The organism is Kitasatospora sp. NPDC041917, assembly GCF_055589745.1.
On sequence record NZ_JBVJBI010000005.1, the window covers coordinates 1 to 112,591 of the forward strand.

Genomic DNA, 112,591 nt, shown 5'->3' on the forward strand with positions numbered 1-112,591 from the left:
AAGGGGGGGGAGCGGCCCGCGCCCCCCCTTCACCCTTGGGGGGGGGGGGGGGGGTGTGGGACGTTTAGGGTGGGGCTAAAGGGCTGCAAAACACCCCCCAGGACCCGGTGGTCAGCCGCTGGCCGCGAGCCCCGCCAGGTCGGCGGCGAGCTCGGCCGGGGTCGGGGCCGCCGCCACCTCCTCGCGCAGCCGCCCGGCCGCGGCCCGGTACGAGGGGTCGTCGAGCAGTCGCTCGATGCCCGACCTGATCGTCGCCTCGTCGGCGAGTTCCCCGGAGACGTGCAGCGCGGCCCCGGTGCCGGCCACCCGCTCGCCGGAGATCCGCTGCTCGGCGGCGAAGCTCGCGATGAACTGCGGCACCCCCGCCCACATGGCCGTCAGCGAGCTGCCGCCGCCCCCGTGGTGCACGACCGCCGAGGCGCCCGGCAGCAGGGTGGCCAGCGGTAGGCGCTCGGCCACCCGGACCGGGGGCGGCACCGGCCCGAGTTCGGCCAGGTCCCGGGCGGTGGCGGTGACCAGCACCTCCGCGTCCAGGCCGTCGAGGGCGGCGACGATCCGGGGGAGCAGGCAGGAGTCCGGCCCCGAGACGGTGGACAGCGCGGTGGACCAGGTGACGACGACCCGGGGCCGCTCCGGGCGCCGCGCGGTCCACGCGGGCGCGGCCGCGGCGCCGTTGTACGGGACGAAGCGGACCGGCAGCCGTTCGGCCTCGACCGGCACCTTCAGCGACGCCGGGTTCGGGTCCACCACCCGCTCGATCATCGACACGTCGAACGCGCCCAGACCGTACCGGGGGAACGAACCGCTGTGGTCGGTGGGGACGATCCGCATGTGCTCGGGGTCGTGCGGGCTCGCGGGCCCCCACAGGCACAGCGCCGACGGCACCCCGAGCAGCTTCGCCACCAGCAGCCCCTCCAGGCTCCCGGGGTCGTGCAGGACCAGCTGCGGCCGCCAGTCCCGGGCGTGGGCCACAGCCGCGTCGAAGCCGCGGGCGGCCTCGTCGGCGAGCCCCGGAGCGGTCCGGCTCTCGAAGTGCGCGACGTCGAACGCGCCGAGCCGGTTCAGCCGGTCACCCGTCACCGGGTGCGGCGGAAGCCACGGGTACGGCCAGTTCCCGGCCACCGCCTCCGCGTGGTACTGCAGCCGCAGCCGCAACACCTCCGGCATCCCCGACAGGACCGGCACGGGCAGCAGCCCGCACCGGGCGACCGGATCGGTCTGGGACGGGTCGCACAGCACCCGCACCTCGTGGCCGGCCGCCTGGAACGCCCACCCGAGCGGCACCAGCGCCGCGTACTGGGTGGGCCAGGACGACACGGTGAACAGCACCCGCACGGTCGGTTCCCCCGTCTCACTTCGCGCCGAGCGCGGTCCACACGTCGGCGTCCATCCACCGGGGCAGGGTGTCCTCCCCGTTGGTGCCCTTCTCGACGAAGACCATGTTGTGGTACGCGTGCACCCCGACCACGCTGCTCTGGGTGGGGGTGGGGCGGGTGACGGTGGGGTCCCGGTGCTCACGGTGGTGCAGGTCGTCGATCAGTTCCTTGACCAGCCCGAGCGAGGTGTCCGGGCCGGCGACGCCGCCCGGGCTGCCGCCGAAGTCGGAGTAGTAGGCGGTCTGCAGGTCCTCGATGACGTACAGGCCGCCGGGCCGCACGTGCGGGAAGAGGGTTCGGAACGAGGTGCGCACGTGCTCGTTCAGGTGGCTGCCGTCGTCGATGACGATGTCGAACGGGCCGTGCTCCCGGGCGAGTTCGGTCAGGAAGTCGGGGTCGTTCTGGTCGCCGACCAGCGCCGTGAGCCGGGGCTCGGAGAGCGAGGTCTTGTCGTACAGGTCGAGCCCGAAGACGGTGCCGCGGGGGAAGTAGCGCTTCCACATCTTCAGCGAGCCGCCGCCGAGGTCGTCCTCGAACCCGCCGATCCCGATCTCCAACACCCGTACGGGCCAGTCCCGGTAGCGGGCGAAGTGGTGCTCGTAGTGCGCGGTGTACCAGTGGAAGCTGGCCCACTTGTCGGAGCCGTACCGGATGGACAGCTCCCCGAGCTCCGGGGCGCGCCCGGTGCAGCCGGCCATCAGGGTGGCGGTGGCCTGGGCCGCCGCGCGCAGCACGATGTCCATCTCGCCGAGGAGTTCGCGCAGTTGACCGGGGTCCTCGGGGGTGGGCATGAAGGTGTTGTGGAAGTCCCCGGTACGCGGGGAGTCCACCGGCCCGAAGAGCCGGCGGAGCATCCCCGCGGCGGTGAAGGTGATCCGCGAGCGGACCTTGGCGGACTCCTCGGCGACCAGGCGGACCGGCTCGTCGCGCACCACGCGCAACGCGGCCGAGTGCCGTTCCCCGCCGTGGGTGAGGTCGAGCGCCACGTCGACGGGGGCGGTGTTGGCCGGCTCCGGGCAGCGGAACCGCACCTCGTCGACGAGCACCCGGGCCACATCGGACAGGCCGACGTCCTTCAGCAGGGCGTCGATCTCGTCGTCGGAGCCGGCTCCGGCTCGGATCAGGCGTCGGATCAGGGCGTTCTCTGCGGCATCCACCATGGCGGCGTCCCATCGGTCCACGAAGCGGTCCCGACCACCGTCGACGGAACGCCTGGAGAGCGGCTCGACCGCCGCTGAACGCCGCTGGGCCCCGGCCTCAGAAGTCCGCGCGGTGGTCGGCCACCCACTGCGCGAACGTGCGGGCGGGCCGACCGGTGACCCGCTCGCAGGTCGGCCCCACCGGGACGTCCACCGGGTCCTGGAGCAGCCAGTCCACGGCCTCGGCCGGCATGCCCTGGCCGAGCCACAGTTCACGGGCCGCGGGCACGGTCAGCTCCTCGAAGCCGATGTGCCGGCCGAGGACCTCGCCGAGCACCCGCACCTGCTCGTGCTTGGACAGCGACTCCGGGCCCGCGAAGGCGTACGCCCGTCCGGCGTGCCCCTCCTCCAGCAGGGCGGCCAGCGCCACGTCGGCGATGTCGGCCTCGTGCACCGGGGCGCTGCGGGCCGCCCCGAACGGGGCGCGGACGGTGTTCTCGGCCCGGATGGTGGGGGCCCACCAGGACAGCAGGTTGGTCATGAACTCGCCCGGCCGGACGTGCGTCCACTCCATGCCGGAGGCCTCCACGGCCCGCTCCACCACGCTGTGGTGGTCGCCGCTGTAGTCCCCGGCGGCGTACTCGGCCGCGATCGAGGAGAGCACGACGATCCGCCGCACCCCGGCCTTGGCGGCCCGGGCGGTGAACTCCTCGGCGGTACCGGGGAGCGGGAACAGGAAGGCCCGGTCCACCCCGGCGAGGGCCGCGTCCAGGCTCGACGGATCCGCGAGGTCGCCGCGGACCACCTCCACTCCCTCGGGCAGCGTGGCGCGCTCCGGCGTGCGGGTCATCGCGCGCACCGGCACGTCCGCCGCCAGCAGGCCCGCCACCACGTGCCGGCCCACGTTGCCGGTGGCTCCGGTCACCAGAACGGTCATGGTCTCGTCTCCTTCTGCTTCTTCTCGGGTACTGCGCTTCGTCGTGTTCAGGGGGCTTCGGGCGCGGCTTCCGCCGCGACTTGAGCGCCCGTCGAGCGGCCGTTGCCATCGTCGGGGCGCCTACGTACGTTCCACGTCACGATCCGGGAGGAACCATGAGCGGCACGGATGGACGGGTGGCCGTCGTCACCGGGGCGACCAGCGGGATCGGCCTCGCCGTGGCCCGAGCGCTGGGCGCCGGGGGACTGCGGGTCTTCCTCTGCGCCCGGGACGGTGCGGCGGTCGCCGACACCGTGACACTCCTGCGGGAGGAAGGGGTCGACGCCGACGGGCGGAGCTGCGACGTGCGTTCCACCGAGGAGGTGGACGCCTTCGTGCGCGCCGCCGTCGACCGGTTCGGCCCGATCGACGTTCTGGTCAACAACGCGGGCCGCAACGGCGGTGGGGCCACCGCCCAGTTGACGGACGAGCTGTGGCTGGACGTCGTCGACACCAACCTCACCAGCGTGTTTCGGGTGACGAGGGCCACCCTGACCAGCGGCGGCATGCTGGACCGCGGTCGGGGCCGGATCGTCAACATCGCCTCCACCGGCGGCAAGCAGGGCGTGGTGCTGGGCGCGCCGTACTCGGCCTCGAAGCACGCCGTGGTCGGTTTCACCAAGGCGCTGGGCCTGGAGCTGGCGAAGACCGGCATCACCGTCAACGCGGTCTGCCCCGGCTACGTGGAGACGCCGATGGCCGAGCGGGTCCGGGCGGGCTACGCCGAGGTGTGGGGCACCACGCCCGAGGCGGTGCTCGAACGGTTCGAGGCGAAGATCCCGCTGGGCCGGTACACCACGCCCGAGGAGGTCGCGGGGCTGGTCGGCTACCTGATCACGGACACGGCGGCGCCGATCACCGCCCAGGCCCTCAACGTGTGCGGCGGGCTCGGCAACTACTGAGCGTGGCCCGGTCACGGCAGCTCGTCCCCGCCCCCGTCCCCGGTGCCGACGTCCGGGTCCGGGGGCGCGGGCGTTCCCTTGAGCTCGTGGAAGCCGGGGGTGCCGGCCAGCAGCAGGGTGGCGTCCCACAGTCGGCCCGCCTCCTCTCCGCGGGGCACGCGGGAGAGGACCGGCCCGAAGAAGGCCACCGGAGGACGGCCGGGCCGTGCCGGGTCGGTGACGGCCACCACCGGGGTGCCGGTGCGCGGGCCCAGCAGGCCGAGGGCTTCGGCGTGTGAGGCGCGCAGCGCCGCGTCGTGCGCGGTGGAGGTGCCGGCCGCCGCCAGGGCGGCCGGCAGACCGGCGGCGGCCAGCGCCGTGGCCGGGTCGGTGATCCAGCGCCGGCCGCTGCCGGCCCACAGGGCGCGGTGGAAGCGGACCAGGGCGTCCTGGCCGTGGGCCTGCCGGACGGCGGTGGCGATCCGCACCGGCACCAGGAGGTAGCCGTCAAGATCCCCTTCCGGGTCGTCGTCGCGGCCCTCGTTGAGGAGCGCCAGGCTCATCAGGTGCCAGCGCGGCGCCAGCGGGCGGACCCGGGTCGCCTCCCGCAGCCAGCGGGAGGTCAGCCAGGTGTAGGGGCAGGCGGGGTCGAACCAGACGTCCACGGTGCGGGCGCCGGGGCCCGGCGCGCTGCGGTCGGTCACGGTGACTCCTTCAGAAGACGCGATGCTTCGTCAGAACTGGCACTATGCTGAGGCGTTGCGCATGCCGCGGATCCCGGCCGCGACGCCCAGCATCGCGATGGCGCCGGCCGCGAGGAATCCGTACAGCACCACCGATTCTGTCAACTGCCCGTCGAACAGGGCGCGTTCGGCCTCGACCACGTGGGTCACCGGGTTGATCCGGCTCAGCACGTAGAGCCAGGTCGGCGCGGCCGCCTCGGTGATCGGCAGCAGCACCCCGGAGAGCAGCAGCAGCGGAAAGAAGACCACCTGCTGTACCCCGTAGAACAGGGTCTGCTGGCGGCGGGAGCGGAGCGCCAGGGTGAAGGACAGCGCGCCGATGCCGACGCCGAAGACGCTCAGCAGCACGAGCCCGGCCAGGGCGCCCGGCAGGTGCAGCCGGAAGTCGGTCGGCAGCAGCAGGAGGAGGATCAGCAGGGCTTGGGTGAGCAGGACCACGACCTCCTTCAGTGTCCGGCCGACCAGCATGGCGGCCCGGTTGAGCGGGGTGACGAGCAGCCGCTCGAAGGCGCCCGAGGAGATCTCGTTGAGCAGCGAGGCGCCCGCCCCCGCGGTGGCGGACAGGCCGAGCAGGACGAGCATGCCGGGGACGAACCACTGCCAGGGCGAGCCCGCGCCGGCCGGCCCGCCGCCCGCGCCCGGGCCCGCGCCCGAGCTGGAGAGCAGCGGCGCGAAGAGGGCGAGCAGCAGGAACGGCAGCATCATCGTGAAGAGCAGGCCGACGGGCTGGCGCAGTTCGGGCTTGAGTTCGCGGGCGAACGCGGTGCGGGTGTCGGTGAGCACCTTCATGGTCAGGCTCCCTGGTGAGGGGTGGTCGGGATGCCGGCGTCGGCGCTCTCCCGGAGGGTGCGGCCGGTCAGGGTGAGGAAGACGTCGTCGAGCGTGGGACGAGCCAGCCGGGTGCTGTGCACCTGGATCCCGGCCGCGTCGAGGTCGCGCAGCAGCTCCGGCAGCCGGACGTCGCCGTCGGAGGTCCGGACCCGCACCTCCCGGTCCTCGACGGTCACCTCCCGAACGGCCCGCAGGGTGCGGGCCCGGGTGGCGGCCGGGCCGGTGTCGGCGGGGTCGGCGGTCGTGAAGGTGATGAGGTCACCGGCGAGTTCGGCCTTGAGGCGCTCCGGGGAGTCGTCGGCGATCACTCGGCCGTGGTCGACGACCAGCACCCGCCCGGCCCACAGGTCGGCCTCCTCCAGGTAGTGGGTGGTGAAGACGATGGTGGTGCCGAGGTCCTTGTGCAGGCGCAGTACGTGCTCCCAGATGTTGGCGCGGCTGTGCGGGTCGAGCCCGGTGGAGGGCTCGTCGAGGAAGAGCAGGTCCGGTTCGTGGACCAGGGCCATGGCGATGTCGAGCCGGCGGCGCTGGCCCCCGGAGAGGGTGCCGACCGTCCGCCGGGCCAGCCCTTCCAGTTCGAGGGCGTCCAGCAGGCGTTCGGCCCGGGCGTGCGACTCGGCGCGGCTCAGGCCGTAGGCGCGGCCCTGGGTGACGAGTTCGTCCATGACCCGGAAGCCGGTGCCGGCGCTGTTGCCCTGGCCGAGGTAGCCGATCCGGCGGCGCACCCCGGCCGGGTCGGCCACCACGTCGTGCCCGGCGACGGTGGCGGTGCCCGCGGTCGGCGGGAGCAGGGTGGTCAGCATCCGCAGACTGGTGGTCTTCCCGGCGCCGTTCGGGCCGAGGAAGGCCACCACGGAGCCGGCCTCGATGTCGAGGTCGAGACCGCGGACGGCTTCGACGGTCTCGCCCTTGGCGCGGAAACTTCGGGTGAGTCCGCGGGTGTGGATCATGAGGTCTCCCGTACGGGGGGCGTGGAGGGCGGAGCGGAGAGTGGAGCGGAGGTCCCGGCTGCCGGGGGCCGATCGGAGCGGCCCCCGGCCGGGCGGAGGAGAAGCCAGCTGCTCCGGGCTCTTGACTTCTGAGAGCTTAGAAGCGTCAATAACGTCACTGTCAGGGCTGCTGACAGTCTTCTTCCCGCCCTCGGAACCCCGTTCGAGCGCGCCGCGTACCAGTGACCCTCCACCGGCCCGCCAGCGACGGACCCCAGGCTGATCGCCGACGGACGATCGGCCGCAGGCCGCACGGGAAGGTCGGTGAACCCCATGGCAGGACTCACGCGCAGACGGTTGATGGAGCTCTCGACGATGGCCGGGGGAGCCGCGCTGCTCGGTGTCCCGGCCGCCGCCGCTCCGGCGGCCGGAGCGCCTGCCCCCCTGGGGCCGGTGGTCCTCGGCCCGGACGACCCCCGCTACACCGAACTCACCACCCGCGGGCACAACGGCCGCTTCACCGGCTCCCCGGACGTGGTGCACCTGGTCGGCTCGCCCGGCCAGGTGGTCGCCGCGGTCGAGCAGGCCGCCCGGGACCGCAAGCGGATCGCGGTCCGCAGCGGCGGCCACTGCTTCGAGGGCTTCGTCGACGACCCCGCCGTCCGGGTCCTGATCGACGTCTCCGAGATGACGGACGTCTCCCACGACCCGGAGCGGCAGCTCTTCGCCGTCGCGGCCGGCGCCACCCTCGGGCGGGTCTACCGCACGCTCTACCTGGGCTGGGGCGTGACCCTGCCGGGCGGCAGCTGCCCCGGCGTCGGGGTGGGCGGCCACGTCGCGGGCGGCGGCTACGGGGCACTGTCCCGCCGGTACGGGCTGGTCGTCGACCACCTGTACGGTGTCGAGGTCGTCGTCGTGGACCGGTCCGGCCGGGCCCGCCTGGTCACCGCCACCCGGGACTCCACCGGGCCCGGGCGCGAGCTGTGGTGGGCCCACACCGGCGGCGGAGGAGGCAACTTCGGGGCCGTCACCCGCTACCTGTTCCGGTCGCCGGGCGCCGCCGGCGCGCCGGGCGACCTGCTGCCGAAGCCGCCGACCGCCGTACGCTCGGTGTCCCTCGGCTGGCAGTGGCAGGACCTGAGCCAGGAGGCGTTCGCCCGGCTGCTGCGCGCCCACGGGGACTGGCACCAACGGCACGCCGGTACGGACACGCCCTACGCCGACCTGTCGAGCGGCCTCACCCTCGGCCACCGCGCCGCCGGGCGGGTCTCGGTGGACGCCGCCCTCGACTCCTCCCGCCCCCGCGCCCGGGAACTCCTGGACGCCTTCGCCGCCGAACTGACCGCTGCGGCCGGCGTCCCGCACACGGCGACCACCGCCGAGACGCCGTGGCTGAAGTCGGTGCTGGGCGTGGTGCAGTGGCCGGGCGGCGCCCGGTTCAAGTCCAAGTCCACCCTGCTGCGCAAACCCTGGTCCGACCGGCAGATCGCGGTCCTGCACGACCACCTGAACCGTGGCGGCGAGGAGTTCGCCACCGCCGGCGTCTACCTCACCTTCCTCGGCGGACGGATCAACACCGTGCCCCAGGACGCCACCGCCCTGCCCCACCGGGACAGCCTGTTCAGCGTCGTCCACGAGACCCTGTGGGGCGAGCCGGAGCAGACCGAACGCCACCTGGCCTGGGTGCGCGGCCTCTACCGGGAGCTGCACGCCGACACCGGCGGCGTCCCGGTGCCGAACGAGGCCAACGGCGGCGCCTACGTCAACTACCCGGACACGGACCTCGCCGACCCCGGCTGGAACACCTCGGGCGTGCCGTGGAGCGCCCTCTACTACCGGGACAACCACCGGCGGCTGCAACGGGTCAAGGAACGCTGGGACCCGCTGGACCTGTTCCACCACGACCTGGGCGTCCGGCCGGCCGGCTGACGGACGGCGGTGAGCCCAGCCCAGCGGTTCTCGAGTCACCGACCAGGGCCGGCCCCGACCCTGGCTCCGCTGACCGACAGCGGAGCCGGAGGAGAACCATGTCACGTCCCGGAACCCACCACACCGAACACTCGATCACCGTGTCCGCGTCCCCGCGGCGCGTCTACGACCTGATCGCTGACGTCGGCCGCTGGCCGGAGACCTTCCCGCCCACCGTGCACGTCGAACACGTCGAACGGGGCGACACCGAGGAACGCATCCGGATCTGGGCCACCGCCAACGGCGAGGTGAAGACCTGGACCTCGCGGCGGCTGCCGGACCCCGGCCGGCTCAGCGTCCGCTTCCGGCAGGAGGTCTCTCAGCCCCCGGTGTCCGCCATGGGCGGGGAGTGGATCGTCGAGCCGCTCACCGACACCGAGACCCGGGTGCGTCTGCTGCACGACTTCCGGGCCGTCGACGACGACGCCGAGAACGTCGCCTGGATCCAGCGGGCGGTCGACCACAACAGCGGCGCCGAACTCGCTGCCCTGCGCACCGCCGTCGAGCGCGAGGAGGCCGGGGCCGGCCTGGTGCTCACCTTCGAGGACACCGTCGCCTTCGACGGCGACGTCAAGGCCGCCTTCGCCTTCGTCGACGAGGCGCACCGCTGGCCCGAGCGACTGCCGCACGTGGCCCGCACGGAGCTGACGGAGGATCAACCCAACCTCCAGGTCCTGGAGATGGACACCCGGACGCCGGACGGCTCCACCCACACCACCCGGTCCGTCCGGATCCTTTTCCCGCACGACCGGATCGTCTACAAGCAGCTGCGCACCCCCGCGCTGATGACCGCCCACACCGGGCAGTGGCTGTTCCGGGCGGACGGCGAAGGGGCCCGGATCACCTCCGTGCACACCGTGGTCCTCAACGAGGAGGCCGTCCCGGCCGTCCTCGGACCGGATGCCACCCTCGCCGACGCCCGCGCCTTCGTGCGCGACGCGCTGGGCCGCAACAGCACCACCACCATGGAGCACGCCGTGGCGCACGCCGGCCGACCGCGGGCGTAGCACGACCAAGGGTGAGGGGAGGGTCGGGACAGCCGGCCCTCCCCTCACCCGTCACTCACGCCTTCGGGCCGCCGAGCACCGCCTCGGACAGCCAGTCCACCGCGTCGGGATAGGTGAACGGGTGCATGAACGCGCCCGCCCGCACGTCCCGGTAGAGCCGCGACAGCGGATGCGCCCCCGCGTAGGAGGCGCCGCCGATCACCGCCAGGCAGTCCGAGACGATGTCGGGTGCCAGCCGGTTCACCATCAGCTTGGCGCACTGGAAGTCGGCCATCATGCGCCGCCCGCGCTCCGCCGGATCACCGTCGAAGCCGTACGCCAGCCAGTCCGCCACCGACAGCGTGCCCGCCACCGTCGTGCGCAGCGCGTACAGCCGGGCCTCGATCTCCGCGAGCAGCGTGCGCGTCGCGGCCCCCGCCGCCGAAAGCCCGCCCCGCTTGGCGAGTTCGGCCACCACGACGTCCCGCGCCGCCTGCGCCACCCCCGCGTAGATCCCCAGCATGGTGATCGAACTGACCGTCTGGCCCGCCAGGGACGCGTCCGACTGCTCCCCGACCGGCCCGCGCAGGAACACGTCCCCGGCCCGGATCGGACAGTCCTCCAGCACGACGTCCACGGTGCCGGAGGCCCGCATGCCCAGCCCGTCCCAGTTGTCCAGGACGGTCAGGCCCGGGGTCCCGCGCGACAGCACGGCCGCCGCCGAGCGGGCCACGCCGGCCACCTCCACCTGCGCCGAGACGACGAAGTCGGTCGCGAACGGCGCCATGCTCGCCAGGGTCTTGCGGCCGGTCAGCACCCAGCCGCCGTCCGGGGCCGGCCGCAGCCTGGTCACCACCCGGCCGCCGGAGGCATCCTTGACGGTGGTGCACACCACGGCCTCGCCCGAGCCCATGCCGCGCAGCAGCCGCTCGGCCAGCGCCCGCGGCCCGTCGTCGCCGTGCCGCCACTCGTGGGTGAACGTCAGCCCCCGGCTGAGCTGCATGTGCAGCGCCAGCGCGGTCGACGCGTCCGCCTCGGCGACCGTTGTCAGCGCCAGGGCGACGTCGTGCAGGGAGGTGACGCCCAGGCCGCCCAACTCCCGCGGCACGGTGGCGCCGAGCACGCCGCCGGCGCGCAGGGCCGCGAACACCTCGGTGCGGAAGACCCCCTCCCGGTCGGCCTGCCGGGCGCCGTCCCGGATCGCGGGCAGGTGCCCGGTGAGCTGGTCCAGCAGGGCCCGGCCGGCCGCGGTCCTCGGCGTGCGCAGATCCGCCGTGACCGCCCGGTACCCGTCGTGTGTCGCCATCGCGTTCCCGCTTCCTTCGCTCGAAATCCGGCCGCCCGGTGCGATCGGGACGGCCTCGATGATGTCCGGTGCGGTTCGACGACCATTCGAAAGCCGCTGCCCCGTTTTGAAAGTCGCTGCCCCGTCCCGGAGTTCGGCCGGTTCGGCCGGTCAGGCACCGGTCTCCCGCAGATAGCGGTCCAGCGCCCGCCGGTGGTAGCCGGGCCCGAAGGGCGGCCCGGCCGACCCGGGCACCAGCCGCCGCAGCTTCGCCACCGACGGGCAGTGCGAGAAGGCGCTGTCCCCGCCGCCGACGAGTTCCTCGGCCGCCGCCAGGCCCAGCCGCCGCTTCAGGTGGGCCACCAGGTCCCGGACGTCCACGCAGTCGCCGGAGGCCACGTTCACCGTCTCGTTGCGCACGCCCGCGGCGAGCAGCCCGTCCACGAGCCGGACGAAGTCCGCCACGTGCAGCAGGTCGCGTCGGGCCCCCGGGTGCACCCGGACCAGCCCCGCCCTGACCTGCGCCAGCAGGGCCGGCACCAGCCGGAAGTCGGGCTCGTGCGGCCCGAGGACGTACGCCAGGCGCAGCACCAGGTGCTCGACGCCGGACTCCCGGATCGCGGTCTCCAGGGCGTGCTTGTGCCGGCCGTAGCGGGTGCTGGGGACGAGCGGGTCGTCTTCCCGCCCCCGGCAGCCCGGGCCGCCGTACATGCTCACCGTGGAGAGGAAGACCAGCAGGTCACCCCGGTTGCGGCAGCGCGCGACCGTGTCCCGCACCAGCGCGGCCTCCCGCTCGTGCTCGGAGTCCGGCAGGTGCTGGCGGGGCACGCCCGCGGCCAGCACCGTCACCCCGGGGTGGGCCTCGCGCAGCGGCCACAGGTACCGGGCGATGAATCCCTTGCCGATGATGTCCATGACCGCGTCACCCTAGGGCGCGGGTGCCACGCCCCCCTCGTGCCCGGCTCGACGGCCCGCCCGGACCAGGCCACGGGAAGTCGAGGAGTGATCGAGGGGACCTGCCTAGCGTCCTTCCCCATGACAGCGAGCATGACCGACGGCGAGTTGGGGCGTGTGCTGCTGACCCTGCGCGGCGTGCAGTGGATCCTGGGCACCAAGGGCGATCCGTACGCGCTGCTGCTCCGTGCGGCCGGGGACGACCGCGCCGAACTGGGCCGGCGGGTCCGCGAGCGCGGCCCCCTGTACCGCAGCAGCGCCGAGGCGTGGGTGACGGCGGACCACGAGGTGGCCACCGCCGCGCTGGCCGACCGGCGGCTGACGCCCCGGCCCCCGGGGGCCGCCACCCCGGCCGGTGAGCCGGCCGGCGAACCGGCGCCCTGGGACGTTCCCGCCCTGCACGAGGCGCTGCCGCTCGCCGAACTGCCCACCGGACTCGACCGCGAGGAGTACGAGCGGCTGGCGCGCTGGGCCGAGCCGGTCCTCGGCGAACGGGCCGTGGGCCGCCTGCGGGCACCGGCCGTACGGGCCTACCGGAGCCGGGCGGCCGCCCTCGGCGAGCGGTTCGACCTGGTGGACGACCTGATCCGGCCGGCCACCACCGAGACGGCCCGGGTGCTGCTCGGGCTGCCGCGACACCGGGCCGAGCGCTTCGCCGAACTGTGCGGCGCGACCGCCGGAGCGCTGGACGCGACGCTCTGCCCGCCCAGGCTGGACACCGCCCGCCGGCTGGGCGCCGCCCTGCCCGAACTCCGCGCCCTGCTCGCCGAGACGGTCGCGGACGCCGAGAAGGCGGTCGCCGGGAACACGTACGCCGGGAAGACGGTCGGGGGTGGCCTGCCCGGCCGGCTGCTGCGGATCCCGCCCCCGGACGGGCGTCCGGTGGCCGCAGCCGACGACGCGCTGACCGTGAGCGTCCTGCTCGCGACGGTCGGCGTCGACGTCACCACCACGCTGGTCGGCAACGCGCTCGCCCTCCTGCTGGACCGCCCCGAGCAGTGGCGGGCCCTGGTCGAGGACCCCGGGCTCGCCACCGCCTGCGTCGCCGAGACCCTGCGGCACGCGCCGCCGGTCCGGCTGCGCCGGCTGCACGCCCGGCAGGACCTGGAGCTAGCTGGGACCGGGGTGGCCGCCGGCGAGGAGGTGGTGGTGCTGGTCGAGGCCGCGCACCGCGACCCCCGGTGGCACCTCGACCCCGACCGGTTCGACCTCCGCCGGCCCGCCCACGACCGCCGGCTGCTCCCCGAGGACGGCCACCACGGCGGTCTCGTCGGCCCGGCGGCCCGGCTGGCGGCCGACGCGGCCCTGCGGGCCCTCGCCGCGGAGCTGCCCGACCTGACCCGTACCGGAGAGGTGCTGCGCCGGCTCCGCTCACCGATCACCAGCGGGGTGCTCCGCTTCCCCGCCGCCCGCCACGGAACCGTCCGGCGGCAGATCCCGCCCCGGGCCCGATGAATCCCGAGGAAGGCCCCCATGTGCCGTGTCTGTGGAGGACTTGTCCGTCAGTTCTTCGACTTCGGGCGCCAGCCACTGTCCGACGCCTTCGTGGACCCAGAACGCGTCGACGAGGAGTATTTCTTCCGGCTCGCCGTGGGAATCTGCGAGTCCTGCGGCATGACCCAGCTCCTGGAGGAGGTCGCCCGGGACCGCATGTTCCACGAGGCCTACCCCTACCACTCGTCGGGCTCGGCCCACATGCGACGGCACTTCGAGCAGACCGCCGCCCGGCTGTCCCGTGACCACCTGCGTGGGCCCGACCCGTTCGTGGTGGAGATCGGCTGCAACGACGGGGTGATGCTGCGCGCCCTGGCCAAGGAGGGCATCCGCCACCTCGGCGTCGAGCCCTCCGGCGGCGTGGCCGAACTCGCCCGCCAGCAGGGCGTCCGGGTCCGCTCCGAGTTCTTCGAGGAGGCGACGGCGGCCGCGATCCTGGCCGCCGACGGCCCCGCCGACCTGGTCTACTCCGCCAACACCATCTGCCACATCCCCTACCTCGACTCCGTCTTCCGGGGCCTCGACACCCTGCTGGCCCCGGACGGCGCCTTCGTCTTCGAGGACCCGTACCTCGGTGACATCCTCGAACGCACCACCTTCGACCAGATCTACGACGAGCACTTCTACTTCTTCACCCTGACCTCGGTGCGGAACGCGGCCGCCCGCCACGGCTTCGAGGTCGTCGACGTCGAACGGCTGCCGGTGCACGGCGGCGAACTGCGCTACACCCTCAAGCGGGCCGGTCGCGGCACCCCGAGCCGGGCCGTGGCCGAACTGGCCGCCGAGGAGCGGCGCAGGCGGCTGGACAACCCCGAGGTGTTCGACGAGTTCGCCGTCCGCGTCGAACGCATCCGCGCCGAACTGATGACGCTGCTAAGGAAGTTGCGCGAGGAGGGCAAGCGGGTCGTCGGCTACGGCGCCACCGCCAAGAGCGCCACCGTGACCAACTACTGCGGCATCGGACCCGAGTTGATCGAATGGGTTTGCGACGTGACCCCGGCCAAGCACGGCAAGCTCATGCCCGGCTCGCACATCCCGGTCCGCCCCAGCGAGGCCCTGGCCCACCCCTACCCGGACTACGTGGTGCTGTTCGCCTGGAACCACGCCGAGGAGATCATGGCCAAGGAGCGGCTGTTCCGCGAGTCCGGTGGGCGCTGGATCGTCTACGCGCCGGAGGTCCGCGTCATCTGACCCCGCACCACCCCACCGCCGGTCCCCGCCGGCGCCACCACCAGCAACGAGGACGGTGACATGGAGTCGCGACAACTCGCCGTGGCCGGCGCGTTCGAGTTCCGGCCGAAGGTCTTCACCGACGAACGGGGGCTCTTCGTCTCCCCGTTCCAGGAGACGGCCGCCCGCGAGGCCCTGGGGCATCCCCTGTTCCCCGTGGCCCAGACCAACCACAGCCGCTCCCGGCGCGGCACGATCCGGGGCGCCCACTACACCCTCACGCCCCCGGGGGTCGCCAAGTACGTGTACTGCGCGCGCGGCCGGGCGCTCGACCTGGTCATCGACGTCCGGGTCGGCTCGCCCACGTACGGCCGCTCGGACGCCGTCCTGCTCGACCAGGAGGACTTCCGCGCCGTCTACTTCCCGGTCGGCGTCGCCCACGCCTTCGTGGCCCTGGAGGACGACACCGTGATGTCGTACATGCTCTCCGGCGAGTACGTCCCCGAGCACGAGCTGTCGCTCTCCGTCCTCGACCCGGCGCTCGGCCTGCCGCTGCCGCGCGACGTCGACCCGGTCATGTCCGAACGGGACCGGGCCGCGCCGACCCTGGAGACGGCCGAGAAGAGCGGCACCCTCCCGGAGTACCGCGCGTGCCTTGACCTCGAACAGGCACTGTGCGGCCGCCCGGCCCGATGACCGCCGGGCCGCGGACGGGCGCCGTCGCCGTGATCGGCGCCACCGGTTGGGTCGGCGGCGCGGTGACCGCCGCGTTCGGCCGGGCCGGCCGGCCCGTGGTCGAGGTCGCGCGCCGCCGGCCCCCGGACACCGCCGGCCGGCGCTTCCACGCCCTCGACGTCGCCGCCGCGGACCCGGCCGAGCTGGCCGCACTGCTCACCGAGGCCGACGTGGACACCGTGGTCAACGCGGCCGGCGGCTGGGTCACCGGAGCGGCCGAGAACGAGCGCGCCCACGTCCGGCTGGTGGAGAACCTGTTGGCCGCGTGCGCGCGCACGCCCCGGCCGCCGCGCCTGGTGCAGATCGGCTCCGTGCACGAGTACGGACCGCTGCCCGCCGGCACCGCCGTCGACGAGACCCGGGCGCCGAACCCCGGCTCCGTCTACGCCCGCACCAAACTGGCCGGCGCCGAGGCAGTGCTCCGCGCCACCCGCGAGGGCGCGGTGGACGGCGTGGTGCTGCGCGTCGTCAACCTGTGCGGCCCGGGCGTCGCGGCGGGGTTCCTGGGTGTCGCGGTCCGCCTGCTGCGCGCCGCCACCCCGGACCGCCCGGCCGAGCTGACCGTGGCCGACGCCCACCGCGACTACCTCGACGTCCGGGACCTGGCCGGCGCCGTCCTCGCGGCCGCCACCGCCCCGGTGAGCGGCCAGGTGATCAACGTGGGTCGCGGCGAGGCGGTACCCGTGAGCGGCCTGATCGACCTGCTCGTCGCCGCCGCGGCCCCGCCGCCCGGGGCGGTCCGGCGGCGCACCGCCCCGGTCGACTCCCGGGGCGGTGACTGGACCCTCGCCGACATCGCCCGCGCGGCCCGGCTGCTGGGGTGGCGACCGCAGGTGGATCTGCCCGCCTCGATCAAGGACATGTGGGACGCGTCCCGCACGGACCACCTGGAGCGAGCATGACCGAAGCAACCGCACGACCCGCGAGCCGGCGGCGCACCGCCGCCACCCCCCTGCGCGTCGCCGCCTCGGCCCGCGCCCGGCCCGACGGGCCCGCCTTCCGCCAGGACTTCCGCGACTGGTTCGCCGAGGCCGCGAAGCGCACCTTCACCTGGGTGGAGCGGGTCCCGCTGGACGAACTCGCCGGCTGGCGGACCGACCCCGGCACCGGCAACCTGCGCCACCACACCGGGGGCTTCTTCACCGTGGAGGGCCTGGAGGTGCGGATCCCGGACGGCCCGGTGCCGGCCTGGAGCCAGCCCATCATCAACCAGCCCGAGATCGGCGTCCTCGGCATCCTGGTCCAGGAGTTCGACGGGATCCTGCACTGCCTGATGCAGGCCAAGGTCGAGCCCGGCAACGCCAACGGGCTGCAGATCTCGCCGACCGTGCAGGCCACCCGCAGCAACTACACCGGCGTCCACGGCGGCCGGCCCGTACCGTACCTGGAACTGTTCCGGGACCCGGGCCCGGACGGCCCGCTGGTCGACGTGCGCCAGTCCGAACAGGGCTCCGCCTTCCACCACAAGCGGAACCGGAACATGGTGGTCGAGGCGTACGGGGACGTGGAGGTGCGCGAGGGCTTCCGCTGGTTCACCCTCGGCGAGCTTCACCAACTCCTCGCCGAGGACGACCTGGTCAACATGGACGCCCGGACCGTGCTGTCCTGCCTGCCGTTCGCCGACGCCCGGCTCGCCCGCGAACTCGGCCCGCCCGACGACGAGTTCCGGGCGGCCCTGTTCCGCTCCTGCGACCCGTCCGCCGGGTCCCGGCACTCGCTGGACTCCGTGCTGAGCTGGATCACCGAGGCCCGCACCCGCACCGAGGTCCGGGTGCGCCGCGTCTCGCTCGCCGGACTGGCCGGCTGGCACCGCACCCCGGAGCGGATCTCGCACGAGAGCGGCGCCTTCTTCGACGTCATCGGCGTACGGGTGGAGGCCGGCGGCCGGGAGGTCGCCCAGTGGTCCCAGCCGATGATCGAACCGCACGGCACCGGCGTGGTCGCCTTCCTGACCCGGCCCATCGACGGGGTGCTGCACGTCCTGATGCACGCCCGGGTCGAGGCCGGCTACATGGACGTGGTGGAACTGGCCCCCACCGTCCAGTGCACCCCCGACTCCTACGCGCACCTGCCGGGCAGCGCCCGGCCGCGCTTCCTCGACGCGGTGGAGGCGGCGGACCCGGGCCGGATCCGCTTCCGGTCCGTGCTCTCCGAGGAGGGCGGACGCTTCCACCACGCCCGCAACCGCTACCTGATCGTCGAGAGCGACGCCGACACCGACGTCGCCCCCGACGACCCCGACTACCGGTGGATGACCGTGCACCAGCTCGTCGAGCTGCTGCGCCACAGCCACTACCTGAACATCCAGGCCCGCAGCCTGGTGGCCTGCCTGCAGAGCCTGCTCGTCCCCGGCGAGCCGGCGCCGACCGTGGAGAGGAAGGTGCCGTGATGCACCCCGACAACGTACGCCCGGTCACCCGGTGCCGGGTCTGCGAAGCCTCGGACTGGCAGGAGGTGGTCTCCTTCGGCGACGTGCCGCTGGCCAACGCCTTCCTGGAACCGGCCGCCTCCTACGTGGACGAGCCGGCCTACCCGCTGGGCGTGGTGTCCTGCCGCTCCTGCCGGCTGATGAGCGTCACCCACGTCGTCGACCCCGAGGTGCTGTACCGCACCTACAGCTACGTCACCTCGGACTCGGAGACCATGACCCGGCACATGGCGAAGGTCGCCGACCTGTGCCGGGAACGGGCCGGCCTCGCCCCCGGCGACCTGGTGGTGGAGCTCGGCAGCAACACCGGCCAGCAGCTCGCCGCCTTCGCCCCGTACGGCGCCCGGCTGCTCGGCGTGGACCCGGCCCGCAACTTGACGGCCGCCGCCGACCGGCTCGGAGTCCCCACCGTGCCCGAGTTCTTCACCGCCGGCACCGCCGGGGCCATTCGCCAGGACCACGGCCCGGCCCGGATCATTCTCGGTCGGCACGTCTTCGCCCACATCGACGACCTCTCCGGGGTGCTCGCCGGGGTGCGGGAGCTGCTCGCGTCCGACGGCTTGTTCATCATCGAAGTCCCGTACGCGGTCGACCTGTTGGAGAAGAACGCGTTCGATACCGTCTACCACGAGCACCTGTCGTACTTCCTGGTCCGCACGCTGGACACGCTGTTCACCCGGCACGGCCTCAGCCTGTTCGACGTGCAGCGGCTCCCGGTGCACGGCGGTTCCCTCCTCGCGTTCGTGGGACGTCCCGAGCAGGGGCGGCCGGTCGGCGCGGCCGTCGGGGCGCTGATCGCGGCCGAGGAACGGGCGGAGCTCGGCAGCGAGGCAGGCTACCGGGAGTTCGTCCGCGGCGTCCAGACCGTCCGGGAGGAACTGCCCACCCTGGTGCGGTCCCTGGTGGAGGAGGGCAACCGGGTCGCCGGGTACGGGGCGTCGGCCAAGGGCACCACGATCCTCAACATCTGCGGGCTCGGCCCGGACGAGGTGGCGTACTGCACCGACACCACCGTCCTCAAGCAGGACAAGGTGCTGCCCGGCACCCACATCCCGGTGCGCAGCCCCGACTGGGCGCGGACCGACCCACCCGACGTCTACCTGATGCTGGCGTGGAACTACGCCGACGAGATCCTGCGCAAGGAGGAGGCCTTCCTGCGGGCCGGCGGCCGGTTCGTGCTGCCGTTCCCGAAGCCCGTCATCGTCTCGGCGGACTCGCTCCGCTGACGGCACGGCGGCCCGAGCGGCCCGGGTGGCCCGACGTGCGAGGCCCGGCGGAACGTCACCAGGACGTTCCGCCGGGCCTCGCGCCGTGCTCAGGGCCGGTCGTCGCGGGTCACGTACCGTTCGCGCACCCGCCACTGCCCGTCCTCGACGACCAGCAGGTCCTCGCACACGCACATCAGCAGCAGCCGGGGGTCCTCGCTCCGGCGGGTCGCCACCACCTGCACGTACGAGCGCACCCGCACCGAGCCGTCCGGCGCCGGATGCTCCACCGCCGCCGTGGACAGCACGTGCCGGCGGACCTCGCCCCCGGCCACCAGGGCCGCGTGCGCGGTGCGCACCCCGGCGGCCAGGGCGGCGTGCCCGCGGACCGGCTCGGGCAGCGACGGCGGCGCGAACAGGCCGTCCGCGGTGAAGGTGGCGGCCCAGGCCTCGGCCTCGCCGGAGTCCAGCAGCTGCATCTGCCGGGCGTAGAAGCGCCCCAGGTCGGCGCAGAGCGCCGGGTACGCCTGCTGCGCCGGGCTGACGGTGTCCGTCATGGTTCTCCCTCCTCGCCCGCGGGATCGCGGGACGCTGCCCGGATGCTCGCGCCCGCGCTTGGAGCCGGGCTGGTGCCCGGGCCAGCCTTCGGCTCCAGCCCGGCTCCACCGTTGTTCCGGAGCCGGCCGGGAGGATCCGGAGCCCGACACCGCGGCCGGCTCCGACCCGGGGCCCCGGCCAGAGGTCGCGGCCCCGAGGCTGCGGCCCCGACCCCACGGAGGTGCCCTGTGCGGCTCATCGACCTGTCCTCGCCGGTGGACGCCACGCTCTGGGAACCCGATCCCGTGGAGCACGAGGTCCTCACGCCCCGCGAGGGTGCCGTGCACATGAGCGAGGAGATGCGCACCCACTTCGGCATCGAGGTCGGCCCCGACGAACTGCCCGACGGCGAGTTCCTCTCCCTGGACCGCCTCACCCTCACCACCCACACCGGTACCCACGTGGACGCGCCCTCCCACTACGGATCGCGGGCCGGCTACGGCGACGGCGTGCCGCGGCACATCGACCGGATGCCGCTGGGCTGGTTCCTGCGGCCCGGCCTGGTCCTCGACCTCACCGACGCGCCCACCGGCGTCATCGGCGCGGACCGGCTGGAGCGGGAGTTCGCCCGGATCGGCCGCCGTCCCGCTCCGCTGGACATCGTCCTGCTGCACACCGGGGCCCAGCGCCACCAGGGCACCCCGAAGTACTTCACCGAGTTCGCGGGCCTCGACGGGCCGGCCGTCCACCTGCTGCTGGACCTCGGCGTCCGGGTCATCGGCACGGACGCGTTCAGCCTGGACGCGCCGTTCGGCGACATCATCGCCCGCTACCGGGCCACCGGGGACCGCTCGGTGCTGTGGCCCGCGCACGTGATCGGCCGGGACCGCGAGTACTGCCAGATCGAGCGGCTCGCCAACCTGGAGGCGCTGCCCGGCCCGGACGGCTTCCGGGTCTCCTGCTTCCCCGTCAAGGTGGCCGGGGCCGGAGCTGGCTGGGCCCGCGCGGTGGCGATCGTCGACGAATGAGCGGCCGCCGCCCGTGACCGGGTCCGCACGTGTACCCGCACCCGCACCGAAGGAGTCCGATGTACGGTCAGGACCTGGCGGAGGTCTACGAACTGGTCTACCGCTCGCGCGGCAAGGACTGGGCCGCGGAGGCCGCCGAGATCACCCGCCTGATCCGCGAACGGCTGCCCGGGGCGGACTCCCTGCTGGACGTCGCCTGCGGCACCGGCGCCCACCTGGAGACCTTCGCCGGGCGCTTCGGCCACACCGAGGGCCTGGAACTCGCCCCGGCGATGCTGGAGCGCGCCGCCCGCCGGCTCCCCGGGGTGCCGCTGCACCGGGGCGACATGCGCGCGTTCGACCTCGGGCGCCGCTTCGACGCGGTGGTCTGCCTCTTCACCGCCATCGGCTACCTGCCGAACCTGGCCGGGCTGCGGGCGGCGGCCGCCGCGATGGCCCGCCATCTGCGGCCCGGCGGGGTGCTCGTGGTCGAACCCTGGTGGTTCCCGGAACGGTTCCTCGACGGGTACGTGGCCGGTGATCTCGCCAGCGACGAGCGGCGCACCGTCGCCCGGATCTCGCACTCCACCCGACACGGCCGTACCACCCGCATGGAGGTCCGGTTCGTGGTCGGCGAGGCCGACGGCATCCGGGAGTTCACCGAGATCGACCTGCTCACCCTGTTCACGCAGGAGGAGTACCTGGCCGCGTTCACGGACGCCGGCTGCCCGGCGGAGTACCTCCGGCCGGACTGGACGGCGCGGGGGCTGTTCGTCGCCCGCCGCGACTGACACCGGCAGCGGTGTCGAACCGGGTGCGAGACGGATGCGAGTGCCGTCGGCTGGGATCGGAGCCCGCCGGCGCCCGTCCGCGCCCGCCGGAGCTTGTCGAAGCCTGTCGAAGACGAAAGGAAGAGAGTTCCTGTGACCATTCGCGTATGGGGATATCTGGACGAGTACGCCGCGGAACGGGAGGACATCCTCGACGCGGTGGACACTGTCTTCGGCTCGGGCCGGCTGGTCCTTGCCGACAGCGTCCGGTCGTTCGAGGAGGAGTTTGCCGCGTGGCACGGCGCCCCGCACTGCGTCGGGGTGGACAACGGCACCAACGCCGTCAAGCTCGGCCTGGAGGCCCTCGGGGTGGGGCCCGGGGACGAGGTGATCACCGTCTCGAACACGGCCGCCCCGACCGTGGTCGCCATCGTCGGCACCGGGGCGACCCCGGTCTTCGTCGACGTGGGCGAGGACTACCTGATGGACGTCTCCCAGGTGGAGGCCGCCATTACCCCGCGGACCCGCTGCCTGCTGCCGGTCCACCTGTACGGCCAGTGCGTGGACATGGCGCCGCTGGAGGAACTCGCCGAGCGGCACGGCCTGGCCGTGCTGGAGGATTGCGCCCAGGCCCACGGCGCCCGTCACCACGGCCGCTTGGCCGGGACCATGGGCCGGGCCGCCGCCTTCTCCTTCTACCCGACGAAGGTCCTCGGCGCCTACGGCGACGGCGGCGCCCTCCTCACCTCCGACGCCGAGGTCGACGGCGCGCTGCGCCGGCTGCGCTACTACGGCATGGAGGAGCGGTACTACGTGACCGCACTGCCCGGCCACAACAGCCGGCTGGACGAGGTCCAGGCCGAGATCCTGCGGCGCAAACTCCGCCGCCTGGACAGTTATGTGACGGCACGTCAGGACATCGCTCGGCGCTACGCTGTGGGGCTCGCCGACACCGAGCTGGTCCTCCCGGAGACGGCTCCCGGCAACGAGCACGTGTACTACGTCCACGTGGTGCGCCACCCGCGCCGGGACGAGATCATCGAAGCGCTGCGGCCCCGGGGCATCGAACTCAACATCAGCTACCCGTGGCCGGTGCACACCATGACCGGCTTCGCCCACCTCGGTCACGGGGAGGGCTCGCTCCCCGTGACCGAGCGGCTGGCCGGTCAGATCTTCTCGTTGCCGATGTACCCCTCGCTGACCGCGGACGCCCAGGACCGGGTGATCGAGGCCCTGCGCGAGGTGCTCAAGAACCTGTCCTGACCGGCCGGTCCGTCCCGTCCGCCGCCGGCCGGGAGAGCCGGGCCGCGTATAGCCCGTTCTCGCTCCGGCTCAGCGACCGCAGCGCGGTGGCGTGCGGGACGAAGTCCGGGTGCCCCACCGCGCGTCGGAAGGAGTCCCGGTCCCGCCACACGGCGAGGTTCACGTAGCCGGCCGGGTCGTCCACCTCCCGCAGCAGGGTGTGCCGGACGAATCCCGGCTGCCGGGCCATGAAGGCGGAGGTGCGGTCGAAGACCTCCTCGAACTCCTCGGCCGGCCCGTGCACGGTGAACCGGTTGACGAACGTCACCTCGGCGCCGCAGGGTGCTTCGGGGGACACGTGCTCTTCGTTCGGCATGGCGGGATCGTCCTCGTCTCGTGTGGGCGGATCGGCGGGCGGGGTGTCCGGCACCCCGCCCGGGCGCCTGCGCGCGGCAGCCGCGGACGCGTGCCGCCGAGCCTGACGGCCGGCTGTGGAGGATGCCTCGACAGCCGCTGGCCGCCGTCGCGGGCCCGGCGGGACCTGCCGGACGCGCCTCAGTGCACCGCCGCCTGCTGGACCAGCGGCCGGGCGACCAGCGCGTCCTCCTGCCGCTCCCGCGCGTAGGCGCGGGCCAGCCGGTCGAAGACGTAGCGGCCGATCCCGTCCCCGCACCGGTCGGTGGCCAGCAGGTGGTGGTCCGCCAGCTCCTCCAGGATGGTCTCCAGGTCCTGGGCCGGGCGGCACAGCAGCTCGGCGGCCCGGCTCGCGGTGAACGGCGTCTCGTCCACCTCGCTGAGCAGCCGGAAGACCTCCTGCTCCGCGTTGGTCAGCCCGTGGTAGCTCGCCTCGAACCGGGAGCGCACGTCCAGCTCGCCGAGCCGGGCCACGTCCAGGATCCGGGGCGTCGCCCCGAGCCGGTCGGCGAGCACCGCGAGCGAGAGGCCCGGCCCCGCCGCGAGCCGCCCGCCCACGCAGCGCAGGGCGAGCGGGTGACGGCCCAGCAGCTCGACGATCCGCAGTGCGGCCTCCGGCTGCCGCTCGATGCGCTGGCGACCGGCCAGGGCCGCCAGGATCTCCAGGGCCTCCTCCCGGGGCGGCGCGTGCAGTTCGACGTGTTCGGCCTCCACCAGGGCGGCCATCCGGCGGCGGCTGGTGACCAGCAGCGCGCAGCGCGGGTCGGCGGGCAGCAGGTGCCGGATCCGGGCCGAGGACTCGACGTCGTCCAGCAGCACCAGGATGCGCCGCCCGGAGGTGCGGGAACGGAACAGCGCCCCGCACTCCTCCAGGCTCTCCGGGATGCGTGAGGCCGGGACTTCGAGGGCCCGCAGGAAGCCGCGCAGCACCTCGGCGGGGTCGCGCGGCTCGGTGGAGGAGCCGCGCAGGTCCGCGTACAGCTGTCCGTCGGTGAAGCGGGTGCGGAGCATGTGGGCGAGGTGCACGGCCACCGCGCTCTTGCCGATCGCGGGCGGTCCGCTGATCACGCCGATGCGGGCCGCGGTGCCGTGGGCCTCGGGGCCGTCCGGCTCGCGCAGCGCCGTGTCCAACTCCTTGAGGACGGCCTGCCGGCCGACGAACCCGGCCAGTCCGGCGGGCAGTTGGGCGGGTATCCCGATGGACTCCGGCGGCGCGAGGGGCGGCGCCGGGAAGACCACGGCGGGCGGCAGGAGGGTGGGGGAGGGGGCGGGCGCGGGCGTGCGCTCGCCCGCCGGGGCGAGGGCGGGCGCCACCGGTGCGGGCTGCGGGCCGCGCGGCTCCGGGGGTTCGGCGGGCGAGTCGGAGAGCAGGGTGTACTGGAGCCGGGCGAGGTCGCTGCCCGGTTCGAGCCCCAGCTCGTCGATCATCTTCTGGCGCAGGATCCGGTACACCTCCAGCGCCTCGTGCCGTCGGCCGGACCGGTGCAGGGCCACCATCAGCAGCCCGTGCAGGTGTTCGTGCAGCGGGTGGGCCAGGACCAGCGCCTTGAGCTCGCTGATGAGTTCGCGGTGCCGGCCGGTCTCCAGGTCGGCCTCGATCCGCAGTTCGAGGATGCGGAAGCGCAGTTCCTCCAGCCGGGTCACGTAGGAGAAGAGCCGTCCGCCGGTCTCGACGTCGGCGAGGGCGGGGCCCCGCCACAGGGCCAGGGCCCGCTCGAAGTTCTCCAGCGCCGCCGCGGAGTCGTTCCGCAGGAGGAGCTCCTGGCCCCGCTCGGCCTCCCGCTCGAAGAGGCTGACGTCGAGGCTGTCCTCCGGGATGCTGAGGATGTAGCCGCCCGGCTGGGTCTGTAGGAGGTTCCCCAGGCCCTGCTTCAGCAGGAGCTTGCGGAACTTGTAGATGTACGTCTGGAGGGTGGTGACCGCGCTCGGGGGCGGGAGTTCGGGCCATAGCTCGTCGATCAGTTCGGGCGCCTGCACCACGGTGTCGTGCCGCAGTATCAGCAGGGATATGACCTGACGCGGCTTGGGCGCGGTCGGCATGATGTTGCGCCCCCGCCACAGGATCTCGACGGGGCCCAAAAGCCGGAACTCCAAGATGTTCCTCCCGTTCAGGTGGGTCCTGACATCTTGTCGTGCTCGTAGCGGAGCGTTGGGGGCGCTCCGGATGAGATCGAGCACGCACCTCGTCATCAGGTGATCGTCGCGACTTCACCGTAAGTCCTTGAATACATCTGGTCAATGACGGGCAGCGGGCCCGGAGGCGGCGAGCGGAGCCGCTGCCAAAAGGACGAGATGTCCTGTTTGTCTGGTTTGGCATTGCCTGCCGGAGGAAAAATTCCCGTAAAGTCCGACCGATCGGGAAGTGGCGGATATTCGATCCCGGTGGGCGCGCGGCCGCGGTCTCCGCTCGGTGCTCGCCAGCTCGTGGGTTCCGCCCTTCGCGCAGGGTCGACAGTTCGAAGGCCGAGCGATCCCTTCCCGCCACCACCGCCGCGTCCGCCACCCGCCACGACCGGCGTGGGCACCGCTTTCCCGGCCCTGGACCGCACCGCCGCGCAGGCGTAGTCTCCGGCCAACGGGCCCCGTGCGCCCGCCTGTTCGAGTGATCCTCCAGCGGGATTCGAACGGGGGAGCGTCCCACCGGACGACCGGATCGGACGTCGGGCCCGCTTCCGGAGCCGCCGCCGAGCCCCGTGACGACCCTCCACGGGCCATTGAGCCGAATGCGAGCCGATCCGCGCACGATCCCTCCGTGGACATTACCGCTGACGCCGGCCCGGAGATCCGCAGCGTCGGGACCGGAGCAGAGAATGCGGATGAACGGCCGAAGGTAAAGGGAGGGACAGAATGAGAGCGCCGGAGAATCGCCGCGCGGTCGTCACCGGAATCGGGATCGTGGCACCTGGTGCGATCGGTGTGAAGCCGTTCTGGGAGCTGCTGACGTCCGGTCGGACCGCCACCCGCACCATCACCGCGTTCGATCCCTCGCCGTTCCGGTCCCGAATGGCGGCGGAATGCGATTTCGACCCGGCGGCGGAAGGGCTCACGCCCCGGCAGATCCGGCGGATGGACCGGGCCGCGCAATTCGCCGTCGTCGCCGCCCGCGAAGGAATCCAGGACAGCGGCATCGACCTGGACGCCCTGGACCGTTCCCGGGTCGGCGTCGTCATCGGCAGTGCCGTCGGCTGCACCACCAGTCTGGAGAACGAATACGCCGTCGTCAGCGACAGCGGGAGCCGGTGGCTGGTCGACCACACCTACGCGATGCCACACCTGTTCGACTACTTCGTCCCCAGTTCGATCGCCACGGAGGTCGCGCACGACCGCATCGCGGCGGAGGGCCCCGTCTCCCTGGTGTCGACCGGCTGCACCTCCGGCCTGGACGCGGTCGGCCGAGCCGCCGACCTCATCGTGGACGGCACCGCCGACGTGATGGTGGCCGGCGCCACCGAGGCCCCCATCTCGCCCATCACCGTGGCCTGTTTCGACGCCATCAAGGCGACCAGCCCCTACAACGACCGGCCGGCCGAGGCGTCCCGGCCCTTCGACCGCACCCGGCGCGGCTTCGTCCTCGGCGAGGGCGCCGCGGTCTTCGTCCTGGAGGAGCGGGAGCACGCCCGCCGCCGGGGCGCCGAGGTCTACGCCGAGATCGCCGGGTACGCGGCCCGCTGCAACGCCTTCCACATGACCGGACTGCGCCCCGACGGACGGGAGATGGCGGAGGCGATCCGGGCGGCACTGGCGGAGGCCCGGACCGACCCGTCGGAGATCGACTACGTCAACGCCCACGGCTCGGGCACCCGCCAGAACGACCGGCACGAGACCGCGGCCTTCAAGCTCAGCCTCGGCGAGCACGCCCGCCGCACCCCGGTCAGCAGCATCAAGTCCATGATCGGCCACTCGCTGGGCGCCATCGGCTCCCTGGAGATCGCCGCCTGCGCCCTCGCCATCCGGCACGACGTGGTGCCGCCCACCGCCAACCTGCGCGAGCCCGACCCGGAGTGCGACCTCGACTACGTGCCGCTGGAGGCCCGTTCGGTGGCCGTGTCCGACGTCCTCACGGTCGGCAGCGGCTTCGGCGGCTTCCAGAGCGCCATGGTGCTGACCGAGCCCGGCAGCCGGGGACGGGCTGCCGCGTGAGCGGGGCCGACCCGGTCGTCACCGGGATGGGCGTGCTGGCCCCGACGGGCCTGGGCCGTGACGAGCACTGGACGAACACCCTGGACGGCGCCTCGGCGATCGGCCCCGTCACCCGCTTCGACGCCGACCGCTACCCCAGCCGGCTCGCCGGCGAGGTCCCCCGGTTCGTCCCGGAGGAGTACCTGCCCAGCCGGCTCCTGCCGCAGACCGACCACATGACCAGGATGGCGCTGGTCGCCTCCGACTGGGCGCTCGCCGACGCCGGGGTCGATCCGGCCGCCCTGCCCGAGTACGGGGTCGGAGTCGTCACCGCCGCCTCCGCGGGCGGCTTCGAGTTCGGCCACCGGGAGCTGGAGAACCTGTGGGGGCGCGGCCCCGAATACGTCAGCGCCTACCAGTCCTTCGCCTGGTTCTACGCCGTCAACACCGGACAGATCTCCATCCGGCACGGGCTGCGCGGCCCCGCCGGCGCGCTGGTCACCGAACAGGCCGGTGGCCTCGACGCCCTGGGCCAGGCCCGACGCGACCTGCGCCGCGGCCAGCGGATGGTCCTCGCCGGCGCTGTGGACGGATCCCCCTGCCCCTGGGGCTGGGTGGCCCAGCTCAGCACCGCCCGGATGAGCCGGCGGACCGACCCCACCCGGGCCTACCGCCCCTTCGGCCCCGAGGCCGACGGCTATGTGCCGGGCGAGGGCGGCGCGTTGCTCGTCCTGGAGCGCGAGGACGCGGCCCGCGCGCGGGGAGCCCTGGACGACGGCCGCTGGTACGGCCGGATCACCGGCTACGGGGCCACCTTCGACCCGCCGCCGGACTCCGGCCGGCCCGCGAACCTGCTGCGCGCCGCCCGAGCGGCCCTCGACGACGCCGGGCTGCGGCCCGGCGACATCAGCGTGGTCTTCGCCGACGCGGCTGGCACCCGGGCGGAGGACGCGGTCGAGGCCGAAGCCCTGCGCAGCCTCTTCGGCCAGTACGGCGTACCGGTCACCGCCCCCAAGACCATGACCGGACGGCTGAGTTCGGGTGGCCCCGCGCTCGACGTGGCCACGGCCCTGCTGGCCCTGCGCGACGGCGTCATCCCCCCGACCGTCAACGTCGCCCGGCCGCTGCCCGAGCACACCCTCGACCTGGTGACGAGCCCGCGCCGGGGCCCGCTGAGTACGGCGCTGATCCTCGCCCGCGGACACGGCGGGTTCAACTCGGCCCTGGTCGTGGCCGGACCCGGCGGGCCCCCGTCCGATCCCACCCAACCGTGACCGGAGAAGAGACCACCATGACCCAGCTGACCACCGACCGGCTCCTGGCGATCCTGCGCGAGTGCGCCGGCGAGGGCGACCCCCTGGAGCCCACCGACCAGCCCGAGGAACTCGACTTCGCCGTCCTGGGCTACGACTCGCTGGCCCTGCTGGAGACGCTCAGCAGGCTGAAGCGCGAGTTCGGGATAGGCATCGAGGAGGATGAGTTCGCCGCCGTCAGGACCCCCGCCGAGCTCACCACGCTCGTCAACCGTCTCCTGGCTCGGTCTCCGTCCGCCTGACGGCCCTCGCCACACCCGACGGCAGCACCCCCCCGATGGTCATCGGCGGCGGCACCACCCCACCCTGACAGCACGCCGGGCGGCGCGGTGCCCCGACAAGACCGGACTGGACACCCGATCGGCGCCGGGCCAGGGACTTCGCTGCGGCGGAAGCAACGGCGGTGTGAACGACCCGGTGTGATTCTCCGGGGCGTGGACGGAGGTCACTGGCTCGGTCGCTCGCCCGCTCGATGTGGGCCTGTTGGCCTGGCGGCGATGTCGAGAGTTGGCGAAAGCAGGTCGATTCGTCGTTGCCCCGTCAAGCCGGTTCGACGAATGCTGGGCCGTGTGAGCCGATGTGAGCGGGCCCTGGGCTGGTGTCATGCGGTCAGCCCGGGGCCTGTGTCTGCGTTTCCGCCAACTATAGGAATTCGATGGTTAGTTAATGTCGAAATCGAACTCGGCGGTGACCGGCGCGTGGTCGCTCCAGCGCTCGGCGTGGGTGGCGGCGCGTTCGACGCGGGCGTCGGTGGCGCGGGCGGCGAGGGCGGCGAGGGCGGGGGTGGCGACCTGGAGGTCGATGCGCCAGCGGATGGACGCCTTTTCTAAAAGGGTCCACCCGTTCGAGGATGGCCTGTTCGAGGGTGCCCGCTGGCCTGGGTGGTAGGGGGCCTCCTGTGAGCATCATGACGGTTTTGGCGCCGGTTCGGGCGGTGGTGGGTTCGCGCGTGTCGGACACGCACGGGGACGAGGGCAAGGTCTCGCACCTGGTGCAGGCGGAGTCGGCGACCCGGCACGCGCTGGCGAAGGAGTGGGAGATCGTCGGGTCCTTCGAGGACCTGGACGTCTCCGCTGAGGTCACTCCGTGGAAGCGTCCGGACCTGGGCCCGTGGCTCACCGAACGCCAGGGGGAGTGGGACGCGTTGGTGTGGGCGAAGGTCGACCGGGCGTTCCGCTCAGCCAAGGACTGCGCGGACCGCGCCCACTGGGCGGAGGAGAACCACCAGGTCTTGGTCTTCACCGACGACGGCATCACGCTGGACTATCGGAAGGGGAGGGAGTCGTCGTTCGGGAACGAGCTGGCCAAGGTCTTTCTGATGCTGGCGTCGATCTTCGCGGAGATGGAGCTCAAGCGGATCAAGGCCCGGGTGACCGCCGCGCACAAGCACCTGCGCAAGACGGACCGGTGGGCCGGGGGGCAGCCACCGTACGGGTACCGGATCGTGGACCGTGTCCCTCTCTGTCAGCCTTGGGTGAGACATCCCGCTTTGTCGGGTTAGCCTGAGAGGGCCCGAGTAGGAGTTCCACCCCTGATGACCAGCACCAAGCCGTCCGCAGCCGACCCGGCTCCCAGGCCGAAGGCCGTCGTGTTGTCGAAAGCGGTGAACTGCAGAGCCTTCTTCTCGGCGAGGAGCTGCGCCAGGTAGTCGGGGCTGGGCGTGTTCATGATCTGCCCCCCGGAACGGGTCTCGGTGGAAGTCGGGTGCCGCGCGCGGTGGTCACGTGGCTTGCTGGGCCGGTTCGGCGACCGTGACTCGCCCGGCGGTGAGGGACGGTCCGGCGGCCAGTGCGCAGCCGAGGGCACCAATGGCCATGAGCGCGCCGACCCAGCCGGGGGCGGTGTAGCCGAGGCCTGCGGTGATGGCGGCGCCACCGAGGGCGGCGCCGAGGGCGTTGCCGAGGTTGAACGCCGAGTGGATGGAGGCGGACGCCAGCGTCGCGGCCTCACCTCCCTCGTCCATGACCCACGTCTGCAGGGAGGGCACGGCGGCGGAGGAGGCCGCACCGATGAGCAGGACGGTCGCGGCTGCTGGGACGAGCCAGTGGGCGGTGACGCTGAGGGCGAACAGGGCCAGGGTCAGGACGGCGAGGGCACCGCCGAGTGCCGCGCGCCGGTTGCGGTCGGCGAGTCGGCCGCCAAGGTAGTTCCCGGCGGTCATGCCGATGCCGAAGAGGCACAGGACGACGGCCACCGCCCCGGTACCGGAGCCGGTGAGGTTGGTGATCATCGGTGAGACGTAGCTGTACGCGGCGAAGACACCGCCGTACCCGAGCGCGGTCGTAGCCAACGCGAGCCACAGCTGGCGGCGGCGGAAGGCGCGCAGCTCACTCCTGAACGAGACCGCCTTCGGGCGGCCCTGAGCTGGGATCGTGACCGCGATGCCCAGCAGACAGAGCAGTCCGATGACGGACAGGAGCCAGAAGGTGGAGCGCCAGCCGAGGTGGTCGGCGAGGAGCGGGCTGATCGGCACGCCGACGATGTTGGCGACCGTGAGGCCGGAGAACATCATGGAGACCGCCCGGGCCCGCTGCTGGGCGGGCACCAGGGTCGCGGCGACGATGGCACCGACCCCGAAGAACGCACCGTGCTGAAGGGCCGTCAGGAAGCGGGTGGCCAGCAGCAGGGCGAAGTCGGACGAGAAGGCGCTCAGGGCGTGTCCGACGGTGAAGAGGGTCATCATGACCAGCAGTGCGCTGCGGTATGAGAGCCGGAGCAGCATGCCGGCCAGCAGCGGTGCACCGACCACCACGCCGAGAGCGTAGGCCGATATCAGGTAGCCGGCTGTGGGGATGGAGGTGTGGAAGTCGGCCGCGATGTCGGGGAGCAGGCCCATCATCGCGAACTCGGTGGTGCCGATGCCGAACGCGCCGGCGGCCAGGGCGAGCAAGGGGATTCTCATGTGGTCCCATCCGGTGTGCGGGATGCTTGCGGGGCCGGCCGCCCACGACGGCCGGCCTGCCGTCGGGTCAGCTTCGGACAGCGAGCACCTCGTCGGCTCCGGTCCGGCACCGCTCCCCGCTTCTCGGGACCCGGCGAGGTCGGCCCTGCTCGCGCGGGACCTGCTGGCGGGCGGGTGATCCGCACCGGCACGCTCAATGCCGTCCTGGACCTCACCTGGCGGTAACTCGCGGTCAGGCCGCAGGCGGGCCCCGTGCGGAGCGTCCGTCACCAGGCGGGCGGCAAGGGCGTCGACGTCGCCCGGGTCCCTGGCGCCCTCGGCCGCCACCGTCACCGGCCTGGTCGGACCGGGCGCCGGGTCAGTGGGGTGCGGCGGCGCGGAGCCGCTCGGCGGCGGCCTCGGGGTTCACGTCGGTGACGAAGGCGTCGAGTCCGGATTCCACGCCGGCCAGGTACTTGAGCTTGCCGGGTGCGCGCCGGACGGTGAACAGCTCCAGGTGCAGGGCGAGTTCGTCGCCGCCGTCCTTCGGGGCCTGGTGCCAGGCGGAGATGTACGGGGTCCGGTTCGGGGCGGCGTCGTCGGGTGCGGGGAACAGTCGGTCGAAGCGGCGCAGCAGGTCGAGGTAGAGGCCGGGGAACTCGGCGCGCTCGGCCTCGTTCAGCGCGGTGAGGTCGCGCACCCGGCGGTTGGGGTAGAGGTGGACCTCGTACGGCCAGCGGGCGGCGAACGGCGTGAAGGCGGTCCAGTGTTCGCCCTGGAGCACCAGCCGTTCGGGGGTGGCGCGTTCGGCGGCGACGAGGTCCTCGAAGAGGTTGCGGCCGGTGCTCGCCCGGTACGCCTCGGCGCGGCCGATCATCCGCATGGTGCGGGAGGGGACGAAGGGGAAGGCGTAGATCTGGCCGTGCGGGTGGGCCAGGGTGACGCCGATCTCCTCGCCGCGGTTCTCGAAGCAGTACACCTGCCGGACCTCGGGCCAGGCCGACAGGTCGGCCGTGCGGTCGGTCCAGGCGTCCAGCACCAGGCGGGCCCTGGCCTCGTCCAGGTCGGCGAAGGAGGCGTCGTGGTCGGGGGCGAAGCAGACCACCTCGCACCGGCCGTTGCCGGGTCGGAGGGTGCGCAGGGGGTCGTCGTCGTGGGCCGTGACGTGCGCGGCCGAGTCCGGGGCGAGCGAGGGGAAGCGGTTCTCGAAGACCACGACCTGGTAGTCGGCCGCCGGGACCTCGCTCAGGCGCCCCTCCTGGGAGGGGCAGAGCGGGCACTCACCGGCCGGGGGGTGGTAGGTCCGCTGCTGACGGTGGGCGGCGACGGTCACCCACTCGCCGAGCACCGGGTCGAGCCGGATCTCGGAGAGGCTCGCGGAGGGTTCCAGCGGGCGTTCGTCCACGGTGTCGCGGACCGCCGTCGGCTCCTGGTCGTAGTAGAAGAGCTCACGGCCGTCGGCCAGCTTGGTCGCGGTCTTGTGCACCGCCGTACTCCTTCATGCGGGGATCTCGGCCACCTGCGCCGATCATCAACAGATTCAAACATATCCGATCGTTTTCCAACAGATCGAGGGGCTTTGCGGGCCCCATCCGGGACCCCTCTTGCAGAGAAAGCCGCAGGTGTTGACCGTCAACGTCAATCGTGTTTGATTGTGTCGAGATTGGTCGCCGCCCATCGATGGAAGCCCGGAGTGGGAGGCGACGCGCGCGACGCACGGGAGCTGAACAGATGATCGACCAGGCCGCCACCGACTTCGAGGCCGTCCACGGCGCCCGGCCGAGCGGCGTGTGGGCCGCGCCCGGCCGGGTGAACCTGATCGGTGAGCACACCGACTACAACGACGGCTTCGTCCTGCCCATCGCCCTCCCGCACACCACCAGGGTCACCGCCCGCCGCCGCGCGGACGGCCGGGTGCGGCTCCACAGCACCCGGGGCGACGGCACCATCACCGACCTCGCGCTCGACGGCCTGGCCCCCGGGGTCGTCACCAGCTGGGCCGCCTACCCGGCCGGCGTGTTCTGGGCCCTCGCCGAGGCCGGACACGCGATCGGCGGCGCCGACCTCTCCGTCGACAGCGACGTGCCGGCCGGCGCCGGACTCTCCTCCTCCGCCGCCCTGGAGTGCGCCACGGCCGCCGCCCTGAACGACCTGTACGGGCTCGGCCTGTCCGCACCGGAACTCGCCCTGCTCGCCCAGCGCGCCGAGAACGCCTTCGTCGGCGTGCCTTGCGGGGTGATGGACCAGATGGCCTCCGCCTGCTGCACGGACGGTGCCGCGCTGCTCCTCGACACCCGGACGCTGGAGCGGCGCCACGTCCCGCTCGACCTGGAGGCGGCCGGCTACCGGCTGCTGGTGATCGACACCCGGGTCAAGCACGACCTCGGCGACGGCGCCTACGCCGCCCTGCGGGCCGGCTGCGAGCAGGCCGCCGACCTGCTCGGCCTGGACGCGCTGCGCGACCTGCCGCCCGCCGGCCTCACCGCCGCCCTGGAACGCCTCCCCGGGGAACTCGCCCCGCTGGTGCGGCACGTGGTCACCGAGAACCGGCGGGTGGCCGAGGCGATCGAGCACCTGGACGGCGGCCGGATCGCCGCGCTGGGGCCGGTCCTGACGGCCGGACACGCCTCGCTGCGCGACGACTTCCGGGTCTCCTGCCCCGAGACGGACCTCGCGGTCGAGGCCGCCGTGGCCGCCGGGGCGCCGGGCGCCCGGATGACCGGCGGCGGCTTCGGCGGCTCCGTCATCGCCCTGGTGGCCACGGCGGACGTGACAGCGGTCGCGGACGCGGTGCGGTCGGCCTTCGACGCCGCGGGCTTCGCCGCACCCGTCGCCTTCACCGCCGTCCCCTCGCCGGGGGCGCGCCGGCTGGCCTGACCGGGCGCGGCGCCCCCGCCCGGTCAGCCGGCGGCCGGCACCACGACGAGCTCCCCGACCGCGTCGGCGAGCGCGCTGCGGGCCGCCACCGGGAGGGCGTCGTCGGTGATGAAGCAGTCGACCTCCGTCAGGGTCGCGAAACTGCTCAGGCCGACGACGCCCCACTTCGTGTGGTCGGCGACCACGACAGTGCGGCGGGCCGAGGCGATCAGCGCCCGATTGGTCTGCGCCTCCGCCAGGTTGGGCGTGGTGAGTCCGGCCTGCTCACTGACGCCGTGCACACCGAGGACCAGCAGGTCCACGTGGAGCGTACGGATCGTCTGGTCCGCGAGGGCCCCCACCAGCGCCGCGGAGCGCGTCGGCGCCCCACCGGTCAACAGCAGCGACGGAACGGCCTCCGCTCCGTCGCTCTCCGCCGCCCACAGCAGGTCCGCGATCCGCAGGGAGTTGGTCACGACCGTCAGCCCCGGGACCTCCAGCAACCGCGAGGCCACCGCATAGGTCGTGGTGCCCGCGGACAGCGCCACCACACTGCCCGGCTCCACCCGCTGCGCCGCGGCGTCGGCCAGGGCGGCCTTGGTGCCCTCCTCCAGCCCGGACTTCACGTCGAAGCCGGGTTCGTCCGTGCTCGCGGTCCCGGCGGCGATGGCGCCGCCGTACACCTTCTGCACGGTGCCCTGCCGGGTGAGCGACTCCAGGTCACGGCGGATCGTCATGTCGGAGACGCCGAACCGGGGGACCAGGTCGGCGACGCGGACGGCGCCGGTGCGGAGGATCTTTTCGAGGATCAGCGTGCGGCGCTGGGCGGCGAGCAGGGTCTGGTCAGCCACGGAGGTCCTTTCGGTCGGCCGGGCACGGGGGGTGCCTCTACGGGTTTGGTCAAGGGGTCGGTGACGGTTGGGAGGTCGCACTCTGGTGTCCATGGAGACGAGCCGGCTGTCCTGGTGGCTGTCGATGAGGGCCTGCGGCCATGTGACTTCTGTGGTCACCTGGTCGCGGCGGACTCTGTTCTGTGTGTCGGTGATTCAGGCCGAGCCGGCGGGCCTGGGCGGGTAGAGGGTGCCGTCGCGGAGCATGGCGAACAGTCCGTCGACCCGGCGTCTGGCCAGGCGGAGGAGGGCCTGGGTGTGCCGCTTGCCCTGGCTGATCTTCTTGTCGTAGTAGGTGCGGGAGACCGGGTTGCTGAGTGAGTCGAACGCTGCCAGGGAGAACGCCCGTTTCAGCTGCTCGTTGCCGCGGCGGGAGGGTTGCTCGCCGCGTATGGAGGAGCCGGAACTGCGGGTCGCGGGGCGAGACCGGCGTATGAGGCGAGATGGGCGGCGGTCGGGAACGCGCTCGCGTCGCCGACGTCGATCAGGACCCGGGCGCCGGTCTGCGTTCCGATGCAGGGCATGAGAGGTGAGGATCGTGGAGAGCGGGTGCTCGTCCAGCACCTCCTGGATCCGCTTCTCCAGGAGCTTGCGCTGGTCGAGGACGGCCCGCAGCGAGCCGGCCAGACTCAGCACGATCAGCGCGGCTGCCTCGGTGCCCGGGACGACGACGGTCTGCTCGTCGAGCGCGGTGAGGATGTCCTCGACCGGGCGCTCGAACATACGTGGGGCCAAGGGCCGGGCGACGCCGAGCAGGCGGCGGCGTCCGGCCTTGCGCAGGGCGGGCGGAGGCAGGGAGCCCCGTTGCGGGGCCACGAAGACGGTAACAGGGGGCTCGTCGACGACCGGGAACACGGCCGGGTCGGCCGGGACCATTATCAGAGGCCCCCGACGCACGACTTCATCTCCGTCGACGGTCCGGCAGGGTGCGGGCTCGGGCGCACGCCGAGAGGCCGGGTGGCCCGGGGAGTGTTCCACGGGCCACCCGGTCTCGTTCTCGGCGCTCCGGCTACTCCTCGGTCGGGCCGAGGTCCGGCTGCTCGCGAAGCTCCACCGTGCGGGCGAAGTGGCCGGCGTGCAGTTCCAGCACGACGATCTCGTTCGGCCCGGGGCGCAGGACCGGGCCGGGAACGTACAGCGACCGCTGGGGGCCGCGGGACCAGTGGCGGCCGAGGTGGAAGCCGTTGATCCAGACGTTGCCCTTGGTCCAGCCGGTCAGGTGGACGAAGGTGTCGGCGGGCTCCTCGACCTGGAAGGTGCCCCGGTGGAAGGCCGGGCCGACGGCGGGTCCGTCGGTCGGGGCGAAGTCGAGCCCGCCGAGGTCGCTCAGGGGCAGCGGCCGGTTGGTCCAGCCGGTCAGCTCTACGCCGTCGAGCAGGACGCGGCCGGGCAGGCCCTTGCGGTCGTGCATCTCCTGCCCGTAGTTGACCCGGCCCTGGTTCTCCACCAGCAGCCGCAGCACGCTGCCCGCCCGGGGCACGGTGAAGGCGATCGCCCGTTCGTGGCTCTCGCGCTCCAGCACACCCACCGGCTGCCCGTCGACGAAGACCTGGGCGCGGTCGCGGACGTCGCCCAGCTCCAGCAGCACGGGGCCGGGGGCCGGCAGGATCGCCTGGTAGAGGACGTAGCCGAAGTCCTGCCGCAACTGCTCCATGGTGAGAGGGCGTTCGGAGGCCACTGCGGTGCCGAGCGCCGGCAGGCTGGCGAACAGCGGTGCGCTGTCGGTGAGTGCCACCGTGGTCGCGGGGAGCTTCGGGCCGGGGCCCGGTGCCGGCTCGGCCGGGACCGGCGCGTACTTGGCGATGACCTCGCGGAAGGCGTGGTACTTCGCGGTGGGCTCGCCGGCCTCGTCGAGCGGGGCGTCGTAGTCGTACGAGCCGACGGTGGGGCGGTAGGTGTGCTTGTCGTTGGCGCCGTTGGTGAAGCCGAAGCTGGTGCCGCCGTGGAACATGTAGAGGTTGACCGAGGCGCCGGTGGACAGCAGGTCGTCCAGCTCCTGCGCCGCCTGGGCCGGGTCGCGCACGACGTGGTGGCCGCCCCAGCGGTCGAACCAGCCGATCCAGAACTCGGTGCACATCAGCGGCCCGGTCGGCTGGTGCGTGCGCAGGGCGGCGATCCCCTCCCGGGAGCGGCTGCCGAAGTTGGCCGTGGCGAGCACGCCGGGCAGCGAGCCGCGGGCCAGGTCGGCGGGCTGGTCGCAGGTGAACAGCGGGACGTCCACGCCCAGTCGGCGCAGCAGGTCGGCGAGGTGGCCGAGGTGGGCGGTCTCGTCGCTGTAGGCGCCGAACTCGTTCTCCACCTGCACGGCCAGGACCGGGCCGCCCCGAGTGGCCAGCCGGTCGAGCAGCGGGGGGAGGAGCTGCTCGAAGTACGCCTCGACGGCGCGCAGGTACGCCGGGTCCTGGCTACGCAGCCGGATGTCCGGTTCGGCGAGGAGCCAGGACGGCAGGCCGCCGCCCTCCCACTCCGCGCAGATGTACGGGCCGGGGCGCAGCAGGACGTGGAGTCCTTCGGCGGCCGCCAGGTCGAGGAAGGCCGGGAGGTCCAGCTCCGCGTCCAGCCGGAAGACGTCCGGGCGGGGCTGGTGGAGGTTCCAGGGGACGTACGTCTCGACGGTGTTCAGGCCCATCAGCCTGGCCTTGCGCAGGCGGTCGGCCCACTGGTCCGGGTGGACGCGGAAGTAGTGCAGGCCGCCGGAGACGATGCGGAACGGTTCGCCGTCGAGGGTGAAGCCGTCGCCGTCGATCTGGAGGACGGGCATGGTGGTGCTCCTGGGGGGATGGTGGCTGAGGTGCGGGCCGGTGCCCGTGCGCAGGGGGCCGGACGGGCGCCGGCCGGTGCTCACGGTGCGGTGACCTTGAAGCCCTGCTGGTTGCCGTAGTCGGTGATGCGCTTCTGCCAGGCGGTCAGACCGGCGCCGAGGTCACCGGTCAGGCCCTGGCCGACGGTGTCCTTGAAGACCGAGTTGGCGTAGACCTGGAAGGGCAGGTACTGCCAGCCTTGGCCGACGGCGGCGGAGGAGGCGGCGAAGACCTGGTTGGCCGGCTGGCCGCCGAGGGAGGCGAGCGGCTTGTCGAGGAAGGCCTGGTCCTTGAGCAACTCGCTGCTCGCGGGGAAGAGACCGTTCTCGTTGAGCGACCGGACCGCCTGCGGGTCGGAGTCGAGCCAGATCGCGAAGGCGGCCGCGGCGGCCTTGTTCTTGCTGGTGGACGGCACGGCGACGGCGGAACCGCCCTGCTCGGCCGAGGCGTTCTCGCCGGCGCTCCACTGCGGCACCGGGGCGGCCCGCCAGTCCTTGGCGCTGTCGGGCAGGGTGGAGGCGATGTTGCCCGGGGCCCAGGCGCCGGTCAGCCACATCGCGTACTGCCCGCTGCCCATGGCCTGCCACCACTCGTTGGTCCAGCCGGGGGCGGGGTCGACGAGCTTGCGCGAGAGCAGTGAGGACCAGAGGTCGGAGACCTTCTTGGCACCCGGGTCCTGGAGGTTGACCGCGACCGAGGTGGCGTCCTTCTGCTGGAAGGGGCGACTGCCGGCCTGCCACATCAGACTGTCCATGCCGCCGGCGTCGCCCGGGTCGATCGAGGTGATGAACCGCTTCGGGTCCGACTCCTTGATCTTGACCGCGGCCGCCTCGAACTCGGCCCAGGTCTTCGGCGGTTGGAGGCCCAGCTCGTCGAGGATCCTCTTGTTGTAGAACATCGCCATCGGGCCGGTGTCCTGGGGGATGGCGTAGACGCCGCCGCCGACGGACACCTGTGACCACGCGGAGGGCGTGAACTTGGATTCCAGGCCCGCCGCGCCGAAGTCCTTGAGGTTCACCAGCCGCTTGGAGAGGGCGAGTTCGGGCAGCGCGAAGTACTCGACCTGGACCACGTCCGGGCCGCCGCTGCCGGCCTTGATCGCGGTCTGCAGCTTGGTGTACTCGGTGGCCGACTGGCCGGCGTTGACGATGTTGACCTTGATCTTGGGGTACTTCTGCTCGAACAGCGCGACGGTCTTGTCGAGGTTCGGCGCCCAGGTCCAGAAGGTGATCGTGGCCGGGGCGTCCAGGGCGGCGGCCGGGTCGGCTGAACCGCCGCCGGAGCCGGAACCCCCGCCGGAGCCGCAGGCGGTGAGGCCGAGGGCGAGGGCCGCGGCCGGGACGAGGGCGAGCAGTCTGCGGCGCGAACGGGTGCGCACGGGGGGCATGGATGGCTCCTTGCTGTGAGGGTGGGTTGAGCCGGGGGTGGGTTGAGCCGGGGGTGGCGAACGGTCAGGGGGTGGCGAACGGTCAGGGGGTGGTCATTCCTTGACGCTGCCCGCGGCCAGGCCGGACTGCCAGAACCTCTGGAGGAAGAGGAAGGCGACGACGAGCGGGATGATCGCGAGCAGGCTGCCGGTGATGACCAGCGGGTAGAAGTTGGTGGTGGTGGCGCCGCTGCCCGCGGCGCCGGTGGCCAGGGAGTTCCACTGGTTGAGGCCGACGGTGAGGGGGAACCACTTCGGGTTGCTGAGCACGATCAGCGGCAGGAAGTAGTTGTTCCAGGTCGCGACCAGGGCGAACAGCAGCACGGTGACGAAGCCGGGTGCGAGCAGCCGCAGCGAGATCGTGAAGAAGGTGCGTACCTCGCCCGAGCCGTCGATCCGGGCGGCCTCCAGCATCGAGTCCGGTACGGCCTCGGCGGCGTAGACCCGCATCAGGTAGACGCCGAACGGGCTGACCAGCGAGGGCAGCAGGACGGCCCACGGGGTGTCCACGATGCCGACCTTGCTGAACAGCAGGTACGTCGGGACGGCCAGCGCGGTGCCGGGGATGGCGATGGCGCCGAGCACCACCGCGGAGAGCGCGGTGCGGCCGCGGAAGCGGTACTTGGCGAGCCCGTAGCCGGCGGCGGTGGAGAGGAACGCGGCACCGCCGGCGCCCACGACCGCGTAGAGCAGGGTGTTGCCGAACCAGCGCAGGTAGATCCCGTCGTCGTAGGACAGGACGTCACCGATGTTGTCGAAGAGGTGGAAGCCGTGGCCGAACCAGAGGCCGAAGCCGCTGGTGAGCGACGCGCTGTCCTTGGTGCTGGACATGAACAGCCAGACCAGCGGGAGCAGCGCGTACACGAGCATGAGCCCCATGACGACGGTGAGCGCGTTGCTGGCGCGTCGCGGGCGTCGGCGGGTGGGGGTGTCGGTGCTCACTTGCCCTGTTCCTTCCGCATCGACCGGATCTGGACGGCGTACGCGACGATGGCGGTCACGCCCCCGAGGACCACGGCGACGGCTGCCGAGTAGTTGAACTGCTGGCCGTTGAACGCCAGGTTGTAGGCGTACATGTTGGGGGTGTAGCTGGTGGAGATCACGCCCGGTGCGAGCGACTGCATCACGTTGGGCTCGTTGAAGAGCTGGAACGTGCCGATGATCGAGAACACCGTCGCCAGCACCAGCGCGGAGCGCACCGCCGGGAGCTTGATGCTCCAGGCCTTGCGGAACTCGCCGGCACCGTCCATCTCGGCCGCCTCGTAGAGCTCCTGCGGCACGGTGCGCAGGGCGGCGTAGAGGATCAACATGTTGTAGCCGACGTACTCCCAGGTCACCACGTTGCCGATGGAGGCGAGCATCCAGGAGGAGCCGAGGAAGTCGGGCATGTCGACGTGCAGCAGGTCGCCGATCTGGCCGACCAGCCCGAAGCGGTCGCCGTACAGGTAGCCCCACATCAGCGAGGCCACCACGGCGGGGACGGCGTACGGGACGAAGATGCCGATCCGGAACAGGCCGGGCCTGCGCAGGCGTCCGCTGTCGACGGCGAGGGCGGCGACGAGGGCGAGGCCGAGCATCAGCGGCACCTGGACCACCAGGAAGAGCAGCACCCGCCACAGGCCCGCGCGGAAGAGCTCGTCGCCCAGCGCGCGCCGGTAGTTGTCGAACCCGACGAAGACGTTTCCGCCGATCATCCGGTCCTGGAAGAAGCTCAGGTACGCGGCGTAGCCGAGCGGCGCGGCGATGCCGATCACGAACACCACCAGGAACGGCGCGAAGAAGGCGAAACCGACCGCCCCGTGGCGGGACCGGTTGGCCCGTGAAGCCGGACGTGGTCGGGGTCGTGACCTGCTCTGACTGGATGGGGTGGAGGTGTGCGACGTGCTCACGCGTTCGTGCCCTTCGGCGATGTTTACGCCAACATGGCGTCGGCGTTGAGTTTCACCGTGCGCACTGAACGCGTCAAGCCGTCCGGCCGGTGTGATGCGCCTTCGTAACCGGGCGCCCCGGCTCGGCGGTGTGCCGCCATGGTTCGCCTTGAAGGGAAAATGCCTGGTGGGGTGGGGTATGGCGAGGCGTCGACGGTGTGTGCCCGAGGGCTGTGCGGGTCCCGGCGGAGGTAGGTTACTTTCCGGTATCGGTCCTGCGGATCAGGGGGCTTCGGGTTCGGTTCCGCGGATCTGGTTGTCGTATTGCGTTCGAATATGTTTATTCTTGTGTCATCCGGGGGTTGGCAGGTCGGCTCGGTCCCGGCCGGCCGCCTCCGGTGCACCGGCCCCGAAGCCCTGTGTCGGAACCGGATCTCGGCCGCCCGGGTCGGATGCGCCCCTGCGCGTCCGGCGCGGGCGCCACCCCATCCCCAAGCTCGCCGCCGGATCGTCCGGCCGGTGACCAGCACGTCCGCCCATCCGAACGATCCGTTCAACGGGCCGCTCCGCAGGAGTGGTGGCCCGGGCTCGGCCGGGGGCGGACGGGCGTCCGGGCCGTCGAGGGTCGGCCGCGGTCGCCGCCGCCGTCCCCCTGCCCGCACGCAGGCGGGGCGGCGGCCCTTTCGCATGCCCTGAGCTGCGGACTCCCGCCGATCATGGTCCGGCGCTACCATGTTCACGCTGACATTGGTGAAAGGACCGGTATGGATCAGAGTGGGACGCCCGGCACCGCCCGGGGCAGGTCACGGCCGCCCTCTCAGGCGGACGTCGCGGCCCTCGCCGGGGTGTCCTCACAGACCGTCTCCCGGGTCGCCAACAACCGCAGCAACGTGGAGCCGGAGACCCGTGAGCGGGTGCTGTCCGCGATGCGGATCCTCGGCTACCAGCGCAACAGCGCGGCCCGCGCGCTCACCCTCGGACGGTTCCACGTCCTCGGGGTGGTCACCTTCGACGTCGCCGCGCACGGCAACGCCCGTACCCTCGCCGCGATCTCCCGCGCCGCCCAGCGCGCCGGATACTCGCTGAACGTGGTCTGCGTCGAGGACCGGACCGAGGAAGCCGTGCAGCAGGCCGTCCGTCAGCTCACCGAGCAGGCCGTGGACGGCCTGATCGTGATCGAGGCTCAGATCCTCGACCGGCCGGGCCTCGACCTCCACTCCGGCGTGCCCGTCGTCGTCGCCGACGGCGACCCGGAACGCCGGTTCCCGTCGGTGGACACCGACCAGACGGCCGGGGCCACCGCGGCGACCCGCCACCTGCTCGACCTCGGGCACCGCACCGTCTGGCACGTCGGCGGACCGCAGGACTCCTACGCCGCCCGCCGCCGCGCCGCCGCCTGGCACGCCACGCTGAAGGCGGCGGGTGCCCCCGTCCCGCCGCTGCGCTACGGCGACTGGACGGCCGCCTCCGGGTACGAGATCGGCCTGGAGCTGGCCACCCGACCCGACGTCACGGCGGTCTTCGCCGCCAACGACCAGCTGGCCCTGGGAATCGTCCGGGCCCTCCACGAGGCGGGCCGCCGGGTGCCGCAGGACGTCAGCGTCGTCGGCTTCGACGACCTGCCCGAAGCGGCCTACTACCTCCCGCCGCTCACCACGATCCGCCAGGACTTCGAGGAGGTCGGACGGCAGTGCGTCGCCCAGCTCCTCGCCCAGATCGACCGGGCGTCCGAAGCTCCGACCGCCGACCGGACCGTCACCGTCACCCCGGACCTGGTCGTCCGCGCCAGCACGGCACCGGCCCCCTGACGGATCCCCAGGACGTCGGACGAGAAAGCGGGTGCCGCCCCGACCGGGCGACACCCGCTTCGTCATGCGGCCGTGCTCAGCCGATCCGGAACTGCTGGTTCGGACTCCCGCTGCACGTCCACTGCTCCATCGCGGCCCCGTCGGCCGTCGAGACGTTCGCCACGTCCAGGCACTTGCCGCTGTGCCGGGCCACCAGCGTGACGTAGCCGCCGCCCATGTCGCGCACCGACCACTGCTGGTTGTCGGCGCCGCTGCACGGGTACTGGTCGGCCGGTGCGCCGTCGGCGGTCGAGACGCCCGCGACGTCCAGGCACTGCCCGCTGCTGCGCGACACCACGGTCACGTAGCCGGGGCGGCCGGGCCGCAGCGACCACTGCTGGTCGGCGGTGCCGCCGCAGGTGTACTGCACCACCGGCGTCGCGGGGGTGGTGGAGGCGCCCGGAACGTCGGCGCACTTGCCGCTGTGACGCGCGGTCAGTGACGTCCAGGAATCCGGGGCGGCGCCGGGAAGGGTCCAGGACTGGTTCGCCGCCCCGGTCGCCTGCCAGACGTCGGCCGGCGCCCCGTCGCTCTTCGAGGCGCCCGCGACGTCCAGCAGGAGCCCGGTGGCCTTGTTGACCAGGGTCACGTGGCCGTTGCCGGTGGTGGAGAGCATCCACTGCTGCGCGGTCGAACCGTCCGGTGCGGCGAGGCTCACAGTGGTGGTGGCCGCCGCCGAGAGGGCCCGGCCGGTCCTGGCATTGGTGATGCCGTACGTCGCCGTGCTGTCCCAGCCGCCGGCGGCCTTGGTGAAGGTCCACCGCTGCGCCGGGTCGGCCGGGTTGAGGACGCGCTGGACCGGGCTGCTCTGGGCGGCGTCGGCCGCGAGGGCCATGCCGCTGTTGTCGCTGACCAGCTGGCGGGTCGTGCCGGTCGGCGCGGTCGCGGCCGTGGTGCTGACGCCGGTGGCGCCGGGCAGGACGAAGGTGGTCACCGAGCCCGGGCCGACCTGCGCGGTGAGCGTCTTCGCCGCGGTGGCGGTGAGGTCCGCGCCGCGCTCGACGTTCCGGGCCGCGTCGGTGGTGTACTGCTGCACCGGTACGGAGGTGTCGACGTTCTGGAAGCCCGCCAGGTCGAGCGTGACGGTCTGGGCCGCGCCGGTGGAGTTGGTGTACACCGCCACCGCCCCGGTGCCGCCGGGCCGAAGCGCGGCGAGCGTGTTCGAGGAGTCGGTGCCGATGACCCGGGCGCCGGGCCGGATGAACCGGCTGTAGTTGGCCATCGCCCAGTACTTCTTGTTCTTGCGGATCGGCTCGTTGGCCGGGTCGGCGGACCTCAGGTCGACCTGGATCAGGCCCCAGTTGGAGTTCTCGTGAGCCGGGGTCATGTTCGCGTAGTCCTCGACGGCCTGCCACATGACCCAGGATCCGGGCTCCAGGTACCGGAAGCCGTCGTTGATCAGTCCGGAGAAGCTCAGCGCCGGCCGCATGTCGGTGAAGCTCTGCGGCACGTAGCCGCCGGTGTCGACCTCGGACATCCACAGCGGCTTGCCGGCGCCCTTGGCGACGTCGCGGGCCGTGCCCCAGTTGCTGCCGCCGTAGGTGTGGGCGTTCAGCCTGGTCACGGCCGCCCGGGTGGTGGCCGGGTAGGCGGACCAGTCGTAGCTCATTCCGTCCGGAGTGCCCTCGTCCATTGCGGCGATCGGGGTGCTCAGGCCGGTCTTGGCGAGCGCGTCGTGCAGGCTGTCCACGATGTGCGCCTGGGAGGCGGTGGACCAGCTCGAACCCTCCTGCCCGTTGCCGGCCAGCCAGCCCGTGGAGGTGGGCTCGTTCACCGGTTCGACGGAGTCGAAGGTGACGCCGGTTCCGGCCTGGGCCAGCTTCAGCGAGCCGGCCAGGTAGGCGGCGAAGCGGTCGTACTGGTCGGAGCGGAGGTTGTCGTCCCAGGCTCCCGTCGAAGCCCCGGAGACCAGCCCGCTGTTGGTCATGAAGTAGGGCGCGGAGTTGGAGAAGGCCTCGAAGGTGTCGGCCCCGCGCGCCTTCGCGGCGCTCAGCCACCAGCGCTGGTTGGCGTCGGCCTGCGGGTTCCAGTGGTCCGGGTCGTTCGGGTCCCACCAGTTCGCGGGCTCGGTCCAGCCGGCCGTGCCGCTCGCCGGCGGCCCGAACCGGGCCGGCCGGTTCCAGTAGCCCGGCACGGCGGCGCCGGGCCGCATGTACGGCTTGGTCTCGGGGCTGTCCCCGCCGCCGATGTTGTAGCGGGCGACGGTGAAGCCCAGGCCGTCGGCGCCGTACAGGGCGTCGGCGAGCTGGTCGCGCTCGCTGTCGGGCCAGCCGCCGGTGACGTTGGCGAACCAGGCGAGCGAGGTGCCCCAGCCCTGGAACGGCTGCTGTTGGTAGCTGGGGTCCAGCCGGACGGTGACGTGCGCGGCCGCCTCGGCCGTGCTGGCTCCGGCCGGCGGGGCGGCCAGGCCGCCCAGGGCGAGGGTCGCAGCGGCGACGAGGGCCGCGCCGAGCCTGTGGCGGGAGCGCCGTCTGACGGCCGGTCGGTGATGTGGGGGCATCGGTCCTCCGTGAGGGGCGGGGGAAAGAGGGCAGGCAGAGACACGGCGCGCCCCCGGAGACCGGAGGACGTGCCGCGCGCGTGGGGCGTCCGACGACGGATCGCGGCCGGTCGACTGCCGTTTCACGTCCGCGATGTTGACGCAAACAACTTGTGTGGGAGAGTGTCGGAGTCCTGTTCATTCATGTCAAGGGGAGCACTGCGGCGTGTGGTCGGTCGGCGCGTCCTCGGGCGCCCGCCATACGGGCGGAAGTGGCGGGACGTCAACATCCAGGCGCCGACGGCTGCCGTTTCAGCAGCTCACGGTGGGCGGACCCGCTACGTCGCCGAGGGATTGTGACCGAAGGCGAACGGCAATCCGTCGGATTCGACGGTGCGGGAAGCATCATGACCGAACGTGAACACACGGATTCGCACAACACGGGAAAGGGGGCCGCCAATGCCGCGGCAGTACGTGCGGCCCCCGTCCGCACGACGGGCATCGTCCCGTTTCCGCGCCCCTTTCCACACACTGCCGAACGGAGAGCAGCCCCGTGTCCAGAGACGTACTCGTCTCCACCGGTGACCCGATGGTGTCCCAGGAGGCCGCCGCGGCCATGCCGGACGGCCGGCCCGTCACCCGCTGGACGTTCGGCTCCCGGGCCGGGGTGACGGCGGAGGTGCTCAGCCTGGGCGCCCGCCTCCAGGCCCTGCACGCACCGGACCGGGACGGACGGCCGGCGAACGTCGTCCTCGGCTGCGACCGTGTCGGGGACCTGCTCGGGGACGCCGCCTACCTCGGCGCGACGGTCGGCCGCTACGCCAACCGGATCGCCGGCGGCGTGCTTCCTCTGGACGGCACGACGTACCGGCTGGCGACCCAGCCCACCGGTCACACCCTGCACGGCGGCCCGGACGGTTTCGCCACCCGCCTCTGGGCCGGCGTACCGGTACGGAAAGACGGGCACGTCGGCGTCCGGCTGCGCCTGCGCAGCCCCGCCGGGGACCATGGGTTCCCGGGCACCGTCACCGCCGAGGTGACGTACCTGCTCGGTCCCGACGGCGAACTCTCGATCACCTACCAGGCGTTCACGGACGCCCCGACGGTCGTCAACCTCACCAACCACGCCTACGTCAACCTGGCCGGCGAGGGCCGCGGAACGGTGCTCGACCACCAGCTCCGCGTCGACGCGGCCGGCTACCTCCCGGTGGACGGGGACCTGATACCGCTCGGCCCGGTCGAGCCGGTCGCCGGCACTCCGTTCGACCTCCGCAGCGCCCGCAGGATCGGCACCTGCGTCACCGCGGAGCACCCCCAGATCCTGGCGGCCGGACGCGGATTCGACCACACCTGGGTGCTCGACGGCACCGGCCTGCGGCGGGCCGCCCTGCTCAGCCACCCGGCGAGCGGCCGACGCGTCGAGTGCCTGACCACCGAGCCGGGACTCCAGGTCTACACCGGGAACCACTTCGACGGCTCCCTGACCGGCCGCTCCGGCCGCCGATACACCAAATATGCGGGCATCGCCCTGGAGACCCAGCACTTCCCGGACTCGCCCAACCGGCCCGACTACCCCTCCACCCTGCTGCGCCCGGGAGAGAACTACCGGTCGAGGACGGTGTACCGCTTCTCGGCCGAGTAGCGGCGCTGCGCCAAGGACGAACGGGGACGACCCCCGTACTCCTGCCGCCGGCGGGAGGCGGCCGCTCAGCCGTGCAGGGGTTCGGCCAGTCGTCCCAGCAGCCCCGCGACCAGGGCTGTCTGTGTGGGGACGGTGTCGGGGTAGATGAATTCGCCTTGGGCGTGGGCGCTGTCGCCGACTGCCTGCTCGCCTGGGAGGAGGCTGAGCGCCTTACCCGGGCACCCGTGGTCACTCATGAGAACGCGCAGGTCACAAGCCCTGGATGAGGTTTTCGGCAGGGGCGGGGTGAGCGAAGCGGGTCGGCCGTGCTTCGGCGCCGCAGCACTCGATGCCACCTGAAGACGCGTCATAGGATCTTGTCTTCGAGTTCCCAGTCGAGGTGCCAGAGTCGGACGACGCCGTCAAGCCCGCCGGTCAGTGCGAAGGATCGAACGGACCAGACCCCGGTTCAGGGTTAAGCGAGTGCCTGTTCACTCCAGATGATCTTGCCGGTTTCGGTGTAGCGGGTTCCCCAGCGGTTGGCGAGCTGGGCGACGAGGAAGAGTCCGCGTCCGCCTTCGTCGGTGGTGGCGGCGTAGCGCAGGTGGGGTGCGGTGCTGGTGCCGTCGGAGACTTCGCAGATGAGGGAGGTGTCGCGGATCATGCGTAGGTGGATGGGCGGGGCGCCGTAGCGGATGGCGTTGGTGACCAGTTCGCTGAGGATGAGTTCGGTGGCGAATGCCTGTTTGTCGATGCCCCAGGCGTCGAGTTGGTCATTGACCGCGGCACGGACGGGCGCGACGGCGGCGGGATCCTGGGGCACGTCCCACTGGGCGATGTTGTCGGGGGTGAGGGTGCGGGTGCGGGCGACGAGCAGGGCGATGTCGTCGCGCTGGTGGGCTGGCGGCAGGCGGCGCAGGACGGCGGCGCAGGTCTGTTCGGGGCTGCGACCAGGGTGGGCGAGGGTTTCGCGGAGCAGGTGCAGGCCGGTGTCGATGTCGTGGTCGGGGCTTTCGACGAGGCCGTCGGTGTAGAGGACCAGGAGGCTGCCCGGCGGCAGGTCGAACTGGGTGGTCTCGTAGGGCAGAGCGGTCAGGCCGAGGGGGTGGCCTGGTGGGATTTCGGGGTAGTGGGCCGTGCCATCGGGGTGGACGACGACGGGCGGCGGATGGCCAGCGGTGGCCATGGTGCAGGTTCCGGTGGTGGGGTCATAGATGGCGTACAGGCAGGTGGCGCCGGTGATGGTGTCCTCGGGGTCGGCGGTTTCCTGGTCGATGCGCTGGACGAGTTCGTCGAGGTGGGCGAGGAGTTCGTCCGGAGGGATGTCGAGGCTGGAGAAGTTGTGGACGGCGGTGCGCAGGCGGCCCATCGTGGCAGCGGCGTGGATCCCGTGTCCGACGACATCACCGACGACCAGGGCGACCCGCGTGCCGGGCAGCGGGATCGCGTCGTACCAGTCGCCGCCGGCGCCCGCCTGGGCGGGCAGGTAGCGGTGGGCGACCTCCAGGGCGGACTGCGGGAGCAGGTCGCCGGGCAGCAGGCGGCGTTGGAGGCTGGTGGCGAGGGTGTGCTCGCGGGTGTACCGACGGGCGTTGTCGATGCACAGGGCGGCGTGCGCGGTCAGGTCCTCGGCCACCGAGCGGTCGTCCTCCTCGAAGGGCGCCGAGGTGTCCGCACGCCAGAACTCGGCGACCCCGAGCAGGATGCCGCGGGCCAGCAGCGGGGCCGCGATCATCGAGTGCACGCCGTAGTCCATCAGGGCGCGGGTGGCGGGCGGGTCGTGCTCCTGCCATGCGGTGGCGTCGGCGAGGCGGGGTTCGAGCCTGGACTGTCCGGTGCCCAGGCTCCAGCCCTGGGGGGTGGCCGGGCCGAAGTCGGTGGTGCGGCCGAGCTGGTAGAAGGGTGCGTCGTCGCGGATGCCGCTGATCGCGACGCGGACCACCTCGTGGTAGTCACGCTCGGTGGGCTCGTCGCCCGACACGACTCCGGGGGCCAGGTCGACGGTGACGAAGTCGGCGAACCGGGGTACCACCGCCTCGGTGAGCTCCTGGGCGGTGCGGGTCACGTCCAGGGTCGTCCCGATGCTCGTGCCGGCCTCGTGCACCAGACGCAGGCGACCGCGTGCCTTCTCCGCCCGTCCCGACAGAGCGCGCAGTTCGGTGGTGTCGCGTAGGGTCGCCACGCTGCCGGGCGGACCGCCGACGTCGTCGGTGGTCCGGATGTTCACCGCCAGCAGCCGCTCCCCGGCCGCGACCACCTCGTCGCTGGCCACGCTGCCGCCGGCCAGCAGTGCAGCCACCGGCCCTTCCAGACCCAGTTCCGCCACCGGGCGGCCCTCGCAGTCCGGGGGCAGCTCCAGCAGGTGCCGCGCCTCGTCGTTGGCGAGCACCACCCGGTCTTCGCCGTCGACGATCACGACACCCTCGCGCACCGCGTGCAGCACCGCGTCGTGGTGCTCGTACATCCGGGTCATCTCGGCCGGTCCCAGGCCCCGGGTCTGCCGGTTGAGCTTGCGGCTGATCAGGGCCGTCCCCAGCACGGACACCACCAGAGCACCGGCGGCCCCGGCGAACAGGATGCGCACGCGCTGGCCGATGACACCGTTGATGTCGCTGATGTGGGTGCTGGCGGCCACCCATCCGACGAACGTGCCGTTGTCGTACACCGGAACCCGGGCGACCACCTGCTCTCCGCCCGCGCTGGTGGTGACCTTGGCGAAGTTCGGATGGTCGCGGGACAGCGTGGGCACGATGCCGGGCTCCAGCGTGGTACCGACCCGGTACGAATAGCGGTCGGCCACCCGGACGTACTGCGCGTTGATGACCTGGATGCCCGTGTCGCCCAGGGCCTGCGATGCCGCCTCGGCTTTGGGCTGAAGGATCGCCGACGGGTTGCCGGTAGCCAGCGCGGGCGCGACCCCCGCCGAGGTGGCGAAGGTCTGGGCGACACCCATCGCCCGGCTCCGGGCCTTCTCGTTGATGTCGCCGTGCGCCTGCACCACCAGCTCCAGCGCGGCGGCCACGACCAGTAGCAGCACCACCACCAGCTGCAGCACGAACACCCGGCCCGCGACACTGCGCGGATTGAACATCGACCGCCGCCGCTGCCCGGCTTGCCCCCGATCCCGGTCATCGCCCGATGAATCGGAGGGCCCCGCAGCCCGGCGCCGGGCATGTGAGAGCGCAGCGAACCGGCTGTTAAACCACCGCATACACCATATCTACACCGATGATCAAGGCCGAGCCAGCCGGAAACCAACGTGATGCAGGCGCCCCGGACCGGCGGTATCTTGCCCTGGGCGGCGCACACACCCGTCCCGGTAAGGATGCCTGCAAGGCGCCCTGGCCGGGACAGGACCGAGGGTTGCCGTTCTCCGCGACCACGAGCTTCGCCAGCTCGTCGATCTGCAAACGGTCACCGGCCTGCTGAGGCCGGGCAGCGCGGGCAGTAACACCGCCGTCGACCACATCGAAACAGCCCGCCTGGCCCTGGCCCAGCTCCCGAAGAAGCACCGGCGCGGACGCCGAACCCTGATCCGCACGGACTCCGGCGGCGGCACCTAAAAATTCCTCAACTGGCTCGCCGCGCGGCCGATGGCTGTCCTACTCGGTCGGGATGACCATCACCGATGCCATCCACGCCGCTGTGCTCCTGGTCCCGGCTTCGGCCTGGGCCCCGGCCGTCGAGCGGATCTTGCGCCACGACTGGCCGGCTTCCCAGTCGTGCAGGCCCATGTCGTGGCCCCGGCAGGCGTCGTCGTCACAGCGGAAGCGGTAGCGGAACTCGTAGGGAACCCATTCGAGGGGCCGGTGGTCGGGGTTCAACATGTCGGTCTGGTTGACGATGCCGTGCTGCTCAGCGGTCCAGGGGCTGGCGTCAGCGAGGCGGAAAGAGTCGATGCGCGCGGGGCGGAACAGCCCGAGGGAGGTTCCGTCGGCGGCCTGGAGGCGTTTGATCGCGCACAGGGACGGTTGGATCAGCGGTCTGGCGATGTCGAGGCGCTCGGCCCAGCCGTTGCGGCTAAGTTCGGAGACCTACCTGTGTGCCTGGTCGTTCTACGGCCCGCCTTCGAGGTGCTGAAAGCCCGCAACGTCACCCGATCCGGGCGCTGGCGGCTCTCCTCGAAGACGCTGGACATCGTCTATCGAGACATGGCGGCCTGGCGGGAGTTCGACGTGCCCGTCCTCTACAACACCGAACTGGATTTCGGCCAGGCAGTCCTGAGGCTGAACGAGATCTGGGCGGCCTTCCGTTCGGAGCAGGGCTGAACGCTCACGGGGTGTCGTTTACCGCGGCGCCGGCTGCCCGTGCCGTAGGTGGGGAAACCGGGCACGTCGTGGCAGGACCACCGGTCGCCTCCCCGGGCCGGTGGTCCTGGCGTGTCGCACATCCGGAGGTCTCGGCCTTCGACAATAGGTTAACCCCTTGGCTAGGGGGCAAGGGGCCTAATCGACCGCCGGCCGCTGATCGAGTGTATGTGACTGCAGGTCAGTTATGGCCGAAGTCGAACTTTACGGTGACTGGCGCGTGGTCGCTCCATCGTTCGGCGTGGGATGCGGCGCGTTCGACGTAGGCCTCGACGGCCCTGTCGGCGAGGCCTTTTGTACAAACACTTAGGTCAATCCTCCAGCCGGAGTCGTTGTCGAAGGCGCGGCCGCGGTAGGACCACCAGGAGTAGGGGCCGGTGCGGTCGGGGTGGAGGGCGCGGACGACGTCGACGTAGCCGGCCTCGTCGTAGACGTGGGAGAGCCAGGCGCGCTCTTCGGGGAGGAAGCCGGCGGACTTCTGGTTGGCCTTCCAGTTCTTGAGGTCCTCGGGCCGGTGGGCGATGTTCCAGTCGCCGCAGACGACGACCTCGCGGCCGTCGGCGGCGGCGCGGGTGCGCAGGGCGGTGAGGTGGACGAGGAATTCCGCCATGAAGCGTTCCTTCTCGTCCTGGCGTTCGGTGCCGACTTCACCGGAGGGGAGGTAGAGGCTGGCGACGGTCAGGCCGGGGAGGTCGATTTCGACGTACCTGCCCGAATCGTCGAATTCCTCGGAGCCGAATCCGATCACCGTGCGCTGCGGCTTCTCGCGGGTGAGGATGGCGACGCCGGCCCGGCCCTTGGTGGCGGCCGGGGCCCAGACCGCGTGCCAGCCGTCGAGGTCGCGCAGCTCGGCGGGCAGCTGCTCGGGTTCGGAGCGCACCTCCTGTAGGCAGACCACGTCGGCCTCGGTGCCGGCCAGCCATTCGACGAAGCCCTTCCTGGCCGCTGCCCGGATTCCGTTCACGTTCACACTCGTCACCACGATCACCCGGGCAGCCTACCGACTGGTCGTTCCCGACCCGAATCGTGACGCGCGGGGCCGATGGCCGGGTGGCCGGCTCCGCGGGGTGTGGACTCCGAGATTCCGATGGAGGTGGATGGTGGCAGTGACTGACAGGACCTGTCGTGAACGCGGCATGAAGATGTGCGACAGTCCCATCAAGCCGCGCCATTGGTCTTGACCATCTTCGGACGGAGCGCCTAGGGTCACTTACTGCAAGGACCTTTAATAAAGAAGGACGGATAAAGGCCCGCTCTCCCACCTGCCGCAACTGCGGACGGTGGGCCCGGGATCCGCCCTCCTTGTCTCAGGGCGGACAGCATCAGGGTGGAGGACGCGGTGGGGACGACAGGACAGCTTTCTGCGGTGCCGGAGCCGAAGTACTGGCACCTGCGCACGGTGCTGCTGCGGGCCATCGACTCGGAGTTCTCCATCGGTCAGGTGCTGCCCAACGAGCGCGAGCTCTCGGCCCGCTTCGGCGTCGCCCGGGCCACGCTGCGGCAGGCGCTCGACCAGCTGGAGCTGGAGGGCCGCCTGGTGCGCCGCCGGGGGATCGGCACCCTGATCGCCGCCCCGCGGGTCGGCGTCCCGGTCAACCGGCAGGAGGAGGGCTGGCCCGGCGCCGCGCGCAGCCAGTCCTGGCGGACGCTCGACTGCACCACCGCCCCCGCCTCCGCGCAGCTGGCCAAGGGCCTGGGCATCGCCGAGGGCGCCACCGTGCACACCGTGCGCCGGGTCCGCCTGGTGGAGGGCCGCGCGGTGGCCACCGAGGCGCTGCACGTTCCGGCCGCCGCCCTGCCGCACCTGCCGGGCTTCCGCGCCGAGAGCGACCGCGCCCGTTCGGTGCTGCGCCAGCTGGAGCGCCTGGAGGTGGACGGCGAGTCCCGCTCGGTCGAGCTGGGCGTCGCCGAGGCCGAGCAGGCCGCCCTGCTGGAGCGCCCGCCCGGCGCCCCGGTCCTGGTCATGACCACCCAGTACGCCGCGGCCGGCCGGCTGGTGGCGCTGGGCGTCGCCACCTACCGGGCGGACACCTGCAAGCTGACCTTCGGCGAGGCCGGACTCGTCGAGGTCACCCCGGTCGGTGCGACGGCCGGGGTCCGCACCGCCTCCTGAACCATCTTCCGAACACCCTCAGGTCGAGGCCCGGACGCCAACTGGCGTCCGGGCCTTTGCCGTTGGCCGGCACAGCATCGGAGGCTCCGGCAGCGCGGAGGGGGAGGACGGGGTCGTGAACCTGGTCGTGGAGCTGTGGGCGAAGTCGGAGATACCGGCGTACGGCGGGCTGTTCAGGGCGGACGGAACGGTGCGGGAGGTGTTCTTCGACGGGCCCGGCTCGCTGCACCTGGAGCTGGGCGAGCCGTTCGAGGTCGGGGAGCCCAAGTACGAGCACGAGATCGACGTGGACGGCGAGGCCGAGCTGCCGGACGGGCGGGGGTTCGTCTGCTGCGGCCAGCGGGGGGCACGGGCGACGAGGGCTGCCTCGCCCGGCTCGACGGGCGGCGTCGGCTGGTGTGGGTGGTGACGTCGACCCAGGGCAACCCCTTCCTCCGGGTGTCCGTCGACTGGCCGCCGGCGCACTTCGTCAACGACTGGGGAACCACCCTCACCCTCGACCTGACCGACCCGGACTACGCGCCGTGACGGCGGAGTGGTTCCGATGACAGCCCAGCCCCCAGCCCCCGGCCCCCGGCCCCCCAGCCCCTCGGCCCCCCAGCCCCCGGGCCGGCCCCGCACCGCGCCCGACGTCAGGCCCGGGGCGGGTCCACCGCGAAGAGCTGCTCCTCGACGTGGTCCAGGGCGACGCGCAGGGCGCCCATCGCCACCACCTCCGAACCGAGGGCCGCCAGGGCGACCTCCGGGGCGCGCAGGGTGAACTGGGACAGGCGTTCGCGCAGCGGGTCCAGGACCCCGTCGAGGCCGGCCGCCCAGCCGCCGATCACCACCAGCTGCGGGTCGATGGCGAGGACCAGCGCGGCGACGCCCTGGACGAGGCGGGTGAGGAAGCGGTCCATGGCGACCTTGGCGACCTCGTCGCCCTCCCGGGCCAGCCGCAGCACGCGGGCCACGGCGGCCTCGTCCAGCGGGTTGAGGGGTTTTCCGGTGGTGGACAGCAGCCGCTCGGGGGTGACCTCCTGGCCGAGCAGGTGCAGGGCGCCGATCTCGCCGGCCGCGCCGCCGAACCCGCGGTGCAGCCTGCCACCGATGAGGGAGCCGGCGCCGGGGCTGAGGCCGGCCATCACGAAGACGACGTCGTCGGCGCCGACCGCCGCCCCCTGCCAGTGCTCGGCGATGGCGGCCAGGTTGGCGTCGTTCTCGATCAGGACCGGGCAGCGGAAGGAGCGCCGCAGCCGGGCCCCGAGGTCGAGCCCGGTCCAGCCGGGCATCGCGGTGCCCAGCTGGACGGTGCCCTCGCGGTCCACGATGCCGGGGGTGCCGATGCCGACCGACCACAGGTTGTCCCGGGAGATGCCGGCCTTGCGCAGCACCTCGGCGACGGCGGTGCGGACGGCGGCGAGCCGGTCCTCGGCGTCGAGGGTCTCGTCGACCGGCTTGAAGTGACTGCCCACCACCTCGCCGGTGAGGTCGGCCAGGATGACCCGGATGTCGTGCACGCCGATCTCGATGCCGAGGATGTGCCCGGCCTCGGCGCGGAAACGGAACCAGCGGGCCGGGCGGCCGCGGCGGCCGGGGCCCGGCTGGCCCTCCTCCCGCGGCTGCTCCACCTCGGCGACCAGCCCGGTCTCGACCAGACCCTCGATCACGCCCTCGACGGTCGGGCGGGAGAGCCCGGTCTCGCCGACGAGCTGAGTGAGGGTCACGGAGTGGCCGTTGCGCAGCGCCCGGAGCGTGACCGCCGCGTTGATCCGCCGCAGCAGCGAGGAGTCTCCTCCGGTGAGCCGATCCGCCAATGCGATGCCCTTCGCCGTTCGCGCGACTGCCCTGGCGCGCGGTGTCGAGTGCGCGGTGCCCACCGAGTGGCCCGCGGGGGTGCACCCCCGGAGAACGCGGCACGGCGGCAGGGGGCCGCCTGCGCGAGGGCCGGAGGACATGCGGAGCCTACCCGGGGACGGAGCCGGGCGGCGAGGATCCTCGCAGCTCATCCAGGCTTCGGTATCGAAATGGTACGGATCGGGTGGCGGTGCGTGATCCGGACTTCACCGCTCGGCCACGGTGGGCGGGTGGGCGAGCCGCCGGGACAGCACCGACGGGAGGGAACGCTCCGACAGCAGCGAGCCGAGGCCGCGCCGGGAGCCGGCCGACAGGACACTGAGGGTGGAGCAGGCCGAGCCGATCGAGCCGAGGGAGAGGACGGATCCGATCGAGCCGATGGACAGCACCGACCCGATCGAGCCGATGGACAGCACCGACCCGATCGAGCCGATGGACAACACCGAGCCGATCGAGCCGAGGGAGAGGACGGATCCGATCGAGCCGGTCGACAGCACCGACCCGATCGAGCCGATCGACCGGACGGACACGATGGAGCCGATCGAGCGGAGGGAGCCGATGGACCCGCGGGCGGGTCGGGCCGGAGGCGCGGAAGTGGTCATGACCCTTGAGAGTAGCCAGCCGCACCCCCGGGCGTCCGTCAGTCCACCCGGGCCGCGAACAGCCGCTGCCCCAGCAGTGCCATCGGGTGCTCGTCCTCCGGCAGGGTCAGCACGGTCGGGCAGCCCGCGGCGGTCAGTGCGGCCCGCCAGTGCTCCGCCGGGCGGGCGGTGGGGCCGTGGGCGTCGCCGGTGATCAGCAGGTCGAGCTGTTCGGCGGTGGGCGCGAGCAGCAGCAGCCGGCCGCCGGGGGAGAGCAGCCGGACCAGGGCCGTCACCTCCTGGTCCGGTTCTCCGGCCACGGTGGCGGCCACGGTCGGAGCCGGAGCCGGAGCCGAAGCAACCGTCGGAGCCGAAGCCGAAGCAACCGTCGGAGCCGGAGCAAAAGCCGGAGCAAAAGCCGGAGCCGCTGTCACCGTGGCGACGACGACGTCGTAGCGCCCGCCGTCGGGAACGGCGTGGTGCTCGACGGCGTGCCGGGGCCGAGTGGCGGCGGCGAGGGCGCGGGCGACGGCGGGTTCGCCGCCCTCGGGGTCGAGTTCGAGCACGCGCAGCGGCCCGGGCCCCTGGTGGGCTTCGGCGGTGCCGCGCACCAGCGCGCCGAGGGCGGCGCCGAGGTAGCCGAGGGCGGCGGCCCGGCGGACCGGGGTGGCGGCCGGCCGGGGGGCCTCCTGGCCGGTGATCACCCGGGGCAGCCGCAGGGCGTCGCGCCGGACCCGGGTGAGGGCGGCGGCCGGACCGAGCCCGTCGGCCCAGGTCTCGACGGCCGGGCGCCAGGTGTCGCGGACCTCGGCGGCGGCCGGGCCGGGCCGGCCGCGGAAGACCGGGCCCTGGGCGCCGCCGTCCTGGCGGGTGATCAGGCCGTTCCGGGCGAGGGCGTCCAGCCAGCGGGCGACGCGGGGGCGCTGGGCGGGGGTGACCATGGCCGCGGCGAGCACTTCGGCCTCGGGGTGGCCGCGGGCGGGGTCGGTGAGCACGCCGCTCTGCTGGAGGGTGTGCAGCAGTGCGGCGAGTACGGCCCGGTCGAGCTGGGCGCCGAAGTCGCGGACCTGCGCGGCGGTGATGCCGATGCTGTGCTTCCATGCGGCGGCCGTGGCGTTCTCGGCGTCGGCGCGCAGCCGGCGGTCGGCGGCCTCGGCGTTGCTGGCGGGGGCGCGGACGTGGGCGAGGACGGCCCCGAGGGCGTCGACGGCGGTGTAGACGTCCTCCTGTCGGGGTTCGGGGCCGACGTGCAGGACCAGGCGCAGCGCGCCGAGGTCGTGGGCGGTGAGGTCGGGTTGCCGGCTGAGGGGCCAGAGCAGGGCGGAGGGCAGGCTGAGGTGGGTGGTCCGGGCGGCGGCGACGGCCCGGAGCTGCTGGTCGGGCCGCTGGTCGGGGTCGCCGCAGTGGACGGTGCCGCCGGCCAGGAGGGTGGCGAGGGCGAGGTCGACGGCGAGGTCGGTCACGGGGTGGAGCACGGTGTGCCGGATCGGGGGCGTGCCGAGGACGCCGGCCCAGTAGCGCAGCCGCTGTTCGGCGGCCCGGGCGGCGGAGGGTGGGAGTGCGGCGTGCTCGGCGACGCGCCGGGCGAGGGCGCGGGGCAGGCCGCCCGGCGGGGAGACGCCGAGCAGCAGGCCGATGCCGCTGATCGCGCGCCCGTCGGCGACGACGGCGGGTCGGTCGCCGAGTTCGCGCAGCGCGCTGACCAGGGCGGGAGTCGTGGGCACGGTGATCACTCCGGGGTGCGGGGCGGAAACCGCACTACTGAACCATGGGGGCGGGGCGGTGAAGGCCGGTCGCAAGTCAAACTTCTGTAATGATTTTCATATCGGACAGCCAAGCTGTCGAGGTGAAGTCACCTCGAAGTGGTCGGAACTTCACATTCCGGAAGCCTCGTGCGATCCCTTGACAGGTGGTTCGGGTACTGGATCAATGGAGCGAACAGGGCTGACCGAACGATCGGTCGGTACCCCTGGCAGGGGAACTCCGGCCGAGCAGCGAAGGAGCGACGATGACCGGCACCGCACCCGTCCCGCACCGACACCTCGGGGAGCCGATCCCGCCGGAGCTCCTGGACGCCGGTGAGCGGATGACCCCGGACGAGCTGCGCGCCCACCAGCTCACCCGGCTGCGGGCCACCCTGCGGCACGCGTACGACAACGTCGAGCTCTACCGCCGCAAGTTCGACGCCGCCGGGGTCCGCCCCGAGGACTGCCGCACCCTGGACGACCTCGCCCGCTTCCCCTTCACCACCAAGGCCGACCTGCGCGAGGGCTACCCCTTCGGCATGTTCGCCGTCCCGATGGAGCAGGTCCGCCGGATCCACGCCTCCAGCGGCACCACCGGGCTGCCGACCGTGGTCGGCTACACCGACAACGACCTCTCCATGTGGGCCGACGTGGTCGCCCGCTCGATCCGCGCGGCCGGCGGCCGGCCCGGCGACAAGGTGCACATCGCCTACGGCTACGGGCTGTTCACCGGCGGCCTCGGCGCCCACTACGGCGCCGAGCGGGCCGGCTGCACCGTCATCCCGGCCTCCGGCGGCATGACGGCCCGCCAGGTGCGGCTGATCCTGGACTTCGAACCCGAGATCATCATGGTCACCCCGTCCTACCTGCTGACCCTCCTGGACGAGTTCGAGAAGCAGGGCGTCGACCCGCGCGGCACCTCGCTGCGGGTCGGCATCTTCGGGGCCGAGCCCTGGACGGAGGAGATGCGGCGCGAGATCGAGGAACGGCTCGACCTGCACGCCGTCGACATCTACGGCCTCTCCGAGGTGGTCGGCCCCGGCATCGCCCAGGAGTGCGTGGAGACCAAGGACGGGCTGCACATCTGGGAGGACCACTTCTACCCGGAGATCGTCGACCCGTTCACCGACGAGGTGCTGCCGGAGGGGGAGGGCGGCGAACTGGTCTTCACCTCGCTCACCAAGGAGGCCCTGCCGATCATCCGCTACCGCACCCGCGACCTCAGCCGGCTGCTGCCCGGCACCGCGCGGCCGGCCTTCCGCCGGATGGAGAAGGTCACCGGGCGCAGTGACGACATGATCATCCTGCGCGGGGTGAACGTCTTCCCGACCCAGATCGAGGAGATCCTGCTGCGCACCCCGGGCGTCGCGCCGCACTTCCAGCTGCGGCTCGGCCGGCAGGGGCGGCTGGACCACATGACCGTCCGGGTGGAGGCCCGGCCGGAGGCCTCCGACGAACAGCGGGCGGCGGCGCGGGCGGCGATCGTCCGCGCGGTGAAGGACGGGGTGGGGATCACCGTCGCGGCCGAGGTGGTGGACCCGTACACGCTGGAGCGCTCGGTCGGGAAGATCAAGCGGGTGGTGGACGAGCGCGGGTGAACCCGCCCGGCGCCCGGCGCCCGGCGCCCGGCGGCCCCGCAGCCCTGCCGTCGTCCCGTCGTGCGGGCGCGCGGGCGTGCGCGGGCACCCCGCGCGGGCTCTATGCTGCGGGGCATGCCGAGTGAGCTGCGCACTCTTCAGCCCGCCGAGGACCTCGCCTTCGTCCGGCGGGAGACCGAGCTGAAGCCCGTCCCCTTCGTGCCCGAGATCAGCCTGCACATGGCCGAGGACGCCATCGCCCTGTGGGAGACCACCGAGCGGGCGCGCGGGGAGGACGGGCTGCCGCCGCCGTTCTGGGCCTTCGCCTGGGCGGGCGGGGTGGCGGTCGCCCGCTACGTGCTGGACCACCCCGAACTGGTCGCCGGCCGTACGGTGTTGGACGTCGCGGCCGGCTCCGGGCTGGTCGGGGTGGCCGCCGCGCTGCGCGGGGCCACGGACGTGCGCGCCGCCGAGATCGACGCCTACGCGGTGGCCGCGATCGGGCTGAACGCCGAGGCCAACGGGGTGCGGGTGGACGGCGCCCTGGTGGACCTGGTGGACGGCGACGGCGGTCCCGCCGAGGTGGTGCTCGCGGGCGACGTCTTCTACGAACGGGCCATGGCCGCCCGCTTCCTGCCCTTCCTGGAGCGGGCCGCGGCGCGCGGCGCGACCGTGGTCGTCGGCGACCCGGGCCGGGCCTACCTGCCCCGCGAGCGGTTCACCGCGGTGGCGGCCTACCAGGTGCCGGTGGTCGCGGACCTGGAGGACACCGCGGTCAAGACCACGACGGTGTGGCGGCTCGGCTGACGGTCGAGGGTGTGGCGGCAGGGGCGCCGTCCGGACGGCCGCCGAGCGCTGGCGGCCGGTTCCGGGGCATGGTCGGCTGGGAGCGATGCGTGTGCGAACGGCATCGTCCGGCATCGTCCGGTGTCGTTCGGCACCGTTCCGGCGCACCGCCGGACCCGCTCACCCGACAGGGGACCACCATGACCACCACCGTGAACGGACTCAGGCTCGGCCCGCCCCAGGCGGTCGCCGACCTGCACGCCGGCCTGCCCGACTTCGAGCAGGCCCTCGCCTTCTACCACCAGCACCTGGCACCGGACACCGCGATCGACCTGTCCGTCGCGGAGAACGTCCTGCTGTACCACCACTCGATGCAGCGGGACGTCTTCGACAAGGTCCGGCTGATCCCCGAGGCGAACATCAAGTACATGGCCCCGGTCGGCATACCGTGGCTGCGTCAGCAGGTGGCGGACCTGCTCACCCGGGCGTTCGGCCGTACGGTCGCGATGGACGACGTGTTCGGCTGCGCCGGGGTCTCCTCCGCGCTGGAGTGCATCGCCTTCGGGCTCATGCGGCGGCAGGGGACGGGCGGCGAGCCGCTCAAGCCGGGGGACGAGGTGCTGATCCCGGCGCCGTACTGGCAGGGCTTCAACTGGTCGTTCCAGGAACGGCCCAAGCTGAAGTGCGTCCCGGTGCACCTGCCCACCCACGGCGAGGACCGCTACCGTCTCACCCTCAACCTGATCGTGAACGCCTACGAGGCGCGGAAGGAGGCGGGGCACAACCCGCGGCTGCTCGTCCTCACCAATCCGCACAACCCGTTGGGTGTCAACTACCCCAAGGAACTGCTCGACGAGATCTACGACTGGGCGCTCGCACACACCGATCTTCACATCATCTCGGACGAGATCTACTGTCATTCCCAACTCGACACCGGTACGACGCCGTTCACCAGCGCGATGGCCCTGGAGGCGTACCAGGGGCATACCGACCGGATCCACGTGGTCTGGGGCTTCGCCAAGGACTTCGGGTTGTCCGGCTTCCGCACGGGATTCGTCGTCTCGAAGAACGAGGCCGTGCACCGCGCCATGCTCGGCAGCGACGACCCGGCCGAGCAGACCCGCGCACTGCCCTGGTTCACCCCGTTCGACTCGCTGAAGACCTACGTCGTCGGGGAACTGCTCAGGACCACCGTCGAGGGGGAGCCGTACCCGGCGTACGCGATGCGCGAGTACCGCACGCTCCTGAGCACGAGCTTCCGCAGGACCAAGGCCGCCCTGGACGCCGCCGGGATCGAGTACGTCCACCGGGACGGCGACAACGCCGCGATGTTCTTCTGGCTCGACCTCAGCAGGTACCTCGGCAAGCGCGCGCCCGGCGAGCACGTCAACGGGCTGCCGGCCATCGGGCCGGACGGGCTCGATCCGAACGAGGAGTGGCTGTTCCGCTACCTCGCCGCCAAGCCCACCGAGGTCTCCCTGCTGCCCGGCGGGACCATGCACAACGCGGAGCCGGGCTTCTTCCGGCTCTGCTTCACCAGCCGGATGCCCGAGGACGTCGAGGCCGCGGTGCGGCGGCTCGCCGAGGCGCTGGCGCAGCTGAAGTAGCCGACGTAGCCGTAGCCGTGGCTGGGGCCGTGGCTGTGCGGCACCGGGCGCGCCCGGTGCCGCTTCAGCTGTTTCAGCCGTCCAGTGACTCAGCCGCGCAGGCGGGCCAACCAGGCCTCGACCTCGTCGGAGCGGCGCGGGAGGCCGGCGGAGAGGTTCTCGTTGCCGTCCTCGGTGACGAGGATGTCGTCCTCGATCCGCACCCCGATGCCCCGGTACTCCTCCGGCACCGTCAGGTCGTTCTCCTGGAAGTAGATGCCCGGCTCGACGGTGAGCACCATGCCCGCCACGAGCGGGCCGTCGACGTGCTCCTCGGTGCGGGAGTGGGCGCAGTCGTGGACGTCGATGCCCAGCATGTGCCCGGTGCCGGCCAGGGTGAAGCGGCGGTGCAGGCCCAGCTCGTACACCTTGTCCGCGCTCAGGTCGCCGAACAGGCCCCAGGAGGTGAGGTGCTCGGCGAGTTCGCGCTGGGCGGCACGGTGGAAGTCGCGGAACTGCCCGCCCGGCCGCACGGCCGCGATGCCGGCCTCCTGGGCCGCGTACACGGCGTCGTAGACCTTGCGCTGCAGCTCGGTGAAGCGGCCGCTGACCGGCAGGGTGCGGGTGACGTCGGCGGTGTAGAGGTGGTTGGTCTCCACGCCCGCGTCGAGCAGCAGCAGGTCGCCGGGCCGGGCGTGCCCGCTGTTGCGCACCCAGTGCAGGGTGGTCGCGTGCGGGCCGGCCGCGGCGATGGTGCTGTAGCCCACGTCGTTGCCCTCGACCCGGGCCCGGACGAAGAAGGTGCCCTCGATCAGCCGCTCGGCGGTCTCGGTGTCGGTGCCGAGGACGCGCACCACGTCCTCGAAGCCGCGGGCGGTGGCGGCGCAGGCGAAGCGCAGCTCCTCGATCTCGAACGCGTCCTTGACCAGGCGCAGCCCGGACAGGAAGACCTCGAACTCCTCGTCCCGCTCGGCGACCGCCCGGTCCGCGAGGGCCTCCTCCACGCCCGCGTCGTGGCGGCGCAGCACCCGCGCCGGGCCGGTGGCGGCGCGCAGGTCCGCGCGGACGGCGCGCACGTCCCGGCAGGGCAGGCCGAACAGCCGCTCGCTCTCGGTCAGGCTGTTGCGGCGGCCGTCCCACAGCTCGCCGTGGCCGTCCAGCCAGAACTCGCCGTTGTCGACGCGGGAGCGGTCGCGCAGGTAGAGCACGGCCTCGTGGCCGCCGGCGCCGGTCGGGGTGAGCACCAGGACGCCGTCCTGGGACTGGTCGCCGGTCAGGTAGGCGTAGTCGGAGGAGGGGCGGAACGGGTAGTCGGTGTCGTTGGCCCGGACCTTGGGGTTGCCGGCCGGGACCACCAGCAGCTCGCCGGGGAAGGCGGCGGACAGCTCCGCGCGGCGGCGGGCGGTGTGTGCGGCCTGGGGGACGGGCTCCAGGGCGGTGCGCTCGGTGTCGGCCCAGCCCTGCGTCATGCTCTCCGCGAGCTCGTCCGTGACCCCGCGGGTCAGGCCGTTCTTCCGGTACTTGATGGTCTCGGCGGGCTCGGTGGTCTCGGCGGGCTCGGCGGGCTCGGTCACTGAGGTCTCCTGGTGAGGGTGAGGGAAGCGCGGTGCTTCGCTACGCTTCCCCGTCCGTCGGTGTGCGTCCCGTACGGTATATCGAACAGTGCCGGGTGAGAAGAGGTCGAGAGTGAACGATGCCGAGGAATCCGTCCGGGGCGTCCTCGCCGCCAACCTGAAGCGGGTGCGCGCCCAGCGCGGACTGTCGCTGTCCGAGCTGTCCCGGCAGGCCGGGGTCGGGAAGGCGACGCTGTCCCAGCTGGAGTCCGGGGCCGGGAACCCGACGCTGGAGACGGTGCTCGGGCTCTCCCGGGTGCTCGGCGTGCCGATCTCCGACCTGGTCGAGGGCCGGCCGGGCGGCGAGGTCACGGTGGTGCGCGCGGCCGAGACCGAGGTGCTCAGCGGGCGGGGCGTCGACCTGCGCCCGCTGCGCCGGATCGAGTCCGGGGACGCGGTGTTCGAGCTGTACGACCAGGTGGTGCGCACCGGAGCCGCCCAGGACTCCGGGGGGCACACCGGCACCGAGCACACCGTGGTCCAGACCGGTCGGCTGGGCGTGCGGGTCGACGGGCGCGAGATCGAACTCGGCCCCGGCGACTACATCGGCTTCGACGCGGCGCTGCCGCACGCCTACACCGCGCTGGACGGCGACCAGGTCCGCTCGGTGCTGGTGCTGCAGTACCGGGCCGAGCAGCACGGCCACCTCGCGGAACCGGTCCGGCCGGCGTCGTGGGGGCTCTGGCACTGAGCGGGCGGAACGGGTTCGGCCGCGCTGCCCGGTCGTTCGGAATACCGAACGGTTGATCCGTCCGTCATGATGATCACCATGACGGACGCACTCACCTGGCTCGCCGAACCCCAGTCGATCGCCTACGGCGGCTACAGCGTGGTCCTGGCCCGCGGCCTGGAGCCCGAGGAGCTCGTGGCCCGGATCGCCGAGGAACTCCCGGGGTGCACCGCGCGCCCGCTCGGCGAACTCACGGCGGACGACCTGGTCGAGGAGTACGAACTCGAATTCCCCGGCGACGTCGAGGACATCGGGCTGCGCCACGGGCGCACCGGCGACCTCGCCTTCGCGGTGGTGTACGGCTACTGGCAGGGCGAGCTGAGTGTGCCGCCGTCCGCCTCGCGCGGCGGCGCCGAGGTCTACCACCTGGAGTTCGAGGAGGAGAACGGCAAACCGGTGCCGCCGTTCTTCCGCGGCTACCGGGACGGCCGGGAGACCTGCTTCCTCAACCTCCACCTGGACGCCAGCTGGGGCCCCGACGGCGTCCTGGGCGAGCCCGCCACCGTCGCCGCCCTGACGGCCGACCTGGCCGCCGCCGGGCTGCCCGACCACGACCGGGAGAACGACGACCTCCACCGCACCTGCCTGGAGGTGCTCGGCCGCCACTTCGGCCTCACCCTCCCGCGGGCCCTGGTGCTGGACGGCGCGCTCCCGGCGGTCCTGCTGGAGACCGACTGACGGGGCGGCCGGGCGACCGGTCGGCGCCGTTCCGCCGCGTTCCGCGGCGAGGCGCCGCCGGCGGGAGCCCTTGAGGGACGCCCCGTGCCCCGCCCCCCGGTGCCCCGCGGCCGTCCCGTCAGCGGTCGGCGGTGCGCAGGTCCAGGAGGTACCGGTCCGACCGGGTGCCGTCCCCGCGGTGCGTCCGCCGGTCGAGGAGGAACCCCGCCCGGTGCGCCACCGCGGCGGAGGCGGTGTTCTCCGGCTCCACCTGGATCACCGCCTCCACGCCGCCCTCGGCGGCCGCGTACCGGGCGGCCAGGAGGACCGCCCGGGTCGCCAGGCCCCGCCCCCTCCAGGACGGGTAGAGGCCGTACGCGATGTTCACCTGGCCGGGAGCCAGGCCTTCCCCCGCGAACCGCAGGTCGACCGTCCCCGCGAGCACCTCGCCCGGCTCCACGCGGATGCCGAACGCGCGGAGCGGCCCGGAGGCCTCCCACTGTTCCCGGCAGTGGCGGAGGTACGTCTCGACGCCCTCCCGTGTGCCGGGGCCGCCGTTGAGCCAGCGGACGAGCGCCTCGTCCTCGCCCAGGAGATGGGCCTCGGCATCGTCCGGGGACAGTGGGGACAGGGTGACGACGCCGTCGGACGGCTTCACTTCCTCCATGCGGTGATTGTCGACACGGCCGCCCGCCCCGCGCCAACGGTTTGCTGGAGAACGACGGCGGGGCCGGCCGGCCGGGGCTCCGGCCGGCCGCCCCCTGCCCCGCCCCTGCACCCCCCGGCGGCCACTGAGGAGGGGCACGCCGAGCGGGGCGGGGATGTCGAAGGAGTGGTCGGCGCTGTTGCCGTTGTAGCAGTCGTGCGGGCCGGTGAAGGTCACGGACTCGTCCTCGAAGAAGAAGTCCTGGTGGATCGTCCCCAGGACGACCAGGTTGGAGGGGCTGCTGGAACCGTTCAGCTCCTCGGTGACCCCGGTGACGCCGGTGACCCCGGTGACCCCGGTGACCCGGTGACCCCGGCGTCCCGGGCGGCCGCGGCGGCGGTCAACGGAGCGTCGACGACCCGCCCGCCGGTGGCGAACTTGATGGCCTCCCGGTAGCCGCCGAAGCACGTCGACTGCCCGCCCTCCGCGCTCACCACGCAGTTCCGGGCCGAGCCGCCGGCCGCCGCGGGCCGGGCGACGGCCGTGCCCGCGCCGGACAGAGGCAGCGAGACTGCCGCCGCTGCGAGGACGGCACCGGCGTGCTTGAAGGAGCGGGTCATCGTTGATCAACTCCTGTTCCAGATGGGTGACTTGTCGATCTTCCGCTCTCACCGGAGCGCCTGACACCGATTCCGTGCCAGGCGGGTGGGTGAGGAGAATCCAGAGATCTGGGACGTGCACGTGTCACCCGTCGGCGCGACGGCCCGTTCGGGCGCGGGAGCCGTCGGCGCGGACGTCGAGGTGTGCGGCCCGAAGCCCGTGCCGGGCCCCGGGGCGTCAATCGGCCGTTCGGGTATCCGCCCCGAGGCGCGAACGGTGCGGGAACGGTCCGTGAATTGTTCCCCGGTCGGGTGAACTGCACAGCCGCCCCCCGGGGCCCTGCGGGCATCATGGGCCGCGACACGGGACCTCGCGGAACAGGGAGTCGACCGATGGGAAGGCCGATGGCGGAGTTCGGCTGCGCGAAGTGCTACGGCGAGGACGAGCGGGCCGTGTGGGGCCGGCAGCGGGAGGGCTTCGAACACGAGGCGGAGGTGGTGGGCGGCTCGCGCTTCGCCGTCAACCTGCGGCGCTGCCTGGGGTGTTCGCAGCAGTTCGTGTGGATCTTCACCGAGGTCGTCGACTGGATGGGCGGGGACGACGCCCAGTACGTGACGATCATGCCGGTGACGGCCGTCGAGGCGAGCGGCCTGAGAAGTGGAACGCTGCGGCCCCAGGACCTCGGCGCCCTCGGCCGCGGCCGCCGCCACCTGAACCACGACTGGCCCACCGGCGGCCCGGCGCGGCTGCAGTGGCGCTCCGGCCGCTTCCTGGTCACCGAAGGGCGGTAGCCCCTCCGTCCGGTGCTCGGAGCGGTGCGGCGGCTGTCGCGATCCGGGTGCTCGCTACTTCCGTCGACCGGGGCGGTGGGCGAGCTTCTTCTCCGCCTTGAGTAACAGGGGGAGCAGGGCGTAGACGACGACCGGGACGACGAGACCGGTCATGACCAGGGTCCGCAGCACCAGCGGCAGGCGCCCGAGGTGGGGGCCGAGCAGGGCGAAGGCGGCGGTGATGGTCGGGTAGACGGCGAGCCAGGTGAGCAGTGCCCGGCGGTGCACGGACGGGGCGGCCGGGGCCGGTGCGGTGATGCTGTCGGTGTTCAAGGCGGTTTCCTCCCGTGAGTGAGCGGCTGGAGGCTTTGGATGCCCAAAACTCCAACCCGTCGGTTGGAGTTTGGCAGGCGCGCAGGCGGATGTCCAACCCTTTGGTTGGAGATTCGCGCTATGGTGATGCCATGGCCTGGGACACCGCACGCACGCAGCAACTCCTCCTCGACGCCGCCGTCGAGGAGTTCGCCGAATCCGGCCCGGACGGTGCCCGGATCGCCCGCGTCGCCACCCGGGCGGGAGTGAACAAGGAGCGGATCTACCAGTACTTCGGCAGCAAGGAGCAGCTCTTCGCCGCGGTGCTGGCGTCCGAACTCGGCAAGCTGGCGGAAGCGGTGCCGCTCACCCCGGTGCCGGGGCTGGAGCTCGGCGACTACGCCGGACGCGTCTTCGACTACCACTCGGCCAACCCGCACTTCTCGCGCCTGCTGGCCTGGGAAGGGCTGCAGCGCGGCACGGAGTCCCAGGCGCTGGCCGCGGAGCCCGAACGCACCGCGCACTACGGAGAGAAGGTCGCCGTCCTCGCGGCCGCGCAGCGGGCGGGCGAGCTGGCCGACGATGTGGATCCGGGACGGCTGATGTTCGCGGTGATCGGCCTGGTGAACGCGTGGTTCACGCTCCCGCAGATGGTGCGGTTGCTCCTCTCCGGCGCGACCGACCCGGCGGCGGACCGGGAGGCGCTGGTCACCCTGGTGCGCCGCCTGACGAGGCCTGTGGCGGCGTGAACGGGCGGAGTGGTGCCTCGCCCGGAGCGGGCGAGGCCCACTCCGTCACAACTTCTCAGATACTGCCGAACTCGCCGGCGGAGGTGGCGGAGATGAAGGCGGTGAAGGCCATGGGGGAGACGGCGAGATGGGCGCCCGGGGTCTTGGTGTCGCCGATGAGGACCAGGTCGTGGGTGGCGAGGAAGCTGGTGGCTACCTGTACGCAGTCGCCGTCGCCCTGGGGATCGCTGTAGGTCGACTTGAACCAGTGGGCAGTGGAGGGGTCCAGGGCCGAATCATGTGGGGTCATTCCGGGGATCCTCCGATGCTCTCTGCAGCCACGCCAACGACTCATCAGGCGTAAGGGCGACTGTTCGGAGCGTATCGTAGATCAGTGCCAAATCGGTCACCTGGTCTGGGGCCTCGATGAGTTGGCCCGACTGCAGTCCCTCCAAGTAGGCGACCCGAGGGGCGTCGTCGAAGTGGAGAAGGGTCAGCGAACCGCCGATGGCGCCGTGACCTCGATCGATGGGCAGGATCTGTACGGCAGCGTTCCTGCCCTGTGCGATGGCGATCACATGCCTGATCTGATCGCGGGTGATCTCAGGGCTGCCGACGACCCGGCGGGCAGCTGCTTCGTCCAGAACGACCCAGATGAATGGAGGCGTGGGGCCATGGAGGATCTGCTGTCGAGCCTTACGACGGTTCCAGCGTTCCCGGATTTCCTGGTCGGACGCCCGGGGGCGACCCAGTCGTAGGAGAGCCAGGCCGTAGTTCTCGGTTTGCCACAAGCCCGGAATCGACAGCGAGAACTTCAGATGGGTGTTCGCGGCCGGTTCGAGTGTCATATAGCGCCGCGACCAATCCGGAAAGGCCTCGCTGCTCACGAGGGGGAAGAACCGGGTGAAGAAGCCCTCGGAAGAGGGAAGCGCAGTGTCGAGCAGTGGGGGGAGATCCGGCGGTGGAGTCCGGTGTGCAGCCTCGATGTTGGCCATGTGGGACTTGCTGTAGCGAACCTGCTCGGCCAGATCGGCAATGGACAATCCGGCGCAGGTTCGGTGGTGCCGGATCTCTGACCCGAAGAAGTGTCGGGCGGAGCGGCCGGGGGTGAGGTCGCGAGGCTGGGCAGACATCTGAGGCCTCCGGATGTCTTCAACAGGGGTGGGGACATGCCGCTTCTTCACAAGCGTAGCCCGAGGCGTGACGCTTGAATCACAAACGGTGACAGCCGAATCCGGCGAACACCTCAGTGGAGCGGCAAATATGACCAACAATCAATCTGCTGAAAGCCTCATCCTGCGGCGGAACTTTCCGCCCTGCCGCTGCGCGCAGTGCGGCGACTCCGTCCCCGAGGCGCGGGTGAGCGCTTCCGCCTTGACCCCCGCGGCGCCGCCCGCGCGGCGGGTGGCGCCGCCGACCGACCCCTACCGCCCCTCCGCCGTCGGTGAGCGGGTCTTCGATGTCCGCTCCGGCCGCTGGGCCGCCTTCATGGGGTGGCAGCAGGGCCGTGCCTACCTCCGGTCCCTCAACGGCGGCATCGAGTGGGACGCCGAAGCGCGTTGGATCACCAACACCGAACAGTGAGATGCCCGATGACCAGCATGATCGACAAGATCACGGCCGAGGATCGTCGCACCGCGGCCGACGTCCTCGACGACCTCCAGGCCGTCCTGAACGCCGCCGACGTGAAACTCCCGTCCCTCGGGATCGACTGGCGCTCGGCCAAGGCCACCGGCGTCGTCCTGATCGACCTCGGGGCCGCCCGGCCGGACGTCATCGAGCGGCTGGTCGTCGTCCTCCGCAGAGGTATGCGGCCGTCGCCGCCGCCGGCGTGATCGTCGTCGGGAGTCTCGCGGTCGCCGCCGTCGCCGCCTTCATGATTCCCGAGGGCGTACCGATCACGGCGAGTGCCATGGTGTTCGTCCTCGTCTTCCTCGCATCCTCTACGGGCGGATTCGCCTTCGCCGCAGGGTGGATGAGGGCGCACACGTAGCAGCGCGGGCTTCGAGCGCCCTCGAAGCCCGCGCCGACTCGCGAATTCCCGCCCCCTCAGGTGCCGTTGAGGGCGTAGCTGCGGAAGGTCGCCAGCAGCGGCAGCACCTCGGTCTTGCTGGGGTCCTCGGTGACGGCCCGCATCGCGTCGATCACGGTGTGGGCGATGATCTTCGTCACCGAGAGGTCCTCCGCCGGGGCGAGGGTGCCCCAGGCCTTCAGGGTCTGGGTCAGCAGGGCGCTCATCCGGGCGCCGATGTTGGAGCTGACGGCGTCGGAGATCTCGGCGATCTCCTCGTCGCTCATGGTGGCGCGCAGCCCGAAGGCGAGCGCCATCAGGGTATCCATGGCGTGCTCGCCGTACGCGGCGACCAGTGCCGGCAGCGGCCGTTCACCGGTGCCGCCCGCCGCCAGGGCGAACAGCGCCTCGTCGTCGTCCTTCCACGCCGCCTCCAGGGCGGCCAAGGCCCGCAGGGCCTCGTCTGCGGTGAGCCCGTCTGTCATGGAAAGAACGGTATTGAGCCGTCCCGGCTTCCGACAGGGGCGGAAGCCGGGATCACCCCTTCGAGCGAAGCGGGGTCGATTCGGGCCGGTGGGCGTGCGCGAAGTGCTCCGCGTCCCAGCTGCCGCCCAGCTCAGGGGCCAGCGAGGCGTACGCGAGGGTGGCGAAGTCCTCGACCCTGCCCGCTCGTTCCGGCAGGGCGCCGAGCAGTGGGGCGCCGGCGGAGCGGGGCAGGTCGGCCAGGTTGCAGCGCTCGGCGAGGCCGGGTTCGGCGGGCCAGGAGCCGACGAGCACGCCCGCGAGCGGCAGGCCCCGGGCCGCCAGGGCCTCCGCGGTGAGGGAGACGATGTTGAGCGTCCCGAGCCCGGCGGAGGCGATCAGCAGGACCTCGGCCGGAAGGCCGGCGTCGAGCACCGCCCGGGCCTGGTCGGCGAGCGTGCGGCCCTCGTCGTCGTAGCGGACCAGCAGCCCGCCCGCGCCTTCCACCAGGACCAGGTCGTGTGTGGAAGCCAGCTCGGCGACCTCGGACACCACGTCGGCGGGGGAGAGGTACGGCATCCCGGCCCGTCGGGCGGCGGTGTCGGGCGCCAGCGGCTCGGGGTAGCGCACCAGCTCACGGATCGTCAGCTCGCCCGCCAGGCGCCGGACTTCGGCGGCGTCGCCGGGCTCGTCGGCCGTCACGCCGGTCTGCCCGGGCTTGAGAACGGCGACCTTCCGTCCGGCCCGCAGTGCCGCCGAGGCGAGTGCCGCGGTGGCGACGGTTTTGCCGACGTCGGTGTTGGTCCCCGTCACGAACAGGATGCGCGCGCTCATCCCTTCACCGCCGCGGCGGTCACGGCGGCAGCGATCCGTGCCACGTCCTCGTCCTCCGTCACATAGGGGGGCATGGTGTAGATCAGGTCCCGGAACGGCCGCAGCCACACGCCTTCGCGCGCCGCCGCCTCGGTGGCCGCCGGGACGTTCACCGGGTGGTCCAACTGCACGACGCCGATGGCCCCTTGGACCCGTACGTCGAGTACGCCGGGGACGTCGGCGGCCGCCGCGAGACCCTCGGCCAGCCCGGTCTCGATCCGCTTCACCTCCGTCGACCAGTCCTGCCCGAGCAGCAGCTCCAGCGAGGCGTTGGCGACCGCGCAGGCCAGCGGGTTGCCCATGAACGTGGGCCCGTGCGCGAGCACCGGCACCTCGCCGCGGCTGATCCCGTCCGCGACCTCGCCGGTGCACAGGGCGGCGGCCAGCGTCAGGTAGCCGCCGGTCAGTGCCTTGCCCAGGCACATCACGTCCGGCGAGACCCCCGCGTGGTCGGCGGCGAACAGGGCGCCGCTGCGCCCGAAGCCGGTGGCGATCTCGTCGAAGACCAGCAACACCCCGTAGCGGTCGCACAGTTCGCGCAGCATCCGCAGGTAGGCGGGGGAGTGGAAGCGCATCCCGCCCGCGCCCTGGACCACCGGCTCGACGATGACGGCGGCCAGCTCGTCGGCGTGACGCGCCATCAACTCCTCGAACCGTGCGGCGTATTCGGGGTCGATCGGAGCATCGAACCCGGCCGGCGGCTCCGGGGCGAACAGCTGGCCGGGCAGCACCCCGCCCCAGAGGTGGTGCATCCCGCCGTCCGGGTCGCACACCGACATCGGGTGGAAGGTGTCCCCGTGGTAGCCGCCGCGCCAGGTGAGCAGCCGGCGCTTGGCCGGCCGCCCGGTGGACTGCCAGTACTGGAGGCACATCTTCATCGCGACCTCGACGGCCACCGAGCCCGAGTCGGCGAGGAAGACGTGCCGCAGCGGCTCCGGGGTGATCTCCACCAGCCTGGCGGCCAGCCGGACGGCGGGCTCGTGGGTGAGCCCGCCGAACATCACATGGCTCATCCGCCCCAGCTGCTCGCGCACCGCCTCGTCCAGCACCGGGTGCCGGTAGCCGTGGATCGCCGCCCACCAGGACGACATCCCGTCGACCAGCTCGCGCCGCCCGCCCGCGACCGGCTCGGCCAGGCGCAGCCGCACCCCGGAGGCGGACTCGACCACGTACGGGGTGACGGTCCCGGGCATCGGCCCGTACGGGTGCCACACGTGGGCGCGGTCGAGGGCGAGCAGGTCGGCCGCGGACGGCTGGAGCATGGTGCGTTCTCCGGAGGGTCGGAACTGTCAGGCGTTGGGCGCGAGTTCGGTGCCGGCGCCGCGGCGGCGGACCTTGACGAGGTCGCTGCGGAGCTCGTCCTCGGCGCCGGATTCGGCGCCGGCCGCCGGGGAGACGGCCTCCGAGGGGACGGCCTCCGAGGGGACGGCCTCCGAGGGGACGTCCTCCGAGGGGACGGTCTCCGGGGCGGAGGCGTCCGAGCTGTGGGCGTGCCCGCCGCACGGCCCGCAGCCGCCGCCGCTGCCGCAGGCCGAGGCCGAGGCCGCGGTGCCGCAGCCGCCGCCCGCCCGGTCTGCCTCGGCGACGTCCGCGCGGTGGCGCGGCAGGGTGGCCTCGCCGGCGCCCTCGACCTCGAAGCCGGCGTCCTTGATCATGTCGAGGTCGGTCTGCCCGGCCTGGCCCTCGCTGGTCAGGTAGTCGCCGAGGAAGATGGAGTTGGCGATGTGCAGGCCGAGCGGCTGCATCGAGCGCAGGTGCACCTCGCGCCCGCCGGCGATCCGCACCTCGGTGTCCGGGTTGACGAAGCGGACCATCGCCAGGATGCGCAGGCAGCGCTGCGGGGTGAGGTTCCACTCCTTGGCGAGCGGGGTGCCCTCGAACGGGATGAGGAAGTTGACCGGGACGGAGTCCGAGCCCAGGTCGCGCAGGGCGAAGACGACGTCGACCAGGTCCTCGTCGCTCTCGCCCATGCCGGCGATCAGGCCGGAGCAGGCGGACAGGCCCGCGCCGTGGGCCTTCTGGACGGTGTCCACCCGGTCCGCGTAGGTGTGGGTCTTGGTGATGGTCCCGTAGGTGCCCTCGGAGGTGTTGAGGTTGTGGTTGTAGGCGTCGGCGCCCGCCGCCTTGAGCCGCTCGGCCTGGTTGTCGGAGAGCAGGCCGAGGCAGACGCAGATCTCGACCTCGGGGTCGGCGTCCTTGATGGCGGCCATGGTGTCGGTGACCCGGTCGATGTCGCGGTCCGTCGGACCGCGGCCGCTGGCGACCAGACAGACCCGCTTGGCGCCGCCGGCCACCCCGGCGCGGGCCGCGTCGGCGGCCTGGTCCGGCTTGAGCCAGGTGTACTTGAGGATCTCGGCCTTGGACCCGAGCCGCTGCGAGCAGTACGAGCAGTCCTCCGGGCAGAGCCCGCTCTTCAGGTTCACCAGGTAGTTGAGCTTGACCCGGCGGCCGAACCAGCGGCGGCGCACCTTGCCGGCCGCGGCGACCACGTCGAGCAGCTCGTCGTCGGTGGTGGCGAGGACGGCCAGGGCCTCCTCGCGGGTCGGGACTTCGCCGCGCAGGCCCTTGGCGGTGAGGGTATCGAGCAGATCCATGGGGCCGATCCTGCCTGGTGGTGATCGAGCGGCGCCAGAGCAAACCCGCCAGAAGATCGGTGTGAGGATGTGCCGATTGCCACAGTGTCGAAGGTCACGGCTCCGCCGCTGGTCACGCGCTTGACGCGAGGTCGGGCCAGAGGTTACCGGTGGGTAGGGAGTGGGTGGTGAACGGGTGGCGAGGGTGACGCCGGGCCGGTGGCCGAGGGCCGCGGCGGACGATGATCCACAACCCCCGACCCCGTGATCCACGCCACCCCCGGGATGCTTAGAATCTGCGCCATGACCACGCAGGGGGAGCGCACCCCGACTCCGGGAGAAGGCCGGGAAGGCCGGGCAGAGCAGCGGGTCGGCGGCGACGCCGGCACCGATGGGGGGACGGGCCGCACGCGGGGCCGTCGGCTGACGGTCCGTCGAACGGCCGGGTGGATCGTCGTCGTCGGCGTGGTCGCGGCCGGGGGATGGATCATCACCCGCCCGATGCCCGGCGACTACATACCCGGGCTCGGCCCCTCCAGCAAGGACGCGACCGCGACGCCGAAGGTGGTGGGCGCCCCGCCGCCGCGCACCGACCCCGAGGCCCTCAACGTCGACAACCTCTTCCCCGCCCAGCGGCCCGTCGAGGTCGGCGCCTTCAAGGCACGGCGCAACGGCGTCCGGCAGGGCGAGAGCTGCGCCGAAGTGCTCCAGGACCGCGCCCAGGACCCGCTCAAGGACACCGGCTGCCAGAGCTACCTGACCGTCAGCTTCAGCGGCCAGGACCGCCCGGTGCTCAGCAGCGTCACCCTGCTGCGCTTCCCCGACCAGCCCTCCGCCGCCAGGGCCGCCGACGCCCTGCGGGCCAAGCCCGGCGCGGTCGCCTTCATCCTCGCCGACACCACCACCGCCCCCACCCAGCCGCCCGGCGGAGCCCGGACGGGCGGCGAGCCGCGGATCGAGGCGGTCGGGCACTACGTGACCGTCACCAGCTCGCGCTCGGGCGACGGCCGGCCGGCGGCCACCACCCCCGGCAGCACCGGGGCGCCGGCCACGCCGCTCCCGGGGGCCACCGGCACGGCGCCCAGCAGCGAACAGACCCTGGACGAGGCCACCCGCGCGCTCTCCTACGCCGCGGGCTCGCCGTTCGCCTGGATGTGACGGCGGTCTGACGGCGGCCTGACGGCGGCGGCCTGACGGCGGCGGCCTGGCATCGGCCCGATGACGAATCCCCCCAGAAGCTGCGGCCTCCGGGGGGATTCGTCATCGTCAGGACCGGACCCGTGACCGGACCCGTGACCGGGCCGGGATCCGGCTCAGCCGCCGAGCCGGTCCACCGCCGTCACCCGCAGCACCGCCCGGCCCTCCTCGTCCGAGCCGTACAGGTCGACCTCGGCGCTGATGCCCCAGTCGTGGTCGCCCTCCGGGTCGTCGAAGATCTGCCGGACCCGCCAGGAGGAGTCCTCCTCCTCGATGATCAGCATCTTGGGGCCGCGCGCGTTCGGGCCGGTGCCGAGGTCGTCGTACTCCTCCCAGTACCCGTCCATGGCGTCCGCCCAGCGGTCCGCGTCCCAGCCGTACTCGCCGTCCAGCTCGGCGAGCTCCTCGTAGTGCTCCAGCGCGCACAGCTCGACCCGGCGGAACATCTCGTTGCGCACCAGGACGCGGAAGGCGCGGGCGTTGGCGGTGACCGGCGCCGGCTTGTCGTCCAGCCGCACCTCGGCGGTGGCCGCCTCGGTCGGGTTGGCCAGCTGCTCCCACTCGTCCAGCAGGCTGGAGTCGACCTGGCGGACCAGCTCGCCGAGCCAGGCGATGACGTCCTTGAGGTCGTCGGTCTTCACGTCCTCGGGGACGGTCTGCTCCAGCGCCTTGAACGCGCCGGCCAGGTAGCGCAGCACGATGCCCTCGGTGCGGGCCAGCTCGTAGAAGCCGACGTAGTCCGAGAAGGTCATCGCCCGCTCGTACAGGTCGCGGACCACCGACTTCGGCTGCAGCTGGTGGTCGCCGATCCACGGGTGCGCCCGGCGGTACACCTCGTAGGCGTGGGTGAGCAGCTCCTCCAGCGGCTTCGGGTACGTGATCTCCTGGAGCCGCTCCATCCGCTCCTCGTACTCGATGCCGTCCCGCTTCATCTCGCCGACGGCCTCGCCGCGCGCCTTGTTCTGCTGGGCGGCGAGGATCTGGCGCGGGTCGTCGAGGGTCGCCTCGACGACCGAGATCACGTCCATCGCGTACGAGGGCGAGGTCGGGTCGAGCAGCTCGAAGGCGGCCAGCGCGAAGGTCGACAGCGGCTGGTTGAGCGCGAAGTTCTCCTGGAGGTCCAGGGTGAGGCGGACGATCCGGCCCTCGGAGTCGGGCTCCGGCAGCCGCTCCACCACGCCGCCCTCCAGCAGCGAACGGTAGATGGCGATCGTGGTGCGGATGTGCCGGCGCTGCGCGGCCCGGTCCTCGTGGTTGTCGGTCAGCAGCTTGCGCATCGCCTCGAAGGCGTTGCCCGGGCGGCCGATCACCGACAGCAGCATCGCGTGGCTCACCTTGAACCGGGAGACCAGCGGCTCCGGGTCGGCGCCGATCAGCCTCTCGAAGGTCTCCTCGGTCCAGCCGACGAAGCCCTCCGGCGCCTTCTTGCGGACCACCTTGCGCTTCTTCTTCGGGTCGTCCCCGGCCTTGGCGATCGCCTTGTCGTTCTCGATCACGTGCTCCGGCGCCTGCGCCACCACCTGGCCGACGGTGTCGAAGCCGGCCCGGCCGGCCCGGCCGGCGATCTGGTGGAACTCGCGGGCGCGCAGGATGCGCACGCGCTGCCCGTCGTACTTGGACAGGGCGGTGAACAGCACCGTGCGGATCGGCACATTGACGCCGACGCCGAGCGTGTCGGTGCCGCAGATGACCTTCAACAGGCCCGCCTGGGCGAGGCGTTCGACCAGCCGGCGATACTTCGGCAGCATGCCCGCGTGGTGCACGCCGATGCCGTGACGCACGAAACGGGACAGGTTGCGGCCGAACTTGGTGGTGAAACGGAAGCCGCCGATCAGATCGGCGATGGCCTCCTTCTCCGCCTTCGAGCACATGTTGATGCTCATCAGCGACTGGGCCCGCTCCACCGCCTCCTTCTGGGTGAAGTGCACGACGTAGACCGGCGCCTGGCCGGTCTGCAGCAGCTCCTCCAGAGTGTCGTGCATCGAGGTGCGGCGGTACTCGTAGAACAGCGGCACCGGGCGGGTCGCGTTGCGCACCACCGTGGTCGGACGGCCCGTGCGGCGGGTCAGGTCCTCCTCGAAGCGGCGGACATCGCCGAGCGTCGCGGACATCAGCAGGAACTGCGCCTGCGGCAGCTCCAGCAGCGGGATCTGCCAGGCCCAGCCGCGGTCCGGCTCGGCGTAGAAGTGGAACTCGTCCATGACCACCTGGCCGATGTCCGCCCGGCCGCCGTCGCGCAGCGCGATTTGGGCCAGCACCTCGGCGGTGCAGCAGATGATCGGCGCGGTCGGGTTCACGCTCGCGTCGCCGGTCATCATGCCGACCTGCTCGGTGCCGAACATCTTCACCAGGTCGAAGAACTTCTCCGACACCAGCGCCTTGATCGGGGCGGTGTAGAACGTCCGCTGCCCCGCCGCCAGCGCCGCGAAGTGCGCCCCCGCCGCCACCAGGCTCTTGCCCGACCCGGTCGGCGTCGCCAGGATCACGTTGTTCCCCGACACCAGCTCGATCAGCGCCTCCTCCTGCGCCGGGTACAGGGTGATCCCCCGATCCTCCGCCCAGGCTGCGAACGTCTCGTACAGCGCGTCGGGGGTGGCGGGCTTCGGCATCAGATCAAGGAGGGTCACCCGGCTATCTTGCCTGCTCGCCGCCACCCCCGGCAAAGCCCGGGGCCGCGACGGGCCGGTCGGGAGGCCGTCAGAACGGTGCGGCGGGCGCCTGCGCGGCCAGCCGCGGGTCGTTCGTGCAGCCCTGGGCGCGGACCAGTTCCCTCGCGACGCGCGGGGCGGTGGCGATCCGGATCCGGTGGACCTTGTTGGCGTAGTCCCCGCTCTGCGCCATCGCGCCGTACTTGGCCATGAACGTCGCCGGGTCCTGGTTGCCGTAGAAGGACGTGGCGAACCGCGGGTCGCTCTTGTGGTGGTCCAGGATGTCCTGGAGGTGCTTGAGCTGGGCGTCGCCGGCCTGGTCGCCGAGGCCGAGGATGTAGGTGGCCGCCTTGGCCTCCTCCTCCGGGATGCCGCCGACGGGGTTGGCGTTGAACGCGGTGCCGTCGCTGCCGGTGTCGTCACCCAGGGCCCGGGAGGCGTCCTGGTCCGCCTCGGTGGCGCGGTCTATCGCGTCGCCGATGGCCTTGGCGGCGGTCTCGGCCTCGGCCTTCCAGCTCTTGGCGTACTCGGCGTCCTTCTTGTCCTCCTGGGTCGTGGGCGGCGGCCAGTGCACCGCGCCCTCGCCGTCGACGGTGAGGCCCTCGTGCGTCGCGTTCTGGACCGCGGTGGTGAGGCCGTTCTTCGCCGCCGTGATCTCGGTGTGGGCGTCGCGGAGCGTCTTGGCCAGGGCCGAGGCCTCCTCGAAGGCCGCGTGGATCTGGTCGCGGGCCCAGGTGAGCTTGGCGTTGGCGAGGCCCGCGGCGTCGCCGTGCCAGCCGGACTGCTGGATGGTGCCGATGACCTCGTTCTGCATCCGCTGGGTGAGGTCCCACTTGCGGACCAGGCTCTCGAAGTCGCCCGCCGCGGAGGCGAGGCCGCCGAGGTCGACCTGCTGGAGTTGACTGAACGTCACCATGATCGTGCTGTATCCCCCCGTTCGCGCCGGCGCTAGCTTCCGGCGCCCTGCGCCTGGTTGAAGTGGGCCTGGATGTCCGATTCGGTTCTGGTGCAACTCTGGGCCGTGGTCTGCAGGTTGGTGCCGATGTCGCCGACGGTGCTCTGCAGTCCGCTCGACTGGCTGGTCCAGGTGCCCCAGGTGGCGGTGAGCGCGCCGCCGAGGTTCCAGCCCTTGAGGGATCCGGCGGCGGCGTTGACGTGCTCGCCGGGCTGGTCGCACTCGGTCTTGACGGAGTCCCGCAGGGCGAAGGCGTTCTGTGCGGCCTGCTGGAGAGTGCCGGGGTTCACGGCGACGGTCTTGCCGCCGGCCGCCGGGCTCAGCGAGACCGGTGCGGCGCCGGCGCCGGCCAGGTCCGGGAACTGCTTCTTGGCCTCTTCGGTCAGGTTGCCCTTGTCGTCGAAGAGCCACGGATTCATGCGACGCTCGAATTCGAGGTCGGTCATTGTTTCCCCCCGGATAATGATCGGCATAGATCGTACTATTTCTGCGGCCATGATTTCGGTGAATTGACTATTGATACCTGGTTGACGTGTGGTGAATCACGACTGGATTGGCCGGTTCATACTGTGCCGATCCGCACATTGCCCGACACGCGGCGGCATGCCAGAGTGCCGGGCATGAACCATCCGCTCGCGGCCGAGCCGCGCTCCGCCGTCCCCGTCCCCGCCCCCTCCTCCGCCGCTCCCGCGCACGTCTTCGACTGGCTCGACGAGACGGCCGCGATGCGGGCCGAGGCCGGGCTGACGCGGACGCTGCGCAGCCGGGCCGCGGACGACCCGGTGCTGGACCTCGCGGGCAACGACTACCTGGGCCTGACCAGGCATCCGGTCGTCGCCCGGGCGGCCGCCGACGCGGCGCTGCGCTGGGGCGGGGGCTCGACCGGATCGCGGCTGGTGACCGGGACGACCGCGCTGCACACCGAACTGGAGCAGGAGCTGGCCGAGTTCTGCGGAGCGGAGGCCGCGCTGGTGTTCTCCTCCGGGTACACGGCCAACCTCGCGGCGCTGACCGCGCTCACCGACCCGGACACCCTGATCGTCTCCGACGCCTACAACCACGCCTCGCTGATCGACGGCTGCCGGCTCTCCCGCGCCGACGTCCACCGGGCCCCGCACAGCGACCCGGCGGCCGTCGCCGAGGCGCTCGCCGGGCGGGCGCAGCCGCGGGCGCTGGTGGTCACCGACTCGGTGTTCTCGGTGGACGGCGACGCGGCCCCGCTGCCCGCGCTGTCGGAGGCCGTCCGCGCGCACGGCGCCGCCCTGCTGGTGGACGACGCGCACGGACTGGGCGTGCTCGGCCCCGGCGGCACCGGGGCGCTCGCGGCGGCCGGGCTCGCCGGGCAGCCGGACACCGTGGCCACCGCCACCCTCTCCAAGTCGCTCGGTTCGCAGGGCGGTGTCGTCCTCGGCCCGCGCCGGGTGATCCGCCACCTCACCGAGACCGCCCGCACCTTCATCTTCGACACCGGTCTCGCCCCGGCCGCCGCCGGCGCCGCCCTCGCCGCCCTGCGGCTGCTGCGCGCCGAGCCGGCCCGCGCCGAGCGTGCCCGCGAGGTGGCCCGCACCCTGGCCCGGCAGCTCACCGCCGCCGGCCTGCACAGCTGCGAGCCCGAGGCGGCCGTGGTGTCCGTCCGTGCCCCGGGCCCCGAGGCCGCCGTCGCCTGGGCCGCCGACTGCCGCCGCGCGGGCCTCGCCGTCGGCTGCTTCCGCCCGCCGTCCGTCCCGGACGGCGTCTCCCGGCTGCGGCTGACCGCCCGGGGCGACCTGACCGACGGGCAGATCGCCGAGGCCGTCCGCATCATCGCCGAACTGGCCCCGGCCGGTGCGCGGGGCGAATGAGCGGACAGCGGGGCGAAAAGCCGCTCGGTGCGGCCGGGCCCGCCGGGCAGGATGGCGGGATGACCGATCTGCGCTGGGACGATCACGTGGCACGGCCTCGGGTACGACGCGGCCGCCGACCGGGTCCGGGTGCTGTGGACGCCGCCGGTGGACCGACCGGGCCGGCCGACTACTTCTTCCTCGCCCGGCTCGGCTGGACCCGGGTGGGCTCGCCGGCTGCCTTGGGGTGGTCCGGCGGGTACGGGAGTTCGCCGAGGCCCTCGTCGCGCAGCTGCTTGTCGTACAGCTCCAGCAGGGGTTCCAGGCGGAACGCCAGGCCGTCCATCTCCGCGTTCAGGTCGCCGAGTTCGGCGAAGCGGGCGGGGAGGGTGCGCAGGTCGAAGTCCTCGGGGGCGGCGTCGTCCAGCTCCTCCCAGCGCAGTGGGGCGGAGGCGGTGGCGCGCGGGCGGGCGCGCAGCGAGTAGGCGGAGGCGATGGTGCGGTCGCGGGCCATCTGGTTGTAGTCGACGAAGATCCGCTCGCCGCGTTCCTCCTTCCACCAGGCGGTGGTGACCTTCCCGGGCATCCGCTGCTCCAGCACCCGGCCGAGGGCGATCACCGCGTGCCGCCCGTCGGTGAACGTCCACTCGGGCGCCAGCGGCACGTAGACGTGCAGTCCGCGCCCGCCGGAGGACTTGGGCCAGCCCCGCAGCCCGTACTCCTCCAGCAGGGCGCGCAGTTCGTGGGCGGCGCGGACGGCGTCGTGGAAGTCGGTGCCGGGCTGCGGGTCGAGGTCGATCCGCAGCTCGTCGACGTGGCCGGTGTCGGAGCGCCGCACCGGCCAGGGGTGGAAGGTGAGGCAGCCCAGGTTGGCGGCCCACAGTACGGCGGCCGGCTCGGTGGGGCAGATCTCGTCGGCGGAGCGGCCGGAGGGGAACTCGATCCGGGCGGTGGGCAGCCACTCCGGCAGGCCCTTGGGGGCGCGCTTCTGGTAGAAGAACTCGCCGTCCACCCCGTCCGGGAAGCGCTGCAGGGTGGTCGGCCGGTCGCGGAGACCGCGCAGCACCCCGTCGGCGACGGCCAGGTAGTACCGCGCGACGTCCAGCTTGGTGAAGCCGCGCTCGGGGTAGTACACCTTGTCCGGGTTCGACAGCCGGACGGTGCGCCCGGCGACTTCCAGTTCCACGGCTGAGCCCATGCCCCACACGCTAAGCGCCGGGCGCCCGGCGCGCGCTCCGGGGCGAAGCGGGCGAGGATCGGACGCATGGACCTGCCCGTGATGCCGCCGGTGGCGCCGATGCTCGCCAAGTCGGTGGCCAGGATCCCGCCCGGGATGCAGTACGAGGCGAAGTGGGACGGCTTCCGCTCCGTCGTGTTCCGCGACGGGAACGAGGTGGAGCTCGGCAGCCGCACCGGAAAGCCGCTGACCAGGTACTTCCCCGAGCTGGTCGAGGCGTTCAAGCGGGAGCTGCCGCCGCGCTGCGTGCTGGACGGCGAGGTGGTGATCGCCCGGGACGGCCGGCTGCGCTTCGAGGAGCTGCTGGAGCGCATCCACCCGGCCGCGAGCCGGGTCAGGCTCCTGGCCGAGCGGACTCCGGCCTCCTTCGTCGCCTTCGACCTGCTCGCCCTCGGGGAGGAGAGCCTGCTGGACGAGCCGCTGTCGGTGCGCCGTCCGGCCCTGGAGGCCGCGCTCGCCGACGCCGCCGACCCGGTGTTCACCGCCCCCGCCGCCACCGACCTCGACCTCGCCCGGACCTGGTTCGCCGAGTACGAGGGCGCCGGGCTGGACGGGGTGGTCGCCAAGCCGCTGGACCAGCCGTACCGGCCGGGGGAGCGGACCATGTACAAGATCAAGCACGAGCGCACCGCCGACTGCGTGGTGGCCGGCTACCGCGAGCACAAGAGCGGCCCGGTGGTCGGCTCGCTGCTGCTCGGCATCTTCGACGGGGACGGCAGGCTCCAGCACGTCGGGGTCTGCGCCGCCTTCCCGATGGCCCGTCGGCGCGAACTCGTCGAGGAACTGGCCCCGTTGCGGATGGAGGACCTCTCGCAGCACCCCTGGGGCGGCTGGGCGGACGAGGCCGCGCATGCCGAGGGCCGGCTGCCCGGCGCGGTCAGCCGCTGGACCGGTGGCAAGGACCTCTCCTGGATCGCGCTGCGCCCCGAGCGGGTGGTCGAGGTCGCGTACGACCACATGGAGGGCACCCGGTTCCGGCACACCGCGCAGTTCCGCCGCTGGCGACCGGACCGCACGCCGGAGAGCTGCACCTACGCCCAGCTGGAGGAGCCGGTCTCGTACGACCTCGGCAAGGTGCTGGGCAGCTGACGACGCGCCGGACACCGCACCCGTGCGAGAGGGCCCGACCCGGCCGATACCGGGTCGGGCCCTCTCGCACGGGTGCGGGTGCAAGGGCGGGTGCGGGTGCGCTTCAGGAGATGTGCAGCGTGGCGGCACCGGTGGGCGAGGCCGTCGGCGAGCCCGTGGGCGAGGGGGAGGAGGAGGGGGAGGCCGTCGGGGAGGCCGAGCCGGGCGGGGTGGGCAGCGTGTAGACGTTGTTCGGCGAGACGATCTGGGTGATCGCCCGCGCCAGGAACGTCGAGGGCTCCGAACCGTCGTGCAGGATGTCGGTGTTGAGGAGGATGGCCAGGCTGGCCTTGGCCTGCGGCAGGTAGATCACCACGCTCTCGTACCCGGGCAGCGAGCCGTTGTGGCCGATCCACCCGTGGGTGGTGAACACCCCGAAGCCGTAGCCGAGGTCGGGGGTCGGCCCGACCGGCACGAACTTCAGCCGCTCCGCCTGGGTGGCGGGCTTGAGCAGCGGCTCCCCGGTGGCCAGCACCTTCGACCAGGTCTGAAGGTCGGTGAGGCTGGAGATGACGGCGCCGGCCGCCCAGCCCCAGGACGGGTTCCAGGTGGTGGCGTCCTCGACCGCGCCGCTGGCCGTCTGGTTGGTGTAGCCGTGGGCGTGCGGGTCCGGGAAGGTCGCGTCGGTCGGCAGGCTGGTCCTGGTGAGCCCGGCCGGGGTGAACACCTGCTGGTTGAGGAAGTCCTGGAGCGGCTGCCCGCCGACCTTCTCGACCACCAGGCCGAGCAGGATCAGGTTGGTGTTGGAGTACTCGAACTGGGCGTTCGGCGCGAAGTTCGCCGGGTGCTTGAACGCGTACGCGAGCAACTGGTCCGGAGTGAAGGGCCGGTTCGGGTCGCTGAAGAACGCCTGCTGGAAGTCGGAGTCCAGGGTGTAGTTGAACAGGCCGCTGCGCATCTCGCCGAGCTCGCGCAGGGTGATGCCGTCACCGCCGGGCACGTTCGGGACGTACTTGGAGATCGGGTCGTCCAGGCCCACCTTGCCCTGGTCCACCAGCCGCAGGACGCCGGTGGCGGTGAAGGTCTTGGACACGCTGCCGATCCGCATGTACAGGTTGGGCGACATCGGCGTCCCGGAATCCTTGTCGGCGACGCCGAAGGTGCGCTGGTAGCTGCCGTCGGGGGTGGTGTAGCCGACGATCACCCCGGGGATGGAGACCTCGCTCATCACCTGCTTGATCGCGTCGTCCAGACGGCTCGTGACGTCCGGGGTGAGCGGCACCACCGCGCCGGTGGCGCTGCCCGTCGGCGTGGCGGTCGGGCTCAGCGCGGCCGGTTCGGCGGTGACGGCCGGACCGGCCTGCCGCGCGGGCTCCGTGCTCCCGGAGCAGGCGGAGACGGCGAGCAGGCCGCTCAGCGCGAGGGCGGCGGAGGCCACCCGTACGGACCGGGGGACGGCCGGGCGCGAAGAGCGGTGGACCCGCACGGAGCGGGGAACGGCCGGTCGGGGCCGTCGGGTGTCGGTCATCGGCGCAGGCGCCTCTCTGGGGCGGACGGCCCCTTGGCGAAGGGCCCCGGAGCGCTGCCCGGCAGGCCGGGGCGCTGCTCCACGGGGGCGCGGGGGAGCGTCGCCACCGTAAGCACCGCCGCCGTGCGGGCGCGCGCGGGATCGAGGCCCGGCTGGACCGAACGGGAGCGCGCTCAGCCGGGTGCCCCGTCCGGCTGGCGGCCCGGTGCCACCCACCCCCGGTGGCATCACGCAACCCCGGCCGGCGCCCCGTCGGACGGTGTCGCGGCGGCCGCCCCGCGCTCGGCCGGACGGGTGAGCACCGGCATGCCGCACCCGCCGTCGGCCGCTGCTCGGGCACGATCGTTCAGCCCAGCTGTGGCCGCCCTTAAGAATTCCTCGATGGACCGCACCCCCTCCGACCAGGCAGATTTCTGCCTGCCCGGAGTGCGACCGTCAGGAACGGCCGAACCGGGCCCCTCGGCCTGCCCGACCCCCGAAGGCCGTCCCCGCGCACGTCAGGAGCCGTTGCCGTGAAGGCACTCGTCAAGCAGCAGGCCGAGCCCGGCCTCTGGATGATCGATGTCCCGAAGCCCGAGATCGGCCCCGGCGAGGTGCTGATCAAGGTGCTGCGGACCGGCATCTGCGGCACCGACCTGCACATCCGCAAGTGGGACGGCTGGGCCCAGCAGACCATCAGGACCCCGCTGGTGCTGGGCCACGAGTTCGTCGGCGAGGTCGCCGAGCTCGGCGCCGGCGTCGCGGACATCGCGGTCGGCGACCTGGTCAGCGGCGAGGGCCACCTGGTCTGCGGCAAGTGCCGCAACTGCCTGGCCGGCCGCCGCCACCTGTGCCGCAACACCGTCGGCCTGGGCGTCAACCGTGACGGCGCCTTCGCCGAGTACGTGGCGCTGCCCGCCTCCAACGTCTGGGTGCACCGGGTGCCGGTCGACCTGGACGTGGCCGCGATCTTCGACCCGTTCGGCAACGCCGTGCACACCGCGCTGTCCTTCCCGCTGGTCGGCGAGGACGTGCTGGTCACCGGCGCCGGTCCGATCGGCATCATGGCCGCCGCCGTCGCCAAGCACGCCGGCGCCCGCAACGTGATGATCACCGACGTCTCCCCGTACCGCCTCGACCTGGCCCGCCGGGTCGGTGTGACGCTGGCGCTCGACGTCTCCGAGCACACCATCGAGGAGGGCCAGCAGAAGCTGGGCCTGCGCGAGGGCTTCGACGTCGGCCTGGAGATGTCCGGCCGTCCCGAGGCGATGCAGTCGATGATCGCCAACATGACCCACGGCGGGAAGATCGCCATGCTCGGCCTGCCCGCCGAGCAGTTCCCGGTGGACTGGGCCTCGATCGTCACCTCGATGATCACCATCAAGGGCATCTACGGCCGCGAGATGTTCGAGACCTGGTACGCGATGTCCGTGCTGCTGGAGGGCGGCCTGGACCTCAGCCCGGTGATCACCGGCCGCTACGCCGCCACCGACTTCGAGGCCGCGTTCGACGACGCCGCGGGCGGCAACTGCGGCAAGATCATCCTCGACTGGACCGCCTGAGCCCGCCCCAGCCCCGCCGAACTGCTCCCGCCGAACTGCTTAAGGAGACCGCAGTGTTCGACAACGTGCGTGCCGACGTCGCCGCCACCCTGGACGAGATCCGCGAGGCCGGCCTGTTCAAGCCCGAGCGGGTGATCGGAAGCCCGCAGAGCGCCGCCGTCACCGTGACCGGCGGCGGCCGCCCGGGCGAGGTGCTGAACTTCTGCGCCAACAACTACCTCGGCCTGGCCGACCACCCCGAGGTGCTCGCCGCGGCCAAGGACGCCCTGGACCGCTGGGGCTACGGGATGGCCTCGGTCCGCTTCATCTGCGGCACCCAGGACGTCCACAAGGAGCTGGAGGACCGCCTCTCGGCCTTCCTCGGCCAGGAGGACACGATCCTCTACTCCTCCTGCTTCGACGCCAACGGCGGTGTCTTCGAGACCCTGCTGGACGACCGCGACGCCGTCATCTCCGACGCGCTGAACCACGCCAGCATCATCGACGGCATCCGGCTCAGCAAGGCCCGCCGCCACCGCTACGCCAACCGTGACCTGGCCGACCTGGAGAAGCAGCTCCAGGACACCCAGGACGCCCGCCGCCGCCTGATCGTCACCGACGGCGTGTTCTCGATGGACGGCTACGTCGCCCCGCTGCGCGAGATCTGCGACCTGGCCGACCGCTACGACGCCATGGTCATGGTGGACGACTCGCACGCCGTCGGCTTCGTCGGCGCGGGCGGCCGGGGCACCCCGGAGCTGCACGGCGTGATGGACCGCGTGGACATCATCACCGGCACCCTCGGCAAGGCGCTCGGCGGCGCCTCCGGCGGCTACGTCGCCGCCCGCCGGGAGATCGTCGCCCTGCTGCGCCAGCGCTCCCGCCCGTACCTGTTCTCCAACTCGCTGGCCCCGGTGATCGCGGCCGCCTCGCTCAAGGTGCTCGACCTGGTCGAGAAGTCCAACGAGCTGCGCGAGCGGCTCGCGGCCAACACGGCGCTGTTCCGGACGCGGATGACCGAGGCCGGGTTCGAGATCCTGCCCGGCGACCACCCGATCGCCCCGGTGATGATCGGCGACGCGGCCGAGGCCGGCCGGCTCGCCGAACTGCTGCTGGAGCGCGGCGTGTACGTGATCGGCTTCTCCTACCCGGTGGTGCCGCACGGCCAGGCCCGGATCCGGGTGCAGCTGTCCGCGGCGCACTCCACCGAGGACGTCGAGCGCGCCGTCGCGGCCTTCGTGGACGCGCGCGCCGCCCTGGAGGGCTGACCTCCACCCAGGCTGCCCGTGGGCCGGACCGCTCGGAACCGGACCGGCCCACGGGCTCACAACCGCCGCGCGGCGGGGGCGGATCGACGCGCCCGCCGCACGGCCCCCGGACCACCTGCCCCACCCTCCCGCAACGGGGGCGGGACGCCGGCCCCGCCGACGTCCCGCCCCCGTCGTGGTTCCCGGAGGACGGCTGCCGGTCAGTCGTCCTCGTTCTCGCCCTGGTCGTCGCCGCCGCTCCGGTGGAACCCGGCGGGCTTGGCGAAGACCTGGCCGTTCTCGACCGCCGGGCCGGTGCCGCCGGTGACCAGGTTGCCGCTGGTCGAGTCGAACACCACGGTGTTCCCCGAGGCGGAGACGAACGGCTGCGTCGACGAGCCGTTGCCGAGCGAGCCGTCCGGCGCGGCGGCGACCCGCTCGGTGCGGCCGGTGCGCAGGTCCTGGCGGTAGACGTCCCAGCCCGGGTGCTGGGGGCCGGCCACCAGGTTGTCGGCGGCGGACTCGAAGTAGATCCAGCGGTTGTCGGCGGTGATCGAGCCGTGGTCGGAGGAGCCGACCGAGCTGGTGCCGGGCAGGCCGCCGCTGACCTTCGTCACGGTGCCGGTCCGCAGGTCCCGCACGTGGAGCACGGTGTGGTAGCGGTGGCCGCCGGTCGAGCCGCCGGGCTCGGACAGGGTGTAGATCGCGCGCCGCCCGTCGGGGCTGATCGTCGCCTCGAAGCTGGAGCTGCCGATCGTGCCGTCGAGGCCCGCGCTCACCGGTGTGAGCGTCCGGGAGCGGACGTCGTAGGTGTAGTAGGGGGCGGCGGTCGGGCGGGCCAGGCTCGGCTGCGCCGCGGACTGCGGGACGCTGCGGCGCGCGGCCTCGGCGGCGCTCGGGGTGAGCTCCACGTCGGTGGAGGCGGGGGCGGAGGCCGAGGCCGCCGCCGCGGCGGTCGCGGCGGCGAGGCCGGGGGCCTGCTCGTCCGGCAGCAGGCTGGAGATGGAGCCGAAGCCGATGGTGCGGCCGTCCGCGCTGATCGTCGGTCGGAAGGACGTGCTCTCGCCCGGCTTGCCGTTCACGTCGTGGGAGACCAGCCGGGTGGTGTGGGTCCAGCGGTCGGTGAGGTAGACGTTGATCTTCCAGGTGTAGGGCCGGGCGAGCGAGGGCTCGGGGGTGGGCTCCGGCTCGGGGTCCACGACGGTCGGGTCCAGGTCGGTCCGGGAGGACACGTAGACCACGTACCGGCCGTTGCCGCTGACCTGCGCGTTGTACGAGGAGTGGTACTGGTCGGTGTCGGTGTTGGTGGGGCTGCTGCTGACCAGCTCGGTGCGGCCGGTCCTGCGGTCCCTGATGTACACCTCGGTGCGGTTCTTGACCTGCGCGCCGGGCGCCACGTTCTCGTCCTCGCTCTCGAAGACGACGTAGCGGCCGTCGGCGCTGATCCCGGCCTGGTCGGTCGAGCCGCTCAGCGCCCCGCCCGCGTCGGACAGGTTGACCTGTTCGAGGCGGCCGGTGCGCAGGTCCTTCACATAGGCGTTGCTCCAGCCCACCGAGGGGTGGGGCAGCAGGTTCGTGGCCCGGGAGGTGAACAGGGCGTAGCGGCCGTTCGCGCTGATGCCCTGGGCCGTCGACTGGTTGTCGGGCGCCGCGCCGTTCGGCCCGAGGCTGACCTGGGTGGTGCCGCGCGGCACCGGGCCGGCCTGGGCCGGGGCGGCGGCGACGGCGAGCAGGGCGGCCGCGACCAGGACGCTGCCGCCGCCCGACAGCCACCGGTTGCGGGTCGTCCGGGTGGTTCGTGTCATGAAGGTGTTCCTCCCCAGCGATCACCCGGCCGGGCTCCCTCCCGGCGACGGGCTTTCGGCAGAGCCAATCGTCGGGAGGGCCGGGGGGTCAACGCCCTCCGGTGATGTCGGCGGAAAATACGTCAACGGACGTATGCGGCAAGGGAATCAAGCCATTCGGATCATCGCGGGTGGCGCACGAAGACGTCCGCGGCAGCGTTGGTGTCGCCCGGGACCAGGTCGCCGTCGTCGGCGGTGAAGACCACCGTCCCGCCGCCGGCGTCCACGAACGGGTCCGAGGAGTCGGAGGTGCTCTGCCCGCCGTCCCGGGTGAGGCTGACCCGTTCGATCGCGCCGGTCCGCAGGTCGCGGCGGAAGACGTCGTTGACGCCGTTGGTGTCGCCGGGGACGAGGTTGTCGGCGGCGGAGTCGAAGTAGACCCAGTGGCCGTCGAAGGTCATGGCGGGGTCCTGGGCGCTCGCGGTGGTCGTGGTGCCGGGCAGGAAGGCGTTGAGCCGCGTCAGCCGGCCGGTGGCCAGTTCCCGGGCGTAGAGGTCCATCCGGAAGTGGTTGGAGCCGGGCCCGCCGACGCGGAACGGCAGGCCGAACAGGGCGTAGCGGCCGTCGGGGCTGATCCGGGAGCCCCTGCTGACGCCGCGCAGGGTGCCCTCGTCGTCCACGCTGGCGCCGGAGACCTTCCCGGTGTCGGCCTTCCAGACGAAGTACGGGTAGAAGCGGGCCGGGGCCAGCCCGGGTGCACCGGCGTCGGCGTCGATGTCGGCGCCGGGGGCGGCATCGGGGCCGGCGGCCGGGGCCTGCGGGAGCAGGTTGGTCGCCCGGGAGGTGAAGCCGACGGTGGCGCCGTCCGCGCTGATCGTCACGCCGTAGGAGGTGTTGTTGGCGGCCCCGCCGTCCGCACCGGTGGTGACCACCCGGGTGGTGCCGGTCCAGCGGTCGGTGACGAGCACGTTGAAGTGGCGCGGGTCCGAGCCCGGGGCGAGGTCGGTGCGGTTGGAGGTGTAGGCGACGTAGCGGCCGTCCCGGCTCAGGGACGGGGTGTCGGAGTAGCCGTCGCCGTCGCTGGGCCCGCCCCCGGTGACCAGCTCGGTGCGGCCGGTCCAGCGGTCGCGGACGAAGACGTCGCTGTAGTGCCTGGGCTGGCCGGGCACCACGTTGGTGGCGCTGGTGCTGAAGGCCACGAACCGGCCGTCGGCGCTGATCGAGGCGTCCGCGGTGGGTGCGTCCAGCCGGGAGCCGTCGTCGGCGACGCTGACCCGTTCGACGTGTCCGTTGCGCAGGTCGCGGACGTAGACCTCCTCGGAGTTCGGGGTGCCGGGCCCGGGCAGCAGGTCGGCCGCGGTCGAGGTGAACAGCGCGGAGCGGCCGTCCTCGCTCAGCCCGATCGCGATCGAACGCCCGTTGATCTGCCCGCCCTTGGCGGTCTCGCTGACCCGGGCGGTGTCGCCCTTGGGCGGCTTGGCCTCGGCGGCGGGCAGCGCCGCTCCGGCGGCCACGGCGGTGGCGGCCAGGACGGCGGCGGTGCGGGCGAGCCGGCGTCGGGTGCGTGCGTGCGTCATGGATCGTCCTCCCCTGATGGCGGTCCCGGGCCCACGGCCCCCGCGGCCCGGTCCGGGAGAGCCAAGCGTCGTGCGGACGGTCGGTCAACGACCGGTGGCGATTCCGCCCGGAAATACGCCACCGGTCGTATCCCGCAAGGGAGTCACGGCATCGGATCGTCGGGGCCTCGGGGCCTCAGGGCGCGTCAGGCCGTCACAGGCGGCGCAGGAAGACGTCCAGCACCTGGTTGGTGTCGCCCGGCACCAGGTCGCCGTCGTCGGCGGTGAAGAGCACCGTGTCGCCGGTGGCGTCCACGAACGTGCTGAAGGACGAGGAGGTGCTCTGCCCGCCGTCCCGGGTGAGACTGACCCGTTCGATCCGGCCGGTCCACAGGTCGCGGCGGAAGATGTCGCTGGCGCCGTTGGTGTCGCCGGGGACCAGGGTTTCGGCGCTGGAGTCGAAGTAGACCCAGTGGCTGTCGGCCGTCATGACGCCGTCGGACGAGGACCACCTGGTGCTGGTGCCCGGCAGGTCGGTGTTGACCTTGGTGACCTTGCCGGTGGCCAGCTCGTGGACGTACACGTCCAGCCGGATGCCGTGGGCCGGGCCGGGGAAGCCGCCGATGAACACCGGGACGCTGTAGATCGCGAAGCGGCCGTCCGGGCTGACCCGGGCGTCGTAGGAGACGCCGATCAGCTCGCCGGCGTCGTTCAGGCTGGCGCCGATGATCTTTCCGGTGTCGGCCTTCCAGACGTAGCACCGGTAGTAGTGGGGCCCGGCCAGCTGGGGCGAGTCGGCGGCGGGGTCGGCGTTGGTGGCGCTGCCGGAGCCGGAGCCGGAGCCGGGGTCGGTGGCCGGGGGCTCCGGCAGCAGGTTGCCCGCGCGGGAGGTGAAGGCGACGGTGGAGCCGTCCGCGCTGATCGTCGGGGCGAAGGAGCCGTTGTCGGCACCCTCGCCGTCCGCGCCGACGGTGACCAGCCGGCTGGTGCGGGTCCAGCGGTCGGTGACGTAGACGTTGTTCCTGCCGCGCCGCACGGTGCCCGGGGCGAGGTCGCTGCGGTTGGAGACGTAGGTGACGTAGCGGCCGTCGCGGCTGATGCTGGGACTGACGGCCCCGAACCCGCTCTGCCCGTCGGTGCTCGGCACGGCGGCGGCGGTGACCAGCTCGGTGCGGCCGGTCCAGCGGTCGCGGACGAAGATGTCGCTGGGGTGGCTCGGCTGGCCGGGCACCACGTTGGTGGCGGTGGTGCTGAAGACCACGAACCGGCCGTCGGCGCTGATCGAGGCGTCGGTGGTGGCGGCGTTCAGCGCGGAGCCGTCGTCGGCGACGCTGACCTTCTCGATGTGCCCGTTGCGCAGATCGCGGACGTAGACCTCGTCCGTGTTCGGGGTGCCGGGCCCGGGCAGCAGATCGGTCGCGGCGGAGGTGAAGAGTGCGGAGCGGCCGTCCTCGCTCAGCCCGAGCGGCGTCGAGTAGGCGTTGAGCTGGGCGCCCTTGGCGGTCTCGCTGACCCGGGCGGTGTCGCCCTTGGGCGGCTTGGCCTCGGCGGCGGGCAGCGCCGCTCCGGCGGCCACGGCGGTGGCGGCCAGGACGGCGGCGGCGCGGGCCGGCCATCTGCGGGTGCGTGCGGTGGTCATGGAACGTCCTCCCCTGGGATCGCCCGGCCGCGCTCCCTCCCGGCGGCGGGCCCTCGCAGAGCCAACCGTCGGGAGGGCCGGTGGTCAACGGCCGGGGGTGATCCCGTCCGGAAATACGTCAACGGACGTATCCCGCAAGGGAGTCATGCCCTTACAGGCGGCGCCGGAAGACGTCCGTGGTGGCGCTGTCGGGGACGGGCGCCAGGTTGCCGTCCTCGGCGCTGAACAGCAGGGTCGTGTCGTCGGCGTCGACCTGCGGGAAGAAGGCGGAGGTGGTGCTCTGCGAGCCGTCCTGGGTGAGGGTGACCCGCTCGGTGTGCCCGCTGCGCAGGTCGGTGCGGAAGATGTCGGCCTGCCCGTTCGTGTCGCCGGGCACCAGGTCGGCGACGTCGGAGCTGAAGTACACCCAGCGGTCGTTCAGCGGCATGACGGGGTTGGAGGAGGATTCGAGGGTGCTGCCGGACAGCGGCTTGTTGACCTTGGTGGTCCGGCCGGTGGCCAGCTCGCGGGCGTAGACGTCCTGGTGGACACCGTGCGAGCCGGGCCGGCCGCCCTCCTCGTAGACCGTGTAGAGCGCGTAGCGGCCGGAGGGGCTGATCCGTCCGTCGTTGCCGGCGCCGATGAGCTCGCCGGTCCCGTCGTAGCTGGCGCCGGTGATCTTCCCGGTGCGGGCGTCCCAGACGTAGTACGGGTAGGCGCGGATTCCGGTCAGCTCGGCGGTGTCGGCGGTGTCGGCGGTGTCGGCCGCGGAGGCGGCGGCTCGGTCGGCTTGGTCGGCGAGCGAGGGCGGGGTCTGGTCGGCCGGGAGCAGGTTGCCGGCCCGCGAGGTGAAGCCGATGACGGTGCCGTCGGCGCTGATCGTCGGGCGGGAGGAGTTGTGGTCGGCCGGGGTGCCGTCCGCCCCGGTGCTGACCACCCGGGTGGTGCGGGTCCAGCGGTCGGTGACGAAGACGTTGAACCTGCCGCGGCGCACGCCGGGTGCGAGGTCGGTGCGGTCGGAGGAGTAGACCACGTAGCGGCCGTCCCCGCTGATGGCGGCGTCGAAGGCGTTGCGGGCGCTCTGGTCGTCGCCCGCGCCGGAGGTGCCGTCGCCGGTGGTGACCAGCTCGGTGCGGCCGGTCCAGCGGTCCCGGACGAAGACGTCGGTGGGGTGCTTCGGTTGGCCGGGCACCACGTTGCCGGCGTAGCTGCTGAACGCCACGTACCGGCCGTTGCCGCTGATCGCCGCGTCGTTGGTGCCGGCGTCCAGCGCGGAGCCGTCGGCGGCGACGCTGATCCGCTCGGTGCGGCCGTTGCGCAGGTCCCGGACGTAGACGTCGCCGACGGCCCCGGCGCCGCCGGGCAGCAGGTTGGTCGCCGACGAGGAGAACAGCGCGTACCGGCCGTCGCCGCTCAGCCCGAGCGCGAACGAGGGCCCGTTCAGGGCCTCGCCCTTGGCGCCCTCGCTGACCCGGGCGGTGTCGCCCTTGGGCGGGCGGGCCTCGGCGGCGGGTATCGCGGCTCCGGCCGCTGTGACGGCCGCCAGGACGGCGGCGGTACGGGCCAGTCGGCGGCGGGTGCGTGCAGTGGTCATCGATCGTCCTCCCCTGATGACTGCCCCGGGCCCTCGGCCCCCCGTGGCCCGGTCGGCACGAGCCAAGCGCCGCGCGGACGTCCGGTCAACGGACTGGAGCGATCTCGTCCGGAAATGCGCGACCGCTCGTGTCCCCGGCCGAAACCGCTGCTCCGGCGGGCCCGCTCGGCCCGCCCGGGTTCCGGCCCCGCCGGTCCGGCACGCCGCGCCGCGCTGGCAGAATTGGTCCGTGATCGACGCACGACGGCTGCGGACCCTTCGGGCCGTGGCGGACCACCGCACCGTGACCGCCGCGGCGGCCGCCCTCTACTTGACCCCCTCCGCGGTCTCCCAGCAGCTGGCCGCCCTGGAGCAGGAGACCGGCCACCACCTGCTCGCCCGGGAGGGCCGGGGCGTACGGCTGACCGCCGCCGGGGAGATCCTGCTGGGCCACGCCGACGTGGTGCTCGCCCAGCTGGAGCGCGCCGAGGCCGACCTCGCCGCGTACAGCGCGGGCGTCTCCGGGGAGGTCACCGTCGCCTCCTTCGCGACCGCCATCGCCTCGGTGCTCGCCCCCGCCGTCGGCCTGCTCGCCGAGCGCGCCCCCGGGGTGCGGCTCAAGGTGCTGGACGCCGAGGGCGACGCCAGCCTGCCGATGGTGCTGGACGGCCGGGCCGACCTCGCGGTAGCCGTCGAGTACCGGGGCGCCCCGCGCGCCGACGACGCCCGGCTGACCCGGGTGCCGCTGTACGCCGAGCCCTTCGAGGCCGTCCTGCCGCTCGGCCACCGGCTGGCCGACGAGTCCGGCCCGCTGGCCGTCGCCGCGCTGGCCGACGAGCCGTGGATCGGGCCGTACCCGGGCAACCCCTGCCACGACGTGGTGCTGCTGGCCTGCGAGCACGCCGGGTTCCAGCCCCGGCTGCTGCACTCCTCCGACGACTTCCGGGCGGTGGTGGCGCTCGCCTCGGCGGGCCTCGGGGTGGCGCTGGTGCCGCGCTCGGCGCTGCGCGGCGTCGATCTCCGCGAGGTCGCGGTGCGGCCGGTGGACAGCGAGCTCGCCACCCGGCGGGTCTTCGCCGCCGTCCGGACCGGTGCTGACGGGCACCCGCTGGTCCGGCCGGTCCTGGACTCCCTCGCGCAGGCGGCGGCCGCGGGCGCGTGAGCCGACCGCGCGCGGGGCGGCTGCGGGCCCTGCGGCCCTCGGCGTCTGCGGCTGCTCGGGCCCTGCGGCTGCTCGGCGTCCCGGGTCGGGCGGCCCGCCGTGGTGTTTCCGGCGTGGCGTCCCGGCCCGGGCGGCCGTGCAGCCGCTGGTCCGTGCGGGCGGTCGAGGTTCGGTGCCCCCCTCGGGACCGCCCCCGCTAAACGGTACCGACCGGTACCGACTGGAGGACGGTACCGACCGGTACCGTTTGGCGTCAAGAGTGGATAGAATCCGCCGCGTGGCAGTCAACGCACGGGCGCGCCTGCTGAGCACGGCCGAAACCCTCTTCTACGCGAACGGCATCCGCGCGGTCGGCGTGGAGCGCATCCTCTCCGAGTCCGGCGTGGGCCGGGCGTCCTTCTACCGGCACTTCACCGGCAAGGAGGAACTGGTGACCGCGGTCCTGGAGGGCCGCGACGTCCGGTGGCGGGCGTGGCTCTCCGAGCGGGTCGCGGCCCACGGCGGCCACCCGCTGCACGTCTTCGACGCGCTGGCCGAACGGTTCGCGACCCAGGACTTCCGCGGCTGCGTCGCGATCAACACGATGACCGAGATCGCCGACCCGGCCAGCCCGGCCCGCCGGATGGCGGCCCTGCACAAGACGCGCGTCATCGACCTGGTCGAGCGGCTGATGCGGGACGCCGGCGTCCCCGAGCCCGGGGAGCGCGCCCGGCAGTTCGCCCTCCTGATGGACGGCGCCATCGTCACCGCCCTGCGCGAGGGCACCCCGGACGCCGCCTGGCGGGCCCGCGGCATCGCCGAGGCCCTGCTGGCCGCCTGAAGCCTGAAGCCCGAAGCCCGAAGCCTGAGCCTGAGCCTGAAGCGGCGGCCCGGGCGGACCGGGCCGGCGCGCCCCGGGCTCAGGCGTGGTGCGGCGCCGCCGGGGCGCCGTCGGGGCGGACTCCGGCGAACTCGTCCAGGACGGCGACCCGCAGCTCGTGGGCGCCGTCCGGCCGGCTCTGCTCGTAGTAGAGGTACCAGCGGCCGCGGGCCGGGACGAGGTCGGCGTACCGGATGTCCAGCCAGGGGCCGTCCGGGGTGAGGCGGTGCCAGCCGCGCAGGTCGGTGGAGGCGGCCAGGCCGCAGCGCTCCTCGTAGTTGCCGGCGGCGTCCGCCGAGCCGTCGTAGAGCGCGAGCCAGCCGCCCCGGCCGTCGGGCAGGACGGTGGTGATCCGGGACTCGTAGCCGTCCCAGGCGCCGGCCGGGCCGACGTCCAGGGCCTCGGCGGCGCGGCCCGGCGGGGCGGTGAAGCGCAGCCCGTCCGGGGACACCGCGAGCGCGGTGGGCTGGACGGTGAGGCCGGTGGTGTGGATGTCGGCGTCGGCGTGGGCGCGGTCCCGCTCCTCGGGGGTGAACGGCCGGGCGCGGGAGACGGTGGCGAACAGGTGGACGCCGGCGTCGGTTTCGAGCAGGTACGGGTCCTTGACGCCCTCGGTGCCGGTGGTCGCGGCGGTGAGGACGGGGGTGCGGGTGGCGAGGTCGAAGGACTCGGGGGCGTCGGCGCGCAGGGCGTCGACGCGCCAGCGGTTGTCGGCCGGGTCGACGTAACTGAGGTGGAGCAGGTAGCCGCCGTCGCGGCGCAGCAGGGCGAGGCGTTCCATCGAGGGGGAGCCCAGCTCGTCGCGCCGGACGGACCACAGGTCGCGGAAGGCGATGCCGTCGGCGCTCTCGGCGACGGCGCAGCGCCAGCCCCGGTCGGGCCCGTGCGTCGCGCCGCGCGGGCGGCGCTCGCGGTAGGTGAGCAGGAAGCGGTCGAGGTCCGGCTCGTACCGGACGCCCGGGCAGCCGGCCCAGTAGCCGGGTTCGGGGCGCTCGGGGGCGCGGACGAGGTGGGAGGCGCCGAGGTCGGGCGCGGCGGGCAGGGCGGGGTGCGGCATGGATCCGTCCTTCGGGGGAGGGGTGTCGCGAAGTTTCTATCAGATCGATCAAAAGTCTGGGCCGGACGCGGTGGGTCGTCGTCGACCGGCTGACCGGCGAGGTGGCCAGCTTCACCAGCAGGTCTTCTATGAAGACGATGTTTCGCCCGATGGCGATCGCACGACACCGAACGGCCGAGCCTTGACCGTTCCCTGGAGATCGCGGCTACCTTCTTCTCAGAGTCGATCAAACATGGCCGACCAGGACCCGAGGAAGCCCAGCCCCGATGACCGCCCCCAGCACCGACGCACCCGGCTACGCCGGCCTGGGCCTGTACGTCGGCGACCTCCACAACCACTGCGGCATCAGCTACGGCCACGGGAGCATCGAGGACGCCTACGCCAACGCCCGGCTCCAACTCGACTTCGCCAGCGTCACCGGCCACGGCTGGTGGCCCGACCTGCCCGAGCGCACCCCCGAACTGGCGAGCCTGGTCGACTACCACACCGAGGGCTTCGCCCGGCTGGCCCGGCTCTGGGACCACGTCCAGGACGTCACCGCCGCCGCCCACGAGGACGGCCGCTTCGTCACCTTCCAGTCCTTCGAGTGGCACAGCCTCGCCCACGGCGACCACTGCGTGTACTTCGACGGCCCGCGCGGCGAGATCATCCGGGCGGCGGACCTGGACGAACTGCGCGCCCGGCTGCGGGTGCTCGCCGCCCAGGGCGTGCGCACCTGGGCGCTGCCGCACCACATCGGCTACGGGCCGGCCCGCCGCGGCATCGACTGGGCCTCCTACACCGAGGAGTTCGCCCCGGTGGTGGAGATGATGTCGATGCACGGCTGCGCCGAGTCCGACGAGGCGCCGCGCAGCTACCTGCACACCATGGGCCCGCGCGCCGGCACCGCCACGGCCGTCCACGGCCTGCGCCTGGGCCACCGCTTCGGGCTGATCGGCTCCACCGACCACCACAGCGCCTTCCCCGGCAGCCACGGGCACGGCCGGGTGGCGGTCTGGGCCCCGGAACTGACCCGGGACGGCATCTGGAACGCCGTCCAGCAGCGCCGCGCCTACGCGATCACCGGGGACCGCATCCTGCTCGCCACCTCCGTCAACGGCGCCCCGATGGGCGCCGAGGCCGCCTCCGCCGACCGGCGCCGGATCCACGTCACCGTCCAGGGCCGGGACGCGCTCGACCACGTGGAACTGCTCCGCAACGGCGTACCCGTCCACCGGGTCTCCCGGCCCGAACTCCTCGCCGGCGCCGGTGGATCGGACGCCTTCTCCGGCACCCTGGGCTTCGCCGTCGGCTGGGGCCGGCGCGGCGAACCGGTGCACTGGGACGTCGTGCTGCGGATCGAGGGCGGGCGGCTGCTGGACGTCCAGCCCCGGTTGCGCGGCCCGGAGACCGTCGCGCCGGCCGAGGCCGAGCCGGACACCTACCGGCCGTCCTGGTGGGAGCGCACCGGGCCGGGCGAGATCCGGCTGCGGACGGTCACCGACGGCAACCCCAACACCGCCACCGACAGCACCCAGGGCTTCTCGCTGCGGATCGAGGGCGACACGCGCACCCGGCTGGTCGCCGTCGTGAACGGCGTCGAGAGCGCCCACGCCGTCGGCGAACTCCTCGCCGGCGCGCGGACCGGATTCACCGGCGGGTTCGTCTCCGGCGCCTACCGCTTCGACCGGGCCGTGCCCGACCGGGAGGCGACCGCCGAGTTCGAGCTGACCGACGAACGCCCCGGCGGCGACGGGGACTTCTACCACGTGCGGGTCCGGCAGCTGAACGACCAGTGGGCCTGGTCCAGCCCGACATGGGTGGGACCGGCCGACTCCTGTAGCCGGGCCGGCTGACGCCATCCCCCGTCAGCCGGCCGCGCCCCCGGTCGATCAGTCCCGAACCTCCAGAAGGAGAAGAACCATGTCCCGCCTCCCCGGCCGCCTCGCCGGCGCCGTGCTCATCGCCGCCCTGGCCGTGACCGCCGCCGCCCCGGCCCACGCCGCCGTCCCCGCTCCCACCGCTCCCGCCCCTGCCGCCCCTGCCGCCCCTGCCGCTCCCGCCGCTCCCACCGCTCCCGCCCTGGTGTCCGGTACCGACGTCTTCGCCGACGACTTCGAAACCGGCACCGTCTCCGCCTGGACCCGCCAGCGCGTCGACGGCAACGGCAGCATCACCGTGGCCGGCGCCCCCGCCGGCGGCAGCGGCCTGGCCGCCCGCTTCGCCGTGCCGAACGACGGCGTCTCCTACCGCTCCGAGGTCGCCGTCAACTCCCTCGGCTGGGGCAGCTACCGTTTCGCCCTCGCCGACTACCTGCCCGCCGACTGGGTGCGGACCCCCACCGAGACGATCGTCGCCCAGTGGCACGGCTACCCGCTCGCGGACGGCAGCGACACCAAGCCGCCGATCGCCCTGACCGTCAAGGACGGCAGCTGGCGGCTCAAGGTGCACTGGCTGTCCGACCCCAGCACCGTCCAGGAGGCGGTGATCCCGCTCGGCGACGTGCAGTTCGGCCACTGGAACCAGTGGGCCTTCGACATCACCTGGTCCACCGACACCACCCCCGGCGCCGTCACCGTGTTCCGGGACGGCGCGCAGGTCGGCGCGTACAGCGGCCTCAACAACTACCACCAGAACCAGTCGCCGTACTTCAAGACCGGCATCTACCGGGCCAACTGGAACCCGGCCAAGAACATCCCCTACCCGACCGGCGGCCCCGACGTGGTGGCCTGGAGCGACAGCGTCGTCGTGACCAGGTACTGACCCGCGCGCACGGACCCCGGACCCCGAGAACCGAAGAGGTAGCACCACCATGAGCGACGCAGCCCGTCACCGCGGCCTGCCCCGAAGAGGCTTCCTCGGCCTGAGCGCCGGAGCGGCCCTGCTGGCGGCGGGCTGCCGCTCGGCCACCGAGGACGCCGCCGGCGGGGCCGCGGCCTCCGCCACCGCCTCCGCTCCGGACCTCCAGATCGTCTACGGCGCCGCCCCCGACCCCACCCAGCTGCTCCACCGCGGCCCGGACACCCCGGTGTTCGTCAACCTGGTGCTGGACCGGCTGGTCGACCTCGACCCGCAGACGCTGCAACCCGTGCCCTGGCTCGCCACCTCCTGGGAGTGGAGCGCCGACCGCACCCGGCTGGTGCTCAAGCTGCGCGAGGACGTCACCTTCCACGACGGCCGCCCGCTCGACCCGGACGACGTCGTCTTCTCGCTCACCGGCGCCGCCAAGTCCTCGCAGGTCAAGCCGCTGCTGGAACGGCTCGCCGACATCAGGGCGAGCGCCCGCAACGAGGTCACGCTCACCCTCGCCAGGCCCACCAGCAACCTGTTCGACGCGCTCGCCTTCAACCCCGTGGTGGACGCCCGCAGTTACGTCGACGGCAAGGCCGCCGAGAAGGTCAACGGCACCGGGCCCTTCACCTGGCAGTCGTTCAAGGGCGGCAACCAGCTCGACCTGGTCCGCTACGACCACTACTGGCAGAGCGGGCGGCCCCGCTTCGAGCGGATCACCGTCCGGTCGGTGACCAGCAGCCAGGCCGCGCTGTCCGCCCTCCAGTCGGGACAGTCCCACCTGATCGGCGCGGTGCCCGGACGCGACCTCAAGGTGCTGGGCGGGAACCCGGGCTTCGCCGTGCAGTCCGCCAAGTCCTCCTACCAGCAGGCGTTCCTCGGCGTGAACACCACCAGCAGGCCCTTCGACGACCGCCGGGTGCGCCAGGCCCTGCAGTACGCGGTGGACCGCGAGCGCATCGTCGCCCAGGTGTACGGCGGCCACGCCGAGGCGAGCAGCCTGCCCTGGCCGTCCAACACCCCTGGCGTGACCCCCGACCAGGTCACCCGCTACCCGCACGACCCGGAGAAGGCCCGCGGGCTGCTCCGGGAGGCCGGTGCGGAAGGCACGCGGGTGCCGCTCACCGCCGCCAACTCGCCGGTGTTCGCCTCCCTCGTGGAACTGGTCAAGTACGACCTGGAGCAGGCCGGCTTCGGCGTCGACGTCCAGCTGCTCGACAACGCCGCGCTCCAGCCGAAGATCCAACAGGGCACGCTGGAAGGACTGTTCATCGCCAACCACGGCATGGTCAGCGTCTCCCCGCTGAGCGGGATCACCGTCTCCGGCCCGCTCCAGGTCGGCCGGAACACCTCGCACGTCACCGACCCCGCCTACGCCGAACTCCAGTCCCGCGCCTTCGCCGCCGCCGACGAACGGGCCCGGGCCGACGTCAACCACGAACTGTCCGAGTACCTGCTCGCCGAGTCCTTCCACATCACCCTCGCGCACGCCTGGGAGACCTACGTCTTCGCCTCCTCGGTCCACGGCGTGGCCACCAGCGCGCTCGGCTACCTGCGGCTCGACGACACCCGCCGCACCGCCTGACGCGCCGCAACGCGACCGCCGTCCCAGGGCGACCCCCACCGTCCTGGGACGGCGGCCCCCGCCCGCCCGACCACCCGGAGTACCCCCGTGCCCTACTGGACCAGAAAGGCGGCCGGCGCGCTGGCCACGCTCTGGCTCGCCTCCGTCGCCGTCTTCCTGCTGCTCCGCCTCGCCCCCGGCGACCCGGTGTCCGCCGCGCTCGGCGCCGAGGCCGACCAGGAGCAGCGCGACCGGCTCGCCGACAGCCTCGGCGTGGACCGGCCGATGCCCGTCCAGTACCTGGGCTGGCTGCACGGGCTGCTCACCGGCGATCCCGGCAGCTCCTTCCACTACCGGGAACCGGTCACCCGCCTGATCGGCCAGAGCGTCGGCAGCACCGTTCAGCTCGCGCTCGCCGCCGGCCTGCTGATGCTGGTCCTCGGCCTGCTGCTGGGCGTCGCCCTGGCCTCCGAGCGGCGCGGCCGGCTCGCCCGGGTGCTCGACCCGCCGGCCACCGCCCTGCTGGCGCTGCCGGTGTACGTCACCGCCGTGCTGTTCGTCTTCGTCTTCGCGGTGCTGCTGCGCCTGCTGCCCGCCGGCGGCGAGCGGGACCTGTTCGCCGCTCCGGACCTCGCCGTCCAGTACCTCGCCCTGCCCGCGGTGGCGCTCGCGCTGCCGGGCTCGGCGGTGCTGGCCCGGCTGCTCGCCACCGAGCTGCGCCGCACCCGCCAGGAGGAGTTCGTGCTGACCGCCGTCGCCAAGGGGGCCTCGCCCCGGCGGGTCCTGGCCCGCCATGTGGTGCCCAACAGCCTGGCGCCGTTCTTCGTCGAGTTCGGCCTGCACCTGGGTGAGCTGCTCGGCGGCGCGGTGGTCGCCGAACAGCTCTTCGCCCGGCACGGCCTCGGCCAGCTGCTGCTGGACGCCATCAACCAGCGGGACTACCCGGTCGCCCAGACCCTGATCATGCTCGCCGTCGCCGTCGCCGTGCTCGTCCAGCTCGGCTCGGAGCTGCTCGTCGGCCGGCTCGACCCGCGGATCGCCCGCGCCGGCACCGGGGAGGACCGGTGACCGCGACGACCACCCCCGCTGCGCGCCGCCGGCGGTTCGCCCCGCCCGCGCTCCCGGCCGCGCTGCGCACCCGGCGCGGCCGCACCGGCGCGCTGCTCGTCCTCCTGGTGGTGCTGCTGGGGCTGCTCGGCCCGCTGCTGGCCGCGGACCCCTACCGGCAGGGCCCGGACGCCCTGGCCGGACCGTCGGCGGCCCACCTGCTGGGCACCGACGAGGTCGGGCGCGACCTGCTCGCCCGGGCCCTGGCCGGGATCCGCACCGAGCTGCTGGTCTGCCTGCTCGCCGTCCCGGCGGCCGCCGTGCTCGGCACCGCGCTGGGCCTGCTCGGCGGGCTGAACCGGCTGCTGGGCGAGGCCGTCCAGCGGCTGTTCGACCTGCTGCTCGGCCTGCACGGCGTCCTGCTCGGACTCGCGCTCGCCCTGCTGGTGCGCCCCGGAATCGGCACCGTGGTGGCCACCATCGTGCTCAGCGCGCTGCCCTCCTTCGGCCGCCAGGCTCGGGCCGCGCTGCTCGCCCAGCTGGCCCGCGACCACGTGGTGGCGGCCCGGGTGCTCGGCGTGCCGCGCGGCCGGATCCTGCGCCGCCACGTGCTGCCGAACGTCGTCGACGCCACCACCGCGCTGCTGGCCGTGGCGATGGCGCACGCCGTCAAGACCGAGGGCGGACTGAGCGTGCTGGGCCTCGGCATCCAGCCGCCCGCCCCCTCGCTCGGCACGATGATCAACACCGGCTCCAAGTACCTCTTCCTCCACCCGGGTTACGCCCTGGCGCCGGTCCTCCTGCTCGGCCTGCTGGTGTTCGGCCTGACCCTGCTCGCCGACTCGTTCAACCGGGAGAGACTGCGGTGACCACGACCGATCCGGTGACCACGACCGATGCGGTGACGACGACCGATGCGGTGACCGCCGCCGCGGTGCCGGGCCCGCCGCTGCTGGAGGTGCGCGGCCTGCGCGTCACGGCGGGCGGCGGCGAGGCGGTGCGCGGGGTGGACTTCACCGTGCGGCCGGGCGAGATCCTCGGCCTGGTCGGCGAGTCCGGCTCGGGCAAGACCCTCACCGCGCTGGCCGTCAACCGGATGCTGCCGCCGGGCTGCCGCACCACCGGCGGCACCGTCCGGTTCGACGGCACCGACCTGCTCGCCCTGCCCGAACCCGCCGTGCGCGCGGTGCGAGGCCGACGCATCGGCATGGTCTTCCAGGACCCGCTGGCCCACCTCAACCCCCGGATGCCGGTCGGCCGCCAGCTCGCCGAGGCGGCCCTGGTGCACGGCGCGAGCCGCCGGGCCGCCCGCGACCGGGCGCTCGAACTCCTCGACCTGGTCGGCATCGCCGAGCCCGCGCGCCGCTACCGCGACCGGCCGCACGAGTTCTCCGGCGGCATGCGCCAGCGCGTGCTGATCGCCATGGCGATGGCCAACCGCCCGGAGCTGCTGATCGCCGACGAGCCGACCACGGCGCTCGACCCGAGCACCCGGGTGGAGATCCTGGACCTGCTGGTCCGGCTTCGCGACGAGACCGGCACGGCCGTCCTGCTGATCACCCACGACCTCGGCGTGGTGGCCCGCAGCTGTGACACCGTCCAGGTGATGTACGCCGGACGGATCGTCGAACGGGCGCCCACCGCACACCTGTTGGCCGCACCCCGGCACCGGTACACCGCCGGGCTGCTGGCCGGCGTGCCCCGGCTGGACGGTCCGCCCGGTGCACCGCTCGCCGTCATCGGCGGCCGCCCGCCGGCGGCCGGCCGGGCACCGGCCGGCTGCGCCTTCGCCCCGCGCTGCGCGGCCGCCGACGACCGCTGCACGGCCTCGGCGCCGCAGTGGACCGGCGCGGCCGATTCCGGCTTCGCCTGCCATCTCCCGGTGTCCCAGGCCGTGGTGACGGAGCGTCAGGACAGCGGGCCGCGCCGGTCGGAGCGGGCCGCCGAGCCCGTCCTGGTCGCCGACGGCCTCACCGTCCGCTACGGCCGCCGCCGACCGCCCGCCCTGGAGGGCGTGAGCCTGAGCGCCGCGCCCGGCCGGGCGGTCGGGGTGATCGGCGAGTCCGGCTCCGGGAAGTCCACCCTGGCCCGCGCGCTGCTCGGGCTGGTGCGCCCGCAGGCAGGGACGGTGCGGGTGAACGGCCGGTCCTGGGCCGGGGTCGACCGCGCCGAGGAACGCGAGCTGCGCCGCCGGGTGCAGTTGGTCTTCCAGGACCCGTACGCCTCGCTCAGCCCCCGGATGACGGTGCGCGAGGCGCTGGCCGAACCGCAGGCCGCCCACGGGCTGCGGGACCGCGACCCGCGCGGGCTGTGCGAGCTGGTCGGCCTGCCGGAGGCGGTGCTCGACGCCCGGCCGCACCGGCTCTCCGGAGGCCAGCGCCAGCGGGTCGCGATCGCGCGGGCCCTGGCCGTCGGCCCGCAGGTGCTGGTCGCCGACGAGCCGACCTCCGCGCTGGACGTCTCGGTCCAGGCGCAGATCCTCAACCTCTTCGCCGAACTGCGCGAACACCACGGCGTCGGGCTGGTGTTCATCTCGCACGACCTCGCGCTGGTCCGGCACCTTTGCGACGACGTGCTGGTGCTTCGGCACGGCCGGGTGGTCGAACAGGCCCCCGCCGCCGAGCTGTTCGCCGCCCCCGCCCACCCGTACACCCGGGAGCTGCTGGCCGCCGCCGGCGCCCCCGGCCCGACCCGCCCATGACCGGACTCTGGAGCCCCATGCCTGCCGTGCCCCCTTCGCGTCGCCAACTCCTGCTCGGCACCGGTGCGGTGGCCGCGCTCTCGGTGCTCGGACCGGCCGGGACCGCCGTGGCGGCGCCGCCGAACGGGCCGCCGACCCGGCCGTCGAACGGACCGGACGTGACCGAACTCGGCCCCGGGAACAGCGACTTCCCACTGATGAGCGCGACGCTGATCGGCGACACCCTGTGGATCGGTTCGCGCAACCTCGCCCCGGCCCGGGTGATCGGCCACCACCTGCCGACCGGCCGGGTCACCGCCACCGTCGAGCTGCCCACCGGCAACTTCGTCCAGGGCTCGGCCGCCCGGGACGGCGTGCTCCACCTCGGTGTCACCGACGCCCCGGGCGCGGCCAACCTCTACCGCTACGACGGCACACTGACCGCGCTCGGCAACGTCCCCGGCGCCGACGTCCGCGACGTGGCCGTCGCACCGGACGGGACGGTCTACGCGACCGGACGACAGAAGGGCCGGGCCGCCGGTCCCGGCCTCTACGCCTGGAGCCCGGCCACCGGAGCCGTCACCGAGGTCGCCTCCCCGGCGCCGGGTGCCACCCAGGGCCGCGCCGTGGCCGCCACCGCGACCCACGCCTACCTCGGCGTGGGCAGCAACCTCGCCGGCGGCGGCGGAGCGACCCGGGCGAGCCTGTACGCCGTCGAGCGGGCCACCGGCGCCGTCACCGACATCACCCCGCCCGACCTGCGCGGCGACACGATCATCCGCCGGATCACCGTCCTCGGCGACGACCTGCTGGCCGTCTCCACCGAGGGCGCGCCCGCCCACGTCGCGCTCCTCGACCCGGCCGGCCACCGGGTGCTGCGCTCCTTCGCCGTCCCCGGCACCAAGAGCGTCACCAACTTCCAGCGCCGCGGGGACACCCTCTGGTTCACCTCGACCGAGCACGGCGTGCTGTGGCGCCACGACCTCGCCACCGGCGCCCTCGACCAGCTCGCGGTGCCCGTGCCGGACGGCAACTCCTGGGGCCTCGGCCGGCTCGGCGACACCCTGGCGGGCGTCACCGAGGGCGGCACCGTCTGGACCCTGGACCTCGGCACCGGGACCGTCACCACCCGGGACCTGGTCGAGGCCGGCGCGCCCGCGGCCCCCCAGCTCGGCATGTCGGTGGCGGCCCGCGCCGGGCGGGTCTACGTCGGCGGCAACGGCTCGATCGCCCTGCACGACCTGGCCGCCGGCACCGTCCACAAGCTCCCGGTGCCGGGCGAGGCCAAGGACACCCTGGTCCTCGACGACGGCACCCTCTACCTGGGCGTCTACTCCTCGCAGGGCATCTGGCGCTACCGGCCGGGCGTCGACCGGGCACCGGTCGAGGAGGCGGCGCTGCCCCAGGAGCAGAACCGGCCCCAGGCGATCCGCCGGGACCCCGACAGCGGCCTGCTGCTGCTCGGCGTCCAGGCCGACACCACCGGCGGCGGCTCCTTCGTCACCTACCGCCCGGGCAGCGGCCGGCCCACCGTGCACACCGACCCGCTGGGCCCCGAGCAGATGGTGCGCGCCGTGGCCGCCGGGCGCGGACAGGCCTTCCTCGGGGGCGACAACGCCCGGCCCACCGGCCCGCGCGGCGACCTGGCCGGCTGGGACCCGGTGGCCGGCCGCGAACTGTGGCGCACCGCGACCGACCTGGGCGCGGGCGTCAGCAGCCTGGCCGTGCACGGGCACACCCTGTACGGGCTCACCGTGAACGGCCGGGCGTTCACCGTCGACCTGCGGGGCTCCGGGAGGCGCGGGTTCACCCCCGTGATCGGGCGGCGCGCCGACCTGGGGGCGGTGTCCGGCGCCAACCCGCGGCTGCTGGCCCTCGGCGGGGCCCTGTACGGGGTCAGCGAGCGCACCCTGTTCCGGCTGGACCGCGACACGCTGGCCGCGACCGTGCTGGTCGAGCTGGACGCCGAGTGGTACAGCGGCGCCCGGCTGGCCGCGGACGAGGACGGGGTGCTCTACACGCTGCGCGGGCGCGAACTGATCGCCGTCCGGCCGTAAACGGCGGGGGAGGGGCCGGCCCGGGCGGGCCGGCCCTTTCGCGTCAGTGCGCGGCGTGCGGGTCCCCGGCGGCCCGCGGCTCCCCGGCGACCGGCAGGTCCCCGGCGGCCCGCGGGACGAAGCGCGCGAACGGGTCGGCGACCTCCGCGCAGTGCTCGGACAGCAGGGCCCGGAAGCGGTCGAGCAGTGCCGCGTGCCGGGCGTCGACCGCGAGGTTGACCAGTTCGCCGGGGTCGGCCGCGAGGTCGAAGAGCTGCTCCCGGTGGTCGCCCCAGGCGTAGCACACGTACTTGTGCCGCCCGGCGCGGACCATCCGGCCCAGGGCGTTGTTGAAGCCGGGGATCTCCCAGCGGGTCTCGACCACCACGCTGTCGTGCGGCCGCGGGGCGCGGACGCTGCGGCCGGGCAGCCCGTCGGGCCCCTCGATGCCGGCCAGGTCGCAGAGCGTCGGGATGAGGTCCAGCCCGGCCGCGACCAGCCGTTCGTCGACGGCGCCGGCGGCCACCCCGGGCGCGGAGACCACCAGGGGCACCCGCACGCACTCCTCGTACAGGGCCCACTTCTGGTTCCAGCGGTGGGCGCCCGCGCCGTCGCCGTGGTCGGAGCTGAACACCACCACGGTCCCGCGGTCCGTGCCGCGCTCCGCCAGGGCCTCCAGCAGCAGTCCGATGTGCCGGTCCACCCGCTCCACCAGGGCGTAGTAGGCGTGCCGGTAGCGGCGCCAGTCGTCCTCCCGCCACTCGGCGGTCGGGTGGGTGTGCGGCTGGGCCAGCCGGGCCAGCCGGGGCAGCGCCGGATCGTACGGCCCGACCGGGAAGTTGGCGGGCAGCGGCGGGAGTCGCGGGACGGGCGGCGCGGGCGGGAGCGGACCGGTGCGCGGGTCCTGGCCGCGGGCCCACTCGCAGATGCCGTGCGGCTCCAGGAAGGAGGCGACCAGCAGGAACGGCCGCTCGCGCGGTGCGCGGACGAACTCCGCGGCCGCGCGGGCGAGTCCGGCGTCGTCCCCGCCCGCCGGGTGGATCCGGCGAAAGCCCCGGTCCGTGGGCAGGTCGAGCTCGGGCAGGTGCCACTTGCCGCCGTAGCCGCAGTCGTACCCGGCCTCGGTGAACAGCCGTCCGAGCAGCGGGTCCTCGGGGCCGCCGGTGTTGCCGGTCACGCCGACCGTGCTGGGCAGGCGGCCGGTCATCAGACTGGCCCGGGAGGGGGTGCAGAGCGGCTGGGCGCAGTAGGCGTTGGGGTAGCGGGTGCCGGCGGCGGCCAGCGCGTCCATCGCGGGGGTGCGCAGGTACGGGTTCCCGGCGGCGCTCATCGCGTCGGCGGTCTGCTGGTCGGTCAGGATCAGCACCACGTCCGGGCCGCTCCGGTTCAGGGGGTCGGGCACGGGTCAGGCCATCCGTTCGTAGGTGTGCGGGTCCAGCGCCCGGCGCAGCGGCGCCCCGCGCAGCCAGCGCTCGAACTCCTCGACGACCAGATCGCCGAGGCGGCGGCGCTCAAGCCCGCGGCTGCCCGCCAGGTGCGGGGTGACGACGACGTTGGGCAGGGTGAACAGGGGTGAGCCGGGCAGCGGCGGCTCGGGATCGGTGACGTCCAGCACGGCGAAGAGGTCCGGGCGTTCGGCGAGGACGGCCAGCAGCGCGGGCTCGTCCAGGACGGCTCCGCGCGAGGTGTTGACCAGGGTGGCGCCGGGCTTCATCGAGGTCAGCAGCCGCCGGCCGACCAGGCCCCGGGTCCCGGGCAGCAGCGGAGTGTGCACGCTCACCACGTCGGCGGTGGCGAAGAGCTCCTCCGGGCCGACGGCCCGGACCCCGGGCGGCGGCGCCGGGGCGTACGGATCGTGCGCGAGGACCTCGACGTCGTAGCCGCGCAGCATCTCGCAGACCAGCCGCCCGGTCGCGCCGAGCGACAGGACGCCGACGGTGGAGCCGTACGCGCCCGGGGTGCGGGCGGCCGGGACGGCGGCGCGGGCGGCCCGGGCGGCGAGGACGTGGCGCCAGCCGCCCTTGAGGGCGTAGACGATCTGGGCCACGGTGAACTCGGCGACCGGGACGGCGTTGGCGTGCGCGGCGGTGACGATCGGGATGCCCGCCGCCCAGAACGCCTCGCCGGCGATCCGGCGCACCGAGCCGGCGGCGTAGAGCACCAGTCGCAGGCGGGGGAGCCGGGCCAGGGCGGCGGCGTCCAGGACGGGGCCGCCCCAGCCGGTGAACAGCACCTCGACGTCGCGCAGCGCCTGCGGTGCGGCGGCCAGCCGTTCGGTGCTCCACACCCCGTCGGGCGAGGCCGGGTCGGCCAGCACCTCGGCCCGGGCGGCGACCCGGGCGCGCGCCCGGGGGCCGTACACGTCCGGGAAGCGCTCCGGGTCCATCGCGAAGGCGGCGGTGGGCATCCGGTTCTCCTCGGGTCGCTGACGCACAAGGAGTTTCTATCACAGTGAGAAATAGTGAGGGGGTTCGTGCCCCGACGCGATCTGCCGGCCTCAGCGGGTGATGAAGGTCGCCCCGTCCGCGAGCCGCACCGCCGCCGAGGCCGCGCCGACCAGCTCGGTGGTGGTGCTGTGCACGACCACCAGGCGCGGCAGCACCGGCACCCGCCCCTGGAGCCGGCTCTCGATCGCCGCCGGGAGCTCGCCCCCGCTCTCCCAGAACAGCCGCCCGCCCAGGGCGATCAGCTCCGGCGCCAGCACCGCGCTCAGGTTGGCCACCACCAGCGCCAGGTCGTCGGTGAGTTCGCCGATCAGCCGGACCGCCGCCGGATCGCCCTCGCGGCCCAGCCGGAACAGGCCCGCCACCCGCTCCGCCGGGGTGCCGGACACCGTCAGGCCGGCCTCGGTGATCCGCCGGTCCACCGCGTGGTCGCCGATCCTCGCCTGGGTGTCGCCGGTCCGTCCGAGCGGCCGGTCCAGCGCCGCGTGGCCGGACATCAGATGGCCCAGCGCCCCGGCCGCGCCCAGCCGGCCGCGGTGCAGCCGGCCGTCCAGCACGATCCCGGCGCCGACCTCGATGCCCACCACGACGGCCGCCAGGTCGCCCACGCCGGACGCGGCCGGCGACTGCCGCACCGCCAGCGCGACCAGGTTGACGTTGCTCTCGACCGCCACCGGGACGCCGTAGCGCTCCTGGAGCAGCACGCCCAGCCGCAGCCCGGGCCAGTCCAGGGCGGGCGCGAACTCCACCAGCCCGGTGCGGTCCCGGACCACCCCGGGCACGCCCACGACGAGGGCGCGGGGCGCCCCCGCGTGCCGCCCGGCCCAGTCCCGCAGGCCGTCCACCAGCGCGAGCAGGGGGCCGGTCAGGTCGCCGGCCGCGATCTCCCGCGGGCGGTCCGGGCCGGGGAACGCCCAGTGGTGCTCGGCCTCGTGCAGCACCGTGCCGTCCAGGGCGGCCACCACGCCGACGATCCGGCGCGGGCGCATCGCGATCGCCAGCACGGTCTGCGCGCGGGCGTTGTACCGGATCAGCTGCGGCGGCCGGCCCCCGCTGGACGGCGCCCGTTCCGTCTCCACCTCCACCAGCCCCTCGGCGCGCAGCACCTCGACCAGCCGGTGCACGGTCGCGGTGCTCAGCCCGCTCTCGGCGGCCAGCCGCTGCCGGGACAGCGTGCCGTGCCGCCGCAGCACCTCCAGCAGGACGGTCTGGTTCACCTGGGCGACGGTCTGCGTCGTGGCGGTGGCGGGGGTACGGCTCGGGGGCATCGCGGGCTCCTCGGCCCGGGTCGGGCCCGGGCGGTCAGGACTTTGTCTCAGCTTGAATATATCCTTGGCCCGGCCGTCCGGGGCCGCCCGACAAGCCATGGAGCCGCCATGCCGCTCGCCTACTCCACGCTCGGCGTCCCCGGGCTCCCGCTGGCCGAGGCCGCCCGACTCGGCGCCGACCACGGCTGGGACGGGCTCGAACTGCGCTGCGCCGAGGGCGAGTCGGTCCACCCGGCGATGACCCCCGGGGAGCGCCGCGCCGCCGCCCGCACCCTCCGCGCGCACGGCCTCACCCCCCTCGCGCTCGCCTCCTACGTCGGCGTCGCCGCCCCCGGACCGGACGCCCCGGTGACCGACGCGCTCCGCTCCCACCTGCGGCTCGCCGCCGACCTGGGCGCGGGCGCCGTGCGGGTTTTCCCGCGCGGCGGCGACGGTCCGCGGGCCGAGGCCGACGACCGGGGCGCCCGGCGGCTCGCGGCGGTCGCGCGGGAGGCCCGGGCGCTGGGCGTCCGGGTGCTCGTCGAGACCCACGACTCCCACCGGGGCGGACGGGCGGTGGCCGGGCTGCTGGCCCGCGTCGCCCACCCGGCCGTGGGCGCCCTGTGGGACCTGATGCACACCCACCTCGCGGGCGAGACGCCGGCCGAGACCCGCGCCGCGCTCGCCCCGTACCCCGGCCACGTGCAGGTCAAGGACATCGCCGGCCCGCACGACCGCACCCCGCTCCCGCTGGGCGCCGGCGTCCTGCCGATCACCGACTGCCTGCGCCTGCTGCCGCCCGGCGCCTGGGTCTGCTGGGAGTACGAGGCGCCCTGGCACCCGGCGGCCGCCCCGCTGCCCCCGCTGCTCGCGTCCGGCGCGGCCTTCCTCGCGGCAACGGTCGAAGGAGTGTCGGGGCCGGGAGCCGTGCCTGACGGGGCGTGACCGGTGCGAAGCGGTCCGGGCGTTGCCGTTCGGTGACACGGAATGCTCCATTCCGTCGACTGTTCGCACTAGTTTCGAATTGCACCCGGCGCCCGCCCTCCGGCCCACACAGGAGGGACGACCCGTACCGGCTGCTCCTCACCCGTACTGCGCTCAGGAGAACCCGCATGCCCCTCTCGACGATCCGCCGCGCGACCGCCACCCGTACGCTGGCCGGAACCGTCCTGGCCGCGGCCCTGCTGGTTCCCGCCGCGACGGCCTGCTCTCCCACCTCGGACACCCAGGGCTCGGCCGCACCGGCCACCACCACCACCCCCGCCGCCACGGCACCGGCCACGACGCCCGCCGCGTCCGGCACGCCCGCCACGCGCGGCGCCACCGCCCCGACCGCCGCCCCCACCGGGCGCGCCGCCACGACGCCGGCCGCGCCGCCCAAGACGGCCTCGGGCGTCCGCACCGAGACCCTGGTGGACGGCAGCACGGCCGAGATCAAGGACCTCGGCAACATGCACTACGTCGCCAGGATCCTCAACAAGGGTCAGGTCCTCGCCACCATGGAGACGAAGGAGCACGACGACGGACTCGACGCCAACGGCATGTTCGTCATGCTCTCGCTGGACGGCCGGATCCACTCCTGGATGGGCGGGAGCCACCAGGGACCGGGCACCTTCAAGCTGGCGGGCGGCTGGACGGCCAAGGTCACCAAGCTCGGCGAGCTCCGGTACCGCGCGGAGATCCTCGGCAACGACAACGCCGTGTACGGCACGCTGGAGACGGACCAGCACGACGTCGGCGTCGACGCCAACGGCATCTCCATCGTGCTCTCCGCCGGCGGTGAGATCAGCGCCCACGCGTGAGCGCGGCCCGACGCCGCTGTCCGGCCCCCTCCGCCCGTCCCGGCGCCGTACCGTCCCCACGCTGAACCGGGGCGGCGCCGCACCGCGCGGCGCCATGCTCCAACGGCCCTCCCGGAGAGCGGGGTACGCGACGGAGACGTCGGGGAACGGGCGGGATTTATGGCAAATTAAGCAGGGGCTCCGAGGATGGGGCCATGACCCGCCATCGAATCTCCTCCGACAATCCGCAGGAGCTCATCGACCTCGCCAACCGGTTCGCCGAGGCGCAGGGGCTTCTGGCCGCCGTGGAACTCGGCGTGTTCACCGAACTGCGTGAACGTCCCGCCAGCGGGACGGAATTGTGTGAGCGGCTGGGGCTGGATCCTCGGCCCGCCGCCGACTTTCTGCACCTGCTCGTCACCCTCGGGCTGCTGGAGGCCAGGGACGGGCGGTTCGCCAACAGCGCGGCGGCGGAGCGGTTCCTGGTGGCCGGGAAGGCCGGCTACCTGGGGAGTTC

General features: G+C 73.2%; 97 protein-coding genes and 3 pseudogenes (1 of these 100 cut by a window edge). 51 read left to right on the forward strand and 49 right to left on the reverse strand.

The features are described 5' to 3' along the window. Window positions 1-111: 111 nt before the first annotated feature. From ACZ6EM_RS07475 to ACZ6EM_RS07485, 3 genes are all read right to left on the reverse strand, one after another. A complete protein-coding gene (locus ACZ6EM_RS07475) occupies window positions 112-1,335 on the reverse strand; it encodes a nucleotide disphospho-sugar-binding domain-containing protein (RefSeq protein ID WP_465771926.1) in 1,224 nt (407 codons plus the stop codon). A gap of 16 nt (window positions 1,336-1,351) precedes the next feature. Continuing rightward, window positions 1,352-2,536, reverse strand: coding sequence for a class I SAM-dependent methyltransferase (locus ACZ6EM_RS07480; RefSeq protein ID WP_465771927.1), 1,185 nt, complete (start codon window positions 2,534-2,536; stop codon window positions 1,352-1,354). Between the two features lie 97 nt (window positions 2,537-2,633). Continuing rightward, window positions 2,634-3,452, reverse strand: a complete 819-nt coding sequence (locus tag ACZ6EM_RS07485) for an NAD(P)H-binding protein (RefSeq protein WP_452183520.1) — start codon at window positions 3,450-3,452, stop codon at window positions 2,634-2,636. A gap of 155 nt (window positions 3,453-3,607) precedes the next feature. On the opposite strand from ACZ6EM_RS07485, the gene ACZ6EM_RS07490 reads away from it, so the two are divergent. Then, window positions 3,608-4,393, forward strand: coding sequence for an SDR family NAD(P)-dependent oxidoreductase (locus ACZ6EM_RS07490; protein ID WP_452183519.1), 786 nt, complete (start codon window positions 3,608-3,610; stop codon window positions 4,391-4,393). An 11-nt stretch (window positions 4,394-4,404) separates the two neighbouring features. On the opposite strand, the gene ACZ6EM_RS07495 is transcribed toward ACZ6EM_RS07490, so the two are convergent. Genes ACZ6EM_RS07495 through ACZ6EM_RS07505 form a run of 3 tightly spaced genes read right to left on the reverse strand, consistent with a single transcriptional unit; the run spans window position 4,405 to window position 6,896 of the window. Then, window positions 4,405-5,076 (reverse strand): DsbA family protein, encoded by a 672-nt coding sequence (locus ACZ6EM_RS07495; protein ID WP_465771928.1) that lies wholly within the window; start codon window positions 5,074-5,076, stop codon window positions 4,405-4,407. Between the two features lie 42 nt (window positions 5,077-5,118). Continuing rightward, window positions 5,119-5,904 carry an ABC transporter permease gene (locus tag ACZ6EM_RS07500; protein ID WP_465771929.1) on the reverse strand — a complete coding sequence of 262 codons (786 nt, stop codon included), beginning with the start codon at window positions 5,902-5,904 and terminating at the stop codon, window positions 5,119-5,121. A 2-nt stretch (window positions 5,905-5,906) separates the two neighbouring features. Next, window positions 5,907-6,896: an ATP-binding cassette domain-containing protein gene (locus ACZ6EM_RS07505; RefSeq protein WP_465771930.1), complete on the reverse strand. Its 990-nt coding sequence runs from the start codon at window positions 6,894-6,896 to the stop codon at window positions 5,907-5,909. Window positions 6,897-7,208: 312 nt separating this feature from the next. On the opposite strand from ACZ6EM_RS07505, the gene ACZ6EM_RS07510 reads away from it, so the two are divergent. Together ACZ6EM_RS07510 and ACZ6EM_RS07515 are read left to right on the forward strand one after the other, a co-directional pair. After that, window positions 7,209-8,804 (forward strand): FAD-binding oxidoreductase, encoded by a 1,596-nt coding sequence (locus ACZ6EM_RS07510; RefSeq protein ID WP_465771931.1) that lies wholly within the window; start codon window positions 7,209-7,211, stop codon window positions 8,802-8,804. Between the two features lie 98 nt (window positions 8,805-8,902). Then, window positions 8,903-9,850: an aromatase/cyclase gene (locus tag ACZ6EM_RS07515; RefSeq protein WP_465771932.1), complete on the forward strand. Its 948-nt coding sequence runs from the start codon at window positions 8,903-8,905 to the stop codon at window positions 9,848-9,850. A gap of 55 nt (window positions 9,851-9,905) precedes the next feature. Here the strand turns inward: ACZ6EM_RS07515 and ACZ6EM_RS07520 are convergent, their stop codons facing one another. Together ACZ6EM_RS07520 and ACZ6EM_RS07525 are read right to left on the reverse strand one after the other, a co-directional pair. Continuing rightward, window positions 9,906-11,135, reverse strand: coding sequence for an acyl-CoA dehydrogenase family protein (locus tag ACZ6EM_RS07520; protein ID WP_465771933.1), 1,230 nt, complete (start codon window positions 11,133-11,135; stop codon window positions 9,906-9,908). A gap of 150 nt (window positions 11,136-11,285) precedes the next feature. Continuing rightward, on the reverse strand, window positions 11,286-12,029 hold the full coding sequence (locus ACZ6EM_RS07525; RefSeq protein ID WP_465771934.1) for an NAD-dependent epimerase/dehydratase family protein: 744 nt from the start codon (window positions 12,027-12,029) through the stop codon (window positions 11,286-11,288). Window positions 12,030-12,149: 120 nt separating this feature from the next. Here ACZ6EM_RS07525 and ACZ6EM_RS07530 point away from each other — a divergent pair, with 120 nt between their 5' ends. Genes ACZ6EM_RS07530 through ACZ6EM_RS07555 form a run of 6 tightly spaced genes read left to right on the forward strand, consistent with a single transcriptional unit; the run spans window position 12,150 to window position 19,121 of the window. Continuing rightward, the gene (locus ACZ6EM_RS07530) at window positions 12,150-13,523 is read left to right on the forward strand and encodes a cytochrome P450 family protein (RefSeq protein ID WP_465771935.1); all 1,374 of its coding nucleotides are present in this window, start codon (window positions 12,150-12,152) and stop codon (window positions 13,521-13,523) included. Window positions 13,524-13,541: 18 nt separating this feature from the next. Continuing rightward, window positions 13,542-14,753: a methyltransferase domain-containing protein gene (locus ACZ6EM_RS07535; protein ID WP_465771936.1), complete on the forward strand. Its 1,212-nt coding sequence runs from the start codon at window positions 13,542-13,544 to the stop codon at window positions 14,751-14,753. Between the two features lie 60 nt (window positions 14,754-14,813). Further along, window positions 14,814-15,428, forward strand: coding sequence for a dTDP-4-dehydrorhamnose 3,5-epimerase family protein (locus tag ACZ6EM_RS07540; RefSeq protein WP_465771937.1), 615 nt, complete (start codon window positions 14,814-14,816; stop codon window positions 15,426-15,428). Further along, window positions 15,425-16,369: an NAD-dependent epimerase/dehydratase family protein gene (locus tag ACZ6EM_RS07545; protein ID WP_465771938.1), complete on the forward strand. Its 945-nt coding sequence runs from the start codon at window positions 15,425-15,427 to the stop codon at window positions 16,367-16,369. Before ACZ6EM_RS07540 ends, ACZ6EM_RS07545 begins: the two co-directional genes overlap by 4 nt. Then, window positions 16,366-17,856: an NDP-hexose 2,3-dehydratase family protein gene (locus ACZ6EM_RS07550; protein ID WP_465771939.1), complete on the forward strand. Its 1,491-nt coding sequence runs from the start codon at window positions 16,366-16,368 to the stop codon at window positions 17,854-17,856. Before ACZ6EM_RS07545 ends, ACZ6EM_RS07550 begins: the two co-directional genes overlap by 4 nt. Continuing rightward, complete coding sequence (locus ACZ6EM_RS07555) at window positions 17,856-19,121, forward strand: methyltransferase domain-containing protein (protein ID WP_465771941.1); 1,266 nt, start codon at window positions 17,856-17,858, stop codon at window positions 19,119-19,121. The genes ACZ6EM_RS07550 and ACZ6EM_RS07555 overlap by 1 nt, the downstream gene beginning before the upstream one ends. A gap of 89 nt (window positions 19,122-19,210) precedes the next feature. On the opposite strand, the gene ACZ6EM_RS07560 is transcribed toward ACZ6EM_RS07555, so the two are convergent. Further along, on the reverse strand, window positions 19,211-19,657 hold the full coding sequence (locus tag ACZ6EM_RS07560) for a nuclear transport factor 2 family protein (RefSeq protein ID WP_465771942.1): 447 nt from the start codon (window positions 19,655-19,657) through the stop codon (window positions 19,211-19,213). A 228-nt stretch (window positions 19,658-19,885) separates the two neighbouring features. Between ACZ6EM_RS07560 and ACZ6EM_RS07565 the strand changes: the two genes are divergently transcribed. The 3 genes from ACZ6EM_RS07565 (at window position 19,886) to ACZ6EM_RS07575 (ending at window position 22,677) form a co-directional block, all read left to right on the forward strand. Next, window positions 19,886-20,665: a cyclase family protein gene (locus ACZ6EM_RS07565; RefSeq protein WP_465771943.1), complete on the forward strand. Its 780-nt coding sequence runs from the start codon at window positions 19,886-19,888 to the stop codon at window positions 20,663-20,665. 59 nt (window positions 20,666-20,724) lie between these two features. Continuing rightward, window positions 20,725-21,435 (forward strand): class I SAM-dependent methyltransferase, encoded by a 711-nt coding sequence (locus ACZ6EM_RS07570; RefSeq protein WP_465771944.1) that lies wholly within the window; start codon window positions 20,725-20,727, stop codon window positions 21,433-21,435. Between the two features lie 132 nt (window positions 21,436-21,567). Beyond that, on the forward strand, window positions 21,568-22,677 hold the full coding sequence (locus ACZ6EM_RS07575) for a DegT/DnrJ/EryC1/StrS family aminotransferase (RefSeq protein ID WP_465771946.1): 1,110 nt from the start codon (window positions 21,568-21,570) through the stop codon (window positions 22,675-22,677). Here ACZ6EM_RS07575 and ACZ6EM_RS07580 read toward each other — a convergent pair. After that, on the reverse strand, window positions 22,661-23,032 hold the full coding sequence (locus tag ACZ6EM_RS07580; protein WP_465771947.1) for an antibiotic biosynthesis monooxygenase family protein: 372 nt from the start codon (window positions 23,030-23,032) through the stop codon (window positions 22,661-22,663). The genes ACZ6EM_RS07575 and ACZ6EM_RS07580 overlap by 17 nt on opposite strands. 179 nt (window positions 23,033-23,211) lie before the next feature. Continuing rightward, the gene (locus ACZ6EM_RS07585) at window positions 23,212-25,164 is read right to left on the reverse strand and encodes an AfsR/SARP family transcriptional regulator (RefSeq protein WP_465771949.1); all 1,953 of its coding nucleotides are present in this window, start codon (window positions 25,162-25,164) and stop codon (window positions 23,212-23,214) included. Between the two features lie 753 nt (window positions 25,165-25,917). Here ACZ6EM_RS07585 and ACZ6EM_RS07590 point away from each other — a divergent pair. The 4 genes from ACZ6EM_RS07590 (at window position 25,918) to ACZ6EM_RS07605 (ending at window position 30,003) form a co-directional block, all read left to right on the forward strand. Then, a complete protein-coding gene (locus tag ACZ6EM_RS07590; protein ID WP_465771950.1) occupies window positions 25,918-27,210 on the forward strand; it encodes a beta-ketoacyl-[acyl-carrier-protein] synthase family protein in 1,293 nt (430 codons plus the stop codon). Between the two features lie 26 nt (window positions 27,211-27,236). Beyond that, window positions 27,237-28,463 (forward strand): ketosynthase chain-length factor, encoded by a 1,227-nt coding sequence (locus ACZ6EM_RS07595; protein ID WP_465772107.1) that lies wholly within the window; start codon window positions 27,237-27,239, stop codon window positions 28,461-28,463. Between the two features lie 17 nt (window positions 28,464-28,480). Beyond that, on the forward strand, window positions 28,481-28,744 hold the full coding sequence (locus ACZ6EM_RS07600) for an acyl carrier protein (RefSeq protein ID WP_465771951.1): 264 nt from the start codon (window positions 28,481-28,483) through the stop codon (window positions 28,742-28,744). 665 nt (window positions 28,745-29,409) lie between these two features. After that, complete coding sequence (locus ACZ6EM_RS07605) at window positions 29,410-30,003, forward strand: recombinase family protein (protein WP_465772108.1); 594 nt, start codon at window positions 29,410-29,412, stop codon at window positions 30,001-30,003. Between the two features lie 219 nt (window positions 30,004-30,222). Here ACZ6EM_RS07605 and ACZ6EM_RS07610 read toward each other — a convergent pair whose 3' ends face one another. Both ACZ6EM_RS07610 and galT read right to left on the reverse strand, forming a co-directional pair. Further along, the gene (locus tag ACZ6EM_RS07610; protein WP_465771952.1) at window positions 30,223-31,404 is read right to left on the reverse strand and encodes an MFS transporter; all 1,182 of its coding nucleotides are present in this window, start codon (window positions 31,402-31,404) and stop codon (window positions 30,223-30,225) included. A gap of 358 nt (window positions 31,405-31,762) precedes the next feature. Beyond that, complete coding sequence (gene galT, locus ACZ6EM_RS07615) at window positions 31,763-32,869, reverse strand: galactose-1-phosphate uridylyltransferase (protein WP_465771953.1); 1,107 nt, start codon at window positions 32,867-32,869, stop codon at window positions 31,763-31,765. 245 nt (window positions 32,870-33,114) lie between these two features. Here galT and galK point away from each other — a divergent pair, with 245 nt between their 5' ends. Then, a complete protein-coding gene (galK, locus tag ACZ6EM_RS07620; RefSeq protein WP_465771954.1) occupies window positions 33,115-34,260 on the forward strand; it encodes a galactokinase in 1,146 nt (381 codons plus the stop codon). A gap of 23 nt (window positions 34,261-34,283) precedes the next feature. Here the strand turns inward: galK and ACZ6EM_RS07625 are convergent, their stop codons facing one another. From ACZ6EM_RS07625 to ACZ6EM_RS07650, 6 genes and pseudogenes are all read right to left on the reverse strand, one after another. Further along, the gene (locus ACZ6EM_RS07625) at window positions 34,284-35,090 is read right to left on the reverse strand and encodes a DeoR/GlpR family DNA-binding transcription regulator (protein ID WP_465771955.1); all 807 of its coding nucleotides are present in this window, start codon (window positions 35,088-35,090) and stop codon (window positions 34,284-34,286) included. Window positions 35,091-35,285: 195 nt separating this feature from the next. Further along, a pseudogene (locus ACZ6EM_RS07630) lies at window positions 35,286-35,978 on the reverse strand (transposase); the annotation flags it as partial. A gap of 160 nt (window positions 35,979-36,138) precedes the next feature. Beyond that, a complete protein-coding gene (locus ACZ6EM_RS07635; protein ID WP_465771956.1) occupies window positions 36,139-37,890 on the reverse strand; it encodes a glycoside hydrolase family 35 protein in 1,752 nt (583 codons plus the stop codon). 80 nt (window positions 37,891-37,970) lie between these two features. Then, window positions 37,971-39,317 (reverse strand): ABC transporter substrate-binding protein, encoded by a 1,347-nt coding sequence (locus tag ACZ6EM_RS07640; protein ID WP_465771957.1) that lies wholly within the window; start codon window positions 39,315-39,317, stop codon window positions 37,971-37,973. Between the two features lie 93 nt (window positions 39,318-39,410). Next, a complete protein-coding gene (locus tag ACZ6EM_RS07645) occupies window positions 39,411-40,298 on the reverse strand; it encodes a carbohydrate ABC transporter permease (RefSeq protein WP_465771958.1) in 888 nt (295 codons plus the stop codon). Continuing rightward, window positions 40,295-41,110 (reverse strand): carbohydrate ABC transporter permease, encoded by an 816-nt coding sequence (locus ACZ6EM_RS07650; protein ID WP_465771959.1) that lies wholly within the window; start codon window positions 41,108-41,110, stop codon window positions 40,295-40,297. The genes ACZ6EM_RS07645 and ACZ6EM_RS07650 overlap by 4 nt, the downstream gene beginning before the upstream one ends. An 878-nt stretch (window positions 41,111-41,988) precedes the next feature. On the opposite strand from ACZ6EM_RS07650, the gene ACZ6EM_RS07655 reads away from it, so the two are divergent. After that, window positions 41,989-43,032 carry a LacI family DNA-binding transcriptional regulator gene (locus ACZ6EM_RS07655; RefSeq protein WP_465771960.1) on the forward strand — a complete coding sequence of 348 codons (1,044 nt, stop codon included), beginning with the start codon at window positions 41,989-41,991 and terminating at the stop codon, window positions 43,030-43,032. A 76-nt stretch (window positions 43,033-43,108) separates the two neighbouring features. On the opposite strand, the gene ACZ6EM_RS07660 is transcribed toward ACZ6EM_RS07655, so the two are convergent. Beyond that, window positions 43,109-45,571, reverse strand: coding sequence for an RICIN domain-containing protein (locus ACZ6EM_RS07660; RefSeq protein ID WP_465771961.1), 2,463 nt, complete (start codon window positions 45,569-45,571; stop codon window positions 43,109-43,111). A 532-nt stretch (window positions 45,572-46,103) separates the two neighbouring features. Between ACZ6EM_RS07660 and ACZ6EM_RS07665 the strand changes: the two genes are divergently transcribed. Continuing rightward, window positions 46,104-47,192, forward strand: coding sequence for an aldose epimerase family protein (locus ACZ6EM_RS07665; protein ID WP_465771962.1), 1,089 nt, complete (start codon window positions 46,104-46,106; stop codon window positions 47,190-47,192). A gap of 65 nt (window positions 47,193-47,257) precedes the next feature. Here ACZ6EM_RS07665 and ACZ6EM_RS07670 read toward each other — a convergent pair. Both ACZ6EM_RS07670 and ACZ6EM_RS07675 read right to left on the reverse strand, forming a co-directional pair. Then, a pseudogene (locus ACZ6EM_RS07670) lies at window positions 47,258-47,383 on the reverse strand (M20 family peptidase); the annotation flags it as partial. 263 nt (window positions 47,384-47,646) lie between these two features. Next, window positions 47,647-50,262, reverse strand: coding sequence for a SpoIIE family protein phosphatase (locus ACZ6EM_RS07675; RefSeq protein WP_465771963.1), 2,616 nt, complete (start codon window positions 50,260-50,262; stop codon window positions 47,647-47,649). A gap of 316 nt (window positions 50,263-50,578) precedes the next feature. On the opposite strand from ACZ6EM_RS07675, the pseudogene ACZ6EM_RS07680 reads away from it, so the two are divergent. Next, window positions 50,579-50,858 (forward strand): annotated as a pseudogene (locus tag ACZ6EM_RS07680) (transposase); the annotation flags it as partial. Here the strand turns inward: ACZ6EM_RS07680 and ACZ6EM_RS07685 are convergent. After that, window positions 50,774-50,998 carry a hypothetical protein gene (locus ACZ6EM_RS07685; protein WP_465771964.1) on the reverse strand — a complete coding sequence of 75 codons (225 nt, stop codon included), beginning with the start codon at window positions 50,996-50,998 and terminating at the stop codon, window positions 50,774-50,776. The pseudogene ACZ6EM_RS07680 and the gene ACZ6EM_RS07685 overlap by 85 nt on opposite strands. Before the next feature lie 21 nt (window positions 50,999-51,019). Between ACZ6EM_RS07685 and ACZ6EM_RS07690 the strand changes: the two genes are divergently transcribed. Continuing rightward, complete coding sequence (locus ACZ6EM_RS07690) at window positions 51,020-51,439, forward strand: hypothetical protein (RefSeq protein WP_465771965.1); 420 nt, start codon at window positions 51,020-51,022, stop codon at window positions 51,437-51,439. 220 nt (window positions 51,440-51,659) lie between these two features. Here ACZ6EM_RS07690 and ACZ6EM_RS07695 read toward each other — a convergent pair whose 3' ends face one another. Beyond that, window positions 51,660-52,457 (reverse strand): exodeoxyribonuclease III, encoded by a 798-nt coding sequence (locus ACZ6EM_RS07695; protein WP_465772109.1) that lies wholly within the window; start codon window positions 52,455-52,457, stop codon window positions 51,660-51,662. A 360-nt stretch (window positions 52,458-52,817) separates the two neighbouring features. Between ACZ6EM_RS07695 and ACZ6EM_RS07700 the strand changes: the two genes are divergently transcribed. From ACZ6EM_RS07700 to ACZ6EM_RS07710, 3 genes are all read left to right on the forward strand, one after another. Further along, window positions 52,818-53,591: a GntR family transcriptional regulator gene (locus ACZ6EM_RS07700; RefSeq protein WP_401055141.1), complete on the forward strand. Its 774-nt coding sequence runs from the start codon at window positions 52,818-52,820 to the stop codon at window positions 53,589-53,591. A gap of 115 nt (window positions 53,592-53,706) precedes the next feature. Further along, window positions 53,707-54,000 carry a hypothetical protein gene (locus tag ACZ6EM_RS07705; RefSeq protein WP_465771966.1) on the forward strand — a complete coding sequence of 98 codons (294 nt, stop codon included), beginning with the start codon at window positions 53,707-53,709 and terminating at the stop codon, window positions 53,998-54,000. Beyond that, window positions 53,997-54,119, forward strand: a complete 123-nt coding sequence (locus tag ACZ6EM_RS07710; RefSeq protein ID WP_465771967.1) for a hypothetical protein — start codon at window positions 53,997-53,999, stop codon at window positions 54,117-54,119. The genes ACZ6EM_RS07705 and ACZ6EM_RS07710 overlap by 4 nt, the downstream gene beginning before the upstream one ends. Before the next feature lie 104 nt (window positions 54,120-54,223). Here ACZ6EM_RS07710 and ACZ6EM_RS07715 read toward each other — a convergent pair whose 3' ends face one another. The 3 genes from ACZ6EM_RS07715 to ACZ6EM_RS07725 form a co-directional block, all read right to left on the reverse strand. Continuing rightward, window positions 54,224-55,387 (reverse strand): ROK family protein, encoded by a 1,164-nt coding sequence (locus ACZ6EM_RS07715; RefSeq protein WP_359899623.1) that lies wholly within the window; start codon window positions 55,385-55,387, stop codon window positions 54,224-54,226. Window positions 55,388-55,633: 246 nt separating this feature from the next. After that, window positions 55,634-56,029 (reverse strand): hypothetical protein, encoded by a 396-nt coding sequence (locus ACZ6EM_RS07720; RefSeq protein WP_465771968.1) that lies wholly within the window; start codon window positions 56,027-56,029, stop codon window positions 55,634-55,636. 38 nt (window positions 56,030-56,067) lie between these two features. After that, complete coding sequence (locus ACZ6EM_RS07725) at window positions 56,068-57,732, reverse strand: hypothetical protein (RefSeq protein WP_465771969.1); 1,665 nt, start codon at window positions 57,730-57,732, stop codon at window positions 56,068-56,070. Between the two features lie 284 nt (window positions 57,733-58,016). Here ACZ6EM_RS07725 and paaK point away from each other — a divergent pair, with 284 nt between their 5' ends. From paaK to ACZ6EM_RS07740, 3 genes are all read left to right on the forward strand, one after another. Next, window positions 58,017-59,351 (forward strand): phenylacetate--CoA ligase PaaK, encoded by a 1,335-nt coding sequence (gene paaK / locus ACZ6EM_RS07730; protein WP_401048783.1) that lies wholly within the window; start codon window positions 58,017-58,019, stop codon window positions 59,349-59,351. A 114-nt stretch (window positions 59,352-59,465) separates the two neighbouring features. After that, a complete protein-coding gene (locus ACZ6EM_RS07735; RefSeq protein WP_380631234.1) occupies window positions 59,466-60,137 on the forward strand; it encodes a class I SAM-dependent methyltransferase in 672 nt (223 codons plus the stop codon). A gap of 179 nt (window positions 60,138-60,316) precedes the next feature. Further along, window positions 60,317-61,723 (forward strand): pyridoxal phosphate-dependent aminotransferase, encoded by a 1,407-nt coding sequence (locus ACZ6EM_RS07740; protein WP_465771970.1) that lies wholly within the window; start codon window positions 60,317-60,319, stop codon window positions 61,721-61,723. 89 nt (window positions 61,724-61,812) lie between these two features. On the opposite strand, the gene ACZ6EM_RS07745 is transcribed toward ACZ6EM_RS07740, so the two are convergent. Further along, window positions 61,813-63,276, reverse strand: coding sequence for an aminopeptidase P family protein (locus ACZ6EM_RS07745; protein WP_465771971.1), 1,464 nt, complete (start codon window positions 63,274-63,276; stop codon window positions 61,813-61,815). 112 nt (window positions 63,277-63,388) lie between these two features. Between ACZ6EM_RS07745 and ACZ6EM_RS07750 the strand changes: the two genes are divergently transcribed. Both ACZ6EM_RS07750 and ACZ6EM_RS07755 read left to right on the forward strand, forming a co-directional pair. Beyond that, window positions 63,389-64,006 carry a helix-turn-helix domain-containing protein gene (locus ACZ6EM_RS07750; protein ID WP_401048778.1) on the forward strand — a complete coding sequence of 206 codons (618 nt, stop codon included), beginning with the start codon at window positions 63,389-63,391 and terminating at the stop codon, window positions 64,004-64,006. A gap of 78 nt (window positions 64,007-64,084) precedes the next feature. Beyond that, window positions 64,085-64,723: a hypothetical protein gene (locus tag ACZ6EM_RS07755; protein ID WP_465771972.1), complete on the forward strand. Its 639-nt coding sequence runs from the start codon at window positions 64,085-64,087 to the stop codon at window positions 64,721-64,723. A 118-nt stretch (window positions 64,724-64,841) separates the two neighbouring features. Here the strand turns inward: ACZ6EM_RS07755 and ACZ6EM_RS07760 are convergent, their stop codons facing one another. Further along, window positions 64,842-65,369 carry a GNAT family N-acetyltransferase gene (locus tag ACZ6EM_RS07760; protein ID WP_465771974.1) on the reverse strand — a complete coding sequence of 176 codons (528 nt, stop codon included), beginning with the start codon at window positions 65,367-65,369 and terminating at the stop codon, window positions 64,842-64,844. Between the two features lie 205 nt (window positions 65,370-65,574). Between ACZ6EM_RS07760 and ACZ6EM_RS07765 the strand changes: the two genes are divergently transcribed. Then, window positions 65,575-65,718: a hypothetical protein gene (locus ACZ6EM_RS07765; RefSeq protein WP_465771975.1), complete on the forward strand. Its 144-nt coding sequence runs from the start codon at window positions 65,575-65,577 to the stop codon at window positions 65,716-65,718. 622 nt (window positions 65,719-66,340) lie between these two features. After that, window positions 66,341-66,739 (forward strand): hypothetical protein, encoded by a 399-nt coding sequence (locus tag ACZ6EM_RS07770; protein ID WP_465771977.1) that lies wholly within the window; start codon window positions 66,341-66,343, stop codon window positions 66,737-66,739. Between the two features lie 54 nt (window positions 66,740-66,793). On the opposite strand, the gene ACZ6EM_RS07775 is transcribed toward ACZ6EM_RS07770, so the two are convergent. Then, entirely contained in the window at window positions 66,794-67,051 is a 258-nt protein-coding gene (locus ACZ6EM_RS07775; RefSeq protein WP_465771978.1) for a putative antibiotic biosynthesis monooxygenase, read from the reverse strand. Between the two features lie 131 nt (window positions 67,052-67,182). On the opposite strand from ACZ6EM_RS07775, the gene ACZ6EM_RS07780 reads away from it, so the two are divergent. Then, window positions 67,183-67,779, forward strand: a complete 597-nt coding sequence (locus ACZ6EM_RS07780) for a TetR/AcrR family transcriptional regulator (RefSeq protein WP_465771979.1) — start codon at window positions 67,183-67,185, stop codon at window positions 67,777-67,779. 55 nt (window positions 67,780-67,834) lie between these two features. Here ACZ6EM_RS07780 and ACZ6EM_RS07785 read toward each other — a convergent pair whose 3' ends face one another. Next, entirely contained in the window at window positions 67,835-68,068 is a 234-nt protein-coding gene (locus ACZ6EM_RS07785) for a DUF397 domain-containing protein (protein ID WP_465771980.1), read from the reverse strand. Then, window positions 68,055-68,891 (reverse strand): helix-turn-helix domain-containing protein, encoded by an 837-nt coding sequence (locus ACZ6EM_RS07790; protein WP_465771981.1) that lies wholly within the window; start codon window positions 68,889-68,891, stop codon window positions 68,055-68,057. Before ACZ6EM_RS07790 ends, ACZ6EM_RS07785 begins: the two co-directional genes overlap by 14 nt. Window positions 68,892-69,021: 130 nt before the next feature. On the opposite strand from ACZ6EM_RS07790, the gene ACZ6EM_RS07795 reads away from it, so the two are divergent. Further along, window positions 69,022-69,342, forward strand: coding sequence for a hypothetical protein (locus ACZ6EM_RS07795; protein WP_465771982.1), 321 nt, complete (start codon window positions 69,022-69,024; stop codon window positions 69,340-69,342). A gap of 8 nt (window positions 69,343-69,350) precedes the next feature. Then, on the forward strand, window positions 69,351-69,593 hold the full coding sequence (locus ACZ6EM_RS07800) for a hypothetical protein (RefSeq protein WP_465771983.1): 243 nt from the start codon (window positions 69,351-69,353) through the stop codon (window positions 69,591-69,593). Window positions 69,594-69,807: 214 nt separating this feature from the next. Here the strand turns inward: ACZ6EM_RS07800 and ACZ6EM_RS07805 are convergent, their stop codons facing one another. From ACZ6EM_RS07805 to bioB, 4 genes are read right to left on the reverse strand one after another with little or no spacing between them, the layout of a single operon-like run. Then, window positions 69,808-70,254, reverse strand: a complete 447-nt coding sequence (locus tag ACZ6EM_RS07805; RefSeq protein WP_359913369.1) for a hypothetical protein — start codon at window positions 70,252-70,254, stop codon at window positions 69,808-69,810. Between the two features lie 52 nt (window positions 70,255-70,306). Next, on the reverse strand, window positions 70,307-71,065 hold the full coding sequence (gene bioD / locus ACZ6EM_RS07810) for a dethiobiotin synthase (protein ID WP_465771984.1): 759 nt from the start codon (window positions 71,063-71,065) through the stop codon (window positions 70,307-70,309). After that, window positions 71,062-72,366: an adenosylmethionine--8-amino-7-oxononanoate transaminase gene (locus ACZ6EM_RS07815; RefSeq protein ID WP_465771986.1), complete on the reverse strand. Its 1,305-nt coding sequence runs from the start codon at window positions 72,364-72,366 to the stop codon at window positions 71,062-71,064. The genes bioD and ACZ6EM_RS07815 overlap by 4 nt, the downstream gene beginning before the upstream one ends. A gap of 27 nt (window positions 72,367-72,393) precedes the next feature. Beyond that, window positions 72,394-73,698 carry a biotin synthase BioB gene (bioB, locus tag ACZ6EM_RS07820; RefSeq protein ID WP_465771987.1) on the reverse strand — a complete coding sequence of 435 codons (1,305 nt, stop codon included), beginning with the start codon at window positions 73,696-73,698 and terminating at the stop codon, window positions 72,394-72,396. Between the two features lie 282 nt (window positions 73,699-73,980). Here bioB and ACZ6EM_RS07825 point away from each other — a divergent pair, with 282 nt between their 5' ends. Then, a complete protein-coding gene (locus tag ACZ6EM_RS07825; RefSeq protein ID WP_465771988.1) occupies window positions 73,981-74,835 on the forward strand; it encodes a hypothetical protein in 855 nt (284 codons plus the stop codon). A gap of 155 nt (window positions 74,836-74,990) precedes the next feature. Here the strand turns inward: ACZ6EM_RS07825 and ACZ6EM_RS07830 are convergent, their stop codons facing one another. From ACZ6EM_RS07830 to ACZ6EM_RS07840, 3 genes are all read right to left on the reverse strand, one after another. Continuing rightward, entirely contained in the window at window positions 74,991-77,483 is a 2,493-nt protein-coding gene (locus tag ACZ6EM_RS07830) for a DEAD/DEAH box helicase (RefSeq protein ID WP_401049400.1), read from the reverse strand. 88 nt (window positions 77,484-77,571) lie between these two features. After that, on the reverse strand, window positions 77,572-78,438 hold the full coding sequence (locus ACZ6EM_RS07835; protein ID WP_465771989.1) for a hypothetical protein: 867 nt from the start codon (window positions 78,436-78,438) through the stop codon (window positions 77,572-77,574). A 32-nt stretch (window positions 78,439-78,470) separates the two neighbouring features. Further along, window positions 78,471-78,923: a hypothetical protein gene (locus tag ACZ6EM_RS07840; RefSeq protein ID WP_465771990.1), complete on the reverse strand. Its 453-nt coding sequence runs from the start codon at window positions 78,921-78,923 to the stop codon at window positions 78,471-78,473. Window positions 78,924-79,097: 174 nt separating this feature from the next. Between ACZ6EM_RS07840 and ACZ6EM_RS07845 the strand changes: the two genes are divergently transcribed. Continuing rightward, on the forward strand, window positions 79,098-80,318 hold the full coding sequence (locus ACZ6EM_RS07845; RefSeq protein WP_465771991.1) for an 8-amino-7-oxononanoate synthase: 1,221 nt from the start codon (window positions 79,098-79,100) through the stop codon (window positions 80,316-80,318). Between the two features lie 169 nt (window positions 80,319-80,487). Here ACZ6EM_RS07845 and ligD read toward each other — a convergent pair whose 3' ends face one another. Then, window positions 80,488-81,495, reverse strand: coding sequence for a non-homologous end-joining DNA ligase (ligD, locus tag ACZ6EM_RS07850; protein WP_452180672.1), 1,008 nt, complete (start codon window positions 81,493-81,495; stop codon window positions 80,488-80,490). A 66-nt stretch (window positions 81,496-81,561) separates the two neighbouring features. Between ligD and ACZ6EM_RS07855 the strand changes: the two genes are divergently transcribed. Continuing rightward, window positions 81,562-82,623 (forward strand): ATP-dependent DNA ligase, encoded by a 1,062-nt coding sequence (locus tag ACZ6EM_RS07855; protein ID WP_465771992.1) that lies wholly within the window; start codon window positions 81,562-81,564, stop codon window positions 82,621-82,623. Window positions 82,624-82,726: 103 nt separating this feature from the next. Here the strand turns inward: ACZ6EM_RS07855 and ACZ6EM_RS07860 are convergent, their stop codons facing one another. Beyond that, window positions 82,727-84,130, reverse strand: coding sequence for a serine hydrolase domain-containing protein (locus ACZ6EM_RS07860; RefSeq protein WP_465771993.1), 1,404 nt, complete (start codon window positions 84,128-84,130; stop codon window positions 82,727-82,729). 512 nt (window positions 84,131-84,642) lie between these two features. Here ACZ6EM_RS07860 and tdh point away from each other — a divergent pair. Both tdh and ACZ6EM_RS07870 read left to right on the forward strand, forming a co-directional pair. After that, complete coding sequence (gene tdh / locus ACZ6EM_RS07865) at window positions 84,643-85,671, forward strand: L-threonine 3-dehydrogenase (RefSeq protein WP_380538282.1); 1,029 nt, start codon at window positions 84,643-84,645, stop codon at window positions 85,669-85,671. Window positions 85,672-85,724: 53 nt separating this feature from the next. Beyond that, entirely contained in the window at window positions 85,725-86,918 is a 1,194-nt protein-coding gene (locus ACZ6EM_RS07870) for a glycine C-acetyltransferase (RefSeq protein ID WP_359911169.1), read from the forward strand. A 200-nt stretch (window positions 86,919-87,118) separates the two neighbouring features. On the opposite strand, the gene ACZ6EM_RS07875 is transcribed toward ACZ6EM_RS07870, so the two are convergent. The 4 genes from ACZ6EM_RS07875 to ACZ6EM_RS07890 form a co-directional block, all read right to left on the reverse strand. Further along, complete coding sequence (locus ACZ6EM_RS07875; RefSeq protein WP_465771994.1) at window positions 87,119-88,702, reverse strand: TolB family protein; 1,584 nt, start codon at window positions 88,700-88,702, stop codon at window positions 87,119-87,121. 161 nt (window positions 88,703-88,863) lie between these two features. Continuing rightward, complete coding sequence (locus ACZ6EM_RS07880) at window positions 88,864-90,258, reverse strand: hypothetical protein (RefSeq protein WP_465771995.1); 1,395 nt, start codon at window positions 90,256-90,258, stop codon at window positions 88,864-88,866. 193 nt (window positions 90,259-90,451) lie between these two features. Then, complete coding sequence (locus ACZ6EM_RS07885) at window positions 90,452-91,876, reverse strand: TolB family protein (RefSeq protein ID WP_465771996.1); 1,425 nt, start codon at window positions 91,874-91,876, stop codon at window positions 90,452-90,454. A gap of 151 nt (window positions 91,877-92,027) precedes the next feature. Continuing rightward, window positions 92,028-93,449, reverse strand: a complete 1,422-nt coding sequence (locus ACZ6EM_RS07890; protein WP_465771997.1) for a TolB family protein — start codon at window positions 93,447-93,449, stop codon at window positions 92,028-92,030. 229 nt (window positions 93,450-93,678) lie between these two features. Here ACZ6EM_RS07890 and ACZ6EM_RS07895 point away from each other — a divergent pair, with 229 nt between their 5' ends. Together ACZ6EM_RS07895 and ACZ6EM_RS07900 are read left to right on the forward strand one after the other, a co-directional pair. Next, complete coding sequence (locus ACZ6EM_RS07895; protein WP_401055572.1) at window positions 93,679-94,590, forward strand: LysR family transcriptional regulator; 912 nt, start codon at window positions 93,679-93,681, stop codon at window positions 94,588-94,590. A gap of 277 nt (window positions 94,591-94,867) precedes the next feature. After that, complete coding sequence (locus tag ACZ6EM_RS07900; RefSeq protein WP_359911187.1) at window positions 94,868-95,410, forward strand: TetR/AcrR family transcriptional regulator; 543 nt, start codon at window positions 94,868-94,870, stop codon at window positions 95,408-95,410. Between the two features lie 79 nt (window positions 95,411-95,489). Here ACZ6EM_RS07900 and ACZ6EM_RS07905 read toward each other — a convergent pair whose 3' ends face one another. After that, a complete protein-coding gene (locus ACZ6EM_RS07905) occupies window positions 95,490-96,506 on the reverse strand; it encodes a glycoside hydrolase family protein (protein ID WP_401050989.1) in 1,017 nt (338 codons plus the stop codon). A 266-nt stretch (window positions 96,507-96,772) separates the two neighbouring features. On the opposite strand from ACZ6EM_RS07905, the gene ACZ6EM_RS07910 reads away from it, so the two are divergent. The 7 genes from ACZ6EM_RS07910 (at window position 96,773) to ACZ6EM_RS07940 (ending at window position 106,623) form a co-directional block, all read left to right on the forward strand. Beyond that, window positions 96,773-98,341 carry a DUF3604 domain-containing protein gene (locus ACZ6EM_RS07910; RefSeq protein WP_465771998.1) on the forward strand — a complete coding sequence of 523 codons (1,569 nt, stop codon included), beginning with the start codon at window positions 96,773-96,775 and terminating at the stop codon, window positions 98,339-98,341. Between the two features lie 67 nt (window positions 98,342-98,408). After that, the gene (locus ACZ6EM_RS07915; protein WP_465771999.1) at window positions 98,409-99,248 is read left to right on the forward strand and encodes a polysaccharide lyase; all 840 of its coding nucleotides are present in this window, start codon (window positions 98,409-98,411) and stop codon (window positions 99,246-99,248) included. Between the two features lie 49 nt (window positions 99,249-99,297). After that, the gene (locus tag ACZ6EM_RS07920; protein WP_465772000.1) at window positions 99,298-100,860 is read left to right on the forward strand and encodes an ABC transporter substrate-binding protein; all 1,563 of its coding nucleotides are present in this window, start codon (window positions 99,298-99,300) and stop codon (window positions 100,858-100,860) included. An 87-nt stretch (window positions 100,861-100,947) separates the two neighbouring features. Next, complete coding sequence (locus ACZ6EM_RS07925) at window positions 100,948-101,907, forward strand: ABC transporter permease (protein WP_452179801.1); 960 nt, start codon at window positions 100,948-100,950, stop codon at window positions 101,905-101,907. Next, the gene (locus ACZ6EM_RS07930; protein ID WP_465772002.1) at window positions 101,904-102,755 is read left to right on the forward strand and encodes an ABC transporter permease; all 852 of its coding nucleotides are present in this window, start codon (window positions 101,904-101,906) and stop codon (window positions 102,753-102,755) included. The genes ACZ6EM_RS07925 and ACZ6EM_RS07930 overlap by 4 nt, the downstream gene beginning before the upstream one ends. Further along, window positions 102,752-104,587 carry a dipeptide ABC transporter ATP-binding protein gene (locus ACZ6EM_RS07935; protein WP_465772003.1) on the forward strand — a complete coding sequence of 612 codons (1,836 nt, stop codon included), beginning with the start codon at window positions 102,752-102,754 and terminating at the stop codon, window positions 104,585-104,587. Before ACZ6EM_RS07930 ends, ACZ6EM_RS07935 begins: the two co-directional genes overlap by 4 nt. Window positions 104,588-104,613: 26 nt before the next feature. Next, complete coding sequence (locus ACZ6EM_RS07940; RefSeq protein WP_465772004.1) at window positions 104,614-106,623, forward strand: NHL repeat-containing protein; 2,010 nt, start codon at window positions 104,614-104,616, stop codon at window positions 106,621-106,623. A 43-nt stretch (window positions 106,624-106,666) separates the two neighbouring features. Here ACZ6EM_RS07940 and ACZ6EM_RS07945 read toward each other — a convergent pair whose 3' ends face one another. The 3 genes from ACZ6EM_RS07945 to ACZ6EM_RS07955 all read right to left on the reverse strand — a co-directional run bounded on the left by ACZ6EM_RS07945 (window position 106,667) and on the right by ACZ6EM_RS07955 (window position 110,314). Next, entirely contained in the window at window positions 106,667-108,004 is a 1,338-nt protein-coding gene (locus tag ACZ6EM_RS07945; RefSeq protein ID WP_401053698.1) for a sulfatase family protein, read from the reverse strand. A 3-nt stretch (window positions 108,005-108,007) separates the two neighbouring features. Continuing rightward, a complete protein-coding gene (locus ACZ6EM_RS07950; RefSeq protein ID WP_465772006.1) occupies window positions 108,008-109,009 on the reverse strand; it encodes a hydroxyacid dehydrogenase in 1,002 nt (333 codons plus the stop codon). A 90-nt stretch (window positions 109,010-109,099) separates the two neighbouring features. Further along, window positions 109,100-110,314, reverse strand: a complete 1,215-nt coding sequence (locus ACZ6EM_RS07955) for an ROK family transcriptional regulator (RefSeq protein ID WP_401053694.1) — start codon at window positions 110,312-110,314, stop codon at window positions 109,100-109,102. A gap of 108 nt (window positions 110,315-110,422) precedes the next feature. On the opposite strand from ACZ6EM_RS07955, the gene ACZ6EM_RS07960 reads away from it, so the two are divergent. From ACZ6EM_RS07960 to ACZ6EM_RS07970, 3 genes are all read left to right on the forward strand, one after another. Next, the gene (locus tag ACZ6EM_RS07960; protein ID WP_452179795.1) at window positions 110,423-111,238 is read left to right on the forward strand and encodes a sugar phosphate isomerase/epimerase family protein; all 816 of its coding nucleotides are present in this window, start codon (window positions 110,423-110,425) and stop codon (window positions 111,236-111,238) included. Window positions 111,239-111,405: 167 nt separating this feature from the next. Further along, window positions 111,406-112,095, forward strand: a complete 690-nt coding sequence (locus ACZ6EM_RS07965; protein WP_465772007.1) for a hypothetical protein — start codon at window positions 111,406-111,408, stop codon at window positions 112,093-112,095. Window positions 112,096-112,289: 194 nt separating this feature from the next. Continuing rightward, window positions 112,290-112,591, forward strand: partial view of a methyltransferase gene (locus tag ACZ6EM_RS07970; protein ID WP_465772008.1) — the start only. It continues 769 nt past the right edge of the window; the window shows 302 of its 1,071 coding nt (coding positions 1-302); the start codon lies at window positions 112,290-112,292; its stop codon lies beyond the right edge, outside the window.

Excerpts from the sequence above, each read along its gene's own strand:
- ACZ6EM_RS07480 (WP_465771927.1), bottom strand. The coding sequence starts at position 2,536 with ATGGTGGATGCCGCAGAGAACGCCCTGATCCGACGCCTGATCCGAGCC.
- ACZ6EM_RS07485 (WP_452183520.1), bottom strand. The coding sequence starts at position 3,452 with ATGACCGTTCTGGTGACCGGAGCCACCGGCAACGTGGGCCGGCACGTG.
- ACZ6EM_RS07490 (WP_452183519.1), top strand. The coding sequence starts at position 3,608 with ATGAGCGGCACGGATGGACGGGTGGCCGTCGTCACCGGGGCGACCAGC.
- ACZ6EM_RS07500 (WP_465771929.1), bottom strand. The coding sequence starts at position 5,904 with ATGAAGGTGCTCACCGACACCCGCACCGCGTTCGCCCGCGAACTCAAG.
- ACZ6EM_RS07505 (WP_465771930.1), bottom strand. The coding sequence starts at position 6,896 with ATGATCCACACCCGCGGACTCACCCGAAGTTTCCGCGCCAAGGGCGAG.
- ACZ6EM_RS07510 (WP_465771931.1), top strand. The coding sequence starts at position 7,209 with ATGGCAGGACTCACGCGCAGACGGTTGATGGAGCTCTCGACGATGGCC.
- ACZ6EM_RS07515 (WP_465771932.1), top strand. The coding sequence starts at position 8,903 with ATGTCACGTCCCGGAACCCACCACACCGAACACTCGATCACCGTGTCC.
- ACZ6EM_RS07520 (WP_465771933.1), bottom strand. The coding sequence starts at position 11,135 with ATGGCGACACACGACGGGTACCGGGCGGTCACGGCGGATCTGCGCACG.
- ACZ6EM_RS07525 (WP_465771934.1), bottom strand. The coding sequence starts at position 12,029 with ATGGACATCATCGGCAAGGGATTCATCGCCCGGTACCTGTGGCCGCTG.
- ACZ6EM_RS07530 (WP_465771935.1), top strand. The coding sequence starts at position 12,150 with ATGACAGCGAGCATGACCGACGGCGAGTTGGGGCGTGTGCTGCTGACC.
- ACZ6EM_RS07535 (WP_465771936.1), top strand. The coding sequence starts at position 13,542 with ATGTGCCGTGTCTGTGGAGGACTTGTCCGTCAGTTCTTCGACTTCGGG.
- ACZ6EM_RS07540 (WP_465771937.1), top strand. The coding sequence starts at position 14,814 with ATGGAGTCGCGACAACTCGCCGTGGCCGGCGCGTTCGAGTTCCGGCCG.
- ACZ6EM_RS07545 (WP_465771938.1), top strand. The coding sequence starts at position 15,425 with ATGACCGCCGGGCCGCGGACGGGCGCCGTCGCCGTGATCGGCGCCACC.
- ACZ6EM_RS07550 (WP_465771939.1), top strand. The coding sequence starts at position 16,366 with ATGACCGAAGCAACCGCACGACCCGCGAGCCGGCGGCGCACCGCCGCC.
- ACZ6EM_RS07555 (WP_465771941.1), top strand. The coding sequence starts at position 17,856 with ATGCACCCCGACAACGTACGCCCGGTCACCCGGTGCCGGGTCTGCGAA.
- ACZ6EM_RS07560 (WP_465771942.1), bottom strand. The coding sequence starts at position 19,657 with ATGACGGACACCGTCAGCCCGGCGCAGCAGGCGTACCCGGCGCTCTGC.
- ACZ6EM_RS07570 (WP_465771944.1), top strand. The coding sequence starts at position 20,725 with ATGTACGGTCAGGACCTGGCGGAGGTCTACGAACTGGTCTACCGCTCG.
- ACZ6EM_RS07580 (WP_465771947.1), bottom strand. The coding sequence starts at position 23,032 with ATGCCGAACGAAGAGCACGTGTCCCCCGAAGCACCCTGCGGCGCCGAG.
- ACZ6EM_RS07590 (WP_465771950.1), top strand. The coding sequence starts at position 25,918 with ATGAGAGCGCCGGAGAATCGCCGCGCGGTCGTCACCGGAATCGGGATC.
- ACZ6EM_RS07595 (WP_465772107.1), top strand. The coding sequence starts at position 27,237 with ATGGGCGTGCTGGCCCCGACGGGCCTGGGCCGTGACGAGCACTGGACG.
- ACZ6EM_RS07600 (WP_465771951.1), top strand. The coding sequence starts at position 28,481 with ATGACCCAGCTGACCACCGACCGGCTCCTGGCGATCCTGCGCGAGTGC.
- ACZ6EM_RS07605 (WP_465772108.1), top strand. The coding sequence starts at position 29,410 with ATGACGGTTTTGGCGCCGGTTCGGGCGGTGGTGGGTTCGCGCGTGTCG.
- ACZ6EM_RS07610 (WP_465771952.1), bottom strand. The coding sequence starts at position 31,404 with ATGAGAATCCCCTTGCTCGCCCTGGCCGCCGGCGCGTTCGGCATCGGC.
- galK (WP_465771954.1), top strand. The coding sequence starts at position 33,115 with ATGATCGACCAGGCCGCCACCGACTTCGAGGCCGTCCACGGCGCCCGG.
- ACZ6EM_RS07635 (WP_465771956.1), bottom strand. The coding sequence starts at position 37,890 with ATGCCCGTCCTCCAGATCGACGGCGACGGCTTCACCCTCGACGGCGAA.
- ACZ6EM_RS07640 (WP_465771957.1), bottom strand. The coding sequence starts at position 39,317 with ATGCCCCCCGTGCGCACCCGTTCGCGCCGCAGACTGCTCGCCCTCGTC.
- ACZ6EM_RS07655 (WP_465771960.1), top strand. The coding sequence starts at position 41,989 with ATGGATCAGAGTGGGACGCCCGGCACCGCCCGGGGCAGGTCACGGCCG.
- ACZ6EM_RS07660 (WP_465771961.1), bottom strand. The coding sequence starts at position 45,571 with ATGCCCCCACATCACCGACCGGCCGTCAGACGGCGCTCCCGCCACAGG.
- ACZ6EM_RS07675 (WP_465771963.1), bottom strand. The coding sequence starts at position 50,262 with ATGTTCAATCCGCGCAGTGTCGCGGGCCGGGTGTTCGTGCTGCAGCTG.
- ACZ6EM_RS07685 (WP_465771964.1), bottom strand. The coding sequence starts at position 50,998 with ATGTTGAACCCCGACCACCGGCCCCTCGAATGGGTTCCCTACGAGTTC.
- ACZ6EM_RS07720 (WP_465771968.1), bottom strand. The coding sequence starts at position 56,029 with ATGACCACTTCCGCGCCTCCGGCCCGACCCGCCCGCGGGTCCATCGGC.
- paaK (WP_401048783.1), top strand. The coding sequence starts at position 58,017 with ATGACCGGCACCGCACCCGTCCCGCACCGACACCTCGGGGAGCCGATC.
- ACZ6EM_RS07735 (WP_380631234.1), top strand. The coding sequence starts at position 59,466 with ATGCCGAGTGAGCTGCGCACTCTTCAGCCCGCCGAGGACCTCGCCTTC.
- ACZ6EM_RS07740 (WP_465771970.1), top strand. The coding sequence starts at position 60,317 with ATGACCACCACCGTGAACGGACTCAGGCTCGGCCCGCCCCAGGCGGTC.
- ACZ6EM_RS07755 (WP_465771972.1), top strand. The coding sequence starts at position 64,085 with ATGACGGACGCACTCACCTGGCTCGCCGAACCCCAGTCGATCGCCTAC.
- ACZ6EM_RS07760 (WP_465771974.1), bottom strand. The coding sequence starts at position 65,369 with ATGGAGGAAGTGAAGCCGTCCGACGGCGTCGTCACCCTGTCCCCACTG.
- ACZ6EM_RS07770 (WP_465771977.1), top strand. The coding sequence starts at position 66,341 with ATGGGAAGGCCGATGGCGGAGTTCGGCTGCGCGAAGTGCTACGGCGAG.
- ACZ6EM_RS07780 (WP_465771979.1), top strand. The coding sequence starts at position 67,183 with ATGGCCTGGGACACCGCACGCACGCAGCAACTCCTCCTCGACGCCGCC.
- ACZ6EM_RS07785 (WP_465771980.1), bottom strand. The coding sequence starts at position 68,068 with ATGACCCCACATGATTCGGCCCTGGACCCCTCCACTGCCCACTGGTTC.
- ACZ6EM_RS07790 (WP_465771981.1), bottom strand. The coding sequence starts at position 68,891 with ATGTCTGCCCAGCCTCGCGACCTCACCCCCGGCCGCTCCGCCCGACAC.
- ACZ6EM_RS07795 (WP_465771982.1), top strand. The coding sequence starts at position 69,022 with ATGACCAACAATCAATCTGCTGAAAGCCTCATCCTGCGGCGGAACTTT.
- ACZ6EM_RS07800 (WP_465771983.1), top strand. The coding sequence starts at position 69,351 with ATGACCAGCATGATCGACAAGATCACGGCCGAGGATCGTCGCACCGCG.
- ACZ6EM_RS07805 (WP_359913369.1), bottom strand. The coding sequence starts at position 70,254 with ATGACAGACGGGCTCACCGCAGACGAGGCCCTGCGGGCCTTGGCCGCC.
- bioD (WP_465771984.1), bottom strand. The coding sequence starts at position 71,065 with ATGAGCGCGCGCATCCTGTTCGTGACGGGGACCAACACCGACGTCGGC.
- ACZ6EM_RS07815 (WP_465771986.1), bottom strand. The coding sequence starts at position 72,366 with ATGCTCCAGCCGTCCGCGGCCGACCTGCTCGCCCTCGACCGCGCCCAC.
- bioB (WP_465771987.1), bottom strand. The coding sequence starts at position 73,698 with ATGGATCTGCTCGATACCCTCACCGCCAAGGGCCTGCGCGGCGAAGTC.
- ACZ6EM_RS07825 (WP_465771988.1), top strand. The coding sequence starts at position 73,981 with ATGACCACGCAGGGGGAGCGCACCCCGACTCCGGGAGAAGGCCGGGAA.
- ACZ6EM_RS07830 (WP_401049400.1), bottom strand. The coding sequence starts at position 77,483 with ATGCCGAAGCCCGCCACCCCCGACGCGCTGTACGAGACGTTCGCAGCC.
- ACZ6EM_RS07835 (WP_465771989.1), bottom strand. The coding sequence starts at position 78,438 with ATGGTGACGTTCAGTCAACTCCAGCAGGTCGACCTCGGCGGCCTCGCC.
- ACZ6EM_RS07840 (WP_465771990.1), bottom strand. The coding sequence starts at position 78,923 with ATGACCGACCTCGAATTCGAGCGTCGCATGAATCCGTGGCTCTTCGAC.
- ACZ6EM_RS07845 (WP_465771991.1), top strand. The coding sequence starts at position 79,098 with ATGAACCATCCGCTCGCGGCCGAGCCGCGCTCCGCCGTCCCCGTCCCC.
- ligD (WP_452180672.1), bottom strand. The coding sequence starts at position 81,495 with ATGGGCTCAGCCGTGGAACTGGAAGTCGCCGGGCGCACCGTCCGGCTG.
- ACZ6EM_RS07855 (WP_465771992.1), top strand. The coding sequence starts at position 81,562 with ATGGACCTGCCCGTGATGCCGCCGGTGGCGCCGATGCTCGCCAAGTCG.
- ACZ6EM_RS07860 (WP_465771993.1), bottom strand. The coding sequence starts at position 84,130 with ATGACCGACACCCGACGGCCCCGACCGGCCGTTCCCCGCTCCGTGCGG.
- ACZ6EM_RS07875 (WP_465771994.1), bottom strand. The coding sequence starts at position 88,702 with ATGACACGAACCACCCGGACGACCCGCAACCGGTGGCTGTCGGGCGGC.
- ACZ6EM_RS07880 (WP_465771995.1), bottom strand. The coding sequence starts at position 90,258 with ATGACGCACGCACGCACCCGACGCCGGCTCGCCCGCACCGCCGCCGTC.
- ACZ6EM_RS07885 (WP_465771996.1), bottom strand. The coding sequence starts at position 91,876 with ATGACCACCGCACGCACCCGCAGATGGCCGGCCCGCGCCGCCGCCGTC.
- ACZ6EM_RS07890 (WP_465771997.1), bottom strand. The coding sequence starts at position 93,449 with ATGACCACTGCACGCACCCGCCGCCGACTGGCCCGTACCGCCGCCGTC.
- ACZ6EM_RS07905 (WP_401050989.1), bottom strand. The coding sequence starts at position 96,506 with ATGCCGCACCCCGCCCTGCCCGCCGCGCCCGACCTCGGCGCCTCCCAC.
- ACZ6EM_RS07910 (WP_465771998.1), top strand. The coding sequence starts at position 96,773 with ATGACCGCCCCCAGCACCGACGCACCCGGCTACGCCGGCCTGGGCCTG.
- ACZ6EM_RS07915 (WP_465771999.1), top strand. The coding sequence starts at position 98,409 with ATGTCCCGCCTCCCCGGCCGCCTCGCCGGCGCCGTGCTCATCGCCGCC.
- ACZ6EM_RS07920 (WP_465772000.1), top strand. The coding sequence starts at position 99,298 with ATGAGCGACGCAGCCCGTCACCGCGGCCTGCCCCGAAGAGGCTTCCTC.
- ACZ6EM_RS07950 (WP_465772006.1), bottom strand. The coding sequence starts at position 109,009 with ATGCCCACCGCCGCCTTCGCGATGGACCCGGAGCGCTTCCCGGACGTG.
- ACZ6EM_RS07955 (WP_401053694.1), bottom strand. The coding sequence starts at position 110,314 with ATGCCCCCGAGCCGTACCCCCGCCACCGCCACGACGCAGACCGTCGCC.
- ACZ6EM_RS07960 (WP_452179795.1), top strand. The coding sequence starts at position 110,423 with ATGCCGCTCGCCTACTCCACGCTCGGCGTCCCCGGGCTCCCGCTGGCC.
- ACZ6EM_RS07965 (WP_465772007.1), top strand. The coding sequence starts at position 111,406 with ATGCCCCTCTCGACGATCCGCCGCGCGACCGCCACCCGTACGCTGGCC.